Annotated in this window: 105 protein-coding genes, 1 tRNA gene and 4 pseudogenes (1 of these 110 running past the window's edge); 62 read left to right on the top strand and 48 right to left on the bottom strand. The window is 72.7% G+C overall.

Features of this window, described 5'->3' with window-relative positions; all coding sequences use genetic code 11:
* The first annotated feature begins 112 nt into the window (after positions 1-112).
* From JT723_RS24280 to ygfZ, 4 genes are all read left to right on the top strand, one after another.
* Positions 113-916: a hypothetical protein gene (locus JT723_RS24280; RefSeq protein ID WP_205046890.1), complete on the top strand. Its 804-nt coding sequence runs from the start codon at positions 113-115 to the stop codon at positions 914-916.
* A gap of 246 nt (positions 917-1,162) precedes the next feature.
* Positions 1,163-1,726, top strand: coding sequence for a heme-binding beta-barrel domain-containing protein (locus tag JT723_RS24275; protein WP_205046889.1), 564 nt, complete (start codon positions 1,163-1,165; stop codon positions 1,724-1,726).
* Positions 1,727-1,812: 86 nt separating this feature from the next.
* The gene (locus JT723_RS24270) at positions 1,813-2,244 is read left to right on the top strand and encodes a Fur family transcriptional regulator (protein WP_205046888.1); all 432 of its coding nucleotides are present in this window, start codon (positions 1,813-1,815) and stop codon (positions 2,242-2,244) included.
* A gap of 90 nt (positions 2,245-2,334) precedes the next feature.
* A complete protein-coding gene (gene ygfZ / locus JT723_RS24265; protein ID WP_205046887.1) occupies positions 2,335-3,303 on the top strand; it encodes a CAF17-like 4Fe-4S cluster assembly/insertion protein YgfZ in 969 nt (322 codons plus the stop codon).
* Between the two features lie 23 nt (positions 3,304-3,326).
* Here the strand turns inward: ygfZ and dtd are convergent, their stop codons facing one another.
* Positions 3,327-3,749: a D-aminoacyl-tRNA deacylase gene (gene dtd, locus JT723_RS24260; protein ID WP_205046886.1), complete on the bottom strand. Its 423-nt coding sequence runs from the start codon at positions 3,747-3,749 to the stop codon at positions 3,327-3,329.
* Positions 3,750-4,069: 320 nt separating this feature from the next.
* On the opposite strand from dtd, the gene JT723_RS24255 reads away from it, so the two are divergent.
* From JT723_RS24255 to JT723_RS24225, 7 genes are all read left to right on the top strand, one after another.
* Positions 4,070-4,648, top strand: a complete 579-nt coding sequence (locus JT723_RS24255; protein WP_240166093.1) for an RsiG family protein — start codon at positions 4,070-4,072, stop codon at positions 4,646-4,648.
* 80 nt (positions 4,649-4,728) lie between these two features.
* Positions 4,729-5,973, top strand: coding sequence for a GNAT family N-acetyltransferase (locus JT723_RS24250; protein ID WP_205046885.1), 1,245 nt, complete (start codon positions 4,729-4,731; stop codon positions 5,971-5,973).
* Between the two features lie 581 nt (positions 5,974-6,554).
* Positions 6,555-7,433, top strand: a complete 879-nt coding sequence (locus tag JT723_RS24245; RefSeq protein ID WP_251512607.1) for a GntR family transcriptional regulator — start codon at positions 6,555-6,557, stop codon at positions 7,431-7,433.
* Positions 7,430-8,155, top strand: a complete 726-nt coding sequence (locus tag JT723_RS24240) for an HAD family hydrolase (protein WP_205046884.1) — start codon at positions 7,430-7,432, stop codon at positions 8,153-8,155. The genes JT723_RS24245 and JT723_RS24240 overlap by 4 nt, the downstream gene beginning before the upstream one ends.
* Before the next feature lie 52 nt (positions 8,156-8,207).
* The gene (locus JT723_RS24235) at positions 8,208-9,317 is read left to right on the top strand and encodes a phosphotransferase family protein (protein WP_205046883.1); all 1,110 of its coding nucleotides are present in this window, start codon (positions 8,208-8,210) and stop codon (positions 9,315-9,317) included.
* A gap of 37 nt (positions 9,318-9,354) precedes the next feature.
* On the top strand, positions 9,355-10,182 hold the full coding sequence (locus tag JT723_RS24230; RefSeq protein WP_205046882.1) for a dihydrodipicolinate synthase family protein: 828 nt from the start codon (positions 9,355-9,357) through the stop codon (positions 10,180-10,182).
* A gap of 80 nt (positions 10,183-10,262) precedes the next feature.
* Positions 10,263-11,306, top strand: coding sequence for an aspartate-semialdehyde dehydrogenase (locus JT723_RS24225; RefSeq protein ID WP_205046881.1), 1,044 nt, complete (start codon positions 10,263-10,265; stop codon positions 11,304-11,306).
* A gap of 307 nt (positions 11,307-11,613) precedes the next feature.
* Here JT723_RS24225 and JT723_RS24220 read toward each other — a convergent pair whose 3' ends face one another.
* Positions 11,614-12,906 (bottom strand): M14 family zinc carboxypeptidase, encoded by a 1,293-nt coding sequence (locus tag JT723_RS24220; RefSeq protein ID WP_205046880.1) that lies wholly within the window; start codon positions 12,904-12,906, stop codon positions 11,614-11,616.
* Between the two features lie 210 nt (positions 12,907-13,116).
* Between JT723_RS24220 and JT723_RS24215 the strand changes: the two genes are divergently transcribed.
* Positions 13,117-14,286 carry a HesA/MoeB/ThiF family protein gene (locus tag JT723_RS24215; protein ID WP_205046879.1) on the top strand — a complete coding sequence of 390 codons (1,170 nt, stop codon included), beginning with the start codon at positions 13,117-13,119 and terminating at the stop codon, positions 14,284-14,286.
* A gap of 121 nt (positions 14,287-14,407) precedes the next feature.
* Here the strand turns inward: JT723_RS24215 and JT723_RS24210 are convergent, their stop codons facing one another.
* From JT723_RS24210 to JT723_RS24200, 3 genes are all read right to left on the bottom strand, one after another.
* Complete coding sequence (locus tag JT723_RS24210; RefSeq protein WP_205046878.1) at positions 14,408-15,703, bottom strand: M14 family zinc carboxypeptidase; 1,296 nt, start codon at positions 15,701-15,703, stop codon at positions 14,408-14,410.
* A gap of 120 nt (positions 15,704-15,823) precedes the next feature.
* On the bottom strand, positions 15,824-16,549 hold the full coding sequence (locus JT723_RS24205) for a flavin reductase family protein (protein WP_205046877.1): 726 nt from the start codon (positions 16,547-16,549) through the stop codon (positions 15,824-15,826).
* Positions 16,550-16,625: 76 nt separating this feature from the next.
* Entirely contained in the window at positions 16,626-17,552 is a 927-nt protein-coding gene (locus tag JT723_RS24200) for a LysR family transcriptional regulator (protein ID WP_205046876.1), read from the bottom strand.
* 125 nt (positions 17,553-17,677) lie between these two features.
* On the opposite strand from JT723_RS24200, the gene JT723_RS24195 reads away from it, so the two are divergent.
* Both JT723_RS24195 and JT723_RS24190 read left to right on the top strand, forming a co-directional pair.
* Positions 17,678-18,931 (top strand): MFS transporter, encoded by a 1,254-nt coding sequence (locus tag JT723_RS24195; RefSeq protein WP_205046875.1) that lies wholly within the window; start codon positions 17,678-17,680, stop codon positions 18,929-18,931.
* 112 nt (positions 18,932-19,043) lie between these two features.
* Positions 19,044-20,024 (top strand): hypothetical protein, encoded by a 981-nt coding sequence (locus JT723_RS24190; RefSeq protein WP_205046874.1) that lies wholly within the window; start codon positions 19,044-19,046, stop codon positions 20,022-20,024.
* A gap of 37 nt (positions 20,025-20,061) precedes the next feature.
* Here JT723_RS24190 and JT723_RS24185 read toward each other — a convergent pair whose 3' ends face one another.
* On the bottom strand, positions 20,062-20,829 hold the full coding sequence (locus JT723_RS24185; protein ID WP_205046873.1) for an SDR family oxidoreductase: 768 nt from the start codon (positions 20,827-20,829) through the stop codon (positions 20,062-20,064).
* Positions 20,830-20,904: 75 nt separating this feature from the next.
* On the opposite strand from JT723_RS24185, the gene JT723_RS24180 reads away from it, so the two are divergent.
* On the top strand, positions 20,905-21,783 hold the full coding sequence (locus JT723_RS24180; RefSeq protein WP_205046872.1) for a sigma-70 family RNA polymerase sigma factor: 879 nt from the start codon (positions 20,905-20,907) through the stop codon (positions 21,781-21,783).
* 83 nt (positions 21,784-21,866) lie between these two features.
* Here JT723_RS24180 and JT723_RS24175 read toward each other — a convergent pair whose 3' ends face one another.
* Positions 21,867-22,766 (bottom strand): LysR family transcriptional regulator, encoded by a 900-nt coding sequence (locus tag JT723_RS24175; protein WP_205046871.1) that lies wholly within the window; start codon positions 22,764-22,766, stop codon positions 21,867-21,869.
* Between the two features lie 96 nt (positions 22,767-22,862).
* Here JT723_RS24175 and JT723_RS24170 point away from each other — a divergent pair, with 96 nt between their 5' ends.
* A complete protein-coding gene (locus tag JT723_RS24170) occupies positions 22,863-23,231 on the top strand; it encodes a DoxX family protein (RefSeq protein WP_205046870.1) in 369 nt (122 codons plus the stop codon).
* On the opposite strand, the gene JT723_RS24165 is transcribed toward JT723_RS24170, so the two are convergent.
* Positions 23,183-23,857 (bottom strand): ArsR/SmtB family transcription factor, encoded by a 675-nt coding sequence (locus tag JT723_RS24165; protein WP_465251727.1) that lies wholly within the window; start codon positions 23,855-23,857, stop codon positions 23,183-23,185. The two genes, JT723_RS24170 and JT723_RS24165, sit on opposite strands and share 49 nt — an antisense overlap.
* Here JT723_RS24165 and JT723_RS36620 point away from each other — a divergent pair.
* The 6 genes from JT723_RS36620 (at position 23,739) to JT723_RS24140 (ending at position 27,603) form a co-directional block, all read left to right on the top strand.
* The gene (locus JT723_RS36620; protein ID WP_465251726.1) at positions 23,739-24,017 is read left to right on the top strand and encodes a hypothetical protein; all 279 of its coding nucleotides are present in this window, start codon (positions 23,739-23,741) and stop codon (positions 24,015-24,017) included. The two genes, JT723_RS24165 and JT723_RS36620, sit on opposite strands and share 119 nt — an antisense overlap.
* A 436-nt stretch (positions 24,018-24,453) precedes the next feature.
* Positions 24,454-24,981, top strand: a complete 528-nt coding sequence (locus JT723_RS24160) for a tetratricopeptide repeat protein (protein WP_205046869.1) — start codon at positions 24,454-24,456, stop codon at positions 24,979-24,981.
* A 95-nt stretch (positions 24,982-25,076) separates the two neighbouring features.
* Positions 25,077-26,006, top strand: coding sequence for an NADP-dependent oxidoreductase (locus JT723_RS24155; protein WP_307794098.1), 930 nt, complete (start codon positions 25,077-25,079; stop codon positions 26,004-26,006).
* A gap of 81 nt (positions 26,007-26,087) precedes the next feature.
* Complete coding sequence (locus JT723_RS24150) at positions 26,088-26,528, top strand: helix-turn-helix domain-containing protein (protein WP_205046868.1); 441 nt, start codon at positions 26,088-26,090, stop codon at positions 26,526-26,528.
* A complete protein-coding gene (locus JT723_RS24145) occupies positions 26,525-27,091 on the top strand; it encodes a hypothetical protein (RefSeq protein ID WP_205046867.1) in 567 nt (188 codons plus the stop codon). Before JT723_RS24150 ends, JT723_RS24145 begins: the two co-directional genes overlap by 4 nt.
* 143 nt (positions 27,092-27,234) lie before the next feature.
* Entirely contained in the window at positions 27,235-27,603 is a 369-nt protein-coding gene (locus JT723_RS24140; protein WP_205046866.1) for a DUF2516 family protein, read from the top strand.
* A gap of 163 nt (positions 27,604-27,766) precedes the next feature.
* Here the strand turns inward: JT723_RS24140 and JT723_RS24135 are convergent, their stop codons facing one another.
* A complete protein-coding gene (locus JT723_RS24135) occupies positions 27,767-29,062 on the bottom strand; it encodes a PP2C family protein-serine/threonine phosphatase (RefSeq protein ID WP_205046865.1) in 1,296 nt (431 codons plus the stop codon).
* 369 nt (positions 29,063-29,431) lie between these two features.
* Positions 29,432-30,223: a class I SAM-dependent methyltransferase gene (locus tag JT723_RS24130; protein WP_205046864.1), complete on the bottom strand. Its 792-nt coding sequence runs from the start codon at positions 30,221-30,223 to the stop codon at positions 29,432-29,434.
* A 182-nt stretch (positions 30,224-30,405) separates the two neighbouring features.
* Between JT723_RS24130 and mshA the strand changes: the two genes are divergently transcribed.
* Together mshA and JT723_RS24120 are read left to right on the top strand one after the other, a co-directional pair.
* The gene (gene mshA / locus JT723_RS24125; protein WP_251512606.1) at positions 30,406-31,767 is read left to right on the top strand and encodes a D-inositol-3-phosphate glycosyltransferase; all 1,362 of its coding nucleotides are present in this window, start codon (positions 30,406-30,408) and stop codon (positions 31,765-31,767) included.
* Positions 31,760-32,335 (top strand): type III secretion system chaperone family protein, encoded by a 576-nt coding sequence (locus JT723_RS24120; RefSeq protein ID WP_205046863.1) that lies wholly within the window; start codon positions 31,760-31,762, stop codon positions 32,333-32,335. Before mshA ends, JT723_RS24120 begins: the two co-directional genes overlap by 8 nt.
* A gap of 2 nt (positions 32,336-32,337) precedes the next feature.
* Here the strand turns inward: JT723_RS24120 and JT723_RS24115 are convergent, their stop codons facing one another.
* Positions 32,338-33,603, bottom strand: coding sequence for an MDR family MFS transporter (locus JT723_RS24115; RefSeq protein ID WP_251512604.1), 1,266 nt, complete (start codon positions 33,601-33,603; stop codon positions 32,338-32,340).
* A gap of 97 nt (positions 33,604-33,700) precedes the next feature.
* Between JT723_RS24115 and JT723_RS24110 the strand changes: the two genes are divergently transcribed.
* Positions 33,701-34,459: a phosphoglyceromutase gene (locus JT723_RS24110; RefSeq protein ID WP_205046862.1), complete on the top strand. Its 759-nt coding sequence runs from the start codon at positions 33,701-33,703 to the stop codon at positions 34,457-34,459.
* Positions 34,460-35,005: 546 nt separating this feature from the next.
* Here the strand turns inward: JT723_RS24110 and JT723_RS24105 are convergent.
* From JT723_RS24105 to phoU, 8 genes are all read right to left on the bottom strand, one after another.
* Positions 35,006-35,368 (bottom strand): cupin domain-containing protein, encoded by a 363-nt coding sequence (locus tag JT723_RS24105; RefSeq protein ID WP_205046861.1) that lies wholly within the window; start codon positions 35,366-35,368, stop codon positions 35,006-35,008.
* 94 nt (positions 35,369-35,462) lie between these two features.
* Positions 35,463-35,963, bottom strand: coding sequence for a YfbM family protein (locus JT723_RS24100; RefSeq protein ID WP_240166092.1), 501 nt, complete (start codon positions 35,961-35,963; stop codon positions 35,463-35,465).
* A 585-nt stretch (positions 35,964-36,548) separates the two neighbouring features.
* A complete protein-coding gene (locus tag JT723_RS24095) occupies positions 36,549-37,187 on the bottom strand; it encodes a response regulator (RefSeq protein WP_205046860.1) in 639 nt (212 codons plus the stop codon).
* Positions 37,184-38,503, bottom strand: a complete 1,320-nt coding sequence (locus JT723_RS24090) for a sensor histidine kinase (protein ID WP_240166091.1) — start codon at positions 38,501-38,503, stop codon at positions 37,184-37,186. The genes JT723_RS24095 and JT723_RS24090 overlap by 4 nt, the downstream gene beginning before the upstream one ends.
* A gap of 29 nt (positions 38,504-38,532) precedes the next feature.
* Positions 38,533-39,297, bottom strand: coding sequence for an ABC transporter permease (locus tag JT723_RS24085; RefSeq protein WP_205046859.1), 765 nt, complete (start codon positions 39,295-39,297; stop codon positions 38,533-38,535).
* Positions 39,298-39,307: 10 nt separating this feature from the next.
* The gene (locus tag JT723_RS24080; protein ID WP_205046858.1) at positions 39,308-40,438 is read right to left on the bottom strand and encodes an ABC transporter ATP-binding protein; all 1,131 of its coding nucleotides are present in this window, start codon (positions 40,436-40,438) and stop codon (positions 39,308-39,310) included.
* A 361-nt stretch (positions 40,439-40,799) separates the two neighbouring features.
* Entirely contained in the window at positions 40,800-40,973 is a 174-nt protein-coding gene (locus JT723_RS24075) for a hypothetical protein (protein WP_205046857.1), read from the bottom strand.
* 204 nt (positions 40,974-41,177) lie between these two features.
* Positions 41,178-41,858, bottom strand: coding sequence for a phosphate signaling complex protein PhoU (phoU, locus tag JT723_RS24070; RefSeq protein ID WP_205046856.1), 681 nt, complete (start codon positions 41,856-41,858; stop codon positions 41,178-41,180).
* A 224-nt stretch (positions 41,859-42,082) separates the two neighbouring features.
* Between phoU and phoR the strand changes: the two genes are divergently transcribed.
* Positions 42,083-43,366, top strand: coding sequence for a two-component system sensor histidine kinase PhoR (phoR, locus tag JT723_RS24065; protein WP_205046855.1), 1,284 nt, complete (start codon positions 42,083-42,085; stop codon positions 43,364-43,366).
* Positions 43,363-44,043: a two-component system response regulator PhoP gene (phoP, locus tag JT723_RS24060; RefSeq protein ID WP_031525271.1), complete on the top strand. Its 681-nt coding sequence runs from the start codon at positions 43,363-43,365 to the stop codon at positions 44,041-44,043. The genes phoR and phoP overlap by 4 nt, the downstream gene beginning before the upstream one ends.
* A gap of 97 nt (positions 44,044-44,140) precedes the next feature.
* On the opposite strand, the gene JT723_RS24055 is transcribed toward phoP, so the two are convergent.
* On the bottom strand, positions 44,141-44,752 hold the full coding sequence (locus JT723_RS24055; protein ID WP_205046854.1) for a DUF461 domain-containing protein: 612 nt from the start codon (positions 44,750-44,752) through the stop codon (positions 44,141-44,143).
* 667 nt (positions 44,753-45,419) lie between these two features.
* On the opposite strand from JT723_RS24055, the gene JT723_RS24050 reads away from it, so the two are divergent.
* From JT723_RS24050 to JT723_RS24025, 6 genes are all read left to right on the top strand, one after another.
* The gene (locus tag JT723_RS24050) at positions 45,420-45,902 is read left to right on the top strand and encodes a CarD family transcriptional regulator (RefSeq protein WP_033174074.1); all 483 of its coding nucleotides are present in this window, start codon (positions 45,420-45,422) and stop codon (positions 45,900-45,902) included.
* Between the two features lie 416 nt (positions 45,903-46,318).
* Complete coding sequence (gene ispD / locus JT723_RS24045; protein WP_205046900.1) at positions 46,319-47,047, top strand: 2-C-methyl-D-erythritol 4-phosphate cytidylyltransferase; 729 nt, start codon at positions 46,319-46,321, stop codon at positions 47,045-47,047.
* Positions 47,037-47,543 (top strand): 2-C-methyl-D-erythritol 2,4-cyclodiphosphate synthase, encoded by a 507-nt coding sequence (gene ispF, locus JT723_RS24040; RefSeq protein ID WP_205046853.1) that lies wholly within the window; start codon positions 47,037-47,039, stop codon positions 47,541-47,543. Before ispD ends, ispF begins: the two co-directional genes overlap by 11 nt.
* Before the next feature lie 127 nt (positions 47,544-47,670).
* Complete coding sequence (gene cysS, locus JT723_RS24035) at positions 47,671-49,062, top strand: cysteine--tRNA ligase (RefSeq protein ID WP_205046852.1); 1,392 nt, start codon at positions 47,671-47,673, stop codon at positions 49,060-49,062.
* Positions 49,063-49,220: 158 nt separating this feature from the next.
* Complete coding sequence (rlmB, locus tag JT723_RS24030; RefSeq protein ID WP_205046851.1) at positions 49,221-50,177, top strand: 23S rRNA (guanosine(2251)-2'-O)-methyltransferase RlmB; 957 nt, start codon at positions 49,221-49,223, stop codon at positions 50,175-50,177.
* A gap of 134 nt (positions 50,178-50,311) precedes the next feature.
* Complete coding sequence (locus tag JT723_RS24025) at positions 50,312-51,946, top strand: DoxX family protein (RefSeq protein ID WP_205046850.1); 1,635 nt, start codon at positions 50,312-50,314, stop codon at positions 51,944-51,946.
* A gap of 458 nt (positions 51,947-52,404) precedes the next feature.
* On the opposite strand, the gene JT723_RS24020 is transcribed toward JT723_RS24025, so the two are convergent.
* From JT723_RS24020 to JT723_RS24010, 3 genes are all read right to left on the bottom strand, one after another.
* On the bottom strand, positions 52,405-53,145 hold the full coding sequence (locus tag JT723_RS24020; RefSeq protein WP_205046849.1) for a nucleotidyltransferase family protein: 741 nt from the start codon (positions 53,143-53,145) through the stop codon (positions 52,405-52,407).
* A gap of 93 nt (positions 53,146-53,238) precedes the next feature.
* A complete protein-coding gene (locus JT723_RS24015) occupies positions 53,239-53,667 on the bottom strand; it encodes a hypothetical protein (RefSeq protein WP_205046848.1) in 429 nt (142 codons plus the stop codon).
* Positions 53,668-53,896: 229 nt separating this feature from the next.
* The gene (locus tag JT723_RS24010) at positions 53,897-55,021 is read right to left on the bottom strand and encodes an ABC transporter ATP-binding protein (RefSeq protein ID WP_205046847.1); all 1,125 of its coding nucleotides are present in this window, start codon (positions 55,019-55,021) and stop codon (positions 53,897-53,899) included.
* A 204-nt stretch (positions 55,022-55,225) separates the two neighbouring features.
* Between JT723_RS24010 and JT723_RS24005 the strand changes: the two genes are divergently transcribed.
* Positions 55,226-55,299 (top strand) — tRNA-Thr (locus JT723_RS24005).
* A gap of 254 nt (positions 55,300-55,553) precedes the next feature.
* Positions 55,554-56,021, top strand: a complete 468-nt coding sequence (locus JT723_RS24000) for a hypothetical protein (protein ID WP_205046846.1) — start codon at positions 55,554-55,556, stop codon at positions 56,019-56,021.
* Positions 56,022-56,080: 59 nt separating this feature from the next.
* Here the strand turns inward: JT723_RS24000 and JT723_RS23995 are convergent, their stop codons facing one another.
* Positions 56,081-57,298, bottom strand: coding sequence for a tyrosine-type recombinase/integrase (locus JT723_RS23995; protein WP_205046845.1), 1,218 nt, complete (start codon positions 57,296-57,298; stop codon positions 56,081-56,083).
* Between the two features lie 485 nt (positions 57,299-57,783).
* Here JT723_RS23995 and JT723_RS23990 point away from each other — a divergent pair, with 485 nt between their 5' ends.
* Both JT723_RS23990 and JT723_RS35430 read left to right on the top strand, forming a co-directional pair.
* Positions 57,784-57,996: a helix-turn-helix transcriptional regulator gene (locus JT723_RS23990; RefSeq protein ID WP_205046844.1), complete on the top strand. Its 213-nt coding sequence runs from the start codon at positions 57,784-57,786 to the stop codon at positions 57,994-57,996.
* Positions 57,997-58,409: 413 nt separating this feature from the next.
* Positions 58,410-58,646 (top strand): annotated as a pseudogene (locus tag JT723_RS35430) (SAM-dependent methyltransferase); the annotation flags it as partial.
* A gap of 159 nt (positions 58,647-58,805) precedes the next feature.
* Here JT723_RS35430 and JT723_RS23985 read toward each other — a convergent pair.
* Both JT723_RS23985 and JT723_RS23980 read right to left on the bottom strand, forming a co-directional pair.
* A complete protein-coding gene (locus tag JT723_RS23985) occupies positions 58,806-59,156 on the bottom strand; it encodes a helix-turn-helix domain-containing protein (protein ID WP_205046843.1) in 351 nt (116 codons plus the stop codon).
* 2 nt (positions 59,157-59,158) lie between these two features.
* Positions 59,159-59,521 carry a type II toxin-antitoxin system RelE/ParE family toxin gene (locus JT723_RS23980; protein ID WP_205046842.1) on the bottom strand — a complete coding sequence of 121 codons (363 nt, stop codon included), beginning with the start codon at positions 59,519-59,521 and terminating at the stop codon, positions 59,159-59,161.
* 1,372 nt (positions 59,522-60,893) lie between these two features.
* Between JT723_RS23980 and JT723_RS36505 the strand changes: the two are divergent.
* From JT723_RS36505 to JT723_RS23970, 3 genes and pseudogenes are all read left to right on the top strand, one after another.
* Positions 60,894-61,067: pseudogene (locus tag JT723_RS36505) on the top strand (hypothetical protein); the annotation flags it as partial.
* A gap of 537 nt (positions 61,068-61,604) precedes the next feature.
* Positions 61,605-61,976, top strand: a complete 372-nt coding sequence (locus JT723_RS23975; protein ID WP_205046841.1) for a DUF5994 family protein — start codon at positions 61,605-61,607, stop codon at positions 61,974-61,976.
* Between the two features lie 42 nt (positions 61,977-62,018).
* A protein-coding gene (locus JT723_RS23970; RefSeq protein WP_372441372.1) for an IS5 family transposase occupies positions 62,019-62,893 on the top strand; the annotation gives its coding sequence in 2 pieces (ribosomal slippage) (positions 62,019-62,408 and positions 62,411-62,893; 873 coding nt in all).
* A gap of 34 nt (positions 62,894-62,927) precedes the next feature.
* Here the strand turns inward: JT723_RS23970 and JT723_RS23965 are convergent.
* Positions 62,928-63,296 (bottom strand): hypothetical protein, encoded by a 369-nt coding sequence (locus JT723_RS23965; RefSeq protein WP_205046840.1) that lies wholly within the window; start codon positions 63,294-63,296, stop codon positions 62,928-62,930.
* A 72-nt stretch (positions 63,297-63,368) separates the two neighbouring features.
* On the opposite strand from JT723_RS23965, the gene JT723_RS36500 reads away from it, so the two are divergent.
* Entirely contained in the window at positions 63,369-63,596 is a 228-nt protein-coding gene (locus tag JT723_RS36500; RefSeq protein ID WP_205046839.1) for a transposase, read from the top strand.
* A gap of 112 nt (positions 63,597-63,708) precedes the next feature.
* Here the strand turns inward: JT723_RS36500 and JT723_RS23955 are convergent, their stop codons facing one another.
* The 4 genes and pseudogenes from JT723_RS23955 to JT723_RS23945 form a co-directional block, all read right to left on the bottom strand.
* The gene (locus JT723_RS23955) at positions 63,709-64,863 is read right to left on the bottom strand and encodes a N(5)-(carboxyethyl)ornithine synthase (protein ID WP_205046838.1); all 1,155 of its coding nucleotides are present in this window, start codon (positions 64,861-64,863) and stop codon (positions 63,709-63,711) included.
* 481 nt (positions 64,864-65,344) lie between these two features.
* Positions 65,345-65,787 (bottom strand): annotated as a pseudogene (locus tag JT723_RS35420) (DUF5994 family protein).
* A 171-nt stretch (positions 65,788-65,958) separates the two neighbouring features.
* The gene (locus JT723_RS23950) at positions 65,959-67,215 is read right to left on the bottom strand and encodes a PP2C family protein-serine/threonine phosphatase (protein ID WP_205046837.1); all 1,257 of its coding nucleotides are present in this window, start codon (positions 67,213-67,215) and stop codon (positions 65,959-65,961) included.
* A 163-nt stretch (positions 67,216-67,378) separates the two neighbouring features.
* Positions 67,379-68,425, bottom strand: a complete 1,047-nt coding sequence (locus tag JT723_RS23945) for a fatty acid desaturase family protein (RefSeq protein ID WP_251512600.1) — start codon at positions 68,423-68,425, stop codon at positions 67,379-67,381.
* A gap of 812 nt (positions 68,426-69,237) precedes the next feature.
* Between JT723_RS23945 and JT723_RS23940 the strand changes: the two genes are divergently transcribed.
* Positions 69,238-69,789, top strand: a complete 552-nt coding sequence (locus JT723_RS23940) for a Uma2 family endonuclease (protein WP_240166089.1) — start codon at positions 69,238-69,240, stop codon at positions 69,787-69,789.
* A gap of 469 nt (positions 69,790-70,258) precedes the next feature.
* Here JT723_RS23940 and JT723_RS23935 read toward each other — a convergent pair whose 3' ends face one another.
* Together JT723_RS23935 and JT723_RS23930 are read right to left on the bottom strand one after the other, a co-directional pair.
* Complete coding sequence (locus JT723_RS23935) at positions 70,259-70,915, bottom strand: response regulator transcription factor (RefSeq protein WP_205046835.1); 657 nt, start codon at positions 70,913-70,915, stop codon at positions 70,259-70,261.
* A gap of 12 nt (positions 70,916-70,927) precedes the next feature.
* Positions 70,928-71,617 (bottom strand): sensor histidine kinase, encoded by a 690-nt coding sequence (locus JT723_RS23930; protein WP_240166088.1) that lies wholly within the window; start codon positions 71,615-71,617, stop codon positions 70,928-70,930.
* On the opposite strand from JT723_RS23930, the gene JT723_RS23925 reads away from it, so the two are divergent.
* On the top strand, positions 71,602-72,063 hold the full coding sequence (locus tag JT723_RS23925) for a nuclear transport factor 2 family protein (RefSeq protein WP_205046834.1): 462 nt from the start codon (positions 71,602-71,604) through the stop codon (positions 72,061-72,063). The two genes, JT723_RS23930 and JT723_RS23925, sit on opposite strands and share 16 nt — an antisense overlap.
* Before the next feature lie 57 nt (positions 72,064-72,120).
* Here the strand turns inward: JT723_RS23925 and JT723_RS35415 are convergent, their stop codons facing one another.
* Positions 72,121-73,257, bottom strand: a complete 1,137-nt coding sequence (locus tag JT723_RS35415; RefSeq protein WP_251512598.1) for a CU044_5270 family protein — start codon at positions 73,255-73,257, stop codon at positions 72,121-72,123.
* Positions 73,250-73,873, bottom strand: coding sequence for an RNA polymerase sigma factor (locus tag JT723_RS23915; RefSeq protein WP_205046833.1), 624 nt, complete (start codon positions 73,871-73,873; stop codon positions 73,250-73,252). The genes JT723_RS35415 and JT723_RS23915 overlap by 8 nt, the downstream gene beginning before the upstream one ends.
* A 267-nt stretch (positions 73,874-74,140) precedes the next feature.
* On the opposite strand from JT723_RS23915, the gene JT723_RS23910 reads away from it, so the two are divergent.
* From JT723_RS23910 to JT723_RS23900, 3 genes are all read left to right on the top strand, one after another.
* Positions 74,141-74,683, top strand: a complete 543-nt coding sequence (locus tag JT723_RS23910; RefSeq protein WP_205046832.1) for a hypothetical protein — start codon at positions 74,141-74,143, stop codon at positions 74,681-74,683.
* 230 nt (positions 74,684-74,913) lie between these two features.
* Positions 74,914-76,041, top strand: a complete 1,128-nt coding sequence (locus JT723_RS23905) for a sensor histidine kinase (RefSeq protein ID WP_251512596.1) — start codon at positions 74,914-74,916, stop codon at positions 76,039-76,041.
* Positions 76,038-76,733 carry a response regulator gene (locus JT723_RS23900; protein WP_205046830.1) on the top strand — a complete coding sequence of 232 codons (696 nt, stop codon included), beginning with the start codon at positions 76,038-76,040 and terminating at the stop codon, positions 76,731-76,733. The genes JT723_RS23905 and JT723_RS23900 overlap by 4 nt, the downstream gene beginning before the upstream one ends.
* Positions 76,734-76,760: 27 nt before the next feature.
* On the opposite strand, the gene JT723_RS36495 is transcribed toward JT723_RS23900, so the two are convergent.
* Positions 76,761-77,687, bottom strand: coding sequence for a VOC family protein (locus tag JT723_RS36495; protein ID WP_372441375.1), 927 nt, complete (start codon positions 77,685-77,687; stop codon positions 76,761-76,763).
* Between the two features lie 30 nt (positions 77,688-77,717).
* A pseudogene (locus tag JT723_RS36490) lies at positions 77,718-78,593 on the bottom strand (ketopantoate reductase family protein); the annotation flags it as partial.
* A 178-nt stretch (positions 78,594-78,771) separates the two neighbouring features.
* Between JT723_RS36490 and JT723_RS23885 the strand changes: the two are divergent.
* Together JT723_RS23885 and JT723_RS23880 are read left to right on the top strand one after the other, a co-directional pair.
* On the top strand, positions 78,772-80,214 hold the full coding sequence (locus tag JT723_RS23885) for a CocE/NonD family hydrolase (protein ID WP_205046829.1): 1,443 nt from the start codon (positions 78,772-78,774) through the stop codon (positions 80,212-80,214).
* A 193-nt stretch (positions 80,215-80,407) separates the two neighbouring features.
* Entirely contained in the window at positions 80,408-81,070 is a 663-nt protein-coding gene (locus tag JT723_RS23880; RefSeq protein WP_205046828.1) for an adenylate kinase family protein, read from the top strand.
* A 45-nt stretch (positions 81,071-81,115) separates the two neighbouring features.
* Here JT723_RS23880 and JT723_RS23875 read toward each other — a convergent pair whose 3' ends face one another.
* Positions 81,116-81,943 (bottom strand): hypothetical protein, encoded by an 828-nt coding sequence (locus tag JT723_RS23875; protein WP_205046827.1) that lies wholly within the window; start codon positions 81,941-81,943, stop codon positions 81,116-81,118.
* 494 nt (positions 81,944-82,437) lie between these two features.
* On the opposite strand from JT723_RS23875, the gene JT723_RS23870 reads away from it, so the two are divergent.
* From JT723_RS23870 to JT723_RS23840, 7 genes are all read left to right on the top strand, one after another.
* Positions 82,438-82,926 carry a hypothetical protein gene (locus tag JT723_RS23870; RefSeq protein ID WP_205046897.1) on the top strand — a complete coding sequence of 163 codons (489 nt, stop codon included), beginning with the start codon at positions 82,438-82,440 and terminating at the stop codon, positions 82,924-82,926.
* Positions 82,927-82,982: 56 nt separating this feature from the next.
* Entirely contained in the window at positions 82,983-83,810 is an 828-nt protein-coding gene (locus JT723_RS23865) for a tetratricopeptide repeat-containing protein (RefSeq protein ID WP_205046826.1), read from the top strand.
* A gap of 201 nt (positions 83,811-84,011) precedes the next feature.
* Positions 84,012-84,524: a toxin-antitoxin system HicB family antitoxin gene (locus JT723_RS23860; protein WP_205046825.1), complete on the top strand. Its 513-nt coding sequence runs from the start codon at positions 84,012-84,014 to the stop codon at positions 84,522-84,524.
* A gap of 91 nt (positions 84,525-84,615) precedes the next feature.
* A complete protein-coding gene (locus JT723_RS23855; RefSeq protein ID WP_205046824.1) occupies positions 84,616-85,458 on the top strand; it encodes a DUF4097 family beta strand repeat-containing protein in 843 nt (280 codons plus the stop codon).
* A gap of 145 nt (positions 85,459-85,603) precedes the next feature.
* Entirely contained in the window at positions 85,604-86,629 is a 1,026-nt protein-coding gene (locus JT723_RS23850) for an ATP-binding cassette domain-containing protein (protein ID WP_205046823.1), read from the top strand.
* Complete coding sequence (locus JT723_RS23845; RefSeq protein ID WP_205046822.1) at positions 86,626-87,417, top strand: ABC transporter permease; 792 nt, start codon at positions 86,626-86,628, stop codon at positions 87,415-87,417. The genes JT723_RS23850 and JT723_RS23845 overlap by 4 nt, the downstream gene beginning before the upstream one ends.
* 124 nt (positions 87,418-87,541) lie before the next feature.
* Positions 87,542-88,423 carry an aldo/keto reductase gene (locus JT723_RS23840; protein WP_205046821.1) on the top strand — a complete coding sequence of 294 codons (882 nt, stop codon included), beginning with the start codon at positions 87,542-87,544 and terminating at the stop codon, positions 88,421-88,423.
* 1 nt (position 88,424) lies between these two features.
* Here JT723_RS23840 and JT723_RS23835 read toward each other — a convergent pair whose 3' ends face one another.
* Positions 88,425-89,279: a hypothetical protein gene (locus JT723_RS23835; protein ID WP_205046820.1), complete on the bottom strand. Its 855-nt coding sequence runs from the start codon at positions 89,277-89,279 to the stop codon at positions 88,425-88,427.
* A gap of 84 nt (positions 89,280-89,363) precedes the next feature.
* Positions 89,364-89,963 (bottom strand): ABATE domain-containing protein, encoded by a 600-nt coding sequence (locus JT723_RS23830; RefSeq protein WP_372441371.1) that lies wholly within the window; start codon positions 89,961-89,963, stop codon positions 89,364-89,366.
* A 92-nt stretch (positions 89,964-90,055) separates the two neighbouring features.
* Between JT723_RS23830 and JT723_RS23825 the strand changes: the two genes are divergently transcribed.
* Positions 90,056-90,844, top strand: a complete 789-nt coding sequence (locus JT723_RS23825; protein ID WP_205046818.1) for an MBL fold metallo-hydrolase — start codon at positions 90,056-90,058, stop codon at positions 90,842-90,844.
* 22 nt (positions 90,845-90,866) lie between these two features.
* Here the strand turns inward: JT723_RS23825 and JT723_RS23820 are convergent, their stop codons facing one another.
* The gene (locus JT723_RS23820; RefSeq protein WP_205046817.1) at positions 90,867-91,403 is read right to left on the bottom strand and encodes a DUF6328 family protein; all 537 of its coding nucleotides are present in this window, start codon (positions 91,401-91,403) and stop codon (positions 90,867-90,869) included.
* A 294-nt stretch (positions 91,404-91,697) separates the two neighbouring features.
* On the opposite strand from JT723_RS23820, the gene JT723_RS23815 reads away from it, so the two are divergent.
* From JT723_RS23815 to JT723_RS23800, 4 genes are all read left to right on the top strand, one after another.
* Positions 91,698-92,069, top strand: coding sequence for a hypothetical protein (locus JT723_RS23815; RefSeq protein ID WP_205046816.1), 372 nt, complete (start codon positions 91,698-91,700; stop codon positions 92,067-92,069).
* Positions 92,070-92,413: 344 nt separating this feature from the next.
* Complete coding sequence (locus JT723_RS23810) at positions 92,414-92,836, top strand: RlpA-like double-psi beta-barrel domain-containing protein (protein ID WP_205046815.1); 423 nt, start codon at positions 92,414-92,416, stop codon at positions 92,834-92,836.
* Between the two features lie 58 nt (positions 92,837-92,894).
* Positions 92,895-93,515, top strand: a complete 621-nt coding sequence (locus JT723_RS23805) for a twin-arginine translocation signal domain-containing protein (protein ID WP_205046814.1) — start codon at positions 92,895-92,897, stop codon at positions 93,513-93,515.
* A gap of 12 nt (positions 93,516-93,527) precedes the next feature.
* Positions 93,528-94,427, top strand: coding sequence for a MauE/DoxX family redox-associated membrane protein (locus tag JT723_RS23800; protein WP_205046813.1), 900 nt, complete (start codon positions 93,528-93,530; stop codon positions 94,425-94,427).
* A gap of 230 nt (positions 94,428-94,657) precedes the next feature.
* Here the strand turns inward: JT723_RS23800 and JT723_RS23795 are convergent, their stop codons facing one another.
* Positions 94,658-95,551, bottom strand: a complete 894-nt coding sequence (locus tag JT723_RS23795) for an ATP-binding SpoIIE family protein phosphatase (RefSeq protein WP_265934415.1) — start codon at positions 95,549-95,551, stop codon at positions 94,658-94,660.
* Positions 95,552-96,252: 701 nt separating this feature from the next.
* On the bottom strand, positions 96,253-97,074 hold the full coding sequence (locus JT723_RS23790) for a helix-turn-helix transcriptional regulator (protein WP_205046811.1): 822 nt from the start codon (positions 97,072-97,074) through the stop codon (positions 96,253-96,255).
* Positions 97,075-97,707: 633 nt separating this feature from the next.
* Here JT723_RS23790 and JT723_RS23785 point away from each other — a divergent pair.
* Both JT723_RS23785 and JT723_RS23780 read left to right on the top strand, forming a co-directional pair.
* On the top strand, positions 97,708-98,985 hold the full coding sequence (locus JT723_RS23785; RefSeq protein ID WP_205046810.1) for a PLP-dependent aminotransferase family protein: 1,278 nt from the start codon (positions 97,708-97,710) through the stop codon (positions 98,983-98,985).
* Position 98,986: 1 nt separating this feature from the next.
* Positions 98,987-99,775, top strand: coding sequence for a hypothetical protein (locus tag JT723_RS23780; RefSeq protein ID WP_205046809.1), 789 nt, complete (start codon positions 98,987-98,989; stop codon positions 99,773-99,775).
* A gap of 82 nt (positions 99,776-99,857) precedes the next feature.
* On the opposite strand, the gene JT723_RS23775 is transcribed toward JT723_RS23780, so the two are convergent.
* The 5 genes from JT723_RS23775 to JT723_RS23755 all read right to left on the bottom strand — a co-directional run.
* Complete coding sequence (locus tag JT723_RS23775) at positions 99,858-100,880, bottom strand: helix-turn-helix transcriptional regulator (RefSeq protein WP_205046808.1); 1,023 nt, start codon at positions 100,878-100,880, stop codon at positions 99,858-99,860.
* Between the two features lie 11 nt (positions 100,881-100,891).
* Positions 100,892-101,950, bottom strand: a complete 1,059-nt coding sequence (locus JT723_RS23770; protein WP_205046807.1) for a helix-turn-helix transcriptional regulator — start codon at positions 101,948-101,950, stop codon at positions 100,892-100,894.
* A gap of 275 nt (positions 101,951-102,225) precedes the next feature.
* Entirely contained in the window at positions 102,226-102,681 is a 456-nt protein-coding gene (locus tag JT723_RS23765) for a tellurite resistance TerB family protein (protein ID WP_205046806.1), read from the bottom strand.
* Between the two features lie 110 nt (positions 102,682-102,791).
* Positions 102,792-103,280 (bottom strand): hypothetical protein, encoded by a 489-nt coding sequence (locus JT723_RS23760; protein WP_205046805.1) that lies wholly within the window; start codon positions 103,278-103,280, stop codon positions 102,792-102,794.
* A gap of 78 nt (positions 103,281-103,358) precedes the next feature.
* Positions 103,359-103,570, bottom strand: the end of a protein-coding gene (locus JT723_RS23755; protein WP_205046804.1) for a TerD family protein. 364 nt of this gene lie beyond the right edge of the window; only the last 212 of its 576 coding nucleotides appear in the window; the start codon falls outside the window, past its right edge — the gene reads right to left on this strand; the stop codon is at positions 103,359-103,361.

Here is a 103,570-nt window from a genome sequence, read left to right as displayed (position 1 = left end):
CCGGGGGGGGCCCCCCGCCCCCCCCCCCCCCCCCCCCGGGCCCCCCCCCCCCCCCCCCGCGCCTCCGCCCGCCCCGCCCGCAGCTCCGCCCGCCCCGCCCGCAGCCCCGCCCGTGTTTCCGCCGCCGGCCCCCGCCCACCTCCCGCAGGACGTCCTCGCCGCGCCCGCGGTGCGCCCGCGGGTGCGGGTCGCCCTGCGCTGGACGGCGCTGCTGCTGGTCTTCGCGGTCTTCGGGGCCGGCACCGCCTACGCGGTGACCCGCCCGGAGCGTACGAAGATCCCCGGCCTGCGGACACCGGACGACGGGCGCTGGACGTACCCGGCGGCGGCGCTGCCGAAGCTGCCCGCCCGCAAGCCGCGACCGCTGGACGCCCGGCTCAACCCCGGCGGCGTCCACTACGCCGACGTCCGCTCGCTGCTGGTGCCGCTGCCCGAGGGCGCGGTGGCCGACCCGGCCTTCCCCGGTACGAAGGGCTGGCTGCCGACGGCCGTGTACCTGAGGACCCGGCAGAACGGCGCGGGCTCGGAGAAGGCGCTGTTCCTCAAGCAGCAGGGCCTGCGGCACATCGCGGGCCGCGCCTGGACGATGCCCGACGGCACCAGGGCCGAGGTCTACCTGCTGCAGATGATCTCCGCGGGCTACGCGAACGTCGTCGGGTCCGACGCCGACGGCCGCCCCGTCGAGGGCGTGACCACCGACGCGCGCGACCGCAGCCTGGCCGACCGCACCGTCCCCGCACACGAGACGGTGTCCGGCTACGGCGAGACCGCCCCGTACGGCGCGGCCATGACGCGCTTCGCGTACGTGACGGCCGGCGACACGGTGGCGCTCGTGGAGCTGACCCGCAAGGGCGGCGAGGTCCCCGAGCAGGCCTTCCGGCAGACCGTGCGGCTGCAGGCGCAGCTGCTGGGGTGAGCGGTGGAGCGGGCGCCGGGGCGCGATCGGCGGCCCGTGCCGCTGAGCGGCACGTCACGTGGGCTGGCCGCGCCCGGGGCAGGGCCGCGCACTAGACTTGGGCGCGGCCCTGACCGCTGCCCTCGCGAGGAGCACGACCCGTGCACATTGAGTACTACTTCGACGCCCTGCTCGTGCTGGTCTGCGTCGGCGTCGCCGCTTTCGCCTTCTACGCGGTGAAGAAGCTCTACCAGGGCCAGCGCTGACATGATCGAGATCCCGTCCGACCTGCACCCCGACCTCGTGCCGCTGGCCTTCCTGCTCGGCCGGTGGGAGGGCGCGGGCGTGCACGACTTCCCGGGCTCCGAGAAGTGCAACTTCGGGCAGTCCGTCGCCTTCACGCACGACGGCCGGCCCTTCCTGGAGTACGTCTCGCACACCTGGGTGCTGGACAACGACGGCAAGAAGGTCAGGCCGCTGGAGAGCGAGTCCGGCTACTGGCGGATCGGCAAGGACCGCAAGGTCGACGTCACCACGACCCGCGACGAGGGCGTCGTGGAGATCTGGACCGGCGAGCTGGCCGACGGCAAGCCGCAGATCGACCTGGTCACCGACGCCGTCGCCCGGCTTCCCTTCGCCCCCGAGTACAGCGGCGGCAAGCGGCTGTACGGCTACGTCAACAGCGACCTGATGTGGGTCGGCGAGAAGGCCACCCCCTCGGTGCCGCTGCGCGCGTACATGTCGGCGCACCTGAAGAAGGTCGTGGACCCGCGCGAGTGGGTCGCCGACCTCAAGGACCTGCCCGACGACGGCATCGCCTTCTTCAAGTAGGCCGCATCTCCGCGGATGCCCGTGTCCGGCGGAGGTCCGCATCTCCGCGTAGGCCCGCTTGCGGGCTGCCGACCTACACTGGCCGGGTGGTCACCACCGACTGGAAGACCGACCTGCGCCGGCGCGGATACCGGCTGACGCCCCAGCGCCAGCTGGTGCTGGAGGCCGTCGACTGCCTGGAGCACGCGACGCCCGACGACATCCTGTGCGAGGTGCGCAGGACCGCGTCGGGGGTCAACATCTCCACCGTCTACCGGACCCTCGAACTGCTCGAGGAGCTGGGCCTGGTCAGCCACGCCCACCTCGGGCACGGCGCGCCCACGTACCACCTCGCCGACCGGCACGACCACATGCACCTGGTGTGCCGGGACTGCGACACCGTGACCGAGGCCGACGTGGAGCTGGCGGCGCCGCTCGGCGAGCGGCTGCGCGCGGAGTTCGGCTTCGAGACGGACATGAAGCACTTCGCGATCTTCGGCCGCTGCCGCGACTGCGCGGCGAAGGCGGCCGGGTCCTGACGGCCGGCCCGCCCCGGCCGCCGCGTCGAGATGGCCGGGTCACGACGGCCGGTCCGGTCATACGAGCGGCCTGGTCGTAGTCTTGACGGCATGACGAAGAGCCCTTTGCTGTCGCTGCCCGGCGCCGTCCCCGCAGAAGGCCCTGACGAGGGAGTCGCCGCGCACTACGGCGACCTCTTCCGCGAGCAGCGCGCGCTCGCCGACGGCACGGGCTTCGTGGACCTCTCGCACCGCGGTGTGGTGACGGTCAGCGGCGCCGACCGGCTGCCCTGGCTGCACCTGCTGCTCACCCAGCACGTGGAGAACCTGCCGCCCGGGCAGGCCACCGAGGCGCTGATCCTTTCCGCGCACGGGCACATCGAACACGCCCTCTACCTCGTCGACGACGGCGCCACCACCTGGATGCACGTCGAACCCGGCACCCAGGGGCCGCTGCTGGCCTACCTGGAGAGCATGAAGTTCTTCTACCGGGTCGAGACCGCCGACGCCACCGACCAGTTCGCCGTCGTCCACCTGCCGGCCGGGTCGATCACCGAGGTGCCCGCCGAGTGGGTCGTCCGCGAGACGCCGTACGGCCGGGAGGTCTTCGTACCGCGCGACAGGCTGGAGGACTTCGCCGCGCAGGCCGGGCCGCCCATCGGGGTGCTGGCGCACGAGGCGCTGCGGATCGAGGCGCACCGGCCGCGGCTGGGCCTGGAGACCGACCACCGCACCATCCCGCACGAGCTGGGCTGGCTGGACACCGCCGTGCACCTGCAGAAGGGCTGCTACCGCGGCCAGGAGACCGTCGCCCGGGTGCAGAACCTGGGCCGCCCGCCGCGCCGGCTGGTCTTCCTGCACCTGGACGGCAGCGAGGTGCGGCTGCCGGGCCACGGCACCGAGGTGCGGGTCGCGACCGAGGGCGAGGACGGCCGGGCGGTCGGCACGATCACCTCGTCGGCGCGGCACTGGGAGCTGGGCCCGATCGCGCTCGCGGTCGTCAAGCGCAACACCCCCGAGCGCGCCACGCTGCTGGCCGAGAACACCGCCGCGACGCAGGAGACCGTCGTCGCGCCCTGAGGCTCCCCCGAGGCGCCCGGGGCTCACAGCTCCAGGACGACCGTGAAGGGTCCGTCGTTGGTCAGCGACACCTTCATGTCGGCGCCGAAGACCCCGGTCTCGACGGTCGCGCCCAGCGCGCGCAGCTGGGCGACGACCTCGTCCACCAGCGGCTCGGCCACCTGCCCGGGCGCCGCCGCGTTCCAGGTGGGGCGGCGGCCCTTGCGGGCGTCGCCGTAGAGCGTGAACTGGCTGATCACCAGCAGCGGCGCCGCGATGTCGGAGCAGGACTGCTCGTCGGGCAGGATGCGCAGCGTCCACAGCTTGCGGGCCAGCGCCGCGGCCTTCTCCGCGGTGTCGTCGTGCGTCACCCCGACCAGGACGCACAGCCCGGCGCCGATGGCACCCACCGGCTGCCCGTCGACCACGACCTTCGCCTCGCTCACCCGCTGGGCCACCGCTCGCATGGGGCCATTGTGGCGGGTGCGGGGACGGCGCCCGCACCCGGGTGGGCACGCGTGCGCGGGCGGGCGCACGGCGGCGGCGGGGGCGCGTACGAGCGCGGGCGCGCGCCGGGTCCGCCGCCTCGCACAACTGTCGCGACGGCCGTTCGGGTGCAGACTCGCTGCGGTGCGCCGCCCCCAGGTGGCAGCATCGACGGCAAGGTCCCCGCCCTGCGGGCGGGGGACGACAGGCATGATCACATCCGGCGCCGGACAGACTCCCGGCACCGCCGACACCGTGCCGGCGGTGCCGGTCACCGGCGCCCACCAGGAAGGGCCACCGCATGCTCAAGGCCGACGCACCAGGGCCGTCCCGCCCGCCCGCGCCCCGCGGCCCGCTGGCGGACACCCCGGCAACCGACCTGGGCGACCTCGACCTGGCCGCGCTGCGCACCCTGCGCAGGGACGCCCAGCGCGAGGAGGCCGACCTGTCGTATCTGCGCCGGCTGCTGCACGGGCGGATCGACATCCTGCGGGCCGAGCTGAGCCGCAGGGCGGACGCCGCAGCCCCGACGGGTGAGCCCGGCGGCCCCGAAGGGCCGGTGCTCGACCGGCTCCCCGAGATCCTCGCCGACGGCCCGTCCCGGGTCCGCTCGGCCCGCCACGTCACACTGGGCACCCCGCTGAGCCCGGGGGTGCAGCGGCTGGCCGCCGACATCCTCGCCGAGGTCGAGCTGTCCGACCTCGACGCGCGCACCGACCCGGAGCTGCACGCGGGGATGGGCCGGCTGGCCCGCCACGAGCAGCAGGTCTCGGGGCGCAGGCAGCGCCTGCAGCAGACCGTGGACGACTGCTCGGCGGAGATCGCCCGCCGCTACCGCGAGGGCGAGGCGCACGTGGACGACCTGCTCTCCGACGGCTGACCGTCCCCCCGCCCGACGCACGCCCCGGCCCGCCGGTTAACCGGATGCGGCACGCGGGGGCGGCTGCGTAGGTTGCCGACATGGGTCTTGAGATACGCACGATCACCGAGTCCGAGGTCGGCCAGTGGGTGCAGGCCATGCACACCGGCTTCCACCGGTCGCCGACGATCTCCCCCGAGGAGGTCGCGCTCGTACGGCCCGGTTTCGACCTGGACCGCACCCGCGGCGCCTTCGACGGCGGCCGGTGCGTGGCGACCTTCCGCAGCATGGCCCGCGACCTGACGGTGCCGGGCGGCGGCTCGGTGTCCGCGACCGCGGTGACCAACGTCGCGGTGACCGCCACGCACCGCCGCCGGGGCCTGGCCACCCGCCTGATGGCCGCCGACCTCGCGGCGGCCAAGGAGCGCGGTGAGGCCGCGGCCATCCTGATCGCGGCCGAGTACCCGATCTACGGCCGGTTCGGCTTCGGCCCCGCCACCTGGGTCGCCGACTGGGAGATCGACGTGCCCAGGGCCGCACTCCCCGAGGCCCCCGGCGACCCCGGCACCGTCGAGCTGGTCACCGACGCCGAGGTGCGGGAGCTGGGTCCCGCCCTGCACGAGCGGGTACGGGTCGCCACCCCCGGCGCCATCAGCCGGGACAGCCGCTGGTGGGACCGGTCGACCGGCGCCCTCGTGCTGCCGTCCTTCGGCTACCAGCAGCCCTTCTTCGCCGTCCACCGCGACCCGGTCGGCGAGGTCGACGCCATGGCCGCGTACAAGGTCAACGACCCCCACTGGCCGAACAAGTTCCCCAACGCCGACACCGAGGTGCTCTGGCAGCTCGCCGCCACCCCGGCCGCCGACGCGGCCATGTGGCGCTACCTGCTCTCGCTCGACTGGGTGGCCCGCCTCAAGTCCGGCTTCCGCCCGCCGGACGACGTCCTCCCGCTGCTGCTCGGCGACCCCCGGGCCGCCCGCACCGAGACCTACGCGGACTTCATGTGGCTGCGCCTGCTGGACGTCCCGGTGGCCCTGTCCGCCCGCACCTACGCGCCGATCGACGCCGACCTCGTCCTGGAGGTAGGCGACCGCGACGGCCTGGCCGGCGGCATTTTCCGGCTGGAGACCGCCCCCGGCGCCGCCCCGCGCTGCACCCTGGCCCCCGCCTCGCCCCCCGACCTGACCCTCGACGTCGCGACCCTCGCCCGCCTCTACCTCGGCGACGAGTCCGCGGTGCGCCTGGCGGCCCTCGGCCTGCTGGAGGAGCACCGCCCGGGTGCGGTGACCACCGCCTCCCACCTCTTCCACACCCCCCGCCGCCCCTGGTGCCCCGAGGTCTTCTGACCCGGTGGCCGGGGCGCTCTTCGGTGCACGGCCCTCCGCGACGAGCTGAGCCCCCGGGACGTGGCGCCCGGGGGCTCAGCGCTGAGCGAGATACGCCAGCACGATCAGGACTCCGCCGGCACACCATGCCTGCGTACCGTGTGCGCGGCTCCGTAAGCCGATCCCGCAGCACAGGAGACCTGCCCCCATGAGCGGGCCGTAGCGGTTTTCGAGCCCTTGTTGCAGCAACCAGACCGTCAGATCCATCAACAGCATCGCCCTCACCCCCTCCTGGGCGACTGACGTGGTCTTCTTCCACCCGTTTCCACCCGTGGCGACGACGCTAGGTCCACCACTTGTCGGCGCCTACTGGGTTGTCCACCTGCACCTGTCCGGCTTGGCTGCCGGAACGGAGCGCCGGCTCACGCCCGTACGGCACTGGACGGGCCTGATCACCGAGCCTGCTTGGTCAACTTCGCCAACTCTTGGTCAAATCCAGGAAGTTGATTGATACCTGGCAATCATGTTGTGCCACTTGGCGGAGATCGCAAAACGAATCTCAGTCAAGTCCCAAAGTTGACAGAGGGTTGTACGCTGTTGCCGTGAGCCTGCATGAGTCGGCTGTCAGCGGAAGTCCGCCCGACGTGCCGTATCTGCGGATCGCCTGGGAACTGCGTCAGGACATTGATCAGGGCAGGTTGGAGCCCGGCGACCAACTGCCCACCCAGGCGGCGCTGGTACGGCGGTTCGACGTGTCCCGCGCCACGGTGCAGCGCGCACTGGAGGAGCTGCGGCGGGAGGGCTGGATCGACTCCCAGCAGGGCCGCGGTTCCTACGTTCTCGACCGGTCGGCGGCCCACTCGGCGCCGGAGGCCGCGGGTGTCGGTCTGACCGAGCACATCGACGCGGCCTTCCAGGCCACCCGAGTCACCCTGGACTCCTTCTCGTTGACCGCGGAGACCCTCAACTCGGCCCTGCAGGAACCGCTGCACCGGGTCAGGAGGGGCGAGCTGCGGCCGGACTCGATCGCCGTGCGGCTGCTCCTGCCCTCGCCGGACGCCGAACTCGCACTGCCCAAGTCGGTTGCCGACGAGGCCGACGACCGGCCCCTGCGCCGGCTCCGCCGGCTGACGATCAGCCAGGCGATCACCCTGCAGAGCGCTGTCGGCGCCCTGGCCGACTCCGGGCATGTCGCGGACGTGGTGGTGGACATCAGAACGGTTCAGGTCACCCCGCTGCACAAGCTCTATCTGCTCAACGGCACCGACGCCCTGTTCGGCTACTACGAGGTGGTCAGGCGCGCGGTTCCACTCGGGGCGCAGGAAACGGAGATCTACGACGTCCTCGGACTCGACGCCACCCTCTTCCACTACTCGGCGACGGCCGACGACGGCAAGGGCGCAGCATTCGTCCACAGCTCACAGCGCTGGTTCGACTCGCTCTGGTCAACGATCGCCAAGCCGTTGACACTCTTTGAGTGACCTCGCACCAGACCTCACCGACGACGGCCGACACACTCAGGGAGCTGCTGGCCGCCGCGCAATGCGTCCTGTTCGACTTCGACGGCCCGATCACCGCTGTGTTCGGCGGGCACGAGGCGCAGGTCGTCGCGGCCGCCCTGGACTCCCGCATCGCCTCGTGGCCGCGGGCGCCCGAACTGACCGACCGCACCGATCCGATGCAGATCCTGCTCGACGTGGCGGTCGCGTTCGACGGCTCCGAGCACGACCACCGGGTCGCGGAACTGGACAAGCTGCTGGCCGACCAGGAGGCCATCGCTGTCGCCTCGGCGAGGCCGACGCCGTACGCCGACTCCCTGGTGCGCCGGCTGGTGGCACGCGGCACCTCGGTGGCCGTCACGACCAACAACTCGGCGGCCGCGGTCCTCAGCTACCTCGAACTGCGCGGCCTGGCCGTCTGCTTCGGGCCGCACGTGCACGGCAGGGCGGCCGACCCGCTGCTGATGAAGCCGCACCCCTCCTGCGTGCGGGAGGCGATACGCAGCACGGGCGTGAGCGCCGGGCAGTGCCTCATGATCGGCGACTCCCCGCGCGACTACCAGGCCTCCTCCGCCGCCGGTGTGGCCTTCCTGGGCTACGCCAAGAACGACAGGAAGCAGCGGCAGCTGGCGGAAGCGGGTGTCGAGTACATGGTCGACTCCCTCGCGGACGTGTACGAGGCGGCGGACGCCGGGCAACACTGACTGCCGCCTCGCGGGGGACGACAGCTGGTTCATCGCGCAGTCGAGGAGTCCTATGACCTGGCGAGTCGGAACGCATGGTGCCGAGGTGGGGGTGGACCGCGTGGAAGGGCCGCTCAAGGGCCACCACCACTACTCCTTCGCGGTGCGCCTGGACCGGGGTTCGCCGCTGGCCGGCGACTTCACCTGGCTCAAGCTGCGCGAGCCGCGGCCCGGGATCTTCTGGTACGACATGCGGTTCTTCCCGTCCGAGGACCTGCTGCTGGAGTGGGTGCAGGGTCGGCTCCCGCACGTGCCGCGGGTCCGGCGCCTCCGGGTACTCGACGGGGAGCTGACCTTCGCCGAGTTCATCGAGGGCGTCACTCTCGACCGGTTGCCCGCGGCTGCGGAGCGCGTGCCCGAGCGCGTGCTGGAGCAGGTCGAGGAGCTGTTCGCCGCGCTAGCCGCGGTCGATCCCGAGCCGCTGCTCGCCGGCGGGCAGCCGTCCTGTGACTGCGCAGACCGCGAGAGCGGCAGCGGTGCCCGCGGAGCCACCGGCTTCCTGCCTGAACTGCTGCACTTCGCCGTCACGCACATCTACCTGCCGCACCGGCCCCGGCTGGGCGGCCTGTTCGAGGATTTGGGCGTGAGCGACCGGACGCTGACCGGACTTCCGTACCGGGTGCCGGACCTCACCCCCCGTGCACCCCGTCTCCTGCACGGCGATCTGCACCGCAAGAACCTCGTGGTCGACCGGTGGGGGTCGCTGTGGGCCATCGACTGGGAGCTGGCCCTGATCGGCGATCCGCTCTATGACCTGGCCACTCATCTGCACCTGATGGGCTACCGGCCCGATCAGGAGGGCGACGTGGTCCGCCGCTGGTGCAGGGCCGTCGGCCCTGACGCCGCCCGCGGGCTGGAAGCGGATCTGCCCCACTACCGCGACTTCAAGCGCGTCCAGTCGGTCTGCACCGATGTGATCCGCAGTGCCGCTCGCCTCGCGGAGCAGCCGGGCAGCGCCTCGCTGCGGCGGGTGGCGGCCGTCGTGCACCGGGCTCTGCTGGCGGCGCGGGAGCCGCTGGACATGGAGAAGGTGCCGCCTTTGGTGGCGGTGGAGGCGGCCTTCGAGGCCTGGCTGCGCTCAAAAGGATCAGAAACTCTTAACGATTCACCACATGGGATTTAACTGGACCTACGGTATTTCGCCGGGTGAGACTCGCCCCATGACCCCGACCCTGTACGTACCGCTCGTCACGCCCTTCGCTGCCGACGGCAGCGTCGCCTACGACGCGCTCGAAAGGCTCGCCCGGGACCTTCTCGCGGACGGGGCGGGCGGGCTGGTCGCGCTCGGGACGACGGGGGAGCCGGCGAGTCTCGGGGAGGGGGAGCGGCAGCGGGTCGCGGAGGTGGTCGGGCGGGTGTGCCGGGAGGGCGGGGCGCGGTTCGTCGTCGGGGCGGGGGACGGGCGGGGCGGGACCGGGAGCTGGGCGGTGGCGCCCGACGCGGTCCTGGTCAGCGTGCCGGCCTTCGTCCGGCCGGGCGAGGCCGGGGTGGTCGCGCACTTCGCCGACGTCGCCGCACGCAGCGCCCTGCCGATCGTCGTCTACCACGTGCCCTTCCGCACCGGGCAGCCGCTCACCGCCCGCACCCTGCGGGAACTGGCCGCGATCCCCGGTGTGACCGGCGTCAAGCACGCCGTCGGCTGCGTCGACGCCGACACCGTCGACCTGCTCGGCGACCGCCCGGCCGGCTTCGACGTCCTGGCAGGCGACGACGTCTTCGCCCCCGCCCTGCTCGCCCTCGGCGCCACCGGCCTCGTCACCGCCTCCGCCCACCTCGACACCGCCGCATGGGCGAAGCTCGCCGCCACCGGCGACCGGGGACTCGGCCACCGGCTCGCCGCACAGGCCGCCGCCCTCTTCCGCGAGCCGAACCCCACCGTGATCAAGGCCGCACTGCACGCCCAGGGCCGCATCCCCACCGCCGCCGTACGGCTGCCGCTGCTGCCCGCCAGCCCGCAGTCGCTGGCCCGGGTACGTCTCGGCACCTGAAACCATTCGCCGCCCGCCCGCCCCTGCGGTGATACTCGAACGGGCGGGACACCCAGCACCCAGGATCGGAGAGAGACCGCATGAGGATCGGAATCGTCGGAGCGACCGGACAGGTCGGCGGAGTCGTACGCAAGGTGCTGGCCGAGCGCGACTTCCCGGTCACGGAACTGCGGCTCTTCGCCTCCGCGCGGTCGGCCGGGCGCACCCTCCCGTGGGCCGGCGCCCCCGGCGGCGAGGTCACCGTCGAGGACGCTGGCACCGCCGACTACACCGGCCTGGACATCGTCATCTTCTCCGCGGGCGGCGCCACCAGCCGCGCCATCGCCGAGAAGGTCGCGGCCCAGGGCCCCGTCGTGATCGACAACTCCTCCGCCTGGCGGCGCGACCCCGAGGTCCCCCTCGTCGTCTCCGAGGTCAACCCGCACGCCCTCGCCGACCGCCCCAAGGGCATCATCGCCAACCCGAACTGCACCACCATGGTCGCGATGCCCGTGCTCAAGCCGCTGCACGAGGAAGCCGGCCTCGTGGCGCTGGTCGCCACCACCTACCAGGCGGTCTCGGGCTCCGGCCTGTCCGGCGTCGCCGAGCTGCACGGCCAGGCCCGCGAGGTCGTCTCCGACGCCGACCGCCTCACCTTCGACGGCGAGTCCGTCACCTTCCCCGAGCCCGGCGTCTACGCCCGGCCCATCGCCTTCAACGTCCTCCCCTACGCGGGCAAGCTCGTCGACGACGGCCTCTTCGAGACCGACGAGGAGCAGAAGCTGCGGCACGAGTCCCGCAAGATCCTGGAGATCCCCGAGCTCAAGGTCTCCGGCACCTGTGTGCGCGTCCCCGTCTTCTCCGGCCACTCCCTCCAGATCAACGCGCGCTTCGCCGACGAGATCAGCGTCGAGCGGGCGTACGAGGTGCTCGCGCAGGCGCCGGGTGTCGAACTCTCGGAGATCCCCACTCCGCTGCAGGCCGCGGGCCGCGACGTCTCGTACGTCGGCCGCATCCGCCGCGACGAGACCGTCGACCACGGCCTCGCCCTCTTCCTGTCGGGCGACAACCTCCGCAAGGGCGCTGCGCTGAACGCGGTCCAGATCGCCGAACTCGTCGCATCCGAGCTCAGCCCCACGTCCTGACCCGTCCCGGGTCCCGGGACCTTCCCCCGGTGGCGGACTTGTCGCGCAGTTCCCCGTGCCCCTGAAAACGCTCACCCTCTTGCGCGGAGGGCGCCGCCTGAAAGCGCCCGCCTCTGCGGAAGAGGGCAAGCCAAAAGGGGCGCGGGGAACTGCGCGACCAGCCACGACGGCGGGAAAGGCGATCGCCCAGCGTAAGTGGCACCCACCTGGGGGCGCGCGGAACTGCGCGACCGGCCCCCACCGGGCGGGAGGAAGGCAACGCCACCGCAAGTGGCAATCACCGTGGAGCCCCCAGCGGGGAATGGCACTACGTGCCAAGGGGAAGGTGGCGGAAGGCGGAGAGGACGGCCTCGGCCTGGAGGTCGACCTGGGTCGGGACAGCGAGCCAGGTCAAGGCGTGGGTCGCCGCCAGCTCAGCGGCCCACCGGGCAAGCCGCCGCTCGCCCGCGGCACGCACCCGCTCGCCGGGGGGCGACGTGACCCCGGCGAGCAGCTGCAGCAGCGTGCCCGCCGCACGCAGCCCCATGCGCCGGGCGGCGATGTCGAGCGCGTGCACGTGAGCACGCGACAACCGCACGGGCGAGGGATGCAGCGCATCCCACTCCTCCGCGACCTGCGGCCCCATCGCGACGAGCCCTTCGGCGATCCGCAGCAGCCGGGCGTCGCCGCCCGGGGGCGGCAGCACCTGCCGCACGTCGGCGAGCATGGTGCGCGCGAGCCCCGACTGGTGCCGCAGCAGGACCGCGAGGTCGGCGAGCGCCGCGGCGGGGTCGGGGTGCGGGCTGGTGTCGGAGACACCGGGGCTGGCCCACATGGGGACTTCGAACAGCGCGGTCATGCCGCCGTAGAGGTGCGGCCGCATCCAGGTGGACCTGCTGACGTCCTCGGGCAGGCTGTCGAACTGGACGCGCCGGCCCGGCTCGGGCATGAGGTAGACGCCGGGTCCTGAGGACCGCCAGTACAGGGCGTCGTACGTGCCGGTCTGTACGGGCACGTCGCGTTCCGCGGAGAGCTTGCCGAGGTGTTCCGCGAGCCCGGGGATGTCCCGGGTGAGCTGGACCCAGCTGCCGCCGATGTCGTTGCCGTGCAGGGAGCACTGCAGGACCGGGCGCAGTTCGTCGATGAGCCGTACCAGCGCCTGGGACTCGGGGAGTTGGTCGTCGGCGGGGCGGATCGAGGGCGCCCACTCGGGCTGTTCGTCGGCGGGCGGCCGGTAGGCGTGCCGGAAGTGCTCGGCGGGGGTGCGGCGGACCGCGGGTCCTGTCTCGCTGCGCAGGGTGCCGTCGGGGTCGAGGCAGAGCAGGAAGTGCCAGGCGGCACCGGAGCCGACGTGCAGGTGCGGGTCGAGGGCGACCCGTTCCGCGATACGCAGCGCGCTGGCGGCGCCGACGCGTTCGTCGGAGTGCGGCCCGGCGACGACGAGGACGTTGCGCACCCGGGGCCGGTCGAGTCCGACGGTGAGCAGATGCAGCGGGCGGCCCTCCCGCGACCGGCCGACCACCCGCAGGGTGCACAGCCCCGGCCTGAACCGGACGAACGCGGAGGCCGCAGCAACGACCCCCGCGACGCCGGGATACGCATCGACCGTGGTATGGCTCACGTCCCGTTGGAGTTGCTGTCGCCGGTGGTCTCCTTCTTGTCCAGCCGCCGTATGACGATGGTGCTCGCCATGCCGTCTCCCCTCTCTCTGTACAAGTCGGTTACTGCACACGGGAGTTGACTCTTCACCCCGGGTGACTCCCATGCCTTGTCAGAGTCCGGCGGCACGGCGACAGTGTCAAGAAGGGCGACGGGGAAGGGGGTGGCCCGGATGACGGCGCTGACGGAGGCGGAAGTCGGGGGCGCGGAGGCGGAGTTGAGGCGGCCGCGGATCAAACCGGAGCACCGGGCGTACCGCACGGTCGACGGCAACGTCAGGATCGGCAGCGTGATCTACGGGATCGGCGCGGAGATCACCGACCCGGACGGCTGGATCTGGACGCTCACCCAGCTGATGGACGGCACCCGCAGCGGGCCGCGGATCGCCGCGGACGTCGCCGGGGCGCACCCGGCGGTCGACGCGGGGACGGTCGGCGCGGCCATCGACGAACTGCGGCAGGCCGGTTTCGTGGAGGACGCGGCGGCCCCGCTGCCGCCCGGCCTCGCGGAACGCGACCGGCTCCGGCACACCCGCGGGGTGGCGCTGCTGCGCTGGATGGACCTCAGCCCGCGGGCCAGCCCGTGGCAGGCGCAACTGCGATTACGCCAGGCCCGCGCGCTCGTGCTCGGCGTCGGCGGTACGGGCGGTGCCGCCGCGCAGATCCTCACCGCCGCGGGGGTCGGGCGGCTGCACGTGGTGGACCCCGACACCGTCGAACTGTCCAACCTCAACCGCCAGTTGCTCTACGGCGAGGCGGACATCGGGCACCCCAAGGCGGACGCTGCGGTGGCCGCGCTGCGGGCGCTCAACTCCGACGTGGCCGTCACCGGCGAACGGCGGGAGATCCGCGGCCAGGACGCACTGGCGGAACTCGTCGCCGAAGGCGCCGCCTACGACGTGCTCGTCCTGGGCGCCGACCGCCCGCCGGAGATCCGCCGCTGGGCGAACCGGGTCTGCCTCGCGGCCGGCCTGCCCTGGGTCGAGGGCGGCTACCGCGGCCCGCTGGTCACCGCGGGCGTGCACGTTCCCGGCTCCGGGCCGTGCTGGGAGTGCCAACGCGAGGGCGAGTCCGCCCGGCGCGATCTGCGGCTCGCGCCCGGTCAGGACGAGGCCGCGGCCTCCCCGCGCATGCCGTGGAATCCCGCCAGCGCGGTGACCGCGACGCTCTCGGGCACGCTGGTCGCCCATGCGGCCCTCGCCATCCTCACGGGCGTGCCGCCCATGCGGCCCGGCTTCCGCTACGGCATCAACCTCATGTCCCTGGGCGACCCCGTCCTCCAGATCCACCCCCGCCGCCCCACCTGCCCCGCCTGCGGCCTCCCGCCGGGGGTACGCACGTGACTGCCCCTTGCGGTGCGCGATCGCCTTCCCCCCGGCGGGGGGTGCCCAGGTGATTGCCACCTGCGGTGGCGTTGCTTGCTTTCCGCCCGCCACGACGGCGGGAGAGTCGACCACCCACCGTTCAAGACAGGCGGTCCACCGCCGAGAGGACCGTGCGGGCCTGCAGCTCGACCTGGTCGAAAACCGGCACCCACCTGGCGTCGAGAGACGCCACAAGCTCTCGCGCGCCGGCGTCAAGGCGCCGCTCCAGCCTGGAGCGCAACCGCCCCGGCTCGGCAGCCGGATCCCCGTCCCCGAGCGGCTGCTCGTCGAGCAGCCGCAAAAGCATGCCCGCCGCCCGCAGCGGTATCCGCCGTGACGCGATGTCGAGCGCGGCGACGTGTGCCATGGTGAGCGGCACCGGCTGGTCCGCGGCGAGCGCGTCGTAGTCCGCGGCGAGCGCCGCGAACGTGCCGACGGCGTGTTCGACCCCGCGCAGCAGCAGCGCCTGGCTGCCGTCGGTGCAGGAGCCGATGACGGGCAGCGCCCGTTCCAGCGTGCTGGTCAGTGCCGCCCCGTCCTTGCGGAGCCTGGCGGCCATGGCGGTGACGGCGTAGGAGGGGTCGGGGTGGGGGGCGGGGTCGGCGACCCGCCGGGTGGCCCACATGGGGACTTCGACGAGCGCGGTGAGCCCCCCGTAGCGGTGCGGGCGGCACCAGGTCGAACCGTTGACGTCCTCGGGTTCGCTGGCGAACCGTTCCTGCGCCCCGCCGGGCGGCAGCACGTACACCCCGGGTCCCGAGCCCTGCCAGAAGAGCGCGTCGTAGGTGCCGACCTGCACGGGGATGTCGAGTTCCGCGGCGTATTTGCCGAACGGCTCGGCCAGCCCGGGGATGTCGGCGGTCAGCTGCACCCAGCTGCCGCCGACGTCGGTGCCGTGCAGGGTGCACTGCAGGACGGGCCGCAGTTCGTCGATGACGGCCAGCAGGGCGTAGGTCTCGGGGAGTTCGTCGCCGGGGGCGCGGAAGGACCCGGCCCATTCGGGCTGTTCGCCGGCCGCGGGGCGGTAGGTGTGCCGGAAGTGGACGGCGGGCGGGCGCGGCCCGGCGGGTCCCGTCTCGTTGAGCACGGTGCCGTCGGGGTCGAGGCACAGCAGGAAGTCCCAGGTGAGGTCGGCGTCGGCCATCCGGTGGCGGTCGGCGACGGCCTGTTCGGCGAGCCACAGGACCGTGGCGCCGCCGGCCTGCTCGTCGGGGTGCGGCCCGGCGACGACGAGCACGTGCCGCCTGCCGTGGCCCACGGACAGCAGCCACAGCGGCCGGCCGGTCCTGGACTCGCCGGCCAGCCGCATCCGGCACAGGTCGGGGTGCCGCGCACTGAGCAGGCGGGCCGCCGCCGCGACACCGGACACGGTCGGATACGCGTCTGGCCCGCGCATGACGGCTCCTCCTCGGCTGGGCGGCTCTCCCGGCGCCTTCCCGACGGCCGCCGGGGGCACGGGAAGTGACGGTGCGCCACCGCGGGTGGCCGCGGGGTGCGCCTGCTCAGACTCTGCGGGTCACTGCCGGGTGTCAAGGGCGCCCCGGCCGGCCCCGGCCACCCGGGAGCGGGCGATGTCGGGTCCGCGGTACATCCCCTCGGGGATGCGGGCCAGCGTCGACTCGCGGACCCGCGGGCCGAGCCCGTACAGCTGCTGGAAGCTCATGATCAGCGGGCGCCAGCGGTCGGGGTCGATGCGGTCGGTGCTGCCCGGCAGCCGGATGCCGTCGTGCACCAGGACGCGCTGGACGCGCACTTCGAAGACGATGATGCCGCCGCGCTGGTCCGGGTCGTCCTCGGCGAGCGGGTGGGTGGCCTCGACGACGGCCTCCATGGCGACGGGGCATTCGGCGGCCCGCGGCGGCCGTACGGTCTGCGACGGCAGCGGCGTCAGCCCGGCCCGCCCGAACTTGTCGCCTTCGTAGCGGTAGCCGCGCTCGGCCTTGCCGCCGGGCACGGGGTTGCGGCCGGTGGTCAGTGCGAGCCGGTCCACGGCGTCGGCGAGCCGGTCGTCGGGCAGGTTCAGTACGACCTCGCGCTCGCGCAGCAGGTTGTGTGCCGTCTGCGACCGCGCACCCAGGCCGAGCATGCAGCGCCACCCGAGCCAGAAGGCCGACGACATGGGCGCCAGGTTCGGGGTCCCGTCCTCGTTGGCCGTGGACAGCAGCACGACGGGCGTGCCGAAGTAGAGGATGCCCGGCTCGATTCGGGTGTGGTCGAGCGTGGTGGTGTTCGGTGAGGTCATGCCCCCCACCCTGCCCCGCGGACGGGCCGGCGGCTGGCGGAATTCGGACGCCGCGTTTGGAGGGGGCGCTACCGTCCTACGCCCACGCCGGCGTCCACGTTCCGGGGGCCGAGTGGGCGAACCGCCCGCAGCGCAGGTGCTCGCGCAGCGCCGCCAGCGCCGGGTGGGGGTTGTCGCGGTGCCAGACCAGGGAGTGCGGGTAGACCGGTGCCGGGTCCCGTACCGCGATCCGCCGCAGGCCGTGCCCCGCGGGCGCGGACAGCCGGGTCTGCTCGCCGACGAAGGTCGCGAGCGAGTCGGAGCCCGCGAGGGTGTCGAGGAGTGGTTCCGTGCCGAAGTCGGGTCCCGTGACCTCGATGGTCAGCCCGAAGGCGGCGGCGAGGTCGTCGTAGTAGGCCGCCCACTCGGTGCCGGGCACGATGCCGGGCATCCAGATCCGCCGGCCCGCGAGCCGTTCCGGGGTGACCGCGCCGGCGTCCGCGAGCGGGTGGGCGGGGCCGGTCAGCAGCTGGACGGGCTCGTCGAAGGCCCGTACGGCCGCGACGTCGTCGGGGAGCTGCCGGCCCGGCATGGTCACCGCACGGAAGGACGCGTCGATGTCGCCTGAGCGTACGGCGGCGACGGCCGCGTCCGCGTCGAAGAGGGTGACGACGTCAAGGCCGATCCCCGGGTGCGCGCGGTGGAAGTCCCGCACCACGTCGGCGGGGGCCAGCCGGCGGCCGATCACGTCGACCCGCAGCGCCCGGCGGCCGGGCCGTACCGAGGCCGCCGCGCGGGCCGCGGCCCGCAGCAGGTCGCGGGCGTGCGGCAGGAAGGCCTGCCCGTCCACGGTCAGCTTCGCGCCCCGCGCGGTACGGGTGAACAGCCGCACGCCGAGCGACTTCTCCAGCCCCGCGATGCGCTTGGAGACGGCCTGCTGGGTGACCGACAGGTCGGTCGCCGCGTCCTGGAAGCGCCCCGCGTCCGCCGCGGCCACGAAGGTGCGCACGGCTTCGAGGTCCACGCCCCGCAGCGTAACCGCACAACCGGTGGTTGTGCGGTGGCGGCCGATCGGTTGCTTGCCGGGGGTGCGCGCGGGTCGGTTGGATGCGGGAGGTCTTTTCGGGGTCGGCGGGAGCAGCGGTGGGCATGGCGGGCGGCAGGCGTGTGCTGGGGCGGCGGTTCGGGTGGCTGTGGGCCGCCTACGCGGTCAGCGCGTACGGAACGGGCTTCGGCTTCGGCGCCTTCCCGATCGTCGCGGTGCTCGTCCTGCACTCGGGGCCCGCGCAGGTCGCGGCGCTGGCTGCCGCGGGGCGGCTGGTCGGGGCGCTGGTCGCGGTGCCGCTCGGGCCGTGGGTGGAGTTCCGCCGCAAGCGGCCGGTCATGGTCGCGATGGACCTGGTCCGCTGCGGTGCGCTGCTCAGCGTGCCCGCCGCCTACGCGTTCGGCCGGCTCGGCTTCGCGCAGCTGCTGGCCGTAGCGGTCGTCGTCGCCGCGGCCGACATCGCCTTCAAGGCCGCGAGCGGCGCCTTCCTCAAGGCTCTCGTGCCGCCGGAGGACCTGCTGGTCGCCAACGGCCGCTTCGAGTCCACCACATGGACCGCGACCCTGGTCGGGCCGCCGCTGGGCGGGGCCGCGATCGGGATCTTCGGCCCGGTCACGACGATCGCCGCGGACGCGGCCAGCTACCTGCTCTCGGCGCTGGGCATCCGTGCCGTCGGCGGCAGCGAGCCGCCCCCGGCCAGGGCGGCGACCCGGCTGCGGGCCGCGGACCTGCTCGACGGCTGGCGGCACATCCTCGGCCACCCCGTGCTGCGGCCGCTGTTCTTCAACGTCGTCGCCGTCAACGCGCTGATCATGGCCCCCGACCCGCTCCTCGCCGTGCTCCTGCTCGGCCACCTCGGCTTCGCCCCCTGGCAGTACGGCCTCGCCTTCGCCGCCCCCTGCGTCGGCGGCCTGGCCGGCTCCCGCCTGGCCCACCGCCTCGCGGCCCGCCACGGCCACCGCAGGGTGCTGCTCGTCTCAGGCGTGCTGCGCGCCTGCTGGCCCATCGGCCTGGCCTTCGCCCGCCCGGGCGTGCCCGGCATCGTCCTCATCGCGGTCGTCCAACTCGGCCTGGTCACCTGCTGCGGCGTCTTCAACCCGATCCTGGCCACCTACCGCCTGACCCACACCCCGCCCACCCTCGTCTCCCGCACCCTGTCCGCCTGGTCGGTCAGCACCAGCACCGCCATCGCAGCGGCAACAGTCCTATGGGGCCTGCTGGCCACCCTGACCACCCCCCGCACGGCCATCGCCACGGCCGGCATCCTGATCCTGACCACCCCCTTCCTCCTCCCCCGCCGCGAACCCGCCCCCGAGGGCCACCCGGCAGAACCCCGCCCGGCCGCCCTCCCGGGCTGACCCTCGCTCACGCGCCCCCCCTGCGCCCCACCAATGCCTCCAAACCGCCCGATCGGGTGATCATTCTCCTCGCCTGTGGCAATTGCCAGAGGCGTGCACCTACGGTCCGATCATGGTCACTTCGCATCACGAGGCGTCACACCGGATCTTCCAGGAACGCCCTGAGCTGCTGTCCCCTGTCTTCGACCTGCTGGGCCTGCCGTTACCCGAGCGGGCGGTCATCGAGGTCCTGACCCCCGACGTCACGGAGATCCGCCCGCTGGAACGGCGCGTCGACAGCGTCCTGCGGATATCAGGGGCCGGGGGCGACAGCTTCCTGCCGGCGGTCGAGGCGCAGATGCGCCCCGACTACGACAAGGCGGTGAGCTGGGCGTACTACCTGTCGCACCTCAAGGCGAAGTACGACTCCTCGGCCCTGCTCCTGGTCGTCTGCCAGGACAAGAGGACCGCGGACTGGGCGGCCGGCCCCTTCCGGCTCGGCCTGCGCGACTGGCCCGCCCTGACCGCTCATCCGCTCGTCGTGGGACCGGGGAACATCCCCGTCGTCCTCGACGCGGACGAGGCATCGGCGAACCTGGCGATGGCGGTGTTCTCCGCCATGACTCATGGCAGGAGCCGGGAAGCCCCGGCCATACTGGACGCGCTGGCCGTCGCCTTGGGGCGCGCGGGCGAGGCGACCTTCGACTACTACGCGGAGATGGTGGAGATCGGGCTGGGTGAGACTCATGCCCGCGAGGTCTGGAGGGGTCTGATGACCAAACGGAGTTTCTTTCCCGGACGGGGGACCCTCGTGGAGGAGATGCTCCTCAAGGGCGAGGCCCAGGGTCTGGAACAGGGCATCGAGCAGGGCAGGGCGGAAGGCATTCAAGACGGCCTGCAGGAAGGCCTCCAGCAGGGGCGGGCGGAGGGCTTCCGGCAGGGGCAGCTCGCAGAGCGGGCGCGGAGCGTGGCCGAGGTGTTGAAGGGGCGGGGTTTCCCGACGTCCTTCGACACCGCGGAACGGCTGCTCAAGTGCACCGACCTCGACACCCTCGACCGTTGGTATGCGCGGGCCTGGACGGTGACGCGGGCCGAGGACGTCTTCGACGACTAGGCCGCGGGCGCAGGGGAGCGTCGTCGGATGACAGCGGTCAGCCCAGTTTTTCGGACAGGAAGTCCTCCCAGGTCCTCGTGCCGTGGTCGGCGCCCTCCAACGTGAGGTTGGCGCCGGTGCGGTAGGCGCGGCCGGCTTTGCCGGGGAGGGGGAAGGGGAGGAGGGGACGGCGCTTGGCGCGGGCGGCCAGGTAGCTGCGGACCAGGTCGGCGAGCGGGTAGACGGCGGGGCCTGCCAGGTCGGGGACCCGGCCGGCGGGGGCGCCGAGGGTCAGTTCCGCCAGGCGGGCGGCGACGTCGCGGGCGTCGACCGGCTGGAGGCGCATGCCCGAGGGGACCGGGACGACCGGGAGCTTGGCCATGGCCTTGGCCATCGTGAGGGCCAGGTCGTGGAACTGGGCGGCCCGCAGCACGGTCCAGGGCACTCCGGAGTCGGCGACGGCGCGTTCCGCGGCGAGCTTGGTGCGCAGGAAGCCCAGCGGCACGGTGTCCGCCCCGATGACCGAGATGACGACCAGGTGCCGTACGTCGGCCGCCGCGGCGGCCCGCACCAGGTTGGCGGTCGCCACGTCGTCGCCCTTGTTGCTGCCGGCCAGGTGCAGCACGGTGTGCACGCCGGCGACCGCGGGGCCGACGCCGGTGTCGGCGAGCAGGTCGCCGGTGACGTACTCGACGCCGTCGTCGGCCGGTTCGCGGCGCTGCCGGCTGAGCACCCGCACGCTGCGGTCGGCGGCGCGCAGCATCGGGACGATGTGGCGCCCCAGGGTGCCGGTGCCGCCGGTGACGAGGATGGGCGTGGTGGTCATGTCGTTCTCCTGTGCCGTTCGCTGCCTGTCCGGCGGGTTATTTTGGTGACCCGCGGCGGAAGAGGAACGTGACCGATGAGCGACGAAGTGGCTCTGGCCAGGAGTTTCGAGGGCGAGCGGCCCCGGCTGAGGTCGGTGGCCTTCCGCATGCTCGGCTCGGCCGCCGAGGCCGACGACGCCGTGCAGGAGACCTGGCTGCGGCTGAGCCGCACCGGCGGTGAGGAGATCGACAGCCTGCCCGCGTGGCTGACGACCGTCGTGGCGCGGGTGTGCCTGAACATGCTCAGGACCCGCGGCACCCGCGGCGAGGCCCCGCTGGACGACACGCTCACAGAACCCGCCGACGAGGCCGCGGGCGCCGACCCCGAGCACGAGGCGGTGCTCGCCGAGTCGGTCGGCCTGGCGATGCTGGTCGTGCTGGACACCCTCGCGCCGGCCGAGCGCGTCGCCTTCGTGCTGCACGACATGTTCGCCGTGCCCTTCGAGGAGATCGCCCGGATGACCGAGCGCACCCCGGTGGCGGCCCGGCAGCTCGCCAGCCGTGCCAGGCGCCGGGTCAGGGGTGCCGAGCGGGCGGGCCGGGAGGCCGAAGTGGCCCGGCAGCGGCACCTGGTGGAGGCCTTCCTGGCCGCCTCGCGCGGCGGCGACCTCGACGCGCTGGTCGCGGTGCTCGACCCGGACGTGGTGCTGCACGCGGACCGTGCGGCGGGTCCGACGCCGGAGCCGGTGGACGTCAGGGGCCGCCAGCGCGTCGCGTCCGGCGCGTCGGCCGCCGCCGCCCGCGTGGTCTTCACCGAACCCGCCCTGCTCGACGGCACGGTCGGCCTGGTCATGGCCCCCGCGGGCCGACTGCGCCTGGTGCTGGCCTTCACCTTCGCGGGCGGCGTCATCAGCGGCATCGACGTCATCGCCGACCCGGAGCGGCTCCGGGACGTGCGGATCGAGGTGCTGTAGCGGGGGCGCGGCTTCCGGTCCGGCCGCGGCGGGGACGGCGCGGACGGCCGGGCCAGCCGGAGTCGCCGTCGCGGACCCCGGGTTCAGCCCGGGGCTGACGTGGCGTCGAGGCAGCAGCGGACGAAGTCCCGTACGACGGGGTCGCCGTCGGCCGCGGGCGGCCAGGCGATGGCGACGCGGCTGGGGCTGACGCCGCTGACGGGCCGGTAGACGACGCCGGGCCGGGCGTAGAAGCGGGCGGCGGACGCGGGGGCGAGGGCGATGCCGTAACCGTTGGCGATGGCGCTGAGCCAGTCGTCGGGGTGTTCGGTGACGGCGCCGACGGTGACCGGGCGGCCCTCGCGCTCGTCCGCGGCCAGCCAGTAGTCCCGCCACCCGCCGGTCTCCGGGGCGGCGGCCACGTACGGCTCGTCCCACAGGTCGCGGAAGGCGATCTCCTCCCGGTCGGCGAGCCGGTGGCCGGCCGGGAGCGCGACGCAGCGGGGCTCGGTGAGCAGCACCTCGACCCGCAGGTCGCCCTGCCCGGGGAAGGGCAGCCGCAGCAGGGCCACGTCGACGCTGCCGTCGGCGAGCCCGGCGGTCGGCTCCGACCAGGAGGCCTGCCGCATGTCGACGCGCCAGCCCGGGTGCAGGGCGCAGAAGCGGGTGACGATCTCCTGGGTGGCCTCGTTGGCGGCGCTGGCCATGAAGCCGACCCGCAGCACGCGGGCCGCCCGGGCGGCGGCGCCCCTGGTGGCGGCCAGCGCCCGCTCCCAGTGCGCGAGCAGCGCGGGTGCCTGCCCGGCCAGGGCCTCGCCCGCCTCGGTGAGCGCCATCCCGGCCCGCGACCGGGTGAAGAGCCGCACCCCGAGCAGCGTCTCCAGCTGCCTGATCTGCTTGGTCAGCGCCGGCTGGGAGACGAAGAGCCGTTCGGCGGCACGCGAGAGGCTGCCGTCCTCGGCGACGGCGGTGAAGGAGCGCAGCAGTCGGGTGTCCACATCCATTCCTCCAGGTTATAGATGCAGGTATTGGACGTGCGGGACCGCCTCGGCGGAGGGTGGGAGCACCACCGGAACCGCACACGGCAGGGAGCTTGGCCCATGGACGTGGCCTACGTCGTCGTCACCGCCGTCACGATCGCGGCCAACGCCGCCATCGCCGCGGCCGACCTGGCCAGGGCGGGCTTCGTCCTGGCCAACTCCGCCGAGGTGGGCGTCCCGCAGCCGTGGCTGCCGCGGCTCGCCGCACTGAAGGCGGCCGGTGCCGCGGGGCTCGCCGTCGGGCTCCTCGGCACGGATGCCACGTACCCGGCCGGGGCGGTGGGCGTCGCCGCCGCGGCCGGACTGGTGCTCTTCTACGCCGGTGCGCTCGCCGCCCACACCCGTGCCCGCGTCTTCTACAACCTCGCCTTCCCCGGCGGCTACTTCGCCCTGGCGGTCGCCTCCCTCGTCCTGGCGCTCGCCCGCTGAGGGGTGCCGCTTCCGGCGAGCAGGTCGCCCAACTCGGTGCGCCGGTAGCGCACCTCGTGCCGGTGCCTGGCGGCCGTCACCAGGCCGGTGTCCCGCAGCACCGCCAGGTGCTCGGACACCGTGGCGGGCGCGAGCCCGTAGCGGTGGGCGAGCCAGGCGGTGGCGGCGGGCTGGGCCAGTCCGGTCAGCAGCCGGGCGCGGGTGCGGCCCACCAGGCGGGCGAGTGCGGCCGCGTGGGCGTCCGCGCCCGCGTCCTCCTGCCACAGGTTGCCGACGCCCCGCGCCGGATAGATCAGCGTCGGCTGCCACGGCGGGTCGAGGACGATCACCACCTGGTCCCACTTGAAGGCGCTCGGCATCAGCACCAGTCCCTCGCCGTGCAGGTCGCGGTGGTCGGCGCCGCCGTGCTCGCGGGTCAGGACGCCGTCGTGCCAGCGCACCGACGGGTGCAGTTCCGCGAAGAGCCGGTCGAGGCCGCCGTCGGCCAGCCGCCGCGCCTGGAAGGCGATGTCGGCTTCGAGCAGCGCCCTGGTCCGCGGCCAGTACGGCTCGACCAGCGCCTCCCAGGCGTCCGCGACCAGGCCCGCGAGCAGTGCGACGACCCCGGCGGGCTCGCCGTCGAGCAGCAGCCGGCCGGTGGCCGTGCGGGAGGCGCCGGGTGTGTCGGCGAGCGATCTGGCGATCTCGGCGCGGGCCTGGAGCGGGGGAGTGGCGGCGATCCTGGCGAGTTCGTCGGCGATGTCGGCCGGGCCGTCCGGCGGCGGCGACAGGAAGTCCGGGGTGTAGCCGCGGCGCGGCTGCAGCAGGGTCAGCGGGCGCAGGTCGAGTCGGCGCAGGGCGTCGCCTACGTCGGTGAGCCAGCGCCGGTGGTGGCCCGGCGGCTGCGGGCCGGTCGCGACACGTACGGCGGCGAGCGTCTCGAAGGCAGGGGAGTACGCGAAACGGCACCGCAGCAGGTCGGCGGGGCTGAAGCGGAGGGTGGTGACGGCGGGCCTCCTGGAGCCGGTGGAAGGGGGCGCCCGGGTCGGGCGGGGGCGGGGGCGGGCGTGGCGGCGGGCGGCAGGGGCGGTGGCGCGGACGGGGGCGGCGCTGCCACCGTACAGCGCAGTGATTCGGCGGACACCGAATCAGTGGTGGGCGCGGGGACGGCGCTCGCAGGATGGCGGGCGTGCCGCCGGACGACCGGCGGGGCACCGACACCACAGCCAGGAGCGTGCACGCCATGACCGCAAGCCCGACCAGCACCGCCCCCGGCGCGGACTGGGAGCGCCGCAACGCCGACCTGTGGGCGGCCCTCGACGGCATGCCGGAGGAGGACTTCCGCGCGGCCATGGACACCCTCGTCGGGGAGCTGCCCGACGGCGACGGCACCGCCCTCTTCGAACGGGCCGCCGCCTGGGACTCCACCGGCCACTCCGACCGCGCGGTCCCCCTCTACGCGGCCGCCCTCGACGCGGCGGTGCCCGGGGAGCGCCGCCGCCGCGCGGTCATCCAGATGGCCAGCTCGCTGCGCAACCTCGGGCGCTCCGAGGAGAGCGTGGCGCTGCTGACCGCCGAGGCCGCCAGGACCAGCGACCACCTCGACGACGCGGTGACCGTCGTCCTCGCCCTCGCCCTCACCGACCTGGGCCGCGCCCGCGAAGCCGTCTCCCTGACGGTGACCGCCCTGGCCCCGCACCTGCCGCGCTACCAGCGCTCGATGGCCAACTACGGCCGCCTGCTGCTCGAACGGGACGCCCGGTCCGAGTGAGGTCGGCGGCCGGACCGGTGCGCCGTCGGCACGCAGTCGCCGTTTCTCCCTAGTTTGCTGCCGATCGGCAGCAAAACCGGGTGAAACGGAGACCGATGATGAAAGCAGTGCGCTACCACGAGTACGGCGACGCCACCGCGCTGACGCTGGAGGAGGTCCCCGTGCCCGCGCCCGGGCCCGGCCAGGTCCTGGTGAAGGTCGCCGCGACCTCCTTCAACCCGGCCGACGCCACGCTGCGGGCCGGCCACCTGCGCGAGGTCTTCCCCGTGGCCCTGCCGCACGTGCCGGGCGCGGACGTCTCCGGCACGGTGGCCGCGCTCGGCGCCGACGTCACCGGCCCCGGCGAGGGCGCGGCGGTGGCCGGATTCCTGCCGCTGGACGGCGACGGGGCCGCCGCCGAGTACGTCCTCGCCCCCGCGAGCGTGCTGGCGCCCGTGCCCGACGGCGTCGACCGGGTCGGTGCGGCCGCACTGCCCGCGGTCGGACTGACGGCCTGGCAGGCGCTCTTCGAGCACGGCGGCCTCAAGGCCGGCCAGCGCGTCCTGGTCAACGGCGCCGGCGGCGGGGTCGGCGGCTACGCCGTGCAGCTCGCCCACCGCGAGGGCGCCCACGTCACCGCCACCGCGAGCCCCCGCAGTGCCGAGCGGGTCCGCGGCCTGGGCGCCGACGAGATCGTCGACTACACGCAGGCCCCCGTCGCCAAGGCCGCCCGCGGCCCCTTCGACCTGGTCGTCAACCTCGTCCCCACCGCGCCCGAGGACACCGACGCCCTCGCCGCCCTCACCGCGGACGGCGGCACCTTCGTCACCGCCACGACCGAGCCGTCCACGGCCCCCGGCCGCGGCGTCACGGTCACCCGTATGGTCGTCCGCAGCGACCCCGCCCAGCTGGCCGCCCTGCTCGCCCTCGTCGCCGCCGGCGACCTCCGCATCACCGCCACCCGCCGCCCGCTCCCGGACCTGCCCGCCGTCCACGCGGAAGCCGACCGCGGCGACCTGCACGGCAAGACCGTCATCACCGTCTGAGCGCAGCCGCCCGGCGGCGGGTGGTTGCCGCTGCAAGCAGCGTGCTTGCAAAAGTTAGCAAGGTGGTGCACCCTCGTGGGTATGGCAGGACTCAAGGTCGGCAACGTCGGGGAGTACCTGCGGGAGCAGCGGCGCAGCGCGCAGCTGAGCCTGCGGCAACTGGCGGAGGCGGCCGGTGTGTCGAATCCGTATCTGAGCCAGATCGAGCGCGGGCTGCGGAAGCCTAGTGCCGAGATCCTGCAGCAGCTCGCGAAGGCGCTGCGGATCTCCGCCGAGACGCTGTACGTGCAGGCGGGGATGCTCGACGCGCGGGAGCGGGACGAGCTGGAGGTGCCGGCGGCGATCTTGACGGACCCGTCGATCAACGAGCGGCAGAAGCAGGTGCTCATCCAGATCTACGAGTCCTTCCGCAAGGAGAACGCCGCCGCGGGGGAGTCGCGGGCGGCCGAGGGCACGCAGGAAGACCAGGAGGCGGACCGGGCCGAGGGGTCCGCCGCCGTACGGGAGGAAACCGGACCATGACCATCACCGACGACATCGTGAAGAGCCTGCGCAACCCGACCCCGCTGTACGCGGTCGCCGGGACCGCGGACCTGGCGGCGGAGAAGCTGCGCGAGGTGCCCGCGCTGCTGGAGAAGCTCAGGGAGCAGGCGCCCGGGCACTTCGAGAAGATCAAGAGCACCGACCCCAAGGCCGTGCAGGGCAAGGTCACCGCGGGCGCCAAGGACGCGCAGGCGAAGCTCACGGAGACCTACCGCGAGATCGACCTCAAGGCATTCAAGGAGATGCCCGACTTCAAGAAGCTCGGCGAGTCGGTGCAGGACCTGGCGCTGCAGGGCGTCGGCCGGGCCACCGGTTACGCGGTGAAGGCCCGCGAGACCTACGACGAGCTGGCCGTACGCGGCAAGGGCGCCGTCGCGGGCTGGCGCGGCGAGAGCGGCGGGAACGGCTCGGCCAAGAACGGTGCCGGGAAGGGCAAGGCCGCCGGGATCCCCGCGGCCGAGCCGAAGGCGAAGCCCGCCGCCGCGCGCAAGGCGCCGGCCCGCAAGCCCGCGGCCAAGAAGGCCGACAAGCCGGCCGAGTGAGCAGCGGACCGCACGGCGCAGGACGCACAACGTAGGACGGGCCGGGCACGCATTGCGCGCCCGGCCCGTTGTAGCTCTACGACCGGTACGGTGGCAGCGGCCCCCGAACAGCGGACGGCGGACGACAAAGGCGGGTGGACGGCGTGCTGATCACACAATTCTTCGGAGTGGTCGCCCTGATCTCCTGGGTGCTCTTCCTCTTCGCGGCGTTCGCGTTCGTCGACGCGGCGATCCACCGCGAGGACGCGTACCGGGCGGCGAGCAAGAACAACAAGGGCTTCTGGCTGATCATCCTCGGCATCTCCGCCGTGGTGATGAAGATCTTCCCGATCCTGTCGTTCCTGCCGGTCATCGGCCTCGTCGCGGTGATCGTCTACATGGTCGACGTACGGCCCGCGGTGCGCGAGGTGAGCGGCCGCAGCGGCGGCGCCGCCCGCCGGCTGCGCGGCGGCCGGGGCCGCGGCGGCAGCAGCAGCGACGGCCCGTACGGCCCGTACAACGGCCGCCGCTGATCCCCTATCCTCTGCCGGGTGGCCGGGTGGCCGGGTGGCCGGGTGGCCGGGTGGCCGGGTGGCCGGGTGGCCGGGTGGCCGGGTGGCCGGGTGGCCGGGTGGCCGGGTGGCCGGGTGGCCGGGTGGCCGGGTGGCCTTACGGCCGCCGGACGGCCCTACGGCCTTACGGCTGCAACCCGGTCCGCTCCAGCAGCACGACGGCCACGTCGTCCGTCAGCTCGCCGCCGTTCAGCTCCCGCACTTCGGTGACGGCCGCGTCCAGCAGCGCGTCGCCGTGCAGGCCCGCCGCCAGCAGCCGGGAGACCAGCCGGACCATGCCGTCCTGCTCCAGGCGCTGCGTGCCCGCGCCGACGCGGCCCTCGATCAGGCCGTCGGTGTAGAGCATCAGCCGCCACTCGCCGTCCAGGTCGACCGGCACCCGCTGCCACACCGAGAGCGCGTCCGGCAGCAGGCCGAGCGCGGGGCCGCCGTCCTCGGGCGGCAGCAGCCGCGGCACCCGGCCGGGTCCCGCCAGCAGCGGCGCCGGGTGGCCGGCCAGGTACAGGCCTGCGTCCCGCCCGTCGGGCGCGATGTCGATCGTGCAGAGCGTCGCGAAGATCTCGTCGTCGGCCCGTTCGTGCACCAGCACCTGCTGCATGGTGCGCAGCAGGGTGTCGCCGCCGAGGCCGGCGAAGGTCAGCGCGCGCCAGGCGATGCGCAGCTCCACGCCGAGGGCCGCCGCGTCCGGGCCGTGCCCGCACACGTCGCCGATCATCGCGTGCACCACGCCGTCCGAGGTGCGGACGGCGTCGTAGAAGTCGCCGCCGAGCAGGGCGCGGCTGCGGCCCGGGCGGTAGTGGGCGGCGAAGCGCAGGTCGGCGCCTTCGAGCAGCGGGGTGGGGAGCAGGCCGCGCTCCAGGCGGCGGTTCTCCTGGGCCAGCAGCCGGGTCTCGGTGAGCTTGCGCAGCGCGAGGTCGGCGCGTTTGCGCTCGACGGCGTAGCGCACCGCCCGGGTGACGGTGGCGGCGTCCACCTCGGCCCGGGCCAGGTGGTCCTGGGCGCCGACGCGTACGGCCTCCGCCGCCGCGGCCCCGCCGTCGTCGGTGCCGTCGGTCAGCACCAGCACGGCGGTGCCGGGGGCGACCCGCAGCACGTGCCGTACGCCGTCGAGGACGTCGGGCAGGTCGAGCAGGATGCAGTGGACGTCGTCGGTGAGCAGCCGGCCCGCCGCGGTGAGGTTGCCGGCCCGCAGTACCCGGATGCGGGGGCCGCCGCCGTCCTGGAACCAGGGGGCGGTGAAGACGCCGGTCGGGTCGTCGCCGACGACCAGCAGGTTGAGGGCGGGCGGCCCGTCGGCGGTGTCCTGGCGCTGGCGCGGGAGATTCAGTGCGGGGGCGCCGGCCCCGGGCGCCGGGGCGGTGGTCTCAGCCCCCGGTTCGGTGGCCGAGGGCCGTTCGGTGCCGCGCTTGGCAGCGCACATCAAGCGACTCCTTTCCGGTCCCCTGAACGATTCGAGGTCTTTCCTTTGCCTTGCTTTGCCACCCCTGGTCTCAGCAGACCCTAGTGGCTGAACCCGACGTCACGGGAGGGCCGCAGGGAAACCGTCACCGTCATATGCAATGGCCAGAGCGGGATTTCGCCCTCGATGTGGGGATCCGCACATGACGTACATCACGCTCTCGCGCTGCAACCGTGCGGGTGATTCGGCCTTTTTGCGGACCCGCAGGGGGACTTGGCGCCCGCCTGCCGCGTGTCCTGCTTTCCTTGTTCACGGCTTTCGTCGCCTACGGCCTCCGTAGGGTGCCGCCTTCGGTGGCTGCGGTCTTCGCCGGGTGCGGCTTCCGCCGCCTCAGCGCGGCGCCAGCGCCTCCCACGCCACCGTGACCTCGCCCTGCCGCCAGCGCGCCGGGCCGTCCGCCACCGGCCAGCCGTCCGCCCGCAGCGTGCGCACCGCCGCGATCCAGCGCTGCCGCGCACCCAGCGCCGACAGGGGTGCAGCCGCGGCCCACGCCCGGTCGAAGGCCGCGAGGAAAGCGTGCACCGGCTCACCCGGCACATTGCGGTGGATCAGCGCCTTCGGCAGGCGTTCTGCCAGGTCGGAGGGTCGCTGGAGGGAGCCGAGCCGGGTCGCGAAGGTGACGGTCCGCGGGCCTTCCGGGCCGAGCGCGACCCACACGTGCCGCCGCCCGATCTCGTCGCAGGTCCCCTCGACCAGCAGCCCGCCGGGCGCGAGCCGTGCGGTCAGCCGCCGCCACACCGCGGGGACCTCGTCCTCGCCGTACTGCCGCAGCACGTTCGCCGCCCTGATCAGTACGGGACGCCTGCCGCCGGGCAGCGGCACCTCGAAGCCGCCGCGGACGAAGCTGAGCCCTTCACGGGTGTAGGGGAGGGCCGCGGCCACCCGCTCCTGGTCGATCTCGACGCCGACGACCTCCGCGCCGGCGCGCACCCGGCGCAGCCGGGCCAGCAGTTCGACAGCGGTCCAGGGTGCGGCCCCGTAGCCGAGGTCGACCGCGAGCGGGTCGTCGGCCCTGCGCAGCTGCGGGCCGTGCGCGGCGGCGATCCAGCGGTCCATGCGGCGCAGTCGGTTGGGGTTGGTGGTCCCCCTGGTCACGATCCCGACCGCCCGCTCACTGCCCATGGGCCGAGGGTAACCGGGCCCCGCGGCATGGCCCGCGCTCGGCTGCGAGGGGTGTACGCCCGCGCCCGGGCGGGCCACTGTCAAGCGAATTTGTCACGCTTCGGCAAAGCCGGAAATGGAACCCCGTCTTCCGGTGTTCGCACCTGTTGAGCGCGGGGGTACGGCTGCCGGAAGGAACGAAGGTGACCCAGTACACGTCCCGTTTCGGCGGGCTGCGCGGCGCCGCGGGTGCGGCTGCTGCCGCGTACCGCCCGCACCGCAGGCGGGGCGCGCGGCGGGTGCACAGGGTCGCCATGCTCAGCGTCCACACCTCGCCGCTGCACCAGCCTGGCACCGGCGACGCGGGCGGCATGAACGTGTACATCGTGGAGCTGGCCAAGCGGCTGGCCGAGCGGGACATCGAGGTCGAGGTCTTCACCCGGTCCACCACCGGCGCCCGCCGCCCCTGCGTCGAGCTGGTGCCCGGCGTCCTCGTGCGGCACGTGGACGCGGGCCCGTACGAGGGCCTGGCCAAGGAGGAGCTGCCCGCGCAGCTGTGCGCCTTCACGCACGGCCTGATGCAGGCCTGGGCCGGCCAGCGCCCCGGGCACTACGACCTGGTCCACTCGCACTACTGGCTGTCGGGCCACGTCGGCTGGCTGGCCGCCGAGCGCTGGGGCGTACCGCTGGTGCACGCCATGCACACCATGGCCAAGGTCAAGAACGCGGCCCTGGCCGCGGACGACTCCCCCGAGCCCGCTGCCCGCGTCATCGGCGAGACCCAGGTGGTGGCCGCGGCCGACCGGCTGATCGCCAACACCGACGAGGAGGCCGACGAGCTGGTACGCCACTACGCCGCCACCCCCGGCAAGGTCGCCGTCGTCCACCCGGGCGTCAACCTCGACCGCTTCCGCCCGGGCCACGGCCGCGCCGCCGCCCGAGCCCGGCTCGGCCTGCCGCAGGACGCGCTGATCCCGCTGTTCGCCGGCCGGATACAGCCGCTCAAGGCCCCCGACGTGCTGCTGCGCGCGGTCGCCGTCCTGCTCGACGAGGACCCCGGGCTGCGCGACCGGCTGGTCGTGCCGGTGGTCGGCGGCCCGAGCGGCACGGGCCTGGCCAAACCCGAGGCGCTGCACAAGCTGGCGGCCAGGCTCGGCGTGTCCGACGTCGTACGCTTCCAGCCGCCGGTGGACCAGGAGCGGCTGGCGGACTGGTACCGGGCGGCGACCGTCCTGGTCATGCCGTCCTACAGCGAGTCCTTCGGCCTGGTCGCGATCGAGGCGCAGGCCTGCGGCACCCCGGTGGTGGCGGCGGCGGTCGGCGGACTGCCCGTCGCGGTGTGCGACGAGCGCACCGGCTTCCTGGTGCCCGGGCACGACCCGCGCGACTACGCCAGGGTGCTGCGCCGCTTCGTGGACCACCCGCGGCTCGGCGACATGCTCGGCGAGTCCGCCGCGGCCCATGCGCGCGCCTTCGGCTGGGACGCGTCCGCCGCGGACACCGCCGACGTGTACGCGGCAGCGCAGTTCGAGCACCGGCGTCGCCTACGATCGGCGCATGGCTGAGTCCGGGAATGTGAACGCCGAGGGGGACGCGGGGGTGGGTGCGGGCGCAGGCGCGGGGGCGGGCGCGGGCGACGCTGCCGTGGCCGCGGCCGGGCGGGTCGTGGAGCAGGTGCTGCGGGAGTCGGAGCTGCCCTGGGAGTCGCCACGCCCTGGCACGTACGTCACGCAGCTGCCCGGCACCCGCAAGCTGTCCACCACCTGCCAGCTGATCGTCGGCCGCCACACCCTGTCGCTGAACGCCTTCGTCGTCCGCCGCCCCGACGAGAACCACGAGTCCTTCTATCGCTGGCTGCTGGAGCGCAACCTGCGCCTGTACGGCGTCACCTACGCCGTCGACCGCCTCGGCGACGTCTACCTGAGCGGCCGCCTGCCGCTGGCCGCGGTCACCCCCGAGGAGGTCGACCGGCTGCTCGGCGCGGTCCTGGAGAACTCCGACGGTGCCTTCAACGTCCTGCTGGAGCTGGGGTTCGCCTCCTCGATCCGCAAGGAGTACGCCTGGCGGGTCTCGCGCGGCGAGTCGACCCGGAACCTGGCCGCGTTCACGCATCTGACCAGCGAGGACGACTGACGTCAGCCGACCGGCAGGTCGCGCCCCGTTCCCGCGTCCACCGGGGCCGCCGGCCGGTGCGTCGCCGTACGCGGGCGCAGCAGCAGGTAGTAGCCGGCGCCGGCCAGCGTGCCGAGGGCCGCACACCCCAGCCAGACGGTGTTGCGGCCCAGGTACTGCAGCGTCAGGCCGCCGGCCAGCGGCCCCGCGAAGGCCGCCGCCGACCAGGCCAGCGTGAACATCCCCTGGTAGCGCCCGCGGGCGTGCGGCGGGGCCATGTCGGCGACCACCGACATCGAGGCGGGCGCGTGCACGATCTCGCCCAGCGTCCAGATCACGACGGTCAGCGCGTAGACGGCCACCGACGTCGCGAAGACGGTCAGCCCGATGCCCCAGGCCAGCACCACCGAGCCGGTCGCGAGCAGGACGCCGCTGCCGCGGCTGCGCAGGGCGCGCGTGACCGGCATCTGCAGCACCACGATCACCACGCCGTTCACCGCCGCGACCAGGCCGAACTGCCGGGCGCTCAGCCCGTGCTGCCCCATGTCGACCGCGAGCGTGGAGCTGGCCTGCTGCATGACGGTGGCGAAGAGGAAGGTCAGGCCGGCCAGGGCCATGAAGCGCCGGTCCCGTACGACGTCGAGCAGCGTGCCGCCACTTGTCTTGCCTGCGGCCTTGCTTTTGGCTCCGCTGCGTTGTGCGGGCAGCGTCTCGGCGGCCTTGACGTAGACCAGGAGCGCGCACAGCGCGGTGGTGAAGGCGTCACCGAGGAAGAGCCACAGGTAGCCCTCGGCGGCGATGAAGCCGGCCGCCGCGGCGGAGACGCCGAAGCCGATGTTGATCGCCCAGTAGTTGAGGGAGAAGGCGCGGACCCGGTCCGCGGCCGGCACCAGGTCGGCGATCATCGCCGACAGCGCCGGCCGGGAGGCGTTGCCGGTCAGGCCGACCAGGGTGGCCACCGCCGCGATGCTGACCGGGTCGGTGACGAAGCCGAGGACGGCGGTGGTCACCGCCGCGCCGAGCTGTGCGGCCAGCAGCGTCGAACGCCGCCCGACCCGGTCGGCCAGCACCCCGCCCAGCACCGCTCCCGCGGCCCCGCCCAGCCCGAACAGCGCGGCGACCAGACCGGCGTACGCGGCCGAGTAGCCGCGCTGCACGGTGAGGTAGAGCGCCAGGAAGGTCACGACGAAGCCGCCGAGCCGGTTGACCAGGGTGCTCGTCCACAGCCACCAGAACTGGCGCGGCAGGCCGCCGGTCGTCTCGCGTACCGCTCGGCTGATGGCCGCCACGGGCTCCCCCTGGTCTCTGGTAAGAGGCACTTGTGCTCAGCGCATGTTACAGAGGCCGGTCGCGAGGTGCCACGGTGTTTCGATTAGGCTCAGGGACATGGCTGCTGCTGCGTACAAGCTGATCCTGCTCCGCCACGGTGAGAGCGAGTGGAACGCGAAGAACCTGTTCACCGGCTGGGTGGACGTGAATCTCAACGACAAGGGCGAGAAGGAGGCCGTCCGCGGCGGCGAGCTGCTCAAGGACGCCGGACTGCTCCCCGACGTGGTGCACACCTCACTGCAGAAGCGCGCGATCCGCACCGCGCAGCTCGCACTGGAGGCCGCCGACCGCCACTGGATCCCGGTCCACCGCAGCTGGCGCCTCAACGAGCGCCACTACGGCGCCCTGCAGGGCAAGGACAAGGCGCAGACCCTCGCCGAGTTCGGCGAGGAGCAGTTCATGCTCTGGCGCCGCTCCTACGACACCCCGCCGCCCCCCCTTGAGGACGGCGCCGAGTTCTCCCAGAGCGACGACCCGCGCTACGCCACGATCCCCCCGGAGCTGCGCCCCCGCACCGAGTGCCTCAAGGACGTCGTCGCCCGGATGCTCCCGTACTGGTACGACGCGATCGTCCCCGACCTCCTGACCGGCCGCACCGTCCTGGTCGCCGCCCACGGCAACTCCCTGCGCGCCCTGGTCAAGCACCTCGACGGCATCTCCGACGCGGACATCGCGTCCCTCAACATCCCCACAGGCATCCCCCTCACCTACGACCTCGACTCTTCCTTCCGCCCCCTGACCCCGGGTGGCCACTACCTCGACCCCGACGCGGCGGCGGCGGCGATCGAGGCGGTCAAGAACCAGGGCAAGAAGTAGTACTTCCGCTCTGCCCGTGTGCCCCCTCCCCTCCCGGGGGAGGGGGCACGCCCTTTTCTGCTTCAGGCCCGCGCCCTCGCCTCTGCCAACTGTCGGTGTCCCCACCACCGGCTCGCCAGGGGTGCCGCGACCCCGACCGCGACCATGATCGCCGCAGCGACCCAATACCGCGGTTCCTGCCCCAGAACGAGTACCGAAACCGCGCCCACCACGGTTCCGAGAGTCAGGCTCAGTGTCAGCCGCCACTCCTTGTGACGAAGGAGCCCGGGAACGGAGTACAGCGTCACGACGGCTCCGGCCATGAACGCGAACTCGTAGAGTCCGCCACCTTCGGGGAGGCTCCAACTACCGCGGTGCCGAACACCGTTGTTGTGATGTACCAACCCCAGGTGCACCGCCCCGGCGACTCCCCAGCACAAAGCGCTCGCACCTGCCGCGCCTATCAGCGCTCTCCACCCGTTGCGCCCCATGCCGTGGATCGTAGCCGCATCGATGGGTCTGCCCCTGGACGGGCTTTGCCACCCCGTGTCCAGCCGCTCGACTGCTCTAGCGCTTGGCGTAGTCCGCGAAGCCCTGCCAGTCGATGACGACGCAGGGCTCGTCGCCGAGGACCCAGGCGTCGTGGCCCGGGGGGATGACGCCGAAGTCTCCTGGGCCGTACTCCTCTTCCTCGCCGTCGTCCATGACGACCTTCATGCGGCCCGACATGAAGTAGCCCATGTGGGCGGCCTGGCAGCTGTCGGTCTGGGCGATCGGCTTGACGTGCTTGGACCACTGCCACCCGGGCTTGAACGTCGCCCTGCCGATCGGCCCCGCGTCGAGGTTGACGAGTGCGACGTCGCCCATGTTCTCTTCGAACGGGCGGACGTCTTCGGGCGTATCCAGGCTCTTACGGACGAGACCAGCCATGGCGCATCGCTCCCGGTTCGATCGTCTGCGCTAAGGCCATCGTCACTCGTACGCCGGGCGCCCGCATCCGGGCGGGCCGCGGGCCGCGGGGCTTTCAGTCCAGCCAGACGAGCACCGCGTCCCCCGCGGCGGCGGCCGAGGTGAGGTATTGCGTCAGGCCGTCGTACCAGGGGCGTGCCCACTCCAGCACTGCGGGCTCGGCCCAACGGGCCGGGTACACCTCGGACTTGGCCAGGTCGGCGGGGGTCACGCCGGTGATGAGGTGGTCGTAGGGGGTGGCGCCCAGCGCCACCGCCGCGAGGTGGACGCGGGGTGGGGGGAGGTAGCGCGGGGGGCCGTAACCCCAGTCGTCGTCCTCGGCGAAGGGCTCCTCGCCGTGGATGACGTTCACCGGGAAGCCGGCGCGGGCCAGGAGGAAGTGGAGCAGGTCCCAGGCCTGGTACGTGCTGAAGTGGCGTGCCGCGGCCGGGGCGGGCGGCGTCGCCTCCTCGGCGTCCCGGACCTCGTCCACGAAGTCCGACGCCCAGGCGGGGTCGCGGACCGCCCGTTCCAACTCGGCCAGGGCGACCCGTATATACGCACCGACCATGCTCATGGTCCAGGAGCCTAGGCGGCGGGATTACGATCGGCGCATGGGGTGGGGGCGGTTGTGGAAGGACTGGCTCATCAGTTGGGCCTGGAGCGCTGGCCTTCTTTTCGTCGTGAAGGGGCTCTGGTCCGGCCCCTGGGGGATTCTGGTGAGCGCGGTCGGTGGCGTGGTCATTGCCACGGCCGTCGAGCTGCGGGACTACTGGCGTAGGAACCGTCCGCTGCGTCGGCGGCGGCTTCGCAAGAGGTACCGGCGACCATCCCCGTAGCGTTGCGGCTGGCGCGGTTCACGGAGGTCCAGGTGGTAGGCAGCGCCCGGGGCTGACGGGTTCCGAGAACCCTTGCGGGCGAGTGCCATGGCCTTCCTCCGAGGGCCGGATGCCAGCGAGCGTAAGCCTGCACGCCGGCAAGGCGCCTACGGAGGCGGCTGGGGTGGATGAGGGGGGTGGGGTCATGGCATGAGACACAGTCCCGGGGTGGTTTCCCGGGGACCTTTGCGCCCACCCCCCTTGACCGCGGACCTCGGAGGTTCTCTGGCCGGTCTCTTCCTTCGCGGGCGAAGTTAGCAGGGGGGACTGACAACGGACGCGGCTCAGTCCCCAGGGGGACCCGGGGGGAGGAGGCCGCGGGTGAAGGCGGTGGCCACTGCTGAGGTGCGGTCGTTCGCGCCGAGTTTGGCGTAGATGTTGAGCAGATGGGTCTTGACCGTGGCCTCGCTGATGAGGAGGCGGGTGGCCACCTCGCGGTTGGTGGCGCCGGCGGCGACCCAGGTGAGGACCTCGTGTTCGCGGGGGGTGAGGAGGGCGGGGGCGGGGGTGCGGACGCGGTTCATCAGGCGGGCGGCGACCGCGGGGGACAGCACGGACTCGTGGTTGGCGGCGGCGCGCACCGCGCGGAGGAGGTCGTCGCGGGGGGCGTCCTTGAGGAGGTAGCCGGTCGCGCCGGCGGCGATGGCGGGCAGGACGTAGCTGTCGGTGTCGTACGTGGTCAGGACCAGCACCCGGGCGGTGCTGCCGGCCGCGGCGAGGTCGGTGATGGCGGTGACGCCGTCGGTGCCGGGCATGCGCAGGTCCATCAGGACGACGTCGGGGCGCAGGGCCATGGCCAGCCGTACGGCCTCTGCGCCGTCGGCGGCCTCGCCGACCACCTCGACGTCGGGGTCGGCGGCGAACATGCCGATCAGCCCGTCCCGCACCACGGGGTGGTCGTCGGCGACGATCAGCCTGATCACGCGGCGGCCTCCGCAGCCGGGTGCGGTACGCGGGCGGACACCGTGGTGCCCGCGCCGGGTGCCGACTCGACGCGCAGGGTGCCCGACAGGCCTTCGATACGTTCGCGCATCGCCTTGAGCCCGAAGCCGCCACCGCCGGGCGCGGGCTGCGGCGCCGGCGTACCGAAACCGCAGCCGTCGTCGTGCACGTCGAGGGCGATCTCGCCGTCGAGGTAGCCGAGGGTGAGGGCGACGCTGCTGGCCCGGGCGTGCCGGGCGACGTTGGCCAGGGCTTCCTGTGCGGCCCGCAGCAGGGCCAGCTCGGTCTCCGGCCGCATGGGCCGGGCGGCGCCGGTCGTGGTGACGCGGACGGCGACCCCGTGCAGGACCGACCAGCGGTCGGCGACGCCGGCGAGCGCGTCGCCCAGCTCGGCGGTCTCCAGCTGCTCGGGGCGCAGCGCGTCGACGGACCGCCGGGCCTCGGCCAGACTCTCGCGCGCCATGCGGGTCGCGGCGGCGAAGTGCGCGCGCCAGCGGTCGGGGATGTCGCCGGACTGCTCGGCGGCCTGGAGCTGGGTGATGATCCCGATGAGGCCCTGCGCGAGGGTGTCGTGGATCTCCCGGGCCATGCGCTGCCGCTCGTCGAGGACGCCGGCCTCCCTGGCCCGGGCGAGGAGTTGCCGGTGCAGGCCGGCGTTGTCGTCCAGGGTGGCCTGGAGGCGCTGGTTGGCCTCGCGGACCTGGGCGAGGGCGGCGTCCCGCTCCTGGCCGCGGGTCTCGGTGGTCCACTCCCACCAGGCGAAGCCGCACATGCAGACGACGTTGACGGCGAGGACCGCGGCGAAGGCGGTCCAGCCGGTGGCGTCGTCCCTGGGGATGCCGGCGGACTGGGCGTCGCCCGCGACCAGCGCCGCCGCGGCGACCCCGGCCAGCCGGCCGGGCCAGGGCAGGATGCCGAAGGCGTAGAAGTAGCAGGCGGGGGTGAGGAAGCCGAACCACGCCTCGCGTACGACCAGGGCGCCGGTGAGCAGCACGAGACCGGCGAAGAAGACGCCCATGACCGCGGGCCGCGCCCACCACTGGGGGTGCAGGGTGAACATCCACAGCATCCACAGGGCGGTGGCCGCGCACAGGGCGAGGTCGACGAGCAGCGCGCCGGGCGACCCGTGCTTGGCGACGAGGGTCACGACGGTGAGGACGGCGAGGATCGCGTAGGGGGCGACGGTGACGAGCGGGAGCAGCCGAGCGTCCTGGCCGCCGACCTCGGCGACGGCCTTGCGGCGTGCCTGCTGCCGTCCGTCCCGACGTGCCGACAGCCCCGCTTCCTGCCTGGTCATGGGCTTCATGAGCGCCCTCCGGGTCGACGTCACTCCCAGCGGAACAATCTAATGGCGCCTGCGCAGAAGGCAACGGCATAGCCCGCCAGGGTGATCAGTTGCAGGGGATGCGGCCACCGGCCGCCGGCGGCGTCGGTGAGGGCCTGCGCGGCGGCGCCGAGCGGTGCGGCCCGGCTGATGTGCCGCAGCAGCGGGGGCATCGCGGCGATCGGGAGGAAGAGTCCCGCGAAGAACATCATGACGTAGAAGAGGGTCGCGCCGACCGCGTTGGCGGCCCTGCCATGGGGTGCGGCCGCGGCGACGAAGAGGCCGATCGCCATGAGGGCGAGCGCGGCCAGGACGAGAGCTGCGGCGTATCCGTACGGCTGGCGCGGCAGCGGCACACCGAAGGCGAGACGCGCCACCAGCAGCAGGGCGGTGACGGCGACGGCGGCGGTCGCGAGGGCGACCAGCAGTTGCGCGGCCAGGACGCGGGCGGGGCCGACCGGGGTGGTGCGCAGGCGGCGCAGCACCCCCTTCTCGCGGTAGCCGGCCAGCACCGCGGGCAGCCAGTTGAAGGCCAGGGTCGCCAGGACGAAGGCGCACAGGATCGGCACGTACAGGTCGAGGAGCGGGGTGCCGCCGACCTCGTGGCGGCGGTAGTAGGGGATGGTGCCGAAGACGGTCAGCAGGGCGAGCGGCAGCCCGATCGCGAAGGCGGGACCGGCCTTCTCGCGGACGAAGAGCCGCAGCTCGGTGCGGGTGAGCCGGCCCAGCGCCGAACCCCGGCGGGGGAAGGCGGACGTGGCGGACATGACGGGCTCCTCACTCGGAGGCGGGGGAGGGGGCGGGGGTAGGGGCAGGGGCGGGGTGGACGGACCGCGATACGCGGTCGCGGTCGCTTTGCGGCTCGCGGCCGGGTCCGGGCGGCGGCACGGGGCCGGGACCGGGGTCGGGGGAGGAGCCGCGGCCGGGTCCGGGTCCTGGGCCGCTTCGCGACTCGTGGTCGCTGCCGGTTCGCGATCCGCGGTCGTCGTCGGGGGTGCGCGCGGACCGCGGCCCGCCGGTCAGGGCGACGAACGCGTCCTCCAGATCCGCCTGCTCCAACCGCAGCCGCTCGGCGACGATGCCGTGCCGGGCGAGCACCGCGGTGACCGCGGCGAGCGCGTCGCCGGTGCCGGTGACGGCGACCGCGTCGCCCTGCCGTGTCAGGCCCGTGACCTCGGGCAGCCCCGTCAGCAGGGAGTCCGCGAAGGGCACGGACGGGCGGAAGCGGACGGTCTGGCCGCCCTGGACCCGCTCGGCCAGGGCGGCCGGGGTGTCCAGGGCGACGACCCGGCCCCCGTCGATGACCGCGACCCGGTCGCAGAGCCGCTCGGCCTCGGCCATGAAGTGCGTGACCAGCACGATGGTCACCCCGCGGGCTTGCACCTGCCGGATCAGGTCCCAGGTGTCGCGGCGGGCCTGCGGGTCGAGGCCGGTGGTCAGCTCGTCGAGTACGGCCACCTCGGGGTTGCCGACCAGCGCGAGCGCGATCGAGAGCCGCTGCTGCCGGCCGCCGGACAGGGCGGCGTACGGGGTGCGCAGCTCACCGGACAGGCCGAGCGCGTCGGCCAGGGCGAGCGGGTCCGCGGGGCGGCGGTAGAAGGAGGCGTACAGCCGCAGCGCCTCGCCGACGGTGAGGCGGTCGGGGAGCCGGCCGTCCTGGAGCTGGACGCCGAGCCGCTGGGTCAGCTCGGCGCGCTCGCGCCGGGGGTCGAGGCCCAGGACGCGGATCTCGCCGCGGTCGGGGGTGCGCAGGCCTTCGACGCATTCGACGGTGGTGGTCTTGCCGGCGCCGTTGGGGCCGAGGACGCCGAAGATCTCGCCCCGCTCGACGCTGAAGGAGACGTCGTCGACGGCGACGTCGGCCCCGTAGGCCTTGTGCAGGTGCCGCACCTCGATGACCGCCGGCATGGACGCCGTCCTCTCCGCGTGGGGGAGGGGCCGGGCAGCGGCCCCGGCTCAAGCGTGGCGGGGGCGGTGGCGGCGGCGGTATCGGCCGGCCGGCTCTTTGCGGCGGGGTCCGGCTGATCCGCCGGTCGGTGGGGCCGTATCAACCGATCGGCTGATACGGCGGGGTGGCCGCGGCGCCCGCATTCAGCGGCGGCGGCATCCAGTGGCGGCGGCATCCAGGGCACGGACGGGCGGCGGCGTCGGGTGACGCCTCCGCCGTCGCGTAATCTTCGCTGCATACGTGCCCCCGGGCCGCGGTCGGTCCGCGGGCCGGGGGCACGTATGCGAGCGGCGGGGCCAGGGTCTGGCACCCGCGGCGTTCTCAGCCGGTGCAGCCTCCGCACTGGCAGGCGCCGCCGGACTGGCAGCCGCAGCCGCAGCCGGAGCCGCAGCCGCAGGCGGCGACCATCGGGAGTGGGGTCCGCAGCGGCGCGGCGGATTCGGTCGTCGGCTGGTCGCGTACGGGTACGGGCTTGGGCGTGGGGGTTTCCGGCATCAGTGCGCCCTCCTCAGGCTTAGCTGCCCCACCAGTGAACTCCCGCGTCCAGCCGCGTATCAAGGGCGCACAAGGGCATACCGCCCACAACCGCACCACCCGCACGCCCCCTGACCGCCGGGCCGCCGTACGGCCTGGGATACGGCCTGGGATACGGCCTGGGATACGGCCAGGCGTACGGCAGGCAGCCAGGGGGTCAGGAGGTCAGGCGCCTTCCACCTGGGTGGGGGTGGGCGTCATCTCGTCCACGTGCTCACCGGTCACCAGGTAGACGACGCGCTTGGCGACGGAGACGGCGTGGTCGGCGAAGCGCTCGTAGTAGCGTCCGACGAGAGTGACGTCCACGGCGGTCTCTATGCCGTGCTTCCAGCGGTCGTCCAGCAGGTGCTGGAAGAGGGCGCGGTGCAGCTCGTCCATGCGGTCGTCGTCGGCTTCGAGCTGCAGCGCGTCGTCCACGTCCTTGGTGATGATGACCTCGGCGGCCTTGGCCATCAGGCGCTGGGCGAGCTGCCCCATCTCCAGGATGGTGCTGTGCAGGTCGTGCGGGACGGCCGAGACGGGGAAGCGCAGCCGGGCGAGCTTGGCGACGTGGCGTGCCAGGTCGCCGGAGCGCTCCAGGTCGGCGCTCATGCGCAGGCTGGTGACGACGATCCGCAGGTCGGTGGCCACCGGCTGCTGGCGGGCCAGCAGGTTGATCGCCCGGGTCTCCAGCTCGCGCTGGAGGTCGTCGACCTTCTCGTCGGCGGCGATGACGCTTTCCGCGACGTTGAGGTCCGCGTCGAGCAGCGCGGTGGTGGCGCGGCCTATCGCCGAGCCGACCAGCCTGGCCATCTCGACCAGCCCGTCACCGATGGAGTCGAGCTCCTCGTGGTATGCGTCCCGCATCGCGTTCCTTCCGTATGTGCAGAAAGTGCTGAATGTAGTGCTGGATGTCCTCAGGCCTGTACAGAGGCTTGTCCCCCACGCTGTCACGCTGATGGGCCTGTGCGTACCGGCCGCGCACCGGGAGTGAATCAGCACCTACGTGAAGGTGAACTCTTGGCAACGTGCATCCGAGAGGTAGCTCTCAGGGTTGTGGAGCGCTTGCGCAGGCCACCTACCCTGGGGCCATGGACGTGAACGCGGCAGTCGCCGCAGCCAGTGCGATAGCCGGTCTCCTGACCGGCGTGATCGCCGTGCTCGCGTTCCGCTGGAGCGAGCGGGAACAGGCCCGCCCCACCCGTACCGCACTGCACACGGACGCCGTGCTTCCGCCTGGTGTGGACACCGTGCTGTCCGTGCTGCGCTCGTCGGCCGTCGTCCTGGACGAGGGCGACACCGTCGTCAAGGCCAGCTCCGCGGCATATGCCCTCGGACTGGTACGCGGCGGCCGGCTGGCCGTCGACCAGATGCTGCAGATGGCCCGCGAGACCCGGCGGGACGGCGAGATACGCCAGGTGGAACTCGACCTCCCGCGCCGCGGCGCGGGACGCGGCGAAGGCCTCGCGGTCTCCGCCCGGGTGGCGCCGCTGGGCTCCCGGCTGGTGCTGCTGCTGGTCGAGGACCTCACCGAGGCCCGGCGGATAGAGGCGGTACGGCGGGACTTCGTGGCCAATGTCAGCCATGAGCTGAAGACCCCGGTGGGCGCCCTGTCGCTGCTGTCCGAGGCAGTGATGGACGCCTCCGACGACCCCGAGGCGGTCCTGCGCTTCGCGGGACGGATGCAGATCGAGGCCACCCGGCTGACCAGCCTGGTGCAGGAGATCATCGACCTGTCCCGGGTCCAGGACGACGACCTGCTGGACGACGCGGAGCCGGTGGCGGTGGACGACCTGGTCGCCGAAGCCGTCGACCGGTGCCGCCACCAGGCCAACACCAAGCAGATCACCATGGCCACCGGAACGACCCCCGACCTGTTCATATGGGGCAACCGGGGCCAGCTCGCGGCAGCGCTCGGCAATCTCGTCGAGAACGCCGTCAACTACAGTCCGGCCCGCACCCGGGTCGGCATAGCAGGACGCCGGATCGCCGCGGCGGGCGGGGACCTCATCGAGATCTCCGTCACCGACCAGGGCATCGGCATCTCCGAGAAGGACCGCGACCGGGTCTTCGAGCGCTTCTACCGGGTCGACCCGGCGCGCTCGCGGGCGACCGGCGGCACCGGGCTCGGCCTGTCCATCGTCAAACACGTCGCCGCCACCCACGGCGGCGAGGTCACCGTGTGGAGCGCGGAAGGCCAGGGCTCCACCTTCACACTGCGGCTTCCCGAGGCCGGGATCGCCCGCGACCGCGCGCTTCCGCCCGGCACCGACCCGGATGCCGAAGCGGACGCAGAACCGGCCGACGAGCCGTCGGACGACCAGCTGTTCCAGACCCTCCCAGAACACATCCCCGCCCCGGAGGTCCTTCCGTGACCCGCGTACTCGTCGTCGAGGACGAAGAGTCCTTCAGCGACGCGCTGTCGTACATGCTCCGCAAGGAGGGCTTCGAGGTCGCCATTTCCGCGACCGGGCCCGACGCGCTGGACGAGTTCGAACGAAACGGCGCCGACCTGGTACTTCTCGACCTGATGCTGCCGGGCCTGCCCGGCACCGAGGTCTGCCGCCAGCTGCGGCTCAAGTCCAATGTCCCGGTGATCATGGTGACCGCCAAGGACAGCGAGATCGACAAGGTCGTCGGCCTGGAGATAGGCGCTGACGACTACGTGACCAAGCCCTTCTCCTCGCGGGAGCTGGTCGCCCGCATCCGCGCGGTGCTGCGCCGCCGCGGTGAGCCCGAGGAGATCTCCCCGGCCGCCCTGGAGGCGGGACCGGTCCGCATGGACGTGGACCGGCACGTGGTCACGGTCGGCGGCGGCAAGGTGGACCTGCCGCTGAAGGAGTTCGACCTGCTGGAGATGCTGCTGCGGAACGCCGGCCGGGTGCTGACCCGTATGCAGCTGATCGACCGGGTGTGGGGCGCGGACTACGTCGGCGACACCAAGACGCTCGACGTGCACGTCAAGCGGCTGCGCGCCAAGATCGAGCCCGACCCGGGGGCGCCGCGCTACCTGGTGACGGTCCGCGGCCTGGGCTACAAGTTCGAGCCGTAGGCCTGACTCGGCCGATCCCGGCTGCCACAAGTCCACGAGTAAGGGTCCGACGCCTGGCGTCGGACCCTTACCGGCGTTTCCCGGCTGCGCGTACCCGCTACTGCGGGGTGGCGGTGTCGGTGGGGGTGGCCGTCCCGGTGCCGGTCGGCGTCGCGGTGTCCGTCGGCGCCACCGTGGCGGTGTCGGTCGGCAGCGGGACCGCGGTGGTCGGCAGCGAGCTGGGGCCGTACGGCTCGAAGAAGCCGGCCGCGGGCGTCACGTTGACCGGCAGCGCGACCGCACCCGTGGTGCTGAAGTCGAACACCGCGTTCTGCACGTCGCCGTCGCGCAGCGACTCGCTGCCGCTGTCGATGGTCGCGGCCGGGTTGCCCTTGCCGCCGAGCAGCACGGTGCCGTGCGCGGGGACGGTGATGGTGCCGCCGCCGTCGGCGCCCGACAGCCGGGCCGAGAGCCCGCCGGCGAGCTGGACGGCCTGCAGCGTCTGGTCGGCGGTGCCGTTGTTGAACAGCCGCGCGGAGACGGTGGCGGGGCCGCCGGGCTGGGTGAGCACGAAGGCGTTCTGCACCTGGATGTCGCCGACGGTCGCCGACTGGCTGTCCGGCTCGACTTTCAGGGTCTGGGCGCTGTTCCCTGCCGCGCAGGCGGCGAGAGGGGCGAGCGAGAGAGCGACGACGGCGGCGAGGGCGCCGCGTCGGAAGCTGCGGACCACGGCGGCGGCATCTCCTTGGGCAGGTTCTGACGATCTTCCAGCGGCCTAAGATTACCGAGCCGCCTGCGCGCCCACACACCGGGTGGTCCCTCCGTGACGCACCCTCACCCGACCGGTCCTGCGCGACTCCTGTCCGGCTCCTGTCCCGCTCCTTCCCGACCGCCGCGCATCCGCGGGCCGCGCCCGCGCCCGCGACGGGTTCTTTGGTGCTCGTATGCCGCCGGGCAGCCCTCTGAGCAGGCCGGGAGCGTCGGGCGGCGGCCCGCGGGCCGCCCCGGGGCAACACGCCCGCAATGTATTCCGGCATTACCACGGTGTGATTACCGGCGGGCCGACGCGAGGGGGCGCGCAGGGGATTTCCATGAACGTGCAAAATTGGATCTTCAACGGCCCGGAACCCGAACGGAGTAGCGAAGATCCACTCCGTCGGGAGCGACAAATCCGGACGTATCGACCACTGTTGCAAGACTTCCTGACGTGTGACGGGTGTGTTTCCGGTCCGGCGTATACCCGCTCCGACCTGCGGATACCGCATGCCCGTGGCACCCTCCAGCACGTTCCGGGGGCGCTTGTCAAGCCCCGAGATATGCCCTGACCTGCGAAAACGCCATTCAGATGAGGGCGTTCCCGTGTTACCCTGGATAGCCACGGAAGGGGTACCTGTCACATGACGTTCAAGGTTGGCGACACCGTGGTCTATCCCCATCACGGGGCCGCGCTGATCGAGGCTATCGAAATTCGCCAGATCAAAGGCGTGGACAAGACCTACTTGGTGCTCAAGGTCGCTCAGGGCGACTTGACGGTGCGCGTACCCGCGGACAATGCGGAGTTCGTCGGCGTACGCGACGTGGTCGGTCAGGAGGGTCTGGATCGGGTCTTCGAGGTGCTGCGCGCGCCGTACACCGAAGAGCCGACCAACTGGTCCCGCCGATACAAGGCAAATCTGGAGAAGCTCGCTTCGGGCGATGTCATCAAGGTGGCGGAAGTCGTCCGCGACCTGTGGCGCCGCGAGCGCGAGCGCGGCCTGTCGGCCGGCGAGAAGCGCATGCTCGCCAAGGCCCGGCAGATCCTGGTCAGCGAACTCGCACTGGCCGAGAACACCAACGAGGACAAGGCCGAGGCCCTGCTCGACGAAGTCCTCGCGTCGTAAGACCGTCCCTTTCCGGACGTTCTCGTGTCGCGTCCCTCCAGCGCCACCCACGCTGCCGTGACGTACTGACTTACGCAGACGCAAACCCTCGGACGACCCCCGAGGGACCCTGCCGCGGCACCCGGCTCAGTATCACCGCCGGGTGCTGCGGCATGTGCCGGCCCCGCCGTGCGGTCGCGGGGCCGCAAGGCCGGGGCGAACCATGCGTGCACTTGGCAGGCACTTGGCGTGCACTTGGATGCACCCCGTCGGCCACGCCTTCGCTCGTGCCGGGCGCTACGGTCTTCCCTGAGGACTTCACGGAAGGGGTCCTCCGGACTACCGTGCCCCGACTCCCGGGCTTCGCCCGGTGATCCACCCCCTGACTTCGCCCGGGGGCGCCGCCCGGCCGTTCGGCCCGGGGGCACCTCCAAGCGATACCCATCTCATACAAGGACACAAACCTGCGTACCGCAGCCGTCATTCCCGCCGCCGGACGTGGCGTCCGGCTCGGCCCCGGCGCGCCCAAGGCGCTGCGCACTCTCGCCGGGGTCCCCATCCTGGTCCACGCGGTCCGTGCGATGGCCCGCGCCAGGGCCGTCACCGTCATCGTGGTGGTCGCGCCGCCGGACGGCGCCGCCGAGGTCCGTGCGCTGCTCGACGCCAACGGGCTGCCCGAGTCCACCGACATAAGGGTCGTGCCCGGCGGGGAGGAGCGCCAGGACTCCGTCCGGCTCGGCCTGGCCGCGCTGCCCGACGACGTCGACGTCGTCCTCGTCCACGACGCGGCCCGCCCGCTGGTGCCGGTCGAGACCGTCGAGGCCGTCGTGGACGCCGTCAGGGGCGGCGCCCCCGCCGTCGTACCGGGGCTGCCGCTGGCCGACACCGTCAAGAGCGTCGACCCGGAGACCGGCGCGGTCACCGGGACCCCGCAGCGTGCCCTGCTGCGGGCCGTGCAGACCCCGCAGGGCTTCGACCGGGCCGTCCTGGCCAAGGCGCACGCCACGGTCACCGGCGCGGTCACCGACGACGCGGGCATGGTCGAACAGACGGGCGTCCCCGTCCTCGTCGTCCCCGGGCACGAGGAGGCCTTCAAGGTCACCAGGCCGCTCGACCTGGTCCTGGCCGAGGCCGTACTGGCACGCAGGAGGGCCAATGGCCACTGACGACACCGCTCAGGCCCCGCTGCTGCCGCTGGTCGGCATCGGGACGGACGTCCACGCCTTCGAGGCCGGGCGCGAGCTGTGGTGCGCAGGGCTGCACTGGGAGGGCGCCTCCTTCGGCCTGGCCGGGCACTCGGACGCCGACGTGGCCGCACACGCGGCCTGCGACGCGCTCTTCTCCGCGGCCGGCCTCGGCGACCTGGGCGCCCACTTCGGCACCGACCGCCCCGAGTGGGCCGGCGCCTCGGGGGCGACGCTGCTCGCGGAGGCCGCCAGGATCGTGCGGGCGGCCGGCTTCGAGGTCGGCAACGTCGCCATCCAGGTCATCGGGGTGCGCCCGAAGATCGGCACCCGCAGAGCCGAGGCGCAGGCCGCGCTGTCGGCCGCGGTCGGTGCGCCGGTGTCGGTCTCCGGCACGACGACCGACGGGCTCGGCCTGACCGGCCGCGGCGAGGGCCTCGCGGCGATCGCGACCGCCCTGGTGGTGCGCCGCACCTGAGCGCACGCGCCGCCGGGCCGACCGCGCAGGCCCGTCGACCTGAGCGCATGCGCCACTGACAAGTACTTGTGCGGTCTGCTGCCGCAGACCGCACAAGGCACGGCCCAACGGCCACTACCCTTGAGGCGTGACTATTCGCCTGTACGACACCAACGCGCGCCAGGTCCGTGACTTCGTCCCGCTCACGCCGGGCTGCGTCTCGATCTACCTGTGTGGCGCCACCGTGCAGGCGGCACCGCACATCGGCCACATCAGGTCGGGACTGAACTTCGACATCCTGCGGCGCTGGTTCCGGCACCGCGGCTACGACGTCACCTTCGTCCGCAACGTGACCGACATCGACGACAAGATCCTGCGCAAGGCCGCCGACCAGGGGCGCCCCTGGTGGTCCATCGGGTACGAGAACGAGCGCGCCTTCGGCAGCGGCTACGACGTGCTGGGCTGCCTGCCGCCCACGTACGAGCCGCGGGCCACCGGCCACGTGCCCGAGATGATCGAGATGATGCGCGGCCTGATCGAGCGCGGCCACGCCTACGTCGCCGACGGCAACGTCTACTTCGACGTGCGCTCCTTCCCCGGCTACCTGGAGCTGTCCAACCAGGAGCTGGACAACCTGCGCCAGCCCGAGAGCGAGGGCGAGACCGGCAAGCGCGACCACCGCGACTTCGCCATGTGGAAGGCCGCCAAGCCCGGCGAGCCGTCCTGGGAGACCCCGTGGGGCCGCGGCCGGCCCGGCTGGCACCTGGAGTGCTCGGCCATGGTGCACAAGTACCTCGGCCCGGTCTTCGACATCCACGGCGGCGGCATCGACCTGATCTTCCCGCACCACGAGAACGAGATCGCCCAGGCTAAGGCGTACGGCGACGAGTTCGCCCGCTACTGGGTGCACAACGCGTGGGTCACCATGAGCGGCGAGAAGATGAGCAAGTCGCTCGGCAACTCCGTGCTGGTCTCGGAGATGGTGCAGCGCTGGCGCCCGATCGTGCTGCGCTACTACCTGGGCACCCCGCACTACCGGTCGATGATCGAGTACAGCGAGGAGGCCCTGCGCGAGGCCGAGTCCGCGTTCGCGCGGATCGAGGGCTTCGTGCAGCGGGTGGTGGAGAAGGCCGGGCACGTGGAGCCCGCGGCCGAGGTGCCGCCGGCCTTCGCCGAGGCGATGGACGACGACTTGGGCGTACCGCAGGCGCTGGCCGTGGTGCACACCACGGTCAGGCAGGGCAACAGCGCGCTCACCGCCGACGACAAGGAGACGGCGGTCGCGCGTCTCGCCGAGGTCCGTGCGATGCTCGGAGTGCTGGGCCTCGACCCGCTCGACCCGCACTGGACCGGCGCGGACCGCGGCGACGACCTGCACGGCGTCGTGGACTCGCTCGTCCAGCTGGTGCTCCAGCAGCGGCAGTCGGCGCGGTCCCGCAAGGACTACGCGACCGCCGACGCGATCCGCGACCAGCTCGTCCAGGCGGGCCTGGAGATCGAGGACACCCCGACCGGTTCGCGGTGGACACTGCGGGGCTGAACCCGGGACGGCCGCCGCGGCGCTGAAGGCGCGGCGGGCCGCACCCCGGGGCGGGACCCCGCCCGACCGCCCCGCCCGCCGCGGGCACAAGACATACGGCGCGCCGACACCAGGACGTGGGCGACGCCGAGACGTAGAGACAGAAGTGAGAGTGCTCCATGGCCGGCAACAGCCAGCGCAGGAACCGCCGTACGACCAACAAGAAGGGCGCCACGGTCGGCAGCGGCGGGCAGCGCCGCAAGGGCCTTGAGGGCAAGGGCCCGACGCCGCCCGCCGAGGCGCGCAAGGGCCACAAGAAGAACCGCATCGCGACCGCGCAGGCCCGCAAGGTCTCCGGCCAGTCCCGCCGCCCCTCGGGCCGCGGCGCCAAGTCGACGTCCGAGATGGTCGTCGGCCGCAACCCGGTGGTCGAGGCGCTGCGTGCCGACATCCCGGCGACCGCGGTGTACGTCCAGCAGTTCATCGACAACGACGACCGGGTGCGCGAGGCGCTGCAGCTGGCCACCGACCGCGGGGTGCCGCTCCTTGAGGCGCCCAGGCCAGAGCTGGACCGGCTCACCGCGGGCCTGAACCACCAGGGCCTGGTGCTGCAGATCCCGCCGTACGAGTACGCCCACCCCGACGACCTGCTCGCCGAGGCCGCGGACCAGCGCGACGAGCCGCTGATCGTCGCCCTCGACGGGGTCACCGACCCGCGCAACCTCGGTGCCGTCGTGCGGTCCGTCGCGGCCTTCGGCGGCCACGGCGTCGTGGTGCCCGAGCGGCGTGCCGCCGGTATGACCGCGGGCGCCTGGAAGACCTCGGCCGGCACCGCGGCCCGCGTCCCCGTGGCCCGCGCCACCAATCTGACCCGCACCCTTGAGGCGTACCGCAAGGCCGGCCTGACCGTCGTCGGCCTGGCCGCGGACGGCGACGTCGACCTCTACGACCTCGAAGCGCTCACCGGTCCCGTCGTCATCGTCGCGGGCAGCGAGGGCAAGGGCCTGTCGCGGCTGGTCGGCGAGACCTGCGACCTGCTGGTCCGCATCCCGATGCCGGGGGGCGCGGCGGAGTCCCTGAACGCGGGCGTCGCGGCCGGCGTGGTCCTCTACGAGGCGGCACGGCGCCGCGCCTGAGCCTTCTCGCCGGACGGGCACGGGCGCCTGTACGCGGACGGCCGGCGCGCATCATACGGGCTCGGTGCGATTGACGCGTCTCGGACATCGGAGCCCCCGTCAGGCAGTGTCCTAAACGTCCGTCACTCGGTTAGATGAGTGTGGACACCAGAACACCCCGCCCCTCCACGGGGGGAGGGACGCCCGGATTCGACGAGCCGGTCATGACGATGGCACGGGTGCCGAGCGACCCCGCGCAGGTCATCGTCACCCATGCGAGCTTCCGTGTGCAGCTGGGAAGGACCTCGACCCGCTCCCTGCGGCTCGGCGACACCAGCCGGATCGCGGCAGCCCCGCAGCACGCGGGCGCGGGAGCCCAGGGACGCCGGAAGCTCGCCCCCGTGGTGTGGTCCGGCCGCACCGAGCCCGACGACCCGCTGGCGGGCCAGCTGCTGCAGGCGGTGCGGCGGGCCGGCGACGGGGACGGCAGCGCGGGCGCGGCCACCCAGGTGCTGCCGCGTATCGACGACACCACGGTGCTCCCGCCGGCCGTCCCGACCGTCGTCGGCCCGCGCAGCGGCCAGGAGCCCACCGGCCTGCTGTCGGGCGTACGGCCGGCGCGCGGCGCCTACGACGAGGACGACGAGCCGCTGGTCGGCTACCGCGGCGACCCCTACCCGGAGGAGGACGCCCCCGGCGACGCGGAACCCGAGCGCAGGCCGCGCAAGGGCAACGGCGACTTCGTCAAGCACGCCTGGTACCCGCACCGCCGGATGAACCTCGGCATCGTGCTGCTGCCGCTGCGGATCTTCCTCGGCTTCGTGTCGATCTACGCCGGCATGGGCAAGCTGTGCGACCGCGTCTACTTCGACGGCGGCGAGCGCGGCTCCATGGTCACCTGGCTGGCCTCGCTGCACCCCTGGGCCGCGGCGGAACCGCTGCGGGACGCCGCGCTCAACCACCCGGTGGGCGCGGGCCTGAGCATCGCCTTCCTCCAGGTCGTCGTCGGCGTCCTGACCGTCTGCGGCCTGTGGCAGCGGGTCGCCGCGAGCGTCGGCGCCGCACTGTCCATCGCCCTGCTCGTCACCGTGAGCTGGCGCACCGTCCCGGTCTACGACGCCCCCGACTTCATCTACCTCGCCGCCTGGAGCCCGCTGGTCATCGCCGGCGCCCCCGTCTACTCCATCGACGGCAAGCTCGCCGCCGACGCCTGGCGCCGCCTCGGCCCCCGGGTCGGCCTGTGGGACCTGCGCCGGTACGTGCTGCGGCGCGGTGTCGTGCTCGGCACTGTCATCGTCGGCTGCACCCTGCTGCTCGGCTCGGTCCTGGGTGCCGCGGTACGGGCCACCACCGCCCCCGCCCAGCGCCCGGCCGGGCCGACCGCCCCGCCCGTCAACAACCTGCCCGGCGTCCCGCTGCCCGAGGTCTCCGGCGACGACGCGGGACCGGAGTCCACGGCGCCGGCGCCGAGTGCGTCGGCCAAGGCCAAGAAGAAGAAGGGGCCGGACGCGTCCGCGACCGCCCAGGCGCCCACCACGGCCCCCGGCCGCACCCGTACCCCCGGAAGCACCGCCACGACCGGCAGCGGCGGCTCCTCGGGCTCCTCCGGCGGCTCCGGCGGCTCCGGCGGCCACTCCACGCCCTCCCAGCCGCCCGCGGCGCCGCCCCCGACCCACGCGGCACCGCCGCCCCCGCCGCCGCCGGCCGACAAGCCCACCCAGGGCGCCATCGGCGGCCTCCTGGGCGCCCCGCTCCTCGGCGCCCCGTCCCCACAGCCCCCGACAGCCTGACGCCCCCCACCGATCCCCGCGCCCTTGCCCGGCCGCGGGGACCCGGCCTTCCCGTCCCCGGGGTGAGCGTTCTCAGGGCCGCGGGGTGCCGGCCTTTCCGTCCCCGGGGAGGGGTGAGCGTCTTCGGGGGCGCGGGGAACTGCGCGCCAAGCCCCCACGGGCGGAGAGGTGTCCGCCCACCGCGAGTGGCAACCACGTGGGGGGGGCGGGGAACTGCGCGCCAAGCCCCCACGGGCGGAGAGGTGTCCGCCCACTGCGAGTGGCAGCCACGTGGGGGGGCGCGGGGAACTGCGCGCCAAGCCCCCACGGGCGGAGAGGCGTCCGCCCACTGCGAGTGGCAGCCACGTCGGGGGCGCGGGGAACTGCGCCCCAAGCCCCCACGGGCGGAGAGGTGTCCGCCCACCGCAAGTGGCAGCCACCGTGGTCGTAACGGCCCCCGCCGGGGAGACGCACCCCTCTCAGACGGGCGCGGCGCCCAATTCCCTGGCCGCCTCGCGCAAATCCTTGGCCGTGTCGATCGCCCGCCAGTAGGCGCCCTGCGGAATGGGGAAGCCGGCCAGCCGGCGTTCCCTGGCCAGGCGGGGGAAGGTGGTGCGCTCGTGGTCGCCCAGGTCGGGCAGCATCGCGGTGAAGCCGGGTGCGAAGACGTACACGCCCGCGTTGATCAGGAAGGGCGACGGCGGGGACTCGATGAAGTCCAGGACCTGCCCGAACTCGTTGGTCTCGACGGCCCCCCAGGGAATCCGCGGCCTGGCGAGGGCGAGCGTGGCGACGGCGTCGCGCTCCTTGTGGAAGGCGGCCATGTCGCGCAGCGAGAAGCGCGTCCAGATGTCGCCGTTCGTGGCGTACCACGGCTCGTCGGCCCGGGGCAGCGACGCGGCGGCGTACTTCAGCCCGCCGCCGCGGCCGAGCGGCTCGTGCTCGACGACGGTGGTCACCTTCATCGGCAGCGGCGTGCTGTCCAGCCACTCCTGGAGCACCTCCGCGAGGTGCCCGCACGAGACGACGGCGTCGGTGACGCCCTCCGCTGCGAGCCAGGCGAGCTGGTGGCCGATGATCGGCGTGCCCGTACCGGGGATCTCGACCATCGGCTTGGGCCGGTCGTCGGTGTACGGGCGGAGCCGTGAGCCCTGCCCGCCGGCCAGGATCACGGCCTGCGTGACCGGGACGACCTCGTGCGGGGTGGTGTCGTGCGTCATGCAGCGACCCTATGCGACGCCGGGGGCGGGGTACGGCCCGTACCCCGCCCCGCTGATCATGCGGCGCTCAGCGTCCCACCGGTCGGGCGGCGTTCAGCCGACCGAGGCGACGCCCGTCGCGAAGGCGGTGTCGCACACCGGGCGCGACCACGACTGGGCGCGCTGCGTGGCGCCGTCGTACTTCGCCACGGCCGCGCGGCCCAGCGAACGCGCGATGGACACGCAGTACTTGGCGAGCGACGGCTGACGGGCCATGGCGACCTGGAGGTCGGTCAGCGCCACTCCCGGGTCCTTCTCCTGCAGTTCGGCCAGCAGACGCGAGCGCAGCGCCTCCTGCGGCGCCTTGGCGGCAGCCTCCGCGGCCACTTCCTGCCTGCTCTTGGCGGAGGCGGTCAGCACCTGCGCGTCGGAGGAGGAGACGGCCCACGGGACGCGGGTGACGGCGAGCGTTCCCGACAGCACGAGAACGACCGGGAGAACGAGCGCGAATGTCTTGCCGAGACGGCGAGCTACCTGGTTCACGCCTCGGATCGTAGCGACTGGTGATGATTTGGCGACATTTAGTCACCCTCCCGAGGGAGTGAAATCGGCTGCTGGGGCGTTCGGATGTTGACGAACGGATCCGAAAGGCCGGTTATGCGGATGTATGCGACCGGCGGCGGGGCGTACGACGAAGGCCGGGCGGTACGCGGGGAAACCCGCGTACCGCCCGGCCTTTCCGCTGACTTGTGGGTCAGTCGCTTCCGTCGCGTCAGTCGCTCAGGCGCTCGCCGGAGGAGGTGGCGAAGACGTGGGTCTCGCCGGCGCGCGGCACGACGTGCAGCACGGAGCCCTTCTCCGGGATCGCGCGGCCGCCGACACGGATGACGACGTCCTTGTCCTCGTCGCCGACCTTCGCCGAGCCGTAGACGTAGCCGTCCGCGCCCAGCTCCTCGACGACGTTGACGGTCACGGCCAGGCCGGCCGGGGCGTCCTTGGACAGCGACTTGCCCTCGCTCTCGCCGTTGACGATGTCGAAGTGCTCGGGGCGCACACCGACGGTGACCGTGCGGTCACCCTTGTCGGCCGCCGCCTGCACCGCGTCACGCTCGACGTTGACCAGCGCGTTGCCGAACTTCACGCCGCCGTCGACGATCGGGACCTCGATGAGGTTCATCGCCGGGGAGCCGATGAAGCCCGCCACGAACAGGTTGGCCGGCTTGTCGTACATGTTGCGCGGGCTGTCGACCTGCTGCAGCAGACCGTCCTTGAGCACCGCCACGCGGTCGCCCATCGTCATGGCCTCGACCTGGTCGTGGGTGACGTAGACGGTGGTGACGCCCAGCCGGCGCTGCAGGCTGGCGATCTGCGTACGGGTCTGCACGCGCAGCTTCGCGTCGAGGTTCGACAGCGGCTCGTCCATGAGGAAGACCTGCGGCTCCCGGACGATCGCGCGACCCATCGCGACACGCTGCCGCTGACCACCGGAGAGCGCCTTCGGCTTACGCGCCAGGTACTCGGTCAGGTCCAGGATCTTCGCGGCTTCCTCGACCCGCTTGCGGATCTCCGCCTTGTTGACGCCGGCGATCTTGAGCGCGAAGCCCATGTTGTCGGCGACCGTCATGTGCGGGTACAGCGCGTAGTTCTGGAACACCATCGCGATGTCCCGGTCCTTCGGGGGCAGATGCGTGACGTCCCGCTCGCCGATCCGGATCGCACCGGCGTTGACGTCCTCGAGCCCCGCGAGCATCCGGAGCGAGGTCGACTTGCCGCAACCCGACGGCCCGACCAGCACCAGGAACTCGCCGTCCCCGACCTCGATGTCGAGCCCGTCCACCGCGGGCTTCTCGCCACCCGGGTAGATCCGGGTCGCCTTGTCGAACGTGACTGTAGCCATGACTGTTACGCAGTCCCTTCACCGGCAGGAACGTGCCGGACGATCCGAGTAAAGGAAGCAGTTCTCTTGGTGCCGCTTCGTCTGTCCCGTCCGCATCCCACGGACTCCCGGTGACGCTACCTGCACGTTCCCCGTTTTGTCACCAGCCCCCCGCCCCCTTTTTCCCCACCCACCCCCCACCCCGCCCGCTACACTGCTCCCTGCGCCTCCTTAGCTCAGCTGGCCAGAGCGACGCTCTTGTAAAGCGTAGGTCGTCGGTTCGAACCCGACAGGGGGCTCTTTTTCTTGCCTGGTCAGGCGTGGTCTCTACCCTGCCGGGCGGCGGGGCCGGGGCACCCGGCACACATTCAGCACACATCGCGCGGGGTCGCGGTGCTGGGGTGCCCCGGGAGCGCGGCCCCGAAGGCACTTCAGTCCAGGGGCCGGACATGTTGAGCGCGGTGCTCTGGCTGTGGTGCCTTCCGGGCGAGAAACCGGCCACTACGATCACGACGCCCGCCGACGGCTTGTGCCCGATGAATCGAGTGAGCCCATGAGCGATGACGTCCTGTCGATCATCCCGACCGACCCTTGGTGGCAGCCCGACCGGGCCGCAGGCGAGCGAGCTGCCGCGCTCGCAGAGGAACTGGCTCCCGGGCTGCCCGGCAGCGTGGAAGTCGAAATCGACACCACCTGGCACGACGCCCTCACCGTCGTCGACTGCGGCGCCAACCTCGAACGAATCCGCTGCCCCCAGTGCCGAGCCTCGATCGACACCGAGTGGTGGGCCGACCGGCTCGAAGACCACAGCCAAAGCGGCTTTGCCACCCTGGCTGTGGAGGTGCCCTGCTGCGGCGCTGCCACATCGCTGGACCTGTTGAACTACGACTGGCCCTGCGGCTTCGCGCGCTTCGAGATCGCCGTCTGGAACCCCGAACGCGACTGGCTCGGGGACGAGGAACTGGCCGCAATCGCCGACGCGCTCGGACATCCGGTGAAGCAGATCAGAGCCCACATCTGACGTGGGGTCCCAGCCGGAGCCGAGGGCGGACGCGCGACGCCTTGGCAGTGGCAGCGCAGTCAGGCGGACATCCTCTTCTCTCCTCGCCGGTCTGGCGGCCTCCGTGTCGTCCCGGCCTGCGCCTTGGCGAGGAGCATGGCCCGTCGTTCGTCCATCTTGTCGGAAACCTCGTCGAGGCGGTCGGGGAAGAGATGGCCGTAGACGTCGAGGGTGAGTGTCGCGGACTTGTGGCCGAGCATCGTCTGGATGACGTTCACGTCGGCGCCGCTGGCGATGGCGAGCGAGGCGGCGGTGTGGCGCAGCTTGTGCGGGGTCAGGTGGAGGTGGCCGAGTCCGGCCGCGCGGACCGCCGGGTCGAAGAAGCGGCTGCGGAAGTTGCTGATCCGCAAGGGGCCGCCCTGGGGCGCGGTGAAGAGGAGCTGGTCCGGCGTGCGGCGGTCGATGTGGGCGGCCAGTTCGGCGAGGAGGAACCGGGGGAGCGGCACCGAGCGGCGCTCGTGGTTCTTGGGGGTGTCCAGGTGGAGGACGCCCTTCTCGTCTACATACGCCTGCACTACGTGAGCCCGTCGCGCGCCTAGATCCACTCGGCCCACGGTGAGGGCCGACGCCTCGCCCCAGCGCAGTCCGGTGTAGCCGAGCAGGCGGATGAACAGTCCGTACCGGCCCGCTGCTTCGGCGAGCGCCTCCACCTGGACCACATCGAGGTAGACGTGTTCGGCCTGAGCTGGCCTCGGCAACGGGATGTCGACCGCCGGGTTGTGGCTCAGCCGCTGCGACTTGACCGCGTAGCCGAGGACGCTGCTCAGCACGACGTACGCCTTCCGTACGCTCCGCGCGCTCAACTCGCGGCCGGTGGCCGTCCGCCCGGCCGACAGGTCGGCCAGCCACTGCGCCATGTCGTCGTACCGGATGCGGTCCAGAGGCGTCGTCCCCCACCTCGGCAGGACATGGAGGTCGAGCATGCCCCGATACCGGTTCCTGGTCGACCGCTTGAGGTGCGCCTGCGCTGCCAGCCACGCCTCGGCTATCTCGCCGAACTTTGCGCGTGCGGCGGCGGGGTCGCGGTAGGAGCCGTCACCGAGCCGTGCCTCAAGGCGGGAACGTTCGGCGTCGGCGTCGACCCGTCGGCTGAACGTCTTCATCTTGGGGCTGCCGTCAGGGCCGTACCACCGCAGGCGCCAGCGGCCGGGCGGTGTGCGGCCCGCCCTCTTGGCCTTGGCGGCGGCCTGGACGTAGGCGGTGTGGCCGGCACGGTCCTCGACCCAGACGCGCGCCATCAGGCACCGGTCCGGTGCCGTCGAAGACTGAACTTCTTCTCCACGGGATCCCCCTTTTCGGCATGCCATTTGCGGCGCGCTCGATTGGTGACGTGGGAGATTCCCTTGGAGTTCGAGGTTTGGGCAAGCCGTAATTCTGTGATAGAGGCCGCTTCCGTGCCGTGCGGCTTCCGGTTCCTTTGTGGTCGTCGCGGTGATATGGTCCGGCGTTTTCCCGATGCTGACTGGTGATGCCACGTGCTGTGCCGTCCAGAGGGTCATCGTGGCTGCTGAGCTGGCACCTCCGGTGTGTTGGGTGCTGCTGCGCGGCACTCGTGGAACCGTCCGTCCCTTTCGTCGCGGTCCCTTTCCGGCATGTGCTCCGGCCGGACGCGGCTCATTTGGTCGGTCCGTCTTTTCCGGTCACAATCCCGCTGGATGGCTCGCCCACCGCGTGACTATGTTGGCCGAGCACGGCCATCCGCACTGGTGAAAGGAATCGCGCAATGTCGACCGGACAGAAAACCGCGAACGAGCGACGCCCGCTGGCCACTCCCGCCGAACTGTCGGAGTACCTCGGCGTCCCCGTCGCCACGCTCTACCAGTGGCGGCACCGGGGCCTCGGCCCGAAGGCCCACAAGGTCGGCCGGCACCTCCGCTGCCGCTGGGCGGAGGTCGAGGCATGGGTCGACCAGCAGGCCGTCGGCCTCGTGGCCTGACCGCGCACCCGCCAACGCAGTGCGGCCTCCAGCGCGTCAACGCCGGAGGCCGCGAACTCCCCTGAACCGCGTCTGAACGATCGACCAGGCGGTGCGGGCCTGCCAGCCCGGTGCCGCCGGTGAGGAGATAGCCATGCAGCGTACGACCCCGCGCCCGAGCGGCGCACCCGAGAAGCCGGTATGGCCGCCGGTGGCGATACCCGGTCAACCCGGTGGCGAGACCTCTCCACCGCTAACCCGTGTTGCCGCCGCCCAGGCACCGGTAGCGGTGGTGGCCGATCGGTTGACCGCGCGTGCGCTGTCCGCTGCTGACCGGGCTACGGCCGGCTCTGACCGAAATCCGGTCGGTGACCGGGTGACCCGTGACCCGGGGTCGGTCACTGACCGGGTGACCGCGGTCGCTGACCGGCCGCCATCGTGGGGAGGAGCTGGTCGCTGAGCTGGAGGCCGCGGGACTGCGCGATGTCCAGGTCTTCGGCGTCGAAGGCCCGACCTGGTCACTCCTCAAAGCCGTCGAACAGGCCACCGGCGCCCCGCCGAGCGCGGAACTCTTCGAGGCCGCCCTGACCGCCGCCCGCCTCGCCGAGCCCTACCCCGAACTCCTCGCCGCCAGCTCCCACCTCCTGGCCGTCGGTTACGTTGGCGACTGACCAGATCGGCGCCCCGGTGCGCTATCCGAGGGCCATCGCAGCCCCGCGCGGGTGCCCGCAGGCCCGACCGTTGACCGCCTGTCGTGTCAGGACTCCGCTTACGGTGTTCCACCCATTCGGCACAGCGCCCGCCCTTGCTCTGATCTGGAACTCCGTCACCTACGCGGCAGCGCTGGTTCTGTCGCCGCTGGCCGACATGCGTACCGTGTGGTCGCCGAAGTCGGCGACGAGGTCGAGTCGTCCGCCGAGTGCTTCGACGTAGCGTGCGATGACGTCGAGCGAGGCGACCTCGCCGTGTTCGATCTGGGAGACGCGGGCGATGCTCACGCCCATCCGGGCGGCCACGTCCTTCTGCGCCATGGAGCACTGCTTGCGCGTCTCGGCGAGTTGGTGGCCGCGGGCCTCGGCCAGCAGGCGTCGGGCGCCGGCCTCCACCTCTGCGGGACCGACGCCAGCCGCGTAAAGCTCCTGTTCGAGGCTTTCCCAGTCCTGCGGGGTCTTTCCGGGCATCGTCACTCCTCGGTGTCACGGGTGTAGTCGAGGTAGAGCTGCTCTGCGATCGGGATGTTGTCGCGGTACCAGCGTTCCCAGTTTCCTGCCTTGTCGCCGCCCAAGAGGAGCAGGGCCGAACGCGTCGGGTCGAACGCGAAGATGATCCGGAGTTCGGATCGCCCGCTCGATCCCGGCCGCAGTTCCTTGAGGTGGTGCAAGCCCCCTCCCTTCAGTCGGTCGACCAGAGGGCGCCCCAGGGTCGGTCCGGCCTCACGTAAGGCCGCGACCGCCTGGGCCACCAGCGAAGCGGATTCCAGATCTTCCTTGATCAGAGTCCGGAACCAGACGGCGTACTCATCGGTGACTTTGACGGCCCAGGGCAAAGCAACTCCTCAATGATGACTGCTTCCAGTTTAAGGCATGCCTTGAATTGATGCCATGCGGCGACGTCCCTGGATCACGGGCCGTGCTGCCAGTCCTGGCCCTCCAGTAGCACGGATTCGGCACACATCGCGCTGGAGAACGATCCGAACTGGCGGCAACCAGTGAATGGAGTTTCGGCTGGTCAGCGGGTGGCTCGTTGTGTCACCCGCAGGTCAGCGACCCGCCCTGAGGGATCTTGTAAAGCGTAGGTCGTCGGTTCGAACCCGACAGGGGGCTCCGTCATGGCTCAGGTCAGATGCCTCTGAACTGGGCCTTCTCGTCTACGGTGAGCGCCGGGGTCCTTCTGTTTCGCCCGGCGTCGCACGCGTGGGAGCGCATCGGGACGGGCTGAGGACATCGGGCCTTCCCGGGGAGCACTGGGTGCGGGTGGCAGAAGTCGCCGGTGACCCTGTGCGCGAGGTTGTTCAGCGGTTGCTGTAGGCGCTTCGCACCGTCCGGCGGGGGGAGTGAGCTCCCGGTCGGCGGGGGCGGCCAGCGGTCCGGCGCCTTGTATGTGTTGTCGCATCCCCATAAGAAAGAGCTCGTACCCTGGAGGCGTGCCCGCCGTGATGGTCTGCTCTTTGCTCTCGGGGTGCCCGCGGTCGGCGCAGCCGCCCTGGGCGAGGTCGCTCATGGTGAGGCCGGCGGTCTGGCCTGCTTCGCGCATCGCCTGGACCACCCGTGCGGTGAATGCCGCTGGCCGATGCTCTGCTTGCGTGAGCGGATCCGTGTACCTGCAGAAGGTCGGCGATCCCACCGAGAAGGCCTCCGCCGGTTGAGGAGCGGCGACGTCCGGCCAGATCGATGTTCGCGATCGTCGGTCTGGGGCGTACTCCAACAGGCCCAGTTCGCTCAGCTCGCGGTGCGGACGTGACGGCGATCTCCTTGGACCAGGTTGCGTCCTTGGAGTCTGCTGCAGGGGCGGTCACAGGTCAGGTCGGCCCGACTCGGTCAACCGTCGTTGGATGCAAGAAGCGTGACCGGCGAGAGCCTGGCAGTCAGCCCAGCGGTTTCAGGAGCCCTGAACGCCTCGACGTCAAGGTGGAGGTGGAAGCGGGGGCATTGGCCCCTGTGGCACGGATCGGCGGTAGACTGTACACGTCAAGAGTTTTGTCGTACGCCAGCTGTCATGCGGGCGCCGTTCTTGACGATGGTCAATTCCGGTTCCCGCATTGGGCGGTGACCGGGGGCGGGTCCGCGCAATGCAATGCTCGTGACGACCAACGGCTCCCTGTTCCAGCACACGAACTCCGATGATCCCTCTGCTCACGGCAATCTGAAGGACACGGACGCCCAGCGGAGACTGCTGGATGGGGCACGTGGCCTCATACCCGGGACTTGTCGCGGGAGAATCCCGTGCTGGTCGAGGCGCTGGCCCCCTGCAGGCGTACGTCGCCTGCATCGCCGTCGATTCCCGCTGCTGGCCGGGGGATCCCACAACGAGTGGTGGTGCATGGGCGGATGATCAAGGCGGGCTGGTTCGCGATGACACCGGACCCGCAATAGGTCCTGCTGCTCTCCCTGGCCGGTGCCGCTGGGCCCCGCTGGTGATCCCCCCGCGGACCAGGACAGCCTCGGTGGCACGGCTGATGGCTGCGACGAGACCGCCTGGCAGTGCCAGCGCTCGCGTGGCAAACGAGTCGGTAGACCCCAGTCCGGGTCTGCAGACCGGGTGCAGGATCCCGAGGAAGCCTTGTAGTTCAAGGGCGGCGCCTCCTCGGACCTCGGGAGCATGTTCATCGCCTGACCGCAGGCAACCGGCACCATGACAAGCAAGGGCAACCCCATGACAGACGAACTCACTCTTCCCGAGCCAGGAGTCGCCGATGTCCGCATAACGGCGGCCTCCCCCGACGTGGCCAGGTATGTGGCGCAGGTACTGCGCGTGTGGTTCGCCAGCACCGAACAACGCAGCTATCCCGCCGGCGACAGTGGTACCGGCACAGCCCTCCACCTCACCGTGGACACCACCCGACCCCCACGGTCCAACCCAGCTCCCGAGCCTCCTCAGGACGGGCACTTCGTGGAAGGCGCGCGGCAGATATGGCCCTGACCGGAAACCTGACGTCGTCGCGCCTACCGGAAGATCCTCCGGCCCGGCTGGACCTGCGACCACCGGACGAAGGACCCCAGCGGCTCGACGGCACATGGTGGCCTCGCTCGCACGACCTGAGCCGGGAGCTACCAGCCCTGATCACAGCACTGGAACACCGCTGGCCAGGCATCACCCGGGTCACCGTCAGCCGTACGATGTGGCGGATCCGGCCCGACACCGTGACCTTCGCCGACCGCAAGGTCCACATCAACCGGTCTGGTGCCCTTCCCCACCCGAACACGATCTGCCTGCTCTCCTACGGCGTGGGCCGCTGCGACCTGCTGGTCACACCGCCGGGTACCCCGCTCGAGCCCATCTAGGGTCTGTTTCATAAGTGGATCAAGGTCTGTCATGATCCACTCGTGGGGCGCGGGGATTTGACGAACGAGCAATGGGCCAGGCTGGAGCCGTTGTTGCCGGTGGGTAAGAAGCCGGGGCGGCCTCCAGTCTGGTCCAAGCGGCAGCTGATCAACGGCATACGCTGGCGGACCCGGACCGGTGCGCCGTGGCGCGACGTCCCCCCACGCTACGGCGAGTGGGAGACCGTTTACGGCCTCTTCCGGCGCTGGCAGCGCGACGGCACCTGGAGCCAGATCCTCACCCAGCTGCAGGCCGAGGCCGACGCGAAAGGCCTGATCACCTGGGACGTGAGCGTGGACTCTACGGTCGCTCGAGCGCATCAGCATGCCGCCGGCGCCCGCAAAAGGGGGATCTGCAGCGGGACAAACCCGGCGGAGTCGCAGTCGAGCCCGCCGACCACGGGCTCGGACGCTCTCGTGGCGGTTTGACGACGAAGGTGCACCTGGCGGTCGAGCACGGACAGAAGGCGCTGTCCTTCCTGGTCACCGCTGGCCAGCGACACGACAGTCCCCAGTTCCAGCCGGTGCTGGAGCGCATCCGGGTGCCGCGCGTCGGTGTCGGCAGGCCGCGCTGCCGACCGGACCGGGTCCGGGCCGACAAGGCCTACGGGTCCCGAGGCAACCGCGACTATCTGCGCAGGCGCGGGATCCGCTGCACGATTCCGGAGAAGTCCGACCAGGTCCGCAACCGGAAGAAGCTGGGCGCCCGCGGAGGCCGACCGCCGAAGTTCGACAAGGCCGACTACCGCGAGCGCCACGCGGTCGACTGCGGGATCAATCGCCTCAAGCGCCACCGGGCCGTGGCCACGAGATACGACAAGCTCGCCGTCCGTTACGAGGCCACCGTTACGATCGCGGTCATCAACGAGTGGCTGTGACGGGTCGCGTCGCGGGCATCGCGGGGCACCCGGTTCATCGCACTGGTTCTCCAGGAGGCAACGGAGCCCAGGGAAGTGCTTCACGCCAGCCCGGCCGGCCGCGGGCCCAGCCCTGTAGTACTTCGGCAACGGGCTCCACGGCGAACGCCTCGTGTGTGCGCGGCACATGGACGTAGAAGTGCCTGTCCGGGCCACCGTCGCGGTATTCAACCTGGTAGCTGAGGTCGTCGTTGAGGTAGACCTGCATGTAGTGCTGACCTGCGGGTTCGAGGTCGAGTCGCTCGACCACGACAAACCGCCAGGTCAAGCTCATGTCGGCTAGGAGATCGTGCAGCTGATCGTCGGACGGGTCGTCCCATGACGTCCCGTCCCACTCGACCGCCCGCAGTACCGGTGTCGCCATGAGCGCGACTGTACTGGCTCGTCACGCTGCCAACATCGGCAGGCTGCCGCTTATGAAACAGGCCCTAGTGCTGTGACCGCACGGACACCTCAGTGGTCCGGCAATCGAGAGCGCTACCGCCTCAGCCGCACAGGGAACCGCCGGCTCAACCTCGCGCTGCATCGCATCGCAATCGCGCAAGCCCGCTACCACCCCGATGCCACGCCCACCTGGAGCGCCGCCGCCAGGCCGGGAACACCAGCACCGAGTCCATCCGCGTCCTCAAGCGCAGGCTTTCCGACGTCGTCTACCGAGCCCTAATCCGCGAGGACCATGTCCCGCCGAGCACCTTCGCATCGGGCAACCCGCGGTGATTCAGCAGGTGGCGCGGCTGGAGCGGGAACCCGGCGGGCCGGCGACCAGGCGCGTCGGCTCAGAGCAGCGCGTGCGGGTACTGCTCTGCGCGGTGCTGGAAGGCCAGGACCGCGGGGTTCTGGACAGTGCCGCCGCGAATCTCGATCGCTCTGCGAATCGTGCAGTTACCGTCCCAGCCGGTCGGTCCTTCGAGGACCGGCCGCAGGAACGGGATCAGCGCCTCGCTGTTCTCCCAGGTGGCGGCATCCCACAGATAGGAGGGGCTGTGGTCCACGGCGTAGTAGGTGACCTGGTTGCCGACGGTGAACATCGGGTCGTTGAAGGTCGTCGGCCGAGCCCAGGCGAAGCCCATGCCCTCGTCGCAGGAGACGTCGATGACGAGGGTGCCGGGAGCGAGCCTGTGCAGGTCCTCCTCTATCAGGAACATCAGCGGCGCCGCGGTGTCCTGGAGCACGCAGTTGACGATGATGTCGTGCCCGGCGAGGAACTCGGCCAGTGGCTCAGGGCCGTCCTCGGTGATCGCGATGCTGCGCCGCGGGTCGAGTGTGTCGTCGGCCACGTCGTGGTCGAAGTGCACGATCCGCGCAGAGTGGATCGGTGAGCTCACTGCGGCGATGCCGCGGGCGGTCAGCACGTCCACTTCGTGAACGCCCAGCGCGCTGAGTGCGGTTACCGCGCCGCGGGCGGTGGCGCCGAAGCCGATCACCACCGCGCGCCGCCGGCGTCCGTAGTCACCGGTGGACCCGGTCAGCTGCATGGCATGCAGTACCGACGAGTAGCCGGCCAGTTCGTTGTTCTTGTGGAAGACGTGCAGGCTGAACGCATCCCCCTGGGTCCAGTGGTTCATCGCCTCGAAGGCGATCACCGTGAGCCTGCGGTCGATGGCGGCCTGCGTGACCTTCTCGTCCTGCACGCAGTGCGGCCAACCCCACAGCACCTGGCCGTCCCGCAGCTCCGCCAGATCCTCGTGCAACGGTTTGGCCAGCAGGATGACGTCACACTCCGCGATCAGCTCCTCGCGTGGGCGGAAACCGGCTACGAATGGTGCGAGCTGACTGTCCGGGACACCGAAGTGCTCTCCGTAACCGGTCTGCAGATAGAGGCTGGACCGGAGGTCGGCCCCGATGCGTTCGAAGTGCGCTGGGTGGATCGGCAGACGGTGCTCGTTTTCTTTGCGGGTCTGCGACATGATTCCGAGCTTGAGCTGCGGCAAAGTACCCCTTTGATTACTACATGTCTAACACACCCCGGGGTGCGGGCCGGGTCGCACCTCCTCCGGGACGGGCACCCTGCCGGGTGCCCCCGAACCCGGCGCCCCCGCCACTCCCCGGGAAGCATGCGGGCCTGTCCGGCTTCGCCCCGTCCATGCGGCGTTCCCGGGCCAACCGGGCTCGATGGCAGGCCCGTTGATGTCGACGTTGGCGTTGGCGTTTGCTTCTGAGGCTGAGGCTGAGGCTGAGGCTGAGGCTGAGGCTGAGGCTGAGGCTGAGGCTGAGGCTGAGGCTGCCGTTGGCGGTGGGCTGGGCCGGGCCGGTGGGGACGGACATTCGCCCGGGCGCCACCATGGAGCCCATCTCGTCGGGAGTACGGGTCTGCCGGCGCCGTCGTGCCGGACGTCGGCGTGGCGCTCGCGTGCGGTCTCGGCCGGATCAGCCGCAGCCCCGGCCCCCGGATCGGGATGATGGTCAGGGCGATCACGGGTCTGACTTCCCAGTTGGAAGGTCTGCGGTGGCTGGCCGGGGGCAGGAAGGGGGCGGGACGGCTGTCAGGCCGTCCTTGGGGCGCCTGGCGAGGACTGCGGCGGCGGCCATCAGCCAGGCGGCGGCGTCCGCCTGCGTCTCAGGCGGGATCACCAGCAGGTCCCGTCGGCCCTGCGGTAGGAGAGCAGCATGAGCTGGTGTGGGTCCTGCTCCTGCTTGACCAGCCGACCTTGACCACGCGGCCGCCGACCTGCACCTTGCGCGGGATGACGGGCCAGCAAGCGGGGTTGACTGTGACGCGGGTGATCCGGTCCCGGCGGGTGTCCAGGACATCGGTGGGAGCGGGGAGTTCCGCGGCCAGGTCGCGGGAGTACGGCCACCAGGCCCCCGTCGATCCTGGCGGACACCGAGCCTCGGGGCGCCAGCGAGATGCGCAGGCATCATCACCCGCCGAAAACGACACGGGCGGGATGCGAGTGCACAGAATACCCTCCGTATCTCCGAGGTACTCCTCCGCGACCGCCGGCGGGTGGGCGTGCCAGGCCGGGACGCACTCGCCGACCGTGTCCCGGCACTCGGTGACGCGTCGCCCGGCCTGCGGGCCGTCCTCAGCCGATGACGGCCAGTTGGTCGGCAGTGCCGCCGCGCCACTCGATGAGGAGGATCGTCGCGTCGTCGGTAGTGATCCCGCCGCGGGCACTCTTCAGCGCGTGGGACAGCTCCCGCACCATCGCCCTGGGCTCCGGACGCCCGGCTCCGACCTCGGCGATGACGTCGATGACCTGCTGGAGGCCGAACTCCTCGCCTCCCGGCAGGTGTTCCTCGATGAGGCCGTCGGTGAAGCACAACACCCTGTCCCCAGGACGCAGGATCCGCTCGCTGACCAGGGGTTGCCGACCGCCGAAGCCCACCGGGAGCGTCGTCTCGCCCTCCAGTTCGCCCAGGACCTCGTGGCCCCGGATGAGCAGGGGCCAGGGGTGGCCGGCGTTGACCCACTGCAGGTGCCCGGACGCGGTGTCCAGCCGCATCATCTGAGCGGTGACGAACTGCTCCGGCCCGAACTGCTCGGCGATGACCTCGTCCATGTAGGTGTAGATCCCGGGCAGATCGACATGGGACCTGCGCGAGTGGCGGTAGGCGCCGATGGCGGCGGTCGCCATGACGGCAGCACCCAGGCCGTGGCCCATCGCGTCGATCATGGCGACGTGCAGGAGGTTTCCGTTGAGCGCGTAGTCGAAGCTGTCGCCCGCCACGTCGTAGGCCGGCTCCAGGATGCCGACCACCTCGACCTGCGGAACGGACATGCGCAGTGGGGGGAGCAGTGCCCACTGGATCTCCGCGGCCACGCTCATCGGGGCGCTGCGCCGTGCGAGTGTGAAGGTGTCGGTGTAGCTGTCCTTGGTCACGATCAGGTCCGCGACCAGGGCGGCCAGCCTCCGCAGCAGCCGCCTGTCGTCGTCGTCCACCGTGTCGAGGGTGACCGCCATGACCCCCACCTGATCACTTCCGTCCAGCAGCGGCAGGAACAGCCTGGTCTCCCCGCTCCGCACCACCTCGACGGTCTGCGCGCGGAGGAATGCCGTCCCCGCGGGCGACCCGTCAACCGGCTCGGGCACTGCGGCAAGCCCCCTGCCTGTCAGCGGCATCAGCATGAGCTGCTCGTAGTCCTGGAGGAGCACGGACACCTCGCGGCCGCCGATCCTGGCGATCTCCTCCGCGACAAGCGGTGCGATCAGGTGAGGCGGCATCTCATGGGCACGGTCCAGCAGAAGCCCCAGCAGTCGCTCCCCGAACCCCTCGGACCGATCGATACTGACCGAGGCTGATGGGTGCTCGCGTTCGTTCACGGCACCACATAACACCATCGCAACTGCTGCGGTCGGTGAAGCGTCGTCCTGCGACCACCGATGTCCCACGCGTGACGCTCACCAGTGTGCGGGCCGGGCCGGTCCACACCGTGTTGCATCGGGGCGGAGGAAGTCCTGCCGGACAACGCAGTGCGGCGCACCGCCGCGGTCCGCGGGCGCTCTATGCGGTGGCAGTGGTCTTGGCGTGACGCAGGGGGGCACCAGCCTGGTGGAGGCTGCTCAGCGCCTGCCGGTAGGAGGTGACGAGGCCGGTCTCCAGGTAGGTCACACCGAGGTCCTCGCAGTAACGACGGACGATGCGCTGGGCCCGGCGCAGGTTGGGGCTGGGCATGCTGGGGAACAGGTGGTGCTCGATCTGGTAGTTCAGGCCGCCGAGGGCGATGTCGGTGAACCGTCCGCCGCGCACGTTGCGGGAGGTGAGCACCTGGCGTCGCAGGAAGTCCGGGCGGTCGGTGCCGGTGAGGATGGGCATGCCCTTGTGATTGGGGGCGAAGATCGATCCGAGGTACGCGCCGAACAGGCACTGGTGTACGGCGAGGAATGCCAGGGCCATTCCGGGCGGTAGAACCAGGAACAGCGCCGTCAAGTAGATCGCGCAGTGCCCGAGCAGCAGGGCGCCCTCCAGAGTGCGGGCCTTGAGCGATCGGTTGGCCAGCGACCGCAAGCCGGAGACGTGCAGGTTGAAGCCCTCCAGCAGGAGCAGTGGGAAGAACAGGAAGGCCTGTGAGCGCCCGATCACCCGGGGCAGCCCGGTGGCGGCACGCGCCTGCTTCTGGGACCACACCAGCAGGTCGGGTGTGACGTCGGGATCGAGGTCCTCGTGGTTGGGGTTGGCGTGGTGGCGGGTGTGCTTGTCCTGCCACCATCCGTAGCCCATGCCGATGCCTACGTTGCCGGCGATCCGCCCGGACACCTCGCTGGCTTTGCGCAGCCGGAACACCTGGCGGTGGGCGACGTCGTGGGCAACGAGGGCTACCTGCCCGAAGACCGCGGCCAGGAACGCGGCCACCGCCAGCGACCACCAACTCGCACCGAGCACCGCGAACGCGGTCCACCCGCCCGCGTAGAGTGCGGCCACTGTGGCCAGCCGGGCCGTGTAGTAGCCGGGCCGACGGGACATCAGGCCGTTTTCGGCAATCTGCTTCGACAGCCGGGCGAAGTCACTCCCGGTCGCCGGCTCGGGACGAACGGGGGTCTCAGCTCTCACGGACGTTACCTTTCGGTGGATGGCACCGGGGCATTTTGCTCCCGGGCTCACTCCACGCAGCCGTCAACGCGGATCACGGCGGGGGCCGGCAGCGGACGCCGGCCCTTGAAGGTTGCGGGAGTGCCAACCGTACTCCGCAAAGTCACGAAGTGCCGGTGAGGTCTCCCGGAGTCGTGAGGAGCTGCGTCCTGTCGCCGCGGACAGGCGGTGCAGCATGGCCGGCAGTACTGATTCTGGGTCCTGGTGTTTGTTCGTCGGTCACAACCGGCGTCTTCGCGGGCGGAGTGGTTCAGCGGTGCTCGTGCGGTCCTGGGGGATGCAGCGATCCTCAGCGGCGTCGCAGCACCTTGGGCCGGCCCGATGCTGGAAGCGCTGTGTTGCCCGTGCCCCGCATGACCGCACCGAGGGAGCGCAAGGGGAGCGCGGACGCCTTTGGACGCGACGACATCAGACAGGACGTGCGAACCCTGTTCGTGCCTGCTGATCAGGCGAAACGAGATTCGGCAGCACCCTCGGGCATGGCGTGTCACGATCGCTCGCGACCTTGTATAGCGTAGGTCGTCGGTTCGAACCCGACAGGGGGCTCTTTTTCTTGCCTGGTCAGGGCGCCTTCGCCTGACGTCGGGCGGCGGGGCCGGGGCGCCCGGCACACATTCAGCACACATCGCGTCGGCGCGCGGCGCGGAGGCCGGCGTCAAGGGACCGGCGTCGACGACCACGCCGTCGATCCGACGTGCCGGAGGCAGAATCCCTAGACGAGCGGGTGTGGAGGAGCGAGGCGCGCGATGACTGTCACTGAGGATCGGCCGCAGATGCAGGCGGACGAGTTCGAACGCATCGCTGCCGCTGCGGAGCGCGAGGGCGTCCGGTTGGAGTTCGTCCACGGGAAGCTGGGAGTCAAAGCGGTACCGGACGGGGATCACGACGAGATCATCCGCTGGGTCATGGAGCACTGCATGCAGCAGCGCCCGGATCTCTGGCTCTACCCGGAACGCGGCCTCAAGGTGGAGACCTGCAGCAGCGGGCACGCGAAGCCGGACGGGGCCTTGGCGCCCAAGGGCAGCTTCGCCGGCCATGGGGAGTGGGCGACCGCCGACCGGGTGGTGATGGTGGTCGAGGTGACGTCGTACGACACCGACACCGACAAGCGGGACCGTGAGGACAAGCCCCGTGCGTATGCGGAGACCGGTATCCCGGTGTACCTGCTGATCGACCGGGACGCGTGCGAAACGCTGGTGTACAGCGAGCCTGACGATGGCACTTACAGCATGATCACCCGGCGGCCCTTCGGGAAGACGATCGCACTGCCCGCTCCTGTTGGGATCACCCTGGACACCGAGCCGCTGATGGACTGGGTGCGCTGACGCGGTGATCGGCTGACGGGGCGGGAGCCCGGTGTGAAACGGGCGGGTTGGGAACGCCGCCCTCGCACTGTGTGAGGGCGGCGTCCTTTTCAGCCGGCTGCGCTTTGCGGTCCGGCGCTCGGCCCCGAGCTGTCGGTGCCCGGCCCGGGCACCTCTTCCCGAGGCCGGGCGGCGGGGCCGGGGTCGCGGGCCTTCCTTGCTTCCGGGGCGTCCCGCTGAGGTTGCTGTTCGCGGGTAGGCGGGCCGGGAGGGCGGCATTCCGCCGCTGCACGGGGGCTTGGGAGGATCGGATGGAGTTGGCATACGACGGGGCGCCTGCAGGCGGCCCCATGCGGACCTTCATGACCGTGCTCGTGATCATCTTCTCGGTCGCGGTCATCATCAGGCTGCTGCGCGACAAGCACTGACCGCCGGGCGGAGGACCCGGATTCGCGCGGGCCGGCGGTGACCGGCGGCGATCGGCGTCCGGCTATCCGGGTGGGTCCCGGTGCAGGAAGCGGATGACCGCGAGCACCCGGTGGTTCTGGTCCTCCGACGCGGGGAGCCGCAACTTGGCGAAGACCGCCGCGACGTGCTTCTCGACGGTGCCCGCGGACACGTGCAGGCACTGGGCGATGGACGCGTTGGAGCGCCCCTCCGCCATCAGGCTCAGTACGTCCCGCTCCCGGCCGGTCAGCGTGGCCAGGTCCTCGGTGCGCCGGCCGGCGCCGGCGAGCTGCGTCACCACCTCCGGGTCGAGGGCGGTACCGCCGGCGGCGACGCGGCTGAGCGCGTCGGTGAACTCGGCGACGTTCGCCACCCGCTCCTTGAGCAGGTAGCCGACCCCCGCCGACCCCTGCGCCAGCAGTCGGGTGGCGTACTTCGTCTCGATGTACTGCGAGAACAGCAGCACTCCGGTCCCCGGGTGCTCGCGGCGGATGTCGATCGCGGCGCGCAGCCCGTCGTCGGTGTGCGTCGGCGGCATGCGGATGTCGACGACCGCGACGTCGGGACGGTGTTCGGCGGCGGCGGCCCGCAGCGCGTCGGCGTCGCCGACCGATGCGGCGACCTCGTGGCCGCGCATGGTGAGCATCTGGGCGAGCAACTCGCGCAGCACCGCGGCGTCCTCGGCGATCACTACACGCATGGCTGCAGCCTTTCACGCATGCAGCGGCAACCGGACGAGCACCGTCGTCGGCCCGCCGGCGGGGCTCGTCATCTCCAGCGTCCCGTCCACCGTCCTCGCCCGCTGCACGAGGCCCGCGAGCCCGCCGCCGGGAACGATCCGCGCACCGCCCCGCCCGGTGTCGGTGACGCGGAGCCGCAGACTGCCGTCCGCGGCGGCCAGTTCGACGCCGCAGCGGGTTGCGCCGCTGTGCTTGATCGCGTTGGTGAGCAACTCGGCAGCGCAGAAGTAGGCGAGGGACTCGATCGCCGGGGTCGGCCGCTCGGGCACGTGAACCGTCACGTCGACGGGCAGCGCGGTCCTGGCCGCGAGCGTCGTCAACGCGTCGGCAAGACCGCCGTCGAGAGCGGGGGGATGCAGGCCCCGGGACAGGTCGCGCAGCTCGACCAGCGCCTCGGCTGCGTTGTCCCGTGCCGTCTCGACCAGGCGGCGCAGCTCCTGGCGGTCCCCGTCGTCGAGCTGTTCGCGCGCCATGTCGAGGCTCATGGCGAGGGCCACGAGCCTGACCTGCGCCCCGTCGTGCAGGTCGCGCTCCAGGCGCCGCAGCCGCTCGTCCCCCAGCGCAGGGCGGGCCGTGCCTTCGGCGGCGCGGGGCCGGGGTGTGCTGTGCTGGCGCGAAGGGTCTTCTGCGGTGAAGGGGCAGGCCGATGAGCGGGCGGGCATGGGTGGGCGTGGCGGGTGGGGAGGCTCGGGCGGCTGCCGAGGAGTTCGCCGCGGGGCTGCAGGCGGGTCATGACCGGCGGGACGCCGACGTCTTGAACCGGCAGTTCGCCGCCGACGTGGTCTGGGGCACGCCCTACGGCGCCCTCGTCGACGGCTACCGGCAGCTGCATCCGATCCACGTCCGCTTCCAGCAGGCGGGCGGTGCACCGGCGGTCCGCTACGAGGTACGGCATGTCCTCGCCGTGGGCGAGGATGCGGTGGTCGCCCACATCGCGCGACTCGTGCTGGACGCCGACGGGCGGCCCCGGCCGCTGGACGCCGATCAGGGCGGGCAGTTCTCCGAGCTTGCGATGTACGTGCTGGTCCGCCGGGACGGGCGGTGGTGGCTGGCAGCGGGGCAGAACACCCCGATACGCCCTGGCGGCGCCGTCGCCGCCACGCCGTGACGGCTGCCCGGCCCGAAGGGGCGGCCAGGACCTCGGGTCCTGGCCGCCCCCCGGAGGTCAGGGGTGCTGTTTCGGGTGGTCGACGACGGACCACGTGGACAGGTAGGAGAAGTCGGTGAACTCGGTGTGCTTGGCGTCGTCTGCCGTGCGGTGGTCGCGGAAGCCGAGGTATTCGTAGGTCTTAGGGTCGAAGACGAAGGAGGAGCCGTAGGCCGGGTCCGCGGGCGGGCGGGTGGGGTCGTCGTAGGTGATGGCCACGCCGGTACGGCCCTCGGCGTCCTGCTGGTCGGGGACCGCCTTCACGCCCGGGATCATGGCGAGCGCTTCGTACGCCGCCGGGCGTAGGCCGTCGGGCATCACCGGGACGAGCTTGAGCAGGCCGGCGAGCTGGAAGTGGAGCATCGACCACTGCTGGTCGGTGATCCCGCTGAGCGAGGTGTGCTCGGCGGCGCGCGTCGGCGTGCCCGTGGGTGTGGGTGTCGCCGTGGGTGTGGGTGTGGCCGTGGCCGTGGGCGTGGGCGTCTGTGAGGGGTGCGGTGCGGGGGTCGCCGCGGAGGTGGCGGTGCCCGCGCCGGGGACGAGGTAGCGGATCAGCTGCTCGGGGTTCGTCGGGAGCTTCTTCAGCGACTCCCAGTCCTGCGGCGGCCACTCGGTCTCGCCCGGCTTCAGCGGCTCCGACCACCAGCCCTTGCCGTACTCCGTGATCCAGGAGCGCTGCGACCCGTCCACCGACCTCCAGTCCTCGTCGGTGTAGGTCGTGGTGGCACCGGTCGCCCGGTCGGTCGCCTTGATGACCTCCTTGGTGTAGACGAACTGGTCGTCCCTCGGGGCGGGTGTCTTTTCGTGCTGCCGGGCGTACGCGGCCGCGCCGTCGAGTACGGTCTGCGCGCTGACGTTCCGCATGACCGGTGACCTGCCTGCCGGCGGTGCCGCCGTCCCGCCGCTGCTGCCGTTGCCTTGCCCGGCGACCAGGACGCCGCCGGCGACGGCTGCCGCGACGGTGGCGGTCAGGGCGATGCGCAGGACCGGACGGCGGCGTACGAACGGGGCGGGCGGCTTACCGGCGGCCTGCGCCGCCTCCGCGTTCATGGCCGCGGACAGCCGCACCCACACCCGCCGGCGGGTGGCGGCGTCCAGCGGGGGAGCCCCCGCGTCGTACTCCCTCAGTGCTCGGAATTCCTCGGTGTCACGCACGGGCGTCTGCCTCTCGGAAAGCTGTCGGATCGGACCCGCCCAGTTCTTCGCGCAACTTGCTGCGAGCCCGGTTCAGCCGGGACCTGACGGTGCCGACCGGCACGCCGAGCGCCTGGGCGACTTCCTCGTAGTCGAGGTCGCCCCAGGCCACCAGCAGGACCACGTCCCGGTGCCGGGCGGACAGCTTGGCCAGCGCCGCGGCCAGCTCCCGGCGCACCCCGGTGGCGCCGGCCCTGGCGACCGCGCGGTCCGCGACCGGTTCCTCGTGCTGGACGGGCTCCGGGACCTTCGCGAGCGCCTTGAAACGGCGTGCTTCGGCCCTGCGGTGCCGGCCCATGAGGTTGGTCGCGATACCGAACAGCCACGGGCGGGCGTCGGCACGCGTGAGGTCGTAGGTACGGCGTCGCTGGAAGGCGGTCGTGAAGGTCTCCGCCATCAGATCCTCCGCCGCATCGGGACCGATCCGCCGGGCCACGTAGCGGTGCACGGCGTCGGCGTACCGGTCGAAGAGCGCGGCGAACTGCTCGGGCTCGTCCCGGGACCGAGCGATCACACGGGCGTCGCTGTCCTCGCGATCCTCCGCGCGGGTGCGGACGCCCGGGGAACGGACGGCCATCGGGGCTCCTCTCGTTGGTTTCGTTCATGCGAACGCCTTGAAGGCTTGGGCTTGTTCGGGTGGCTTGTTCGGGTGGTTCACCTGTCATTCGCCGGCGGCCGGGATCGGGTTCCATCCGGGCCTCCACCGGCGTCTCCACCGGGGTCTTCACTGGTGTCCACAGGCGTCTCCACCCGTACGTCCACCTGCGCGTCCACCCGCGTCTCCACCCGAAGTTCCACCCGTGGGTCCAGGCGTCGGAGAGGGGGCGTCAGCATCCTTGAGGGTATGAACACGACCGACTGGATCACCGACATCGCCCTCGTCCTCGTCGTCTTCCGGCAGCTGCGGGAAGGCCGGCTGGACCTCAGGTCCTACCTGATCCCGCTGGGGATCGTGGCCTTCGTGGGCTCGCACTACCTCCACACCGTGCCCACCGCGGGCAACGACCTGGTGCTGATCGGCGCGCTGGTCGCAGCCGGTGCGGCGCTGGGGATCGCCGGCGGCGTCTACACCCGCATCCGGGAATCCGGCGGGCACCTGCTGATCAAGGCGGGGGCGGTCTCCGCGGTCCTGTGGGTGCTCGGCATGGGCGCCCGGATGGGCTTCCAGGTGTGGGTCGACCACGGCGGCGCCGACAACGTGGCCCGCTTCAGCGCCGACCACGACATCACCACAGGGCAGGCGTGGGTCGCCGCGTTCGTGCTGATGGCGCTCACCGAGGTGGTCACCCGGCTGGGCACGATCTTCGTACGGAGCCGGCTGGCCGTCCGCGGGCAGCAGCAGCCCGCGGGTGCGCGCCCCGCGCCGCTCCTCGACCGGGCCGCCTGACCATGGGCAGCCGGCGGGCCGCGGGCATCCTTACGGCGGCGGGCAGCCCGCTGGCCGGGGGCCGCCTTCTGACCGTGGGCTATGGTCGCGCCGTGTCCGCATCCGAGAGCGCCCCCGCCGCCCCCGAGCCCACCCGAGGGGGTACGTCCGCCGCCCCAGGGGGCGCCTCAGGGGCCGCCTCCGGGGGTACGTCCGCCGCCACGCCCGGCGGGGAATCCGGACCTCGGGCGGTGCCCGGCCACGACCCCCGTGCCCAGTGGGTCGTCACCCTGGGCGTCGTCGTCCTCGCCTGGGCGACCGAGCGGCCGCTCGGCCCCGGCGGCCGGGGCCTGGCGGTGGCCGCCCTGCTCGCCGCCACGTCCGTCGCTCTGATGGCCAGGCACCTGCCCGTGGCCAGGGTCCCGCCCCGTATCGCGCTGATCTGGCTGGGCTGCGGGGTGGTGGCCGCCGCCGCCCTGATCGGCACCGGCCGCAACGGCGCCGGCTACCTCTTCGCGTACTTCCTCGTCGGCCACATCGGGTTCCGGCTCCCGCTCAAGCCGGCCCTCGCGCTCGCGGCCCTGTCCAGCGCGCTGTGCGGGGGAGTGCTGTACTGGCGGCTCGGCCCCGGCCACGAGCAGCTGTCATGGACGGTCGGCGTGACCACGGGCATACCCGTGGTGGCCGGGATACTCAGCCGCAGCAGGCAGCGCGCCGTCCAGGCGATGATCCAGTCCGCCGAGTCGGCGGAGCGCGCCGCGCGGGCCGAAGCCCAGGCCGCCGTCCTCACCGAACGCAGCCGCATCGCGCGGGACGTCCACGACGTGCTCGCCCACTCCCTGGCGGGGATCAACATGCAACTGGAGCTGGCCGACGCCCTGATCGACACCGGCGACCTGGAGAAGGTCCGCGAGGCGAACGACAAGGCGCACAGCATGGTCAAGGACAGCCTCAAACAGGCGCAGTGGACAGTGCACGCGCTGCGCGCCGACTCCTTCCCGCTGGTGGAGAGCCTGACCGCGATGACGGAGTCCTCGGGCCTGCGCCACGCCCTCACCGTCACGGGAAGCGTCCGCGACCTGCCCGCGCAGACCACGCAGAACCTGCTGCGGATAGCCCAGGAGTCGCTGACCAACGCGGCCCGGCACGCGCCGGGCGGCACCGCGGAGGTGAAGCTGGCCTTCACCCCGGACTCCACCACGCTCAGCGTCCGCAACGGCCCCGGCACCCGGGCCGGGGCCGCGGGGGTGGGCAGCGGAATGGGGCTGATAGGAATGCGCGAACGCGTCGCTCTGCTGGGCGGCACCATCACGGCGGGGCCGGTCACCGAGGGACCCGGCCGCGGCGGCTGGCAGGTGGAGGCAGTGATCCCGGGATGAGCGAACCGACCGAGAACCCGCAGGGCGGGACGCCCGCCGACAGCCCGCGGCGCCTCAAGGTGGTCGTCGCCGACGACCAGGCGGCGGTGCGCGAACCGCTGGCCGCGGTGCTGGCGATGTCCGAGGACATCGAGGTCGTCGCCGCCGCCGCGGACGGCACGCAAGTGCTGGCCGCCGTCGCGTCCGCACCGGCTGTCGACGTCGTTCTGATGGACCTGCGCATGCCGGTCATGGACGGCATCGAGGCGACCCGCCGGCTGGGCGAGGAGCACCCGGCCACCGCCGTGGTCGTGCTGACCACCTTCGCCGACGACGACTCGATCCTGGCCGCGCTGAACGCCGGCGCCCGCGGCTACCTGACGAAGAACGCGGGGCGGCAGGACATCGTCCGGGCGATACGGGCGGCAGCGGCGGGGCAGTCGGTCCTCGACCGGGAGGTCCAGGACCGGCTGATGGCCACCGTTCGCACCCGCCCGCGCGAGACCGCCGAGCCGCTGCCCGCCGACGTCACGCCCCGCGAGCGCGAGGTGCTCACCCTCATCGGCCAGGGTCTGCCGAACCGGGCGATCGCCGAGAAGCTCTTCATCAGCGAGGCCACGGTCAAGTCCCACATCAACAACCTCTTCGCCAAGGCGGGCATACGCGACCGCGCCGACGCCGTCCGCCGCGCCTTCTCCGCGGGCCTGGCCTGACGTAGGGCGTGTCCGCGAAGTCCCGCCTCAGTCGCCCGGCGGGTAGGTGCTGACCTCGATCAGGTTGCCGTCCGGGTCGCGGAAGTAGGTGCTGGTGAAGGGGCCGAGGGCGCCGGTGCGGGGGACGGGGCCGGCCTCGGCGGGGACACCGCAGGCGGCGAGGTGGGCGAGGACCCGGTCCTGGGAGTGCGGGGTGACCAGGCACAGGTCGGCGCTGCCGGGGGTCGGCCGGGCCGCGTGCGGGAGGAGTTCGCGGCCGGCCTGGTGGAGGTTGATCTTGCTGGAGCCGAAGGCCAGGGCGCGGCGGCCCTCGCCGAAGGCCACCGCTTCCATGCCGAGGACCCTTTCGTAGAAGGCGATGGTGCGGTCGAGGTCCGCGACGGTGAGGACGAGGTGGTCGAGGTGTCCGATCCGCAGCCCGGGTGAGGCGTCGGCGGCGGGGCGGTACGGGGCGAGCAGCCGCGCGCAGGCGTCCCGGGCGGGGGCGGACAGCAGGCCTTCCGCGCGGGTGAACAGCCCGGCGAGCGCGGGGCCGTAGCGGGCGGCGAGGTCGGGGTTGTGCTCGACCAGGTCGAGTTCGTTGGCGGCGCTGATCTCGGCGAAGGCTCGGAGGGCGGCGCCGTCGGGCGTGTGCTCGGCGCCGGTGAAGCGGTCGCGGAAGGCGGGGGCCGGGTCGAGGCCGAGCCGCGGGTGGACCGCGGAACGGTCGCAGCTGCCGTAGAGGTGGACGTACGCCTCGGCCCGTTCGCCGATCAGATCGGCCAGGGCGGCACGCTCGTCGAGCCCGACCAGTGTCTGGTCGAAGCCGTCGGTGCCGTACGCGGCATGGCACAGGCCCGCGGCCTGCACGTCGCGGTCCGCGCCCCACGCGGCCAGCGTCCGCCGGACCCGGACCAGGTGCGCGAGCAGGGTTCCGCCGGGGTGCGGCAGGCGGTCGGCGCCCCGGTCGCGCAGGAAGGACTCGGCGTCCGCCCAGGAGGCGTCGGCCGCCAGCTCACCGACGACCCGGGTGGTGACCGGGACGTCGACCCCGTGGGCGCGTGCGGTACGCAGCACGGCGCCGCCGATGGCGTCGAGTTCGATCGCCCGCCCCGCCTCCGCGTCGCGCTGCATCGAGGACCGCATCGCCGCGGGTGCGGCGTCCAGGGCGGCCAGCACCTTCTCCGTACCGACCGGCGCACCCGCCGCGCGGGCCACCGCGGCGACCTCGCCCACGACGGCGCGCAGTTCGTCGCCCCACTTCTCCCGTACGTCGCCGATCGTGGCGCGGTGCCGCGTGGTCAGCAGGGCGAGCGGGGCGAGGAAGCTCAGCTTGTCCCAGAGCATCGCCGTCTCGTCGTCGCGCGCGGCCACCCCGAAGCCGGCCTCGCGCAGGGCGGTCTCCAGGGCCTGCGGGGGTGCGGCGAGTTCGAGGGCGGCGAAGGGGCTGGTGTGGGTGATGCGGCCGGGGGCGACGCGGGTCGCCTCGACCTTGATGGTGCCGGCCACGACCTGCCCGCCGGCCGGGTAGCGGCGGCGCAGCAACTCCATGTGCTGGACGCCGTTGAGCAGCGGCACCACGACCCCGCCGCCCAGGACCTGCGGTGGCACCCGGTCGAGCGCGGCGGACAGCGAGGTCTCCTTGACGGTGACGAAGACGGCGTCGGCGCGCTCGCGCAGCTCGGTGTCCGCCTCGACCGGCACCGTGAAGTCGCCGAACCGCCCGCTCTCGACGTGCAGACCGTCGCGCCGCAGTACGCCGGCGGTCTCGGCGCCGGCCAGGCAGATCACCCGGTGCCCGGCGCGGGCCAGCACCGCCCCGATCAGGCCGCCGACACCTCCGGGTCCGAGGATGGCCACGGTGAGGGGAGTGGTCGTCATGCGTGTGCTCCTGTTCCGTTCTGTGTACCGTGCGGCCCGGTGGCCGCTCCAGTCATCTGACGTCGTCGGAATCCGTCCGCCGTTCACCGTACGGCGGACGCCCGTACGCCGAGCGGGCGCCCCGGGGGGAACAGCCGGCAGGCGGAATAGCCGGCAACTGCCGGTCGCTGGAGGACCCATGAGGTTCATCGATGTGCCGACCAGGGACGGGACGGTCCTGCGCGGACTCCACTACGCACCCGCGGACACGGGCGCAGGCCCCGGATCGGGCCCGGGAGCAGGTCCCGGAGCAGGCCCCGCGCCTGTCGTCCTGGTCCTGACGCCGTACGGGGCGGACCGCTACCACCCCGACGGGCTGTTCTTCGCCGGGCGCGGCTACCACTTCGTCACTCTCGACCTGCGCGGCCGCGGCGACTCCGACGGCGTCTTCCGGCCCTTCCACCACGACGCCGCCGACGGGCACGACGCGGTGGCGTGGCTCGCCGGGCAGGCGTGGAGCAGCGGCGAGGTCGTCACGTACGGCGGTTCGTACAGCGGCTTCGTCCAGTGGGCGCTGGCCGGCACCCGGCCCCCCGCGCTGCGCGCGCTCGCGCCCGTGGCGTCGGTCTGCCCGGGCGTCGACTTCCCCATGGAGGCCGGCCTGCCCCTCGCGTACGCCGTGCAGTGGCTGGCGTTCAACCGGGGGCGGCGGATGAACACCGGGCCGTGGAGCGACAGCGCGTACTGGGACGGCGTGCACCGCGACCTCGGCGACCGCCCCTTCCGCGACCTCGACGTCGCCTCGGTGGGGGAGCGGCTGCCGGACTTCCAGGAGTGGCTGGACCACCCCGCCTACGACGACTACTGGGCCTCCTTCGTGCCGTCCGAGCCGGTCACCGTCCCGGTGCTGGCCATCACCGGGCAGTACGACGACGACCAGCTCGGGGCGCTGACCTACCACGGGCGGCACGGCGCCACCCACCTCGTCGTCGGCCCCTGGGACCACGCGGCCACCCGCACGGCCGCGACCTCCTTCGGCGGCCTGGACTTCCCCGCCGACAGCGCCGTCGACCTGCGTGCCCTGCACGCCGACTGGTACGACGCGGTGCTCGGCCGGGGACCGGCCCCCGGCTTCCTCGCCGACCGGGTGGCGTACTACCACGTCGGCGAAGGCTGGCGGTACGCGTCCGCGCTGCCGCAGGGCTCACCGCGCCGACTGCCCCTGCCCGACACCGTGCTGGACCTCGACCCCGCCCTGGTCGGCGACGAACCCGACGGCTTCCGCGAGGACCTGCCCGACTCCGCCTTCGTCGCCACCGCCCCGGCCCACCCCGTCTCCGGCCGCCCCCGCGCCCACCTCGCCCTGTCCTCACAACTCCAGGACTTCGACCTGCTCGTGAGCCTGTACCTGCTGGACGAGGGCGAGGACGCCACTCTCCTGGGCGAGGCGGTCCTGCGCTCCCACGGCGCCGACCTCACCCGCCCCGTCGAGCTGACCTTCCCCTTCCTCTCCCGCACCCCGCCCCCCACCGCCCGTTTCGCCGTCCGCATCCGCGCCCCCCACCGCCGCTACCGCACCAACCACGCAGCCACCGGCCAGATCCGCCTGTCCGCCGGCTCGTACCTGGAGCTGCCCGCCTGAGCGGTGAGGGCCGATCCAGGAGTTTTATGTCGCCGAGGAAGAGCGCCGACCTCCCGGTTGCTCAATTCCCTTACGGAAAAGGGGAGTTGGGAATGCGCGCTTCCGGAGGTGAAAGGCGCCCGAAAGTGCTTCCGGGGCGCCCGGTAACCTCGGCCGGATTCGGGGGGCAGGGGAACATCAGGGAGGACCGGCTGTGCGTATCGTCCTGTTGCAGCAATCGATATACGAGCAGAAAGCGGATGCCGCCGCGCTGGCACAGGCTCTTGCGGCGCCGCACATCAGGTTCGGCGACCTCATGCGCTCCCACCTCGTCCGACGTACCGGACTGGGTGCGCGGGCCGCCGCCGTCATGAACTCCGGCGAGCCGTTCCCCGACGAGATCGCCACCGCGATCCTGCGTGACACGTTCGACAGCACGGCCCCCGCCGCATTTCTGCTCGGCGGCCACCCGCGCAGCACCACCCAGGCGCGTGCGCTCGACGACCTGCTGCACGAATGCGGTGCGCCGCTCGACGGCGTGCTGTACCTGCGCCTTCCCGAGGACGAAGTCGAACGCCGTATCCGCCAGCAGGCGGCCCGCCGCCTCTGCCGCAACGACCTGACCCACCGCTACGAGCCCCCGGCGGACCCCCTGGCGGCCGGCCGCCACTGCACCGTCTGCGGCGGCGAGCTGTACCAGCGCAAGGACGACGACGAGGACGTCATCCGCAGCCGGTACCGGACCCACGAGGCGATCGTGGAACCCGTCGCCCGGCACTACGCCGACCGCAGCCTCCTCACCGCGGTCGAGGCCGTCGGCACCCCCGACGAGGTGGCCGCCCGAGCCGTCGCGGCACTCGGCGGACGGGCCTCCTGAGGTCCGTGCCCCCGCTCCGGGCGGGGCGGGGGCGGCGGTTGCGGCTCAGACGGTGAGGGCGTCCTCGGTGACGGTCTGGGACGGGGGCGGGGCGTAGACGTGGAGCGGCTTGTCGAAGCCGCTGAAGGTGATGGTGCCGCTGCCGTCGGTGCCGGCTCCGTCCTTGCCCGGCTCGTCGAACTTCACGGCGTACGGCTTGGCGGTGTCGGCGACGTAGACGACGAGGTCGCCGTCGCTGTCGTGCTGGGTCAGCGGGATGACCCGCTGGCCGCCGAGCTCGACCGCGGCGCCCTTGGTGAGCGGGGCGCCGTTGTCGGCGGTGAAGCCGGCCATGAACGTCTTGAGGTCGCAGAACTCCTTGAGGTCCGGGTCGGACGCCGCCTTCCCCGGCTTCTTCAGCCAGCGCCCGTGCAGCGCGGTCCCGAGGGCCACACCGTCCTTGCCCTGGGCCTTCCAGAAGGTCGAGTCGCCCTTCATGTACGTGTACTCGGTGGTGCTGATGACCTTCATGTCGCCGCCGCCCTCCCCGACGGTGGCCAGGCACTTCCCGGACGTCGCGACGGTGACGTCCAGATGGGCCGGCGTGTCCCCGTCCATCTCCTGCCCCACGACATGGACGGACGTCAGCGCGTTCATGTCGGCGACGGTCTTGTCGGATATCTGCTGTGCGGTGAGCCCGTCCAACGGCCCTGCCCCCGCCGCGGCCTTGGCGGCGGTGGTGGTGGTGGCGGTGGTGGCGGTGGTGGCGGTCGCCGCGCCCGCGGGAGCGGAGGCGGCGGGGCTGCTCGCGGCGTCCTTCTTGCCACCGCAGCCGGTCAGTACGACGGCCGCGGTCGTGCACATCAGTGCGGTCGCCAGTACGGTGCGCTTCATCGTTCGGGTGAACCCTTCTCGTCGGTACGAGAAGCATAGGAATCCTCTGTGAACCCCCTGTGCCGGGGCCTGCCTGGGGCAGGACTTTGTTAGGCTGGGAGGCCGGTCGGCCTGCTATCGGGAGGCACAGCAGGATGGACCCGCAGCACTTCGCTCTCCTCGAAGAGGCCCGCAGGAGTCTGCCCGACGGGTTCAAGGTCGAGCTCTCCGGCGACACCATCGTCATGACGGTCGGCCCCTCCGGTATCCATCAGCGCAACCTTCTGGTGGTCAGGCGGCAGTTCGACGTGCACAGCCCGAGTGAGCTGGTGCCGAGCGAGAACACGGACCTCGTCTCCCCGGGTGTGGGGAAGAGCCGCAACCCCGACCTGACGTATCTGCCGGCCGAGGTCCTGGAGACCACGGACAACCTTCGGCTTCGACCTGGACACCGCGGCGCTGCTGCCCTACGCCTGAGCGCTGGTAGCGTCGCGGCGACAGAGGGGGTGGGCGGGGTGGGGGTTATCGGTGTGACGGGGCACGTCAATCTCACCGCGGGGTCCGTGCCGTTGGTGCGGGATGCGTTGCGGGCGTTGCTGGGGGCGCATCGCGGGCCGGGGCTCGTGGGGGTTTCGTGTCTGGCCGCGGGGGCGGACTGCCTGTTCGCGGAGGAGGTGGTCGCCGCGGGCGGCGGGCTGGTGGCCGTCATTCCGTCGCGGGACTACCGGGAGGCGAAGGTCGCGCCGGGGCAGCGGGCGGTGTTCGACCGGCTCGTGGACGTGGCCGCCGAGGTGGTGGTGTGCGGGTACGAGACCGCGGGGCGGGCGGCGTACGAGGCGGCGAACCGCGTGCTGCTGGAGCGGGCCGAGCGGCTGGTCGCGGTGTGGGACGGGGAGCCGCCCGGGGGCAGGGGCGGCGGGACCGCCGATGTCGTGCTGGAGGCCCGCGCGGCGGGCGTACCCGTTGACGTGGTCTGGCCGGAGGGTGCCGCGCGCGGCGACTAGGGGTTCACGGGGGCGCCGCCCGGTCGGAGAATGCAGCCGAGGGAACGGGGGTGCCCATGCGGTGGACGCGGTGGGTGGCGATGGGGCTGGCGGTGCTCGCCGACAGCCGGGACATCGGGCACGAGCTGAAACGGCACCCGGAGCGGGTGATGACCGAGCGGGACCGGGCCTGGCGTGCGGAGGAGCAGGACAACGCCACCCGGGAGCTGCGGCTGACCGCGGTGTGGCGGCGGCGGAACTGGAAGGCCGCGGACGCGGTCGAGCCCTACGAGCAGCTGGTCGCCGTGCGGGCGGCCGCGTGGGGGGCGGACCACCCGCTCGTCCTGGACACCCGGCTGTGCCTGGCCGCGGTGCGGGCGGAGGCGGGGGACGTGGCCGGCGCGGCACGGGAGTACGAGCGGCTGCTCGGCGACATGCTGCGGGTCCTGGGCGCGGACCACCCGCGTGTCGCGTGGGTGCGGCGCAACCTGGCGCACTGGCGCGGGCGTACGGCCTGGGTGGCGCCGCCGCTGCCGAGGATGGACGACCTGGAGGGGCCGGTCAGGGACGAGGTGACCTACCGGGAGCGGCCCGACACCGCGGTTCACGGGCGGCTGGCCCAGGTGCGGTGGCGGCAGGGGGACGAGGTCGGCGCCGTGGAGGCGTACGAGACGCTGCTGCGGGAGCGGGCGCGGCACCGTGGTGCCGACGACGCGGTCACGCTGGTCACCCGGCTGACCCTGGCGGACATGCGGGCGGAGGCGGGTGATGTCGCCGGCGCGCTGGCGGCGTACCAGAGCCTGCTCGGCGACATGGTGCGGCTGCTCGGTGCGGACCACCGCGGCACCCGGTGGACCCGGGAGCAGATGAAGAAGTGGCGCGGGGAGCCCGGCAGGGCCTCATGAGGGCGGCACCACGTGGCACCACCATGGCGCCACGTGGTGCCACCACGACCCCCAGGGGCCGCCCGGACCTGCGTGGTGCCATGAAAATCCACCGTGGCTCCAGGTTGTTTTCGCAGGTCAGACGGGGTGGTGTCAACGAGTGGCCCCACTCGGTGCCATACGGGCTTGCACATGGCACCACTGTGGTGCCATGATGGCGTCATGGACCTCACACCGTATGTCGACACCCTCCGCCGCGAACTCGCGGTGGCGGCGGAAGCCGGCGGCGACGAAGCCCGCGAGCTGGCCGAGAAGCTCACCGCGCCCCTGGAGTCGGCGACCCGGCTGATCATGCTCAACGTGCTCTCCGCCGCCGCGGACGAGATCACCCGCGAACTCGCCCCCGGCTCGGTCGACGTACGGCTGCGCGGGCTCGACCCCGACTTCGTGGTCGCGCTGCCGCCCGCCCAGGGCGGTGCCACCGCACCGCAGCCGGAGCCGGCCGAGGCGCCCAGGGCGCCGCTCGACGCCGACGAGGGCGGCACCGCCCGCGTCAACCTGCGGCTGCCGGCGCACCTCAAGGCCCGCGCCGAGGAGGCCGCAGCCCGCGAGGGGCTGTCGGTCAACTCCTGGCTGGTGCGGGCCGTGTCGGCCGCGGTCGAGGGCGGCGGCCGGGCGCGCACCCCGGAGAAGACCCAGACCTTCGGACAGAACTTCACCGGCTGGGTGCGCTGACCGCGCACCCGGCCGCACAGAGCACCGAGCAACCCACCATCACGTCCCCACCTGCGGGGACGCCCCACGGACCCACGAGGACGGGACGACCATGCCTACTTACGCCACCCCCGAACCCATCTCCGCCACCGCGCACATCGAGGCCGGCTCCATCGGCTTCACCGCGGGCGACCGCACCGACACCGTCGTGGAGGTCCGGCCGCGCGACCCCAAGCGCGACCAGGACATCAAGGCCGCCGACCAGACCCAGGTCGGCTTCGCGAACGGCGTGCTGACCGTCAGGACCCCCAAGGGCAACCTCTTCGGCCGCACCGGCACCGTCGACATCTCGGTCGAACTGCCCGCGGACTCGCGGGTGGAGATGACCGGCTCCTGGGTGCAGGTGCTGGGCGAGGGCCGGCTCGGCGAGGTCCGGGTCAAGACCTCGTCGGGCGACGTCCGGCTGGACGCGACCGGGCCGCTGCAACTGACCGCCTCGCACGGCTCGATCAGCGTGGACCGGGTCGAGGGCCTGGCCGAGATCAGCACCAGCTCGGGCAGCCTGCGGGTCGGTGTGATCGACGGCCCGGCCGTACTGAAGAACTCGCACGGCACCACCACCGTCGGGGCCGCGACCGGCGACCTGCGGGTGCGCGGCGCCAACGGCGACATCGAGATCCGCAGGGCCGAGGGCTCGGTCACCGCGGTCACCGCGCACGGCACCCTGCGGGTCGGCGAAGTGGTCCGCGGCAGCGTGCAGTTGGAGACCTCCTACGGCGCGATCGAGGTCGGGGTCCGCGAGGGCACCGCCGCCTGGCTGGACGTCCGCTCGGGCGCCGGGCAGGTGCGCAACACCCTCGCCGAGTCCGCGACCCCCGACGAGACCGAGGAGACCGTCGAGGTCCGCGCCCGTACCCGCTACGGCAACATCGACATCCGCCGCGCGAAGGCCTGACGCCGGCCGGGCCGGCCCCCGGGCCGCCCGCCGGCGCCGCCGGCACGACAACCGCCGCCGGCATGACAACCGCCGCCGGCATGACAACCGCCGCCGGCCCATGTGCACGAAACCAGTCGCCCCACCCCTCGAAAGGGACAGCTCCATGGCTTCATCTGTCATGCCCACATCCAAAACGGCCCCGCCCCCCGCCGTCTCCGCCGTCGGCCTGCGCAAGTCCTACGGCGGCAAGACCGTCCTCGACGGCATCGACCTGCGGGTCCCCGCAGGATCCGTCTTCGCGCTGCTCGGGCCGAACGGCGCGGGCAAGACCACCGCGGTGAAGATCCTCTCCACGCTCGTCGCGGCCGACGGCGGCCAGGCCCAGGTGGCCGGGCACAACGTCGCCACCTCGCCGGACGGCGTGCGGGCCGCGATCGGCGTCACCGGGCAGTTCTCCGCCGTGGACGGGCTGATCACCGGCGAGGAGAACATGCTGCTGATGGCGGACCTGCACCACCTGCCCAAGCGCGAGGGGCGGCGGGTCGCCGCGGAACTGCTGGAGCTGTTCGACCTGGTCGAGGCGGCGGGCAAGCCCGCGCAGAGCTACTCCGGCGGTATGAAGCGCCGCCTGGACATCGCGATGACCCTGGTCGGCAACCCGCGCATCCTCTTCCTCGACGAGCCGACCACCGGGCTCGACCCGCGCAGCCGCCACACCATGTGGCAGATCATCCGCCGGCTCGTCGCCGACGGCACCACCGTCTTCCTGACCACGCAGTACCTGGACGAGGCCGACGAACTCGCCGACCGCATCGCGGTGCTGAACGACGGCAGGATCGCCGCCGAGGGCAGCGCGCAGGAGCTGAAGCGGCTCGTCCCCGGCGGGCACGTGCGGCTGCGCTTCTCCGACCCGTCCGCGTACGGGAAGGCCACCGCCTTCTGGCCCGACGCGACCCGCGACGACGAGGCGCTCGCCCTGCGCATCCCCAGCGACGGCAGCCAGCGCGCCCTGCGCACGGTTCTCGACCGGCTCGACTCGGCCGGCGTCGAGGCGGACGAACTGGCCGTGCACACCCCCGACCTGGACGACGTCTTCTTCGCCCTGACCGGACCCGGCGTGCCCCGGCACGCCACCGGGATCCAGCCCCCGACCACCCACACCGACCAGACCGCCGAGGACGCCCGATGAACTCCCTCTCCCTCGCCGTGCGCGACTCCTCCACCATGCTGCGGCGCAACCTCCTGCACGCCCGCCGCTACCCGTCCATGACGCTGAACCTGCTGCTCACCCCGGTCATGCTGCTGCTGCTCTTCGCCTACGTCTTCGGCGGCGTGATGAGCCAGGGCATCGGGGACGGCGGCACGGACCGGTCCGCCTACCTCGCCTACCTCGTCCCCGGCATCGCGCTGCTGACGGTCGGCGGCACCACCATCGGCAGCGCGGTGTCGGTCGCCATCGACATGAACGAGGGCATCATCGCCCGCTTCCGCACGATGGCGATCCACCGCGGGTCGGTCCTGATCGGGCACGTCGTCGGCAGCGTGCTGCAGTGCGTGGCCAGCGTCGTCCTGGTCGGGGCGGTCGCGGTGGCGATCGGCTTCCGGTCCACCGGCGCCACGCCCGTGGAATGGCTGCTGGCGCTGGGCCTGGTCGCGCTGGTCTCGCTCGCGCTGACCTGGATCGCGGTCGGGATGGGCCTGTCCAGCCCGAACGCCGAGGCGGCGAGCAACAACGCGCTGCCGCTGATGGTCCTGCCGCTGATCTCCAGCGCCTTCGTGCCGGTCCACGCGATGCCGGGCTGGTTCCAGCCGATCGCCGAGTACCAGCCCTTCACCCCCGCCATCGAGACGCTGCGCGGCCTGCTGCTGGGCACGGAGATCGGCGACAAGGGGTGGGCCGCCGTCGCCTGGTGCCTGGGCCTCGCCGCCCTCGGCTACCTGTGGTCCACCTCCCTCTTCAACCGCGACCAGAAGTAGCCAGGACCACTCCGGTGACGTCGCCCGCGCCGCCTCCCTTGCGTCAACTGCGCCTGGGAGGCGGCGATTTCGGGTTGCATGGGGGATGACCGTCCCGCGACCTTCCACCGAGCGAGGAAATGCCATGACCGGCAAGAGCCCGACGATCACCCTGAACAACGGCGTCCCGATGCCCGCCCTCGGCCTCGGCGTCTACCAGAGCAGCCCCCAGGAGACCGCGGGCGCGGTCGAGGCGGCGCTGCGCGAGGGCTACCGGCTGATCGACACCGCCGCCGTCTACGGCAACGAGAAGGAGGTCGGCGAGGGCCTGGCCCGCTCCGGCGTCGACCGCGGCGAGGTCTTCGTCACCACGAAGCTGTGGCTGGACGACTACGGCTACGACGCCGCTCTGCGCGCCTTCGACACCAGCATGGCCAACCTCGGCCTCGACCACCTCGACCTCTACCTGCTGCACTGGCCGGCCCCCGCGTCCTTCGAGGAGACGGTGGCCTCCTACCGGGCGGCCGAGCAGCTGCTGGCCGACGGCCGGGTGCGCGCCATCGGGGTGTGCAACCACACCGCGGACCACCTGCGGCGGCTGGTCGACCGCACCGGCGTCGTCCCCGCGGTCAACCAGGTGGAGCTGCACCCGTACTTCACACAGCGCGAGCTGCGCGAGGCGGGCGCGGGCCTGGGCGTGGTGACGCAGTCCTGGTCGCCGCTCGGCGGGGTGAACACCTACTGGGAGGGCGGGCGCAGCGCGGACAAGAACCCGCTGGACCACCCTGCCGTCCACAGCATCGCGGCCCGCCACCGCAGGACACCGGCCCAGGTGGTGCTGCGCTGGCACCTGGACCACGGGCTGGCCACGATCCCCAAGTCCGTGCGCCCGCAGCGCATCGCGGAGAACTTCGACGTCTTCGGCTTCTCCCTCAGCGCCGAGGAGGTCGCCTCGATCGACGCGATCGACTCCGGGGTGCGCGGCGGCCCCGACCCCGACGCGGTGGACCTGGACACCTGGGCCTGAGTCACCCGCCCTTCGCGGCGGGCGTGTGCACCGGGTGGAGCTGAGCGGACAGCGGCGGCAGCGAGGCGCACATCGCGGTCGGGAAGTCCGGCGCCACCTTGTGCACGCTCCCGCACCCGCCGGCGGCCCCCGAGGTGAGCGGGACCCAGCCGGAGGGCTCGGCGCGGAAGAAGTAGCGGTCGCCCAGCCGGGAGGTGCAGGCCGAGCTGCCGGAGTCGCCGCAGGCGGGTCCCGTCCGCCAGGAGAAGTCCAGCACCAGCCAGTTGCCGTCGCAGTCCTCGGAGTCGCGGTAGGTGTGGGCCGGTGCGGCGACCGCAAGCAGCGCCTGGTCGTAGGAGGCGTCGGTGCAGCCGGTGGCCGGCGGGGTGCAGCCGAGTTTCCCGCACAGCCGCAGCGCGGGGAGCGCCGCGCCCTCGGCGGTGAAAGTGTCGTAGTTGTCGACGACGAGCCGCTGGCCGGTGGTCAGCGGCGCGGGCAGGTGCACCTGGGTGCTGGCCGGCTTCTCCCGGGTGCAGCCCGACGCCCTGTCGAACGAGGGCGAGGAGAAGGTGACCTGGACCCGGACGATGTCGGTGGGCGGCTCGGTGAGCACCGCCTTGAGGTCGCGGACGCACGGGTGTTCGCCGCTGGGCACCTGCACCTGGACGGTCAGGGTGCGGCGGTCGCCGCTGAGGCTGACGCCGGTGACCTGGGAGGGTTCCGCCGTGGTCCAGGCGATCGGGGTGCTCGGCCCCGCGGTGTGCGGCACCGGGTCGTTGGCGCCCTGGCCCGCCACCTGCGTCCCGCACGCGCCGAGCAGCAGCGCCGCCAGCGCGCCCGCGGCAGCGGTACGCCATCCCCGCCGTGATCCCGGCATCCCCGATCCCCCCATGCGCCACTGGTGTCGCCCCGGGGGACATCGTAGGCCGGTACGGGGCCCGGGTCGGGCCGGCTCGGGCGGTCAGGTCGTGGCGGCGCCCGTGCGGCGGGCGTAGAAGCGGGCGGCGCGGGCGCGGTCGCCGCAGCGGGTGGAGCACCAGTGGCGGCGGCCGTGCCGCAGCAGGAAGCGGGTGCAGGGCGCGGAGCCGCAGGCGGTGAGGCGTTCGGCGTCGGGGGCGGTGAGCAGGTCGGCGGTGTCCGCGGCGAGTGCGGCGAGCGCGTGCTCGACGATCTGCGTGACCGGGTGGGCCGCCTCGCGCTGCAGGCCGTGTTCCGGGTCCCAGGTCAGCAGGCGGGCGGCGGGCGCCAGGGTGAGTGCGGCGTTGACGGCGGCGAGCGCGTCGGCGGGGGCGGGGCGGCCCTCGATGCGGGCGCCGATCAGGGCGCGTACGTGCTCGCGCAGGTCGCGCAGCCGGGACGCGCACACCTCGCGCAGGCCCGCGCCCTCGGGTGCCAGGCCGTGGGCGGTCAGCCAGGCCTCGGCTGCCGCGGGGGTCGCCAGGAGGTCGAGGGACTGGCCGGCCGGCAGCGTGAGCCGGCTGTCGGCGAAGTCCAGGGCCACGTACTGCTCGGCGCCGGGGGCGGGCGGCAGCGGCGGCGGGGCGGTCGCGCTCTCCTTCATGAATCTCATGCTACGGCTTGCCTCCATACGTGAGAAGTGACTAGCCTGCTCTCACGGAAACACTGGTCGCCATCCGTGAGGAAGGGTCTTTCATGTCCGCAGCCGCGCACCCCGCAGCCCCGCACCCCGCCGTCCGCGTGCTCGGCGGCCCCACCACCGTCTTCGAGTACGGCGGCCTGCGCTTCCTGACCGACCCGACCTTCGACGCGCCCGGGGACTACCAGCGCCCGGGGCGCCCGCTGCTGACCAAGACCGCGCCCTCCGCAGCGCAGCCCGCGGACTTGGGGCCGATCGACGTGGTGCTGCTCTCGCACGACGAGCACGCCGACAACCTCGACGACTCGGGCCGCGCGCTGCTGGCCGGCGTACCGCTCACCCTCACCACGCCCGACGGCAGCCGGCGTCTCGGGGAGGGGACCAGGGGGCTGGCGGACTGGGAGTCCGCCGAGCTGGACCGGCCCGGCGGCGGGACGGTCACCGTCACCGGTGTGCCCGCGATCCACGGGCCGGGCGCGCGCGCCGACGTCGAACCCGTCACCGGGCAGGTCGTCGGCTTCGTCCTGACCGGGGAGGAGCTCCCCACCGTCTACGTCAGCGGCGACAACGCCTCGCTGGACGCCGTACGGGAGATCGCCGGCCGCTTCGGTCCGGTCGACACCGCCGTCCTCTTCGCCGGCGCCCCGCGCTTCCCCGTGCTCTTCGGCGGCGCCCCCATCGTCCTGGACAGCGCGATGGCCGCGGAGGCCGCCGCGATCCTGGGCGCCCGCCGGGTGGTCGCCGCGCACTGCGACAGCTGGGCGCACTTCACCGAGAGCCGCGAGGACCTGACCGCCGCCTTCGCCGCCGCGGGCCTGGCCGACCGCCTCCAGCCCGCCGGGTGAGCGGCCCCCGGGCCGGGTGCCCTCAGGCCTGCGGCGGCTGAGCCCGCTCGGCCCGGATGCTGTGGTGCCTGGCCCACAGCGGCAGCACCAGCCAGCACAGCGCGAACCAGACCACCATCGCCCCGGCCAGCCAGGCGGCCAGGGTGTCGTGGACGGCCAGCCGCAGCACCAGCAGCAGCGAGCAGGCCGTCGTGCACAGCAGCAGGCCCAGACCCAGCACCGTCATACGGGACGCCCACACCACCGTCTCGGGCTTCAGGCGGCGCCCGGTGAGCAGGCGGTGCATCGCGACCGGGCCGACGAGCGCGCCGGTGGTCGCCGCGCCCAGGACGACGGTGGCGACGTAGAGGTTCCGGTCGGCGGAGGACAGCTGGGTGAAGCGCTGCTGGAAGACCACGGTCAGCAGGAAGCCGAAGAGGATCTGCACCCCGGTCTGCGCGACCCGCAGCTCCTGCAGCAGATCGCCCCAGCGCCGGTCGGCGCGCTCCTCCGCGGTCTCGTGCCGGCCCGGGCCGCCGGCCGGCCCGCCGCTTCCCGGGGCCTCCCCGCGGTCGGCCATGGCGTCCACCCCTTCCGTGACGTGCGCCCGTACCCCTTGCGGTTACCCGGCTTCGGCCCGCAGGCACAGGAAAGCGGCCGATTCCCTCCGGATGGTGCCGGGCGGGGGGCCGATCCCGTCAGCGGCGACAACACCTCGCCGGACGCCGTACGGGAGTTCGCCGGCCGCTCCGGCCCGGTCCACGGAGTCGCTGGACGGCATGAGCCGCAGAAACGTCGGCGGGTAGGCGTACCCGCGCAGGTCCTGAGTACGCCGACTCATGTGCCGCGGGCGGCGCGGGAGTTCAGTGGGGGCATGACGTACCCGCTGACATGCCGCGCCCCGCAGGAGCCGGTGTCCGGGGGGTGGGTGGCGCCGCTGGCGTCGTCGCTGATCACCCTGCCGCTGGCCTTCTGCGCCTTCGTCTACGCCTCGCTCTCGCCGATGGCCTGCGACTCCTGCGAGGAGGCGGAGGCCGCGCACTTCGAGGACTCCTTCGAGCCCGCCTTCGACGTGCTGGCCGTCGCCCTCGGCCTGTCGCTCGTCCTGCTGCTGGTGAGCTGGGCGCTGCCCCGGCGGGAGCGCAACGTCGGGACGCGGTGGGTGCTCGCGGTCTTCGCGCCCTGCCTGGTGGTCATCGGCTTCGTCGTCTTCTACGGCCTGGTGGACTGGCCCGTGTCGGTCTGAAGCCCCGCGCGCGAGCCGGAAAGGCGCGCACCGGGACTGCGGGACCCCTTCCGAACGCGCGTAGACAGGCGCATCATGGGGGCCTGTTCCACCCTGCACAGCCGACTCGTCAGACGCATACGGCACAGCAGGAGGCCTGCCCGAGGCAGTCCCCACCCCGCACAGGCTCACCCGCAACGACGCGGCCCCCACTCCCTCTTGTCATGCGCGCGTAACTCCCCTCGGCGCCTCCCGCCGGCACCGCCGCGGCCCCCCGTTCCGCGGCGCCACCGTCCCCGTATGTGCAGGTCATCTTGTCATGCGCAGGTCAGGAATGACCTGCGCCCAACACGAAGGGATGCGACATGGCCTGCGGATCGACCTCGCTGTGGGCGGGCGAAGCCACCTGGTTCTGCTGCGGCAACGCCTGGGGCTCCTGCGGCAGCGCCGGCACCGGCGCATGCGGCACCTGCCAGTCCAGCAAGCACATGGCCGCCTGGCCCAACCTCTCCGCCGCCTGCTGGGACATCACCCGGCCCGACCTGTGCGGCGAGAACATGCCGCGCCGCACCTGCGGCGCCGTCATGAACGTGCGCCACCAGTGCTCGGGCGCCACCGTCTGCGTGACGCTCGCCGACTGCGGGCCGCGCACCAAGAGCTTCTGCGGCGAGGCCACCTGCTGCAACGGCGCCTGCCGCACCAACCGCGTCATCGACCTCACCCCCTCGGCCTTCACCGCGATCGGCAGCCTCAGCTCCGGCAAGCTGCCCGTCTACATCTACGAGTGACCTCAGGAACCCACCGACACCCCGACACCCCGCAGCACCGTCACGAAGGAGGGACGACATGAGTCACAGCCAGGAATCCGGCGGGCGTCGCCTGGACCGGAGGCGCTTTCTGACCACGGCGGCCGTCGGCGGCGCCACCATCGTCGGCGCGTCCGCGCTCGGCGGGCTCGACGCCGAGGCCGCGTTCGCCGAGCCGATGGACTCGCTCGACACCGCGATCCCCGCGGCCTTCGCCGAGGGCCGCGTCGTCGCGATGAACCGGAACGTGCTGGACGTCGCCGGCTCCCACGGCGAGCGGTACCTGATCCAGCTGACCAACGCCACCAGCATCTGGAAGCTGCGCACGACCACCGCGGAGTCCATCGAGGTCGGCGACGGCCTCTACGCCCGCGGCGCGGCCATGCCCGACGGCACGATCGCCGCCGACGCGGTGTGGGTGAACATCGTCAACGTCTACGTCACCATCCGCGGCATCGCCAAGGACCGGCTGCACCTCACCCACGGCAACGAGGAACTCGTCGGCCACATCGTGCCCGACACCACCACCGCCTCCTACCTCGGCGGGGCGCTGACCGCCGACCTGTCGCGCACCAGGATCGGGCAGGAGGCCCAGGTGCTCGGCGCCTGGCGGCCCGCGGACGGCAACATCGACATCGCCCGCGTCTCGCTCGGGCACTGAGGGGGCGGTGCGATGATTCCGCTGGTCTCCAACCTCGCCCCGCTGGTGTGTGCGCTGCTGCTCGCGGTGACCGGCGCGGGCAAGCTCTTCGGCCGGCAGACCGCACAACTGGCCGCGAACACCGTGCTGGTGCGGGTCCTCAACGACGGCCGGCGCGCCACGCTGGCGCTGCGCACCGTCGGCGGGGTCGAACTGGCCCTGGCCGCCGCCCTGCTGGCGTCCCCCGAGGCGCTGCTGCCCGGTGTCGGCACCGCGGTGCTCGGCGCCGGCTTCACCGGCTACCTCGCCTACGCCAGGGCCACCGCCCCCGAGTCGTCCTGCGGGTGCAGCGCCGCGGCGGAAGGGCCGATCGGGGTGCGCTCCTTCGCCAGGGCCGGTCTTGTCGCGGCCGGCGGTGTCGCGGCGGCGGGCGCGGACGCGGCCTGGTGGTCGCAGCTGACCCGGCGGCCCGGCGGCTCGGCACTGGTGCTGGCCGCGGCGGCCGTCCTGCTGCTGTGCGCGAGCGCGGACCTGGACCACGTGTGGCTGCTGCCGCTGCGCAAGGCCCGTATCAAGGTCTTCGGCAACCCGCTGCCGTCGGCAGCGGGCGAGCGGGTGCCGGTCGCGGCGACCGTGCAGCTGCTGGAGAACTCGCTGGCCTGGCAGACCGCGATGCCGGTGGTGCGCTCGGCGCTGCTCGACCACTGGGACGACGAGGGCTGGCGGGTGCTGCGCTACGCCGGCAGCTACCGGGACGCGCGCGGCACCCACCCGGTCAGCGTGCTCTTCGCGCTCGACCTCACCCTCACCGTCGACACCGCGCCCAACCCGGCGGTGCGGGTCTCGCTGATCGACGAGGAGACCGAGGAGGTGGTCCCCTCCTCCGTGCTCACCCCGGTCCCGGTGCGCACCGCGCTGCCGCTGGCCACCTGACAGGGCCGGAGAGCGTGCACCCCCGGCGGGACCCCTGTCCCCCCGGGGGTGCACGCGACCTCGCCCAGCCGGTCGAGGCCTTCCCGGAACTTCTCCGTCACGGCGCCAAGACCGGCGCGCGCACGTGGGCGCGCGCGACATGCCGGGCTCGGCCGACGGGCGTCCTGGCAGGAGCCCGCTGGAGGGTGCAGCCGTGCGCTGCGGCTTCCGGCCGGCCCGTGGTGCTCGGGTCACAGCGGGAGTTCGAACCAGACGGCCTTGCCGCGGCCGCTCGGCGAGTTGCCCCAGGCGGACGCGAGGGCCGACACGATCATCATCCCGCGTCCGCTCTCGGCCTGGTCCTCGCCGGGTGTCCCGACGTTGATGGCGGGGTGGGGGTTCGCTGTCGCGGACCTCACCCGCAGGTGGCCGGGGTAGCGGCGCAGGCGCAGGTCGACGTCGCTGTCTGCGTGGACGAGGGCATTTGTCACGATCTCCGACAGCAGGAGCTGGGCCTCGTCGTCGACCGTGCCGAGACTCCAGGCGGTGAGCCACCCGTGCAGGAAATGGCGTGCGCGCTCCACGCCGAGCAGATCGCGGCGGGGTATCTCCAGACGGCGCATGTAGCGGCGCGCCGTCGCGGCGGGCTCCTCGTAGCGCAGAAGCAGCAGGGCGGCATCGTCCGCGGTCGAGGGGGCGCCGGTCGTACGCTCCACGACCTGGTCGCCGATCTCCTCCAGCTGCCCGTGAGAGGTGGCGACGGCGGTGTCGATGACGTCGGGGTCCAGCTCGCGCCCGGTACCGCCGCCGAGGAACCCGTCGGTGTAGAAGGCCAGGAGCGCCCCCGGCTCCAGCGGGACACCGACGTCGGTGTAGCCGTAGTCGGCGTCGACCCCGAGCGGCGGCCCCACGTCGAGGCGGAGATCGGCATAGTCGCCGGCGGCGCCTCTGATCAACGGTGGCGGATGTCCTGCCGTCGCCACGCGCATGAGCCCCGTCTCGGGGTCCAGCCGTGCGCAGCAGCAGGTGGCGAACAGGTCGGTGTTGAGGCCGACGAGCAGCCGGTTGGTACTGCGCAGCAGTTCTCCGGGGTCCAGCCCGTCGGTGCCGTAGGCGCGCCCGGCGCTGAGCAGTTGGCCCATCACCACCGACGCCCCCGCGCTCGATCTCGGCCGGGCCGATCTCGCGGAAGATCCCGGGCCAGAAGGCGCTGACTGCGCCGAACCGTCTGCCTGGCGCGTCCAGTGGCGCGGAGGCGACGGTGAGGGGATAGGGCGCGACGGTGGCGAATTCCGGGTGGTTGCCGAGGATGTCGATCGAGTGGGCGACGGCGGTCTTGCCGGTCGTGTACGCGCGGACCGTGGCGTAGACGTCCTCCGCCAGGGGCAGCCGTTCCAGTGGACCGATGCCCAGGCTTTCGACAGCGGCAACCGCGGTGCCCAGCATCGCTTCGGCCGGCACCGGAAGGTAGACGGCGACCACTCCGGCCTTCAGGACGCTCTGGGCGCGGCACGCCAAATCCACGAGCATGCCGTCACGGCGTTCCATGACGAGTGTCAGGCGACTGGCCGGGACCCACCGCTCAAAGCCCATACCGCTCAGCTTCTGGCGGTCTCGTCCCCCACGTCTTCAGCCTACGGCCGGCGGTTTCCGCCGCATGGAGCACTTTCTCGGTTCCTCGGCCGGAGGCGCACGGGCACGGGCAGGCGGCATTTCCCGGCTCATTTACCGGAATCAGCGGAATTCCCTGCGGATACCGGCAGGCGGCGGCGCGGTGAAGCGCAACAGGCCGTGGCGCGAACGCCCCCGGGGCGTCAGGGCGTGAGGTTACGGGACCGGCTCCGCCCTAGGCGGCGTGGGCGGTGGCCTGGGTCGGGAGGAAGGTCACCATGCGGCGGCGGGGGTCGTGGGCCGGGGTGGAGACGAGGGTGCGGACGTGCTGGGGGTGGCCGCCGACGGGGGGGACGATGATGCGGACCTGGCCGTCGTTGTGCAGGGTGATGCGGCTGGAGCGGTCCACCGCCCGCCACAGCTCGGCCAGTTCCGGGTGGTCCTGCAGCTCGTCGATGATGCGGCGCAGCTCCGCGCTGCGGGTGGTCTCCGCCTCAAGGCGCAGCTGCCGCAGGTACGAGGTGGCCCAGCCGTCCTCCCATTCGCCGCACAGCCGGCGGGCGTAGGGGTTGAACAGCACGAACCGCAGCAGGTTGGCCGGCTCGGGCTCGCCGGCGGACAGGAAGAGCCGCTGCCAGGCGGTGTTGCTCTCCTCGATGCGCCAGCCGGCGTCGACGGCGAGGGAGGGGACGGGCAGGGCGCGCAGGTAGCTCGTCCAGCCGCTGACGGCCTCGGGGTCGGGCCGGCTGGGGCCGCGCGGCGGGAAGCCCCCGCTGGCGACGAACCACAGCTCGTCGCGGCGGGCGGAGTCGAGGCCGAGCGCTTCGGCGAGCGAGTCCAGCCGGTGCTGCGGGATCGGCCGGACGCCGCCCTCCCAGTCCTGGTACAGCCGGGTCGACACGCCCATGTACTGGGCCACGTCCTGCTGGCTCAGCCCGCTGCGGCGCTTTCCCGCCGCCAGGGGGGAGGTGCGGTCGGCGGCATCGCTGTGCTGCTTGCGGGCCTGGCGGAGGAAGCCGTGGATCAGTGGCGGGGAATCCCCGTGGTGCGGTGCCATGGGCATCTCCCCCGAGATCCGGCCGAGGTGATGCATGCGTGCGTCACCGTTCCGATACTGGCCATTCGATGGTCTTGGCTTGCCCCGATGACTGTCAACCAATGCCCATGTCCCCCGTTTGACCTGCGGATTTGAGGGTGGTTTGAGCAATGGGGAAAGCAGCGGCGGCTGCTCGCGGCGCATCACCGGGCCACCGACCAGGAAGTATGCGCCACCGGGGCCGAATTGGCGTACTTGCGCCACCGTCCGCAAACGGGTCTGTCCACATTGGTACGTGTCCCATTTTGGACAACGGCCCCGGCCCCCCTGCGAAGTGCCAGCTAGGGGCGGGAACGCAGGACGGAACACCAGCTCGCGGACCGGATTACGCACCTTTGGGTTCGTAGCGGGAGGCACCTGGCGTCAGGTACCAATTCTCGCGTCGGCACTGACCGCGGCGAAAACATCGCCGGGGGAGTGCCGGACACCACCCTGCTCCCGGTCGCGGCCCCCCGAGTCGCCGCGACCGGGGCCGCCGAGGGCCACCGGCCCGCTCCGCCCGGTTCCGGGGGGGAGCCCTCGGCGGTGAGCGGGGGGTCGGCCTGGCCCGCCGACTCCCCGCCACCTCGTGCGCTGAAGTTTCCGGAGGTCGTCATGGCGTACCTGCCGTTCGCCCCACTGCCCGTACAGGCGCCGCCGCCCGGCGGCGCCGCGGGATTCGCCGTCGCGCCAGAACCGCGCCAGCTCATCGGGTTCGCCGCCGCCGACCCGGCCGACACCCGCCGGCAGCTCGCCGGACTCGTGGCCGCGCTGCGGTCCGCGGAGATGCACGCGACGGAGCTGCTCGACGACTTCCCCGCCTCCTACCACGGCGACTACGCCGAGATGCTGGCCGCACTCGCGGACATCGACCTCGACGCCGTCTCACCTGCCGCCCCGGACCCGGTCACCGCGGGCGGCGCCGTGCTCGCCTTCGAGCAGGCCGTCGCCGACTTCTGCACCGACCTGGCACTCGGCGACCGCCGGCACACCCAGGGGTATGTCACCGCGGGCGGCGCCGAGGGGCTGCTCGTCGGGCTGCGGGCCGGCCGCGACGCGCTGCCCGGCGCCCCCTTGTACGTGTCGGCCGCCGTGCACCACGCCGCCCGCTGCCATGCCGACCAGCTCGGCATGGACGTCGTCGAGGTCCCCCACGGCGCCGACGGGACCATGGACACCGAGGCGCTGCGGCTGCTGACCGCGGAAAGACCGGGCGGCGCCGTCGTCCTGGCCACCCTCGCGGGCGCCGCGGCCGAGGGCGCGGACGACGACCTGGCGGCGATACGGGCGGCGGCCGCCCCCGCGGGACCCGTCCACGTCCACGTCGACGCCGGCGACACCGGACTGCTCGCCCCCTTCTCCCCGCTCCCGCTGGCGTGGGACCTGCGGGACGGCGCCGACAGCCTGTCGCTGACCGCACACCGACTGCTGGGCCTCCCGGTGCCGTGCGGGGTGGTCCTGGTCGGCACCGCCCGCACCAAGGCCTCCAGGGGCCGCGGCACCACCCCCAACCCGCTGGCCGTCGCCCTGCTGTGGGCGGCGCTGCGGGACCGCGGCTACGACGGGCTGCGCGCCCTGGTGCACGAGTGCTACGACACCGCCGGCTACGCCGCCGACCACCTCGCGGAGGCCGGCTACCGGCCCACCCGCGCCGGGCGCGGGCTGACCCTGCGCTTCCCCCGCCCGGCCGCCGCGGTGTGCACCCGCTGGCGGCTGGACACCGACGGCCCGCACGCCCGGCTCACCGTGCTGCCGCCGCTGACCCGTGCCACGGTCGACGCCCTGTGCCGCGACCTGGGATCGGGGACCGCGCCGCCGGCCGGCCCTTCGCACCGTCCTGTGCCCGGCGGGAGCCGTACCGCCGCCGTGGCCGCTTCCCAGCGGGACGGCTGAGATGGCCGGGCGGCACGCGAGCGCCTTACCCGGCAGGGACGGCACCGGGGCGGAGTGGCTGGTCCCGGTCGAGCTGCCCGCCATCCCGCCGGCGACCACGTACTGGGCGGGCGACTGGTTCGCGCCGCGCCCCGGCGCGGACCGGGGCGCCGTCACCCCGGTGAGCATCGCGGTGCTGCCCGGCGGCACCGTGCACACCTGGGGCACCGTCATGTCGCAGGCCCGCGACCTCACCGACGACACCCACCCGGCCTGGTCCGCCGCCGCCTGGCAGGCCCGCGAGAACGGCCGGCCCACCCGGGTCGCCGTCGGCCACGCCGACGGCCGCGTCGAGACCTGCCTGGTCGCCGAGGACGGCACCGCGAGCCCGGTGGACGGCGCTCTGCTGCCGGTGCCCGGCAGGTGCCCGCCCGACCCCTGCTGGGGCGACCCGGCGGGCATGCCGCACGAGGTGTGCGCGGCCCGCGCCTGCCCCGAGGGGGCGGCCGCGGTCATGCGGGCGGCGCAGGACGCGGCCCTGGACGGGGACTGGGAGGCGGCCACGCACTTCCACACGGTGGCCGCGGCCCGGCTGCACGGCCTGGGCTCGCCCGACGCCGAGCGGGTGGTGCGGCTCGCGGTCTCGGCGTGGCTGCGCACCGGCCCGGACCAGTCGTCGGCACTCGGCTTCGCCCTGGTGCACCTGCTGATCTCGACCTTTCCCGGGATGCCGGGGCCGATCGCGGCGCTGCTGCGCCGGCTGACCGACCACCTCCCGGCCGCGGACCGGGCGCGCTTCACGGAACGCTGAGCGTCACCGGCCGGCGCACCACGCCACCGGCCAGGTCACCACACCGGCCGGACCGGGCCGCGCCACCGGCCAGGCGGCGGTCTCACGCGCCGGACAGCAGCGCCGCGAACTCCGCGTCGCACGCCAGTTTCAGGCCCGCCTCGAAGCGGCTGGTCGCGTCCAGCCGCTCCATCAGCTTGGAGATGGCCCGCTGGACCGTACGCCGGTGGACGCTGAGCTTGCGGGCGATCTGGTCGTCGCTCAGCCCGTCGGCCATCAGCCGGATGACCGCCCGCTCCTGCGCGGTCACCTCTGGCAGGTGGCCGCCTGCCGTCGGCTGGGGGGCGTCGAACCTGGCGGCCCGCAGCCAGAAGTCCTCGAAGAGCGCGATGTAGGACTTGACCAGGACCGCCCCGACCACGACCGCCAGCGAGTGGCTCGGGTCCTCCGGGTCGGCCGCGAGCAGCGCGGTGTGCCGGTCGAAGACCAGCAGGTCGTAGGGAGCGTGGTCGATCAGCCGCACCTCGGCGCCCAGCGCCGTCATGTCCTGCAGGTAGCGCAGGTACCGGGGGGTGTGCAGGATCGAGCGCGGGTAGATGGCCCGCACCCGCACGCCTCGCGCGAGCATCGTCCGGTCCCTTTCCAGGGACGAGTTGAGGATCTCCATCGGCGGCATCGGCCCGGGGTGCAGCGAGTCGCAGCTGATGCGCATCGACTCGTTGAGGTCGATCATCATCTGCTTCTTGTGCGCGTCGCCGCCCAGGAAGCGCACCGCGACGCCCACCGCGTCGTCCTGCGCCACCGCGGGCTCGTAGACCGTCATCAGCGAGTCCAGCACCCGCTGCATCTCGCGGGCGCTGCGCTCGTGCTCGGTCGCCGCCGTCCTGTACGACTCCATCGCGCCGAGGATCGCCGCGTGCGGCTCCACGGGTTTGGCGGGGCCGCCGTCCTTGGCCCGCACCAGGCCGAGCCGTTCCAGCCAGGCCCAGCCGGCCGCGGCCCGCGCCACGTCCAGGCCCGCGGACACCCGCAGCTCCTCCACGGACGCCTCGCCGTTCTTGCGCAACTCCCGGTAGAGGGCGAGTGCGGCGTCCTCGTCCCTGCCGGCCGCGTCGGCAACCACCATTGCCGCCTCCTTCACTGCACCACGAAGGTCTTCGCGAACTCCGCGTCGCCCGCGAGTTTCAGCCCGGCCTCGAAGCGGCTGCTCGCGTTCAGCCGCTCCATCAGCTTGGAGATGGCCCGCTGGACCGTACGCCGGTGCACCCCCAGTTTGCGGGCGATCTGGTCGTCGCTCAGCCCGGAGGCCATCAGCCGGATGATCACCCGCTCCTGTGCGGTGATCTCGCTGTCGTCCGCGCTGGTCGCCGACGCCCGCGCCAGGGTCAGGCCGCGCAGCCAGCAGTCCTCGTAGACCGCCTGGAAGGAGAGCATCAGCGCGGCGCCCCTGATGACGATGACCGCGTCGCTCGGCCGGTCGGGGAAGGCCGCGAGCACCGCGGCGTTCTCGTCGAAGGTGAGCATGTCGAAGGGCGCGTGGTCGACGAGCCGCAGCTCCACCCCGGCGTCGGCCAGGTCGTGCAGGTAGCGGGCGTACTTGGGGGAGTGCAGGCAGGACATCGGGTAGATCGCCCGGCTGCGCACCCCGCGGGCGATGATCGTGCGGTCGTGTTCGAGGGAGGCCTCCAGCACCTCGATCGGCGGCATCGGCCCGGGGTGCATCGAGCTGCACGACTCGCGGGCGGCGTCCGACAGGTCGAGCCTGGTGCGCTGCTTGCGCCGCGGGTCGGTGATGAACTCCACCGCGACCTGGCTGATCTCGCGCTGCACCGACGGCCGGTAGACCGACAGCAGCGCCTCGGTCACGCGCTGCAACCGTACCCCGCTGCGCAGCTGCTCCGCCGCGTTGGCCTGGTAGTCGTCCATGGCCCTGGCCAGCGCCGCGTCGGGGTCGACCGCCTCGGCGACACCGTCGCGCACCTGGACCAGGCCCAGTTCGCGCAGCCGGCGCCAGCCGCGGCCGTGCGGGTCGCCGGTGTCGAGATCGGGGTAGCGGCCGTCCTCGGGGACCCCGCCGCTGGTGCGCAGCATCTCGTACAGGGCGAGCGCCGCGTCCTCGTCCCGCTGGGTGCTGACTCCGCCCGACGTGCCCGCCGACCCTTTCGGGCACGCGTCCTCACTCGGTACGGGAAGCATGTACCTTCCTCCCTTGGTGATCCGGGGCCGTGCGGATACCGGAGGGCGCCCCCGCGCCCGAGGTTCCCCGAAACCTCAGGTATCTGTGCCTGCCACAGAGTGTCACGCAAGTATTACCCGCCAACGGAGCCGAACGTACCGGGTATCCGCAAGGCGCGACCGGCCTGTGACCGCGGCTGCGCCGTTTTCTGGGCATATGCCGATGCCCGGGACGCGCGGATGCGTCCCGGGCATGCCTGCCGCCGGTGCGGGCCGGCCGGGCGGCCGGCGGGCGGTCAGAGGTCGAACTCCTGCGGGTTGAGCCCCACCGCGTAGCACGCCTCGCGCACCACGGCCTGCTCGGTCTTGTCGAAGTCGCCGTCGGCACCGCCGATGACGATGCCGATCTGGATCACCGCACGCGCCTCGGTCGGCTTCTTCTGCACCTTGGCGATCTCCTGCAGGATCGCCACCTTGCCGAAGGCGAAGTCGGCGGTGAGCTTGGACAGGTAGTCCTCGAAGCGGCGCTGCAGGTCCAGCGCCGGGAAGTTCTGCAGCACCTCGTTGGTGCCGATCAGCGCGGCGACCCGCTGCCGCTCCGCCGGGTCGATGGTGCCGTCGGCGGCCGACACCAGCGCGCACATCGCCATGCTGGCGTCCCGGAAGGCGCCGCTCTTGAGGTCGTTCTTCTTCGCGTTGAGCTGGTTCTGCATGTTGCTCGCGGACTCTTTGAAACGGTCCCACAGGGCCATCTGGGGTCTCCTCGCACAGGCGGTCGTTATGGTCTGAGAACTCTTCCGGAGCGTAAAGGAGTTCCCAAGCCGACGGTAACGCCCGCCACCCCGGCGGCCCGGGAGGCGGCTCACACCCGGGGGAAGCGGGACAGCAGCGCCCACATCGCGGGATTGCCCGCCAGGTCCTCGTGCATGTCGGTGAGGTCGGCGACCACGTCGTGCAGGAAGTCCCGTGCCTCGCGGCGCAGTTCCGCGTGCCGGACGGGCAGCGGCGGCTCGTCGGGGAGCCAGTCGGCGGTCACGTCGACATGGCCGAAGCGGCGTACGAAACGCAGCCGGTCGGTGGACTCGGTGAAGTCGAACTCGGCGTGTTGCGGGCGGGCCGCCCGGCTGCCCGCGGGGTCGCGGTCCAGCTGCTCCGCGATGTCGCACAGCGCCCACGCGAAGTCCAGCACCGGCACCCACCCCCACGCGGTGGACAGCTCCCGCTCGCCCTCGGCGAGGTAGACGTCGCCGCAGAAGAGGTCGTGCCGCAGCGCCCGTACGTCCGCCGTGCGGTAGTCCGTCTGCGGCGGGTCGGGGAAGCGGCGGGAGAGGGCGTAGCCGAGGTCGATCACCCGGCGATCGTCCCAGATCGCCGGGTGACCGGCCTCCCGCAGGTCAGCGCGCGAGGCGGCCGCCCGGTGCGCGGCTCGTCAGAGGGAGACGCCGAAGTCGGTGGCGATGCCGACCAGGCCGGAGGCGTAGCCCTGGCCGACGGCGCGGAACTTCCACTCCGCCCCGTTGCGGTACAGCTCGCCGAAGACCATGGCGGTCTCGGTGGCGGCGTCCTCGCTCAGGTCGTAGCGGGCGATCTCGGCGCCGCCTGCCTGGTTGATGATGCGGATGTAGGCGTTGCGCACCTGGC

The organism is Actinacidiphila bryophytorum (genome assembly GCF_016916835.1).
In the GTDB taxonomy this organism is placed as follows: Bacteria; Actinomycetota; Actinomycetes; order Streptomycetales; family Streptomycetaceae; genus Actinacidiphila; species Actinacidiphila bryophytorum.
This window is presented reverse-complemented; position numbering and strand designations above follow the sequence as displayed.

Coding starts and splice junctions, on each gene's coding strand:
- JT723_RS24275 (WP_205046889.1), top strand. CDS start 1,163: ATGATCGAGATCCCGTCCGACCTGCACCCCGACCTCGTGCCGCTGGCC.
- ygfZ (WP_205046887.1), top strand. CDS start 2,335: ATGACGAAGAGCCCTTTGCTGTCGCTGCCCGGCGCCGTCCCCGCAGAA.
- dtd (WP_205046886.1), bottom strand. CDS start 3,749: ATGCGAGCGGTGGCCCAGCGGGTGAGCGAGGCGAAGGTCGTGGTCGAC.
- JT723_RS24255 (WP_240166093.1), top strand. CDS start 4,070: ATGCTCAAGGCCGACGCACCAGGGCCGTCCCGCCCGCCCGCGCCCCGC.
- JT723_RS24250 (WP_205046885.1), top strand. CDS start 4,729: ATGGGTCTTGAGATACGCACGATCACCGAGTCCGAGGTCGGCCAGTGG.
- JT723_RS24235 (WP_205046883.1), top strand. CDS start 8,208: ATGACCTGGCGAGTCGGAACGCATGGTGCCGAGGTGGGGGTGGACCGC.
- JT723_RS24230 (WP_205046882.1), top strand. CDS start 9,355: ATGACCCCGACCCTGTACGTACCGCTCGTCACGCCCTTCGCTGCCGAC.
- JT723_RS24225 (WP_205046881.1), top strand. CDS start 10,263: ATGAGGATCGGAATCGTCGGAGCGACCGGACAGGTCGGCGGAGTCGTA.
- JT723_RS24215 (WP_205046879.1), top strand. CDS start 13,117: ATGACGGCGCTGACGGAGGCGGAAGTCGGGGGCGCGGAGGCGGAGTTG.
- JT723_RS24210 (WP_205046878.1), bottom strand. CDS start 15,703: ATGCGCGGGCCAGACGCGTATCCGACCGTGTCCGGTGTCGCGGCGGCG.
- JT723_RS24205 (WP_205046877.1), bottom strand. CDS start 16,549: ATGACCTCACCGAACACCACCACGCTCGACCACACCCGAATCGAGCCG.
- JT723_RS24195 (WP_205046875.1), top strand. CDS start 17,678: ATGGCGGGCGGCAGGCGTGTGCTGGGGCGGCGGTTCGGGTGGCTGTGG.
- JT723_RS24190 (WP_205046874.1), top strand. CDS start 19,044: ATGGTCACTTCGCATCACGAGGCGTCACACCGGATCTTCCAGGAACGC.
- JT723_RS24185 (WP_205046873.1), bottom strand. CDS start 20,829: ATGACCACCACGCCCATCCTCGTCACCGGCGGCACCGGCACCCTGGGG.
- JT723_RS24180 (WP_205046872.1), top strand. CDS start 20,905: ATGAGCGACGAAGTGGCTCTGGCCAGGAGTTTCGAGGGCGAGCGGCCC.
- JT723_RS24175 (WP_205046871.1), bottom strand. CDS start 22,766: ATGGATGTGGACACCCGACTGCTGCGCTCCTTCACCGCCGTCGCCGAG.
- JT723_RS24170 (WP_205046870.1), top strand. CDS start 22,863: ATGGACGTGGCCTACGTCGTCGTCACCGCCGTCACGATCGCGGCCAAC.
- JT723_RS36620 (WP_465251726.1), top strand. CDS start 23,739: ATGTCGGCTTCGAGCAGCGCCCTGGTCCGCGGCCAGTACGGCTCGACC.
- JT723_RS24160 (WP_205046869.1), top strand. CDS start 24,454: ATGACCGCAAGCCCGACCAGCACCGCCCCCGGCGCGGACTGGGAGCGC.
- JT723_RS24155 (WP_307794098.1), top strand. CDS start 25,077: ATGATGAAAGCAGTGCGCTACCACGAGTACGGCGACGCCACCGCGCTG.
- JT723_RS24150 (WP_205046868.1), top strand. CDS start 26,088: ATGGCAGGACTCAAGGTCGGCAACGTCGGGGAGTACCTGCGGGAGCAG.
- JT723_RS24145 (WP_205046867.1), top strand. CDS start 26,525: ATGACCATCACCGACGACATCGTGAAGAGCCTGCGCAACCCGACCCCG.
- JT723_RS24135 (WP_205046865.1), bottom strand. CDS start 29,062: ATGTGCGCTGCCAAGCGCGGCACCGAACGGCCCTCGGCCACCGAACCG.
- JT723_RS24130 (WP_205046864.1), bottom strand. CDS start 30,223: ATGGGCAGTGAGCGGGCGGTCGGGATCGTGACCAGGGGGACCACCAAC.
- JT723_RS24120 (WP_205046863.1), top strand. CDS start 31,760: ATGGCTGAGTCCGGGAATGTGAACGCCGAGGGGGACGCGGGGGTGGGT.
- JT723_RS24110 (WP_205046862.1), top strand. CDS start 33,701: ATGGCTGCTGCTGCGTACAAGCTGATCCTGCTCCGCCACGGTGAGAGC.
- JT723_RS24105 (WP_205046861.1), bottom strand. CDS start 35,368: ATGGCTGGTCTCGTCCGTAAGAGCCTGGATACGCCCGAAGACGTCCGC.
- JT723_RS24100 (WP_240166092.1), bottom strand. CDS start 35,963: ATGAGCATGGTCGGTGCGTATATACGGGTCGCCCTGGCCGAGTTGGAA.
- JT723_RS24090 (WP_240166091.1), bottom strand. CDS start 38,503: ATGACCAGGCAGGAAGCGGGGCTGTCGGCACGTCGGGACGGACGGCAG.
- JT723_RS24085 (WP_205046859.1), bottom strand. CDS start 39,297: ATGTCCGCCACGTCCGCCTTCCCCCGCCGGGGTTCGGCGCTGGGCCGG.
- JT723_RS24080 (WP_205046858.1), bottom strand. CDS start 40,438: ATGCCGGCGGTCATCGAGGTGCGGCACCTGCACAAGGCCTACGGGGCC.
- JT723_RS24075 (WP_205046857.1), bottom strand. CDS start 40,973: ATGCCGGAAACCCCCACGCCCAAGCCCGTACCCGTACGCGACCAGCCG.
- phoU (WP_205046856.1), bottom strand. CDS start 41,858: ATGCGGGACGCATACCACGAGGAGCTCGACTCCATCGGTGACGGGCTG.
- phoR (WP_205046855.1), top strand. CDS start 42,083: ATGGACGTGAACGCGGCAGTCGCCGCAGCCAGTGCGATAGCCGGTCTC.
- JT723_RS24050 (WP_033174074.1), top strand. CDS start 45,420: ATGACGTTCAAGGTTGGCGACACCGTGGTCTATCCCCATCACGGGGCC.
- ispF (WP_205046853.1), top strand. CDS start 47,037: ATGGCCACTGACGACACCGCTCAGGCCCCGCTGCTGCCGCTGGTCGGC.
- rlmB (WP_205046851.1), top strand. CDS start 49,221: ATGGCCGGCAACAGCCAGCGCAGGAACCGCCGTACGACCAACAAGAAG.
- JT723_RS24025 (WP_205046850.1), top strand. CDS start 50,312: ATGAGTGTGGACACCAGAACACCCCGCCCCTCCACGGGGGGAGGGACG.
- JT723_RS24020 (WP_205046849.1), bottom strand. CDS start 53,145: ATGACGCACGACACCACCCCGCACGAGGTCGTCCCGGTCACGCAGGCC.
- JT723_RS24010 (WP_205046847.1), bottom strand. CDS start 55,021: ATGGCTACAGTCACGTTCGACAAGGCGACCCGGATCTACCCGGGTGGC.
- JT723_RS24000 (WP_205046846.1), top strand. CDS start 55,554: ATGAGCGATGACGTCCTGTCGATCATCCCGACCGACCCTTGGTGGCAG.
- JT723_RS23995 (WP_205046845.1), bottom strand. CDS start 57,298: ATGGCGCGCGTCTGGGTCGAGGACCGTGCCGGCCACACCGCCTACGTC.
- JT723_RS23990 (WP_205046844.1), top strand. CDS start 57,784: ATGTCGACCGGACAGAAAACCGCGAACGAGCGACGCCCGCTGGCCACT.
- JT723_RS23985 (WP_205046843.1), bottom strand. CDS start 59,156: ATGCCCGGAAAGACCCCGCAGGACTGGGAAAGCCTCGAACAGGAGCTT.
- JT723_RS23975 (WP_205046841.1), top strand. CDS start 61,605: ATGGCCCTGACCGGAAACCTGACGTCGTCGCGCCTACCGGAAGATCCT.
- JT723_RS23965 (WP_205046840.1), bottom strand. CDS start 63,296: ATGGCGACACCGGTACTGCGGGCGGTCGAGTGGGACGGGACGTCATGG.
- JT723_RS23950 (WP_205046837.1), bottom strand. CDS start 67,215: ATGGTGTTATGTGGTGCCGTGAACGAACGCGAGCACCCATCAGCCTCG.
- JT723_RS23940 (WP_240166089.1), top strand. CDS start 69,238: ATGCAGGCGGACGAGTTCGAACGCATCGCTGCCGCTGCGGAGCGCGAG.
- JT723_RS23935 (WP_205046835.1), bottom strand. CDS start 70,915: ATGCGTGTAGTGATCGCCGAGGACGCCGCGGTGCTGCGCGAGTTGCTC.
- JT723_RS23925 (WP_205046834.1), top strand. CDS start 71,602: ATGAGCGGGCGGGCATGGGTGGGCGTGGCGGGTGGGGAGGCTCGGGCG.
- JT723_RS23930 (WP_240166088.1), bottom strand. CDS start 71,617: ATGCCCGCCCGCTCATCGGCCTGCCCCTTCACCGCAGAAGACCCTTCG.
- JT723_RS23915 (WP_205046833.1), bottom strand. CDS start 73,873: ATGGCCGTCCGTTCCCCGGGCGTCCGCACCCGCGCGGAGGATCGCGAG.
- JT723_RS23910 (WP_205046832.1), top strand. CDS start 74,141: ATGAACACGACCGACTGGATCACCGACATCGCCCTCGTCCTCGTCGTC.
- JT723_RS23900 (WP_205046830.1), top strand. CDS start 76,038: ATGAGCGAACCGACCGAGAACCCGCAGGGCGGGACGCCCGCCGACAGC.
- JT723_RS23885 (WP_205046829.1), top strand. CDS start 78,772: ATGAGGTTCATCGATGTGCCGACCAGGGACGGGACGGTCCTGCGCGGA.
- JT723_RS23875 (WP_205046827.1), bottom strand. CDS start 81,943: ATGAAGCGCACCGTACTGGCGACCGCACTGATGTGCACGACCGCGGCC.
- JT723_RS23865 (WP_205046826.1), top strand. CDS start 82,983: ATGCGGTGGACGCGGTGGGTGGCGATGGGGCTGGCGGTGCTCGCCGAC.
- JT723_RS23860 (WP_205046825.1), top strand. CDS start 84,012: ATGGACCTCACACCGTATGTCGACACCCTCCGCCGCGAACTCGCGGTG.
- JT723_RS23855 (WP_205046824.1), top strand. CDS start 84,616: ATGCCTACTTACGCCACCCCCGAACCCATCTCCGCCACCGCGCACATC.
- JT723_RS23850 (WP_205046823.1), top strand. CDS start 85,604: ATGGCTTCATCTGTCATGCCCACATCCAAAACGGCCCCGCCCCCCGCC.
- JT723_RS23845 (WP_205046822.1), top strand. CDS start 86,626: ATGAACTCCCTCTCCCTCGCCGTGCGCGACTCCTCCACCATGCTGCGG.
- JT723_RS23840 (WP_205046821.1), top strand. CDS start 87,542: ATGACCGGCAAGAGCCCGACGATCACCCTGAACAACGGCGTCCCGATG.
- JT723_RS23835 (WP_205046820.1), bottom strand. CDS start 89,279: ATGCCGGGATCACGGCGGGGATGGCGTACCGCTGCCGCGGGCGCGCTG.
- JT723_RS23830 (WP_372441371.1), bottom strand. CDS start 89,963: ATGAAGGAGAGCGCGACCGCCCCGCCGCCGCTGCCGCCCGCCCCCGGC.
- JT723_RS23825 (WP_205046818.1), top strand. CDS start 90,056: ATGTCCGCAGCCGCGCACCCCGCAGCCCCGCACCCCGCCGTCCGCGTG.
- JT723_RS23820 (WP_205046817.1), bottom strand. CDS start 91,403: ATGGCCGACCGCGGGGAGGCCCCGGGAAGCGGCGGGCCGGCCGGCGGC.
- JT723_RS23815 (WP_205046816.1), top strand. CDS start 91,698: ATGACGTACCCGCTGACATGCCGCGCCCCGCAGGAGCCGGTGTCCGGG.
- JT723_RS23810 (WP_205046815.1), top strand. CDS start 92,414: ATGGCCTGCGGATCGACCTCGCTGTGGGCGGGCGAAGCCACCTGGTTC.
- JT723_RS23805 (WP_205046814.1), top strand. CDS start 92,895: ATGAGTCACAGCCAGGAATCCGGCGGGCGTCGCCTGGACCGGAGGCGC.
- JT723_RS23800 (WP_205046813.1), top strand. CDS start 93,528: ATGATTCCGCTGGTCTCCAACCTCGCCCCGCTGGTGTGTGCGCTGCTG.
- JT723_RS23790 (WP_205046811.1), bottom strand. CDS start 97,074: ATGGCACCGCACCACGGGGATTCCCCGCCACTGATCCACGGCTTCCTC.
- JT723_RS23785 (WP_205046810.1), top strand. CDS start 97,708: ATGGCGTACCTGCCGTTCGCCCCACTGCCCGTACAGGCGCCGCCGCCC.
- JT723_RS23780 (WP_205046809.1), top strand. CDS start 98,987: ATGGCCGGGCGGCACGCGAGCGCCTTACCCGGCAGGGACGGCACCGGG.
- JT723_RS23775 (WP_205046808.1), bottom strand. CDS start 100,880: ATGGTGGTTGCCGACGCGGCCGGCAGGGACGAGGACGCCGCACTCGCC.
- JT723_RS23770 (WP_205046807.1), bottom strand. CDS start 101,950: ATGCTTCCCGTACCGAGTGAGGACGCGTGCCCGAAAGGGTCGGCGGGC.
- JT723_RS23765 (WP_205046806.1), bottom strand. CDS start 102,681: ATGGCCCTGTGGGACCGTTTCAAAGAGTCCGCGAGCAACATGCAGAAC.